Origin of the sequence: Citrobacter sp. HN-141 (assembly GCF_033341895.1) — a bacterium.
Taxonomy (GTDB): Bacteria; Pseudomonadota; Gammaproteobacteria; order Enterobacterales; family Enterobacteriaceae; genus Citrobacter.
In genome coordinates, this window is the sequence record NZ_JAWPBF010000001.1 from 418645 (window position 1) to 533987 (window position 115343).

A 115343-nucleotide genomic window follows, 5' to 3' on the forward strand; every position below is an offset into this window, starting at 1 on the left:
TTTGGTGGAGCTAAGCGGGATCGAACCGCTGACCTCTTGCATGCCATGCAAGCGCTCTCCCAGCTGAGCTATAGCCCCACGATGCCTTTACGTACCAAATTCATTGGGATTAAATTTGGTGGAGCTAAGCGGGATCGAACCGCTGACCTCTTGCATGCCATGCAAGCGCTCTCCCAGCTGAGCTATAGCCCCGTCACGTAAAGCTTGTCGAGTTGACGGGCGGCATCATATGAATTCCCTTCGCGTGTGTCAACGGCAAAATTAACTCATAGAATTCAATCGCTGAAAAAGCAGGCAAATGAAGAACATTGCGCAACAACTCGTATTCAGTAGTTAAACGCGTCACGGTTTCTACTAAAATGGTGCTATAAAATGAGCCACTAATTAACCCCACGACTATTCAGGGAATCGTTATGTTCAAGGAACGGATGACGCCAGAAGAACTTGCTAATCTGACCGGATACAGCCGACAGACCATCAATAAATGGGTGCGCAAGGAAGGTTGGGCTACTTCACCCAAACCCGGCGTTCAGGGCGGTAAAGCCCGTCTGGTTCACGTTACCGAACAAGTTCGTGAATACATTCGCAGCGCTGAGCGTTCAGCGGAAGGCTTATCAGATAATTTATCTTTATCCGGTGACACCTCCATCGAAGCTCTACTGATTAGGCTCGCCAAAGAAATGACACCATCAGAACAGAAAATGTTTACGTCACTGATCCTGCGTGAAGGCATTACGGGTTTATTACAACGCTTAGGGATCCGCGACAACAAATAATATGAAAAAATTACGCAGCAAAATGACGACCGAAGAGCTGGCTGAATGTCTCGGGGTTGCCAAACAAACCGTCAATCGTTGGATCAGAGAACAAAACTGGACCACCGAAAAGTTTCCCGGCGTTAAAGGGGGTCGTGCAAGGCTGATTCATATTGATGCCGGCGTCCGAGAGTTTCTTCTCAACATTCCAGCTTTTCGCAAGGTGCCGGAATTTTATCAGGCAGAAGAACCGCTTGCCGAGTATACACACGTGGTTCGCAGTCACGCCTGCCGTCAGATAATCAGCGCACTGGATAACATGTCGCCAACGGAACAGGAAAAGCTGGCGATGTATATTTCGCGCGAAGGTATTCGCACTTTCCTGACCCGTCTGGGCATTGATGAGTCTGAATAAATGCCAAAAAAACGGCAGGGTGTGCGCCTGCCGTTTTTTCATCTCTTAAACCCGTCTTACTGCTGACTTTCACGCTCAGCAATAAACGCCAGTGCTTTGTTAATACGTTCAATGCTGCGAGACTTACCAATCGCATGCACCGTAACGTCTAACGCCGGAGACTGACCCGCACCGGTTACGGCTACGCGCAGCGGCATCCCGACTTTACCCATACCCACTTCCAGCTCGTCAGCGGTTGCCTGAATCGCGTGGTGCACGTTTTCCGCGGTCCATTCGCTGATAGCAGCCAGTTTGTCGCGAACCACTTCCAGTGGCTGACGCGCAACCGGACGCAGGTGTTTCTTCGCCGCATCGGCATCGAACTCAGCAAAGTCTTCGTAGAAGTAGCGGCAGCTCTGCGCCATCTCTTTCAGCGTCTTGCAGCGTTCACCCAGCAGTTTTACCAGCTCAGACAACTGCGGGCCGACGCGCGTATCGATATTTTCCTGCTCAATGTGCCACTGCAGATGCGTTGCCACATATTCCGGTGCCAGTGCATTAATGTAGTGATGGTTCAGCCACTGCAGTTTTTCAGTGTTGAACGCGCTCGCAGACTTGCTCACCGCACCGAGAGAGAACAGCTTGATCATTTCTTCACGGGTGAAGATCTCCTGATCGCCGCTGGACCAGCCCAGACGCACCAGATAGTTCAGCAGCGCTTCCGGCAGGTAACCGTCGTCGCGATACTGCATCACGCTGACCGCACCGTGACGTTTAGAAAGTTTTTTACCGTCGTCGCCGTTGATCATCGACACGTGTGCATAAACCGGCACCGGCGCATTCAGCGCTTTCAGGATGTTGATCTGACGCGGGGTGTTGTTGATATGGTCTTCACCACGAATAACGTGAGTGATTTCCATATCCCAGTCGTCGACAACCACGCAGAAGTTGTAGGTCGGGGAACCGTCGGTACGGCGGATGATCAGATCGTCCAGCTCCTGGTTGCTGAATTCGATCGGCCCACGGATCTGGTCATCAAAAATAACGGACCCGTCCTGCGGGTTGGCAAAGCGTACTACGCAAGGTTCATCGGCGGCATGATGCTCATGACCGTGGCGGCAGCGACCGTCGTAACGCGGTTTCTCGCCATTCGCCATCTGCTCTTCGCGCAGCGCGTCCAGACGCTCTTTGGAGCAGTAGCATTTATACGCGGTGCCTGCTTCCAGCATCTCATCGATGACAGCATTATAACGATCAAAACGTTTAGTCTGGAAATACGGGCCTTCATCCCACTCCAGATTCAGCCAGTTCATGCCATCCATAATGGCTTCAATAGCTTCCGGCGTGGAGCGTTCGAGATCGGTGTCTTCAATACGCAGCACAAACTCACCGCCATGGTTACGTGCAAAAAGCCAGGAATAAAGAGCAGTACGCGCACCGCCGACGTGCAGGTAACCTGTCGGGCTTGGCGCGAAGCGAGTTTTGATTTTCATGAAATGGCCTTACGTTTATAAAGATGCCGACAACCGGCAAATCCAGGGAAGATTATCAGGCTGGTATTCTATCACTGTGGTCTGATTCCTCAATGTTCATCGGGTCGGAACATCACGCTTTGCCATTTTCGTATACAAATCATGCTGCATGGATTGTTTTGCGATCGTTTTGTTTAAATTTACGACGAACGAACAATTTCTTTAGAAAATGCGTTGACTCATTTTCAACTCTCCCTATAATGCGACTCCACACAGCGGGGGTGATTAGCTCAGCTGGGAGAGCACCTCCCTTACAAGGAGGGGGTCGGCGGTTCGAACCCGTCATCACCCACCAACTACTTTAAGTAGTCTCCGCCGTGTAAAGTAAGAAATTGAGAAGTGGGTGATTAGCTCAGCTGGGAGAGCACCTCCCTTACAAGGAGGGGGTCGGCGGTTCGATCCCGTCATCACCCACCACTTTCTCGCCAGCTGGATTTCTTACAATAAAATGAAGTACCGAAGTGGGTGATTAGCTCAGCTGGGAGAGCACCTCCCTTACAAGGAGGGGGTCGGCGGTTCGATCCCGTCATCACCCACCACTTCGGGTCGTTAGCTCAGTTGGTAGAGCAGTTGACTTTTAATCAATTGGTCGCAGGTTCGAATCCTGCACGACCCACCAATGTAAAAAGGCGCCCTAAAGGCGCCTTTTTGCTATCCGCGATTTATAAGATTCGAACCTGCAGCAGGTTCGGGTCGAACGTAGTGAGACAACGGAGCCGTTCACGGCGACGGCCCAAAGGGCGAGCAAAGCGAGTCATCCTGCACGCCCCACCAATGTAAAAAGGCGCCCTAAAGGCGCCTTTTTGCTATCTGCGATTTATAAGATTCCAACCTGCTCGCCTGATGCGCTGCGCTTATCAGGCCTACAGACAATACCGCACGCGTAGGCCGGATAAGACGTTAGTCGCCATCCGGCACAGACATCATACCGTTAGCGCCGCTACCAGTTTTTCCAGAGCTGGCGTTGCTTGTTGTTGGTCGTACACAATATACAAATCCGCCGGAATACGTTCCTCTAACGGTCGAAATACCACGCCAGGCCAACTCATCTGCGCATAACTGTCAGCAATTAACGTAATACCAATCCCCATGCTGATCATCGCCAGTACCGTTTGCGGCTCCCTCACCTCACGAATAATCATCGGGGAAAATCCAGCACTCAGGCAAACGCGCTGCAAAAATGCCCAGTCCGTATGAATGGAAGGCATCGTGACAAAATATTCATTTCTCAGCGCCTCCAGCGGTACGGATTCACTGGCAGTAAGAGGATGCTCTTCCGGCATGGCAACCAGAAAAGAGGACTCATGCAAGCGTAGACTGGTAAACCCGGGAGAAAGCTCCGTAGCCATCCGCCAAATTCCCGCATCCAGTTCACGCCGTTCCAGCATCGTCATCTGCATAGCGGGCATGTTCTCGCGAAACAGCACCTCAACATTGGGATTATCCTTCAGAAAACGCCGCATCACCGGGCGCATTTTGCCCCACATCGCAGTACCGATAACGCCAAGCTCAATTCGCCCTGCCTCACCACGACCAATCTGCTCCACTCTCGCCAGCGCCTGATTGGCACTGGATAACAGTCGGCGCGACTCTTCCATCAATATTTTTCCGGCGTGAGTTAACGCCACGCTGCGGGAATGACGGATAAATAGCAAAGTGCCGAGCTGTTGCTCCAGCTCTTTAATATGGGTACTGAGCGGCGGTTGCGACATATTCAGGCGAGCAGCGGCACGTCCAAAATGCAGTTCTTCTGCGACAGCAAGAAAATAACGCAGTAACTTCAGATCGATGCGGTGCGTGCGTTCCATGGATAATGCGCTCCTGAAATAAGGATAATGCGCAAAGTTACCACATTGCCTCGCAGAAGATGAAACGGCGGGTATCAGAACCCGCCGCCAATGGAGCGTTAATGTGCCGGTGATTTCTGCGCCAGTCGTTCAGGCTCATGCTTGTACTTAAAGAACAATGCAAAGATAACCGCCAGAGCCAGCGCATATGCGGCAAACACCAGCCAGATGGTCTGCCAATCCTTGACGCCATCGACAGAAAAATAGTCCACCGCCATACCGCTCAGGATTGAACCCACCCACGCGCCAACGCCATTTACCATCGTCATAAACAGCCCCTGCGCACTGGCGCGAATATTAGAGCTAACCTCCTGCTCGACAAATACCGACCCTGAGATATTGAAGAAATCAAACGCACAGCCGTAGACAATCATCGACATCAGCAGCAGCACAAAACCAAACGGCGACGGATCGCCAAAGGCAAAGAAGCCAAAACGCAGCGTCCATGCCAGCATGCTCATCAGCATCACCGTTTTAATGCCAAAGCGTTTAAGGAAGTACGGAATAGTGAGAATAAAACCCACCTCCGCCATCTGTGAAACAGAAAGCAATATGGAGGGGTACTTCACCACAAAGCTGTCGGCAAATTCCGGGTTACGGGCAAAATCATGCAGGAACGGATTGCCAAAGACATTAGTGATTTGCAGCACCGCCCCCAGCATCATCGCAAACAAAAAGAAGATTGCCATCTGCGGTTTTTTAAACAGGACAAAGGCGTCCAGACCAAGCTTGCTGGCAAGGGTGGTGCTTGCTTTCTTCTCAGCAACCGGGATTTTCGGCAACGTAAGCGCATACAGAGCCAGCAGCAGCGATGCACCTGATGCGATATACAACTGCGCGCTGCTCAGTTCCAGCCCCATCAGGCTGACTGTCCACATCGCCACAATAAACCCTATGGTGCCAAACACGCGGATTGGCGGGAACGCGGTGACCGGATCCTGACCCGATTGCGCCAGGCACGAGTATGAGACGCTGTTCGATAACGCAATCGTCGGCATATACGCCATTGCGTTAACCAGCATCACCCAAAACATGGTCTGTGGATCGGTAACGGTTGTGGCATATAACAACACGCCCGCACACACCAGATGACAAAGCATATAGGCGCGCTCGGCGCGTAGCCATTTATCGGCAATAATACCCATAATGCCCGGCATGATAATCGCCGCCAGCCCTTTCGAACTGTAAATCATACCGACGTTCGCGCCGGTAAAATCCAGGGTGTTAATCATGTAAGAACCCAGGGTTACCAGCCAGCTTCCCCAGATAAAATATTGCAAAAACGACATGAGCTTTAAGCGAGATGCGATACCCATTTTTCCGTTCCTTGCCATAAAGTAAGACCCCGCAAGCGGGGTCATTTTTTAGTTATTCAGGCCAGTTTGCGCAAGAATCCGCAGATCAAATTGATGAAATTCTGCCGGGAGAGTTCCGCCGCTGCCAGCGTCTGCGCGTGGGATAATTTCACATCACCCAAACCTTCCGCCAGGTTGGTGATGGCTGCCACCGCAACCACTTTCAGACCGCAGTGTCGCGCAGAGATAACTTCAGGCACCACCGACATCCCCACCACGTCGCCACCGATGATTTGCATCATGCGGATTTCTGCCGCGGTTTCAAAGTTCGGTCCCGGATAAGAAACAAATACACCTTCACTCAGCGGGAACCCTTCCTCAGCGGCAACGGTTTGCAGGACCGCACGGTAGTCAGCATCATAGGCATTCGCCAGCGAAAAGAATCGCTCGCCAAAACGCTCATCGTTAAGTCCCACCATCGGTGTGCCCGGCATTGTATTAATGTGATCGCTAAGCGCAACAAGGCTACCCGGTCCGACTTCAGGACGTAAAGAACCTGCGGCATTGGTGCAAAACAGTAGCTCACAACCCAACAGCTTCAGCGTACGAATGGCATCCGTCATCACCGTCATGCCGCGACCTTCATAGAAATGTCCACGTCCTTTCATACAGGCCACCGGAATTCCCGCCAGATTCCCCAGCACCAGCTCACCAGCATGACCGTGTACGGTGCTCACCGGGAACCCCGGCAGTTTCTCGTAAGAGATGGCCACCGCATCCTCAATTTGATCCGCCAACGCCCCCAGGCCGGAGCCGAGGATAAAGGCTACGCGCGGCGTAAAATCCGGCTTGTAACCACGAATGATATCGGCGCTATACCAGGGATTTTGCGAGAAAAGAGAGTGGCTCATGAGATGTCCTTAATACTGAGTAATCGAAAATAACGTAGCGTACCGCACTGTTATAGCGAGACTGCGCAATCGATTACCAATACCGTTTATCCCAACAACCGATAGTAAATCTGTATCGATGAGTTGCACTAAATCAGCCTGAAATCACATTATTTTTGAGCCAGAAATGGCACAGGAATACAGATACATGAAGGTTTGGGATTTTTATGATTAAACTCCACTCGCCGTATTGTCACTGAAGTTCTGTTCGCTGATGCCGATACTCATGTTTTATGGCGCGAGGAATCCGTATGACAACTATCAACGTTTCCACCCCAACTCTTCAAAGCAGTAGCGGCGGCGGAAAAGCATCAGCCGGGAATGACATCTCCGCACAGATTGCACAAATCACCCAAAAGATAACTAAGCTAACCCAGCAGCTCAAAGATATCCCCAATAGCAGTGGCAGCGTTGAGCAGAAGCGCGAGCAGCAGGAGCTTATTCAGACTCAAATCAAGATGTTACAAGCACAGCTGGCTCAATTGTTGCGCCAGCAGGCCGAGGAGTCACAGCAAAAGCAAAGCGCCGATCAAAGAAAAGCTGAGGGCGTCAACAATGCTACCGATCCACATCGGGTCGATATTTATATCTGATACAACGGATCGCGTGCCCGACCGGCGGTTAATTCACTGGCCTGCATGCGCACCACGTCCCACAGCGCCTGGGCCGCAGTCGATAAAGAACGATTTTTACGTCGTGCCAGCATCAGTTGTCGTTCCACAACCGGCGTCAGGCGTTTAACCTGCAAATGGCTGCCCTCCGGTAAAGGGAGCGCCAGCGCGGGCAGCACGCTGATACCAATCCCCGCCTCAACCATCGGGAAAAGCGTGGCCGGGTGACCAATCTCCTGAACAATATTGGCCTCAATGGAAAAGTGGGCCAGCGCCGCATCGATCAATGGTCGACTGCCGGAAGCGTAATCCTGTAATACCAGGCGCTCATGGTATAAATCCTGCCAATTTACCCATTCGCGTTGGGCTAGCGGATGATCCTCTCGACACAGCAACAGGAACGGTTCGGATAACACCGCTTCACACTGTAGATCGGTCACTGCGCCAGGATCTATCACAATGCCAAAATCCACCTCGCCCTGACGAATACTCTCCAGCACCCACTGTTGTGGACGATCGTGCAGCACAAAATCGATCGCTGGATAAAGCTGATTGCTCTGGGCAATACACTGGGGAATAAGGTGGGCAGAGATCGTCTGGCTGGCGGCAACGCGCACCGTTCCGGTTAACTGCGTTCCCACCTGGCCTGCTTCGCGCAGCGTGCTGTGCAGTTCATCCAGAATACGTTCCAACCGCGCCGCCAACTGGTGCCCTGCTTCCGTCAGCACCACTTCCCGCGTTGTTCTATCTAACAACCGCACACCCGTCTGCGCTTCCAGCTCTTTAACGCTGTGGCTGACCGCAGACTGGCTTAAGCCAATGATATCCCCCGCCCGGCTAAAGCTTTTGGCCTGAGCGACGGTAACAAAGATACGGAGCTGACGCAGAGAGTAATTCATCTATTCGATTCATATATGGATGCAATAAATCAATTTTATTTCTCAAATGGAAAAACGCAAAATGTTCCTACCGAATTTCAGGAGCTTTTATGAAACTTTTTCGTATCCTTGATCCGTTCACGATAACGTTGATTACGGTCGTATTACTGGCGTCCTTTTTCCCGGCCGAGGGTGGCTTTGTGCCTTTCTTTGAAGGCTTAACCACCGCAGCCATTGCCCTGTTGTTTTTTATGCACGGGGCGAAGCTTTCGCGTGAAGCCATTATTGCCGGCGGTAGTCACTGGCGTTTGCATCTGTGGGTGATGTGCAGCACGTTTGTTGTTTTCCCGGTGCTGGGCGTTCTGTTCGCCTGGTGGGCGCCGGTTAATGTTGACCCGATGCTGTACACCGGTTTCCTGTACCTGTGTATTTTGCCGGCCACGGTGCAGTCGGCAATCGCCTTTACGTCGCTGGCGGGGGGTAACGTTGCCGCCGCCGTGTGTTCCGCTTCGGCCTCCAGTCTGCTGGGTATTTTTCTCTCGCCGTTGCTGGTTGGTCTGGTAATGAATATGCACGGCGCAGAAGGCAGTCTGGAGCAGGTGGGGAAAATCATGCTGCAACTGCTGCTGCCGTTCGTACTGGGACATCTTTCACGTCCGTGGATTGGTAACTGGGTGTCCCGACATAAAAAATGGATCGCCAAAACGGACCAATCCTCCATCTTACTGGTAGTGTACTCCGCCTTCAGTGAAGCCGTGGTTAACGGAATCTGGCACAAAGTGGGGATTGGCTCGCTGCTGTTTATCGTGGTGGTCAGCATCGTATTGCTGGCAATCGTGATTGGCATCAACGTCTTTGTTGCGCGTAAATGCGGCTTCAACAAAGCCGATGAGATCACCATTGTCTTTTGCGGATCGAAAAAGAGCCTGGCGAATGGGATCCCAATGGCAAATATTCTGTTCCCGACCTCAGTGATAGGAATGATGGTGCTGCCGTTGATGATCTTCCATCAAATTCAGCTGATGGTGTGTGCTGTGCTGGCACGTCGCTACAAGCAACAAACGGACGCATTGCAGGCGCAGCAGAAAAGCCGCACCGCAAAAGCTTAGAGTGGGCGTTTCAAGGGCTGTACCAGTTGGGTCAGCCCCTCTGTTTTAATCAGCAGCGTGATTTGCATCAACTCGCCGAGCTTGCCCGGCGGGAATTCATCCTTACGGGCAAACCACAGCAGATACTCTTCCGGTACATCAATCAGCCGACGCCCTTTATATTTGCCAAAGGGCATCACGGTATTGGCGATTTCAACCAGCTGCTCTTTTTCCATCTCAGGCACCCAGTAAGCGGATCATTTCAGCTTCATCGATCACGGCAATACCCAGTTCCTGCGCTTTTGCCAGTTTCGACCCCGCCGCTTCACCGGCAATCACCAGGTCGGTTTTCTTCGATACGCTACCGGCCACTTTTGCACCCAACTCGGTCAGTCGCGCTTTGGCGTCATCACGCGACATCTGGCTCAGGCTCCCGGTCAGCACCACCGTTTTACCCGCGAAGGGGCTGTCGATTTCTTCAGCGTTGATAACCACCGGCGCTGGCCAGTGAATCCCCTGCTCCAAAAGCTGGACGATCACCTCGCGGTTACTCTCTTCGGCAAAGAAATTAAACACGTGGGTCGCTACCACGATGCCGACATCCGGCACTTTTTGCAGCTCTTCAATGGAAGCCGCTTCCAGCGCCTCAAGGGTGCCAAAATGCGCCGCAAGACCAGCCGCCGTAGCTTCGCCGACTTCGCGAATACCCAGCGCGTAGAGAAAACGGGCAAACGTCGTCTCTTTTGCTTTTTCCAGCGCATTCACCACGTTTTGCGCCGATTTCGGTCCCATGCGATCAAGACCGGTCAGCTTACCTGCGGTCAGCGTGAAGAGATCCGCTGGCGTGTGGACATACTCTTTCTCGACCAGTTGATCGATAATTTTGTCGCCCATGCCGTCAACGTCCAGCGCGCGGCGGGAAACGAAGTGTTTCAGTGATTCCTTACGCTGCGCTCCGCAGATTAAACCACCGGTACAGCGAGTGACTGCTTCGCCTTCCACACGCTCAACGTCAGAGTTGCATACCGGACAGTGGGTGGGAAACTCAATTTCACGCGTATCGTCCGGGCGTTCGGAAAGCACGACGTTCACTACCTGCGGGATGACATCGCCCGCACGGCGAATGACGACTTTATCGCCAATACGCAAACCAAGACGCTCAATTTCATCCGCATTGTGCAAGGTGGCGTTACTGACCAACACCCCGGCAACCTGAACTGGCTCAAGGCGAGCCACGGGTGTAATCGCCCCGGTGCGTCCAACCTGAAACTCAACATCGCGTACGAAGGTCATTTGCTCCTGCGCCGGGAACTTGAAGGCCACCGCCCAGCGCGGCGCGCGAGCGACAAAACCCAGTTGCTCCTGCAACGCCATGGAGTTGACTTTGATCACCACACCATCGATATCGAATCCCAGCGTCGGTCGGTCTTCTTCAACCTTATGATAGTAAGCAAGTACTTCCTCCGGAGAGTCGCAAAGCGTAACTCTGTCGCTCACCGGCAATCCCCACTCTTTAAATTGCAGCAGACGGCCCAGGTGGGTATCAGGCAACACACCACCTTCCAGCACACCAACGCCATAGCAGAAGAAAGTAAGCGGTCGCTTCGCTGTGATACGCGGATCGAGCTGGCGCAATGACCCGGCCGCCGCGTTACGCGGGTTAGCAAACACTTTGTTGCCAGTACGGCGGGCCTCTTCGTTAATTTTTTCAAATCCGGCCTGCGGCAGGAACACTTCACCGCGCACTTCCAGACGCGTCGGAATGTTATCGCCACGCAGTTTTAACGGGATCGCACGAATGGTGCGCACGTTCGAGGTAATATCCTCACCCGTAGTACCATCACCACGCGTTGCGGCACTGACCAGCACACCGTTTTCATACAGGATACTGACCGCCAGCCCGTCCAGCTTCAGTTCGCAGCACCAGGTTAGTTTGTCCGTACTCTTCAGTCTGTCCTGCACACGCTTGTTGAAGGCGAGAAAGCTCTCTTCATCAAACACGTTATCCAGCGACAGCATCGGCACTTCATGACGGATCTGGCTGAACGCCGCCAGAGGTGCGGCACCTACGCGCTGGGTGGGTGAATCGGGCGTGACAAGTTCAGGATGCTGCGCTTCCAGTTCACGCAGTTCGCGCATCAGGCGATCATATTCCGCATCAGGAATTTCCGGCGCGTCCATCACATGGTAAAGATACTCATGATGGCGAAGCGTGGTTCGCAGTTCTGTCAGTTGTTGTTCGATTGATTCCATATCGCACCATCAATGATAAAAAACCCCCGACAGGCGGGGGTTCAGAAAGGAGAGGTCACGCCAGAGGAAAATCAGGCGTGAGATTCTTTAACTTCGCGGATGCGGTCCTGATACTCGCGCAGTTTCTGCGGCGTCATCATACGACGTTGATCGTCGAGCACCACACCACCCACTTCATCGGCAATGTGCTGTGCGGACTGCAGCATCAGCTTGAAGTTTTGCAGCTCGTCGCCATAGGACGGAACCTGCATAAAGATAGTGACGCCCGGCGTGCTGAAATTGCCGGTCATCTCAGGGTCAAACGTCCCTGGGTTAACCATATTGGCAAGGCTGAACAGAGACGGACCGCTGCCATCCGGGCTCAAATGACGATGGAAAATATCCATATCGCCAAACTTAAAACCGGCTTGCTGAATGCTGTTGAGCAACACTTCACCGTTGAGCTCGCTACCGTGATGCGCCGCAACGTTCATAATAATGACCGCTTCTTTACGCTGCGGTTTTTCAGCAACAGGCGCTTCTTCAACTACCGGCTCAGGCTGCGGTTGATGCTCAACGGCAGGCTCTGCGGGCTGGAAAGTCTGCGGCGCAGGTTGCGGTGCTTGCTGCACGGGCTGCTGAACCTGCGGAGCAACGGGCTGATGCTGCATCGGCTGCTGCACAGGTTGTTGCTGAACAGGCTGATGTTGCACCGGCTGCTGCGGTTGTACAGGCTGCGGCTGCTGCTGAGCATGCGGCGGCGGTACCGGCGCTTGTGCAGGCTGCGGCGCGGGTTGACGCGGCTGAGCAGACGCATAAGGCGGCTGGTACTGGTGTTGCGGCGACTGAGGAGGAACACCATGTTCCTGCGCGCTGCCGGGGGCATGATTCACACGATGCACGCGGACTTCGCCCACGCCTTCGTCTTCCTCGACGTTGTCGTCGTAGGAATCCTCGTCATCACGTTTAGACTTCATGCGTTTCAGTGGGCGATCGCGGAATATAGAAGACCGTTCTTTACGGCTAGTCCAGAAACCATGTACCAGTAAAGCGATTATGGCGATCGCGCCAACAATGATTAATATCAGACGCAAATCCTGCATCATTATATTCTCTGTTGTTCTAACACCTTGCCACCACGGCAAACATTTACTCACTAAGAGTATTTGCCGATTACGCCAAGTGCAAGTGCACTCTTGGCTTTCACGGCATAAAGATGAATAAAAACGTGCTTTTTGCTGTTTTTTCGAACATTTCTGAACAGCCTAACGCTCAACAACCCGGTAAGATACGCAAAGTTTACCAGAGCTCATATAACAAGGAGTATGTCCTGACCATGGTTTCATCATCTGCAGTTGTACCTCGCAGCGGTTTTTATTACTTTTCTCAGGGATGGAAACTCATCACGCAACCGGGAATTCGTCGCTTTGTTATCCTGCCTTTACTGGTGAATATTTTGCTGATGGGCGGCGCATTCTGGTGGCTGTTTACGCAACTGGACAGTTGGATCCCCGCGCTGATGAGCCACGTCCCGAGCTGGCTACAGTGGCTCAGCTATTTGCTATGGCCGATTGTGACTGTCTCCGTGCTACTGGTGTTTGGCTACCTGTTCTCCACCATCGCCAACTGGATCGCCGCACCGTTTAACGGCTTGTTGGCAGAACAACTCGAAGCTCGCCTGACGGGCGCGACGCCGCCTGACACTGGCGTTCTTGGCATCATGAAAGATGTGCCGCGTATTATGAAGCGTGAATGGCAAAAGCTGGCGTGGTATCTCCCGCGCGCCTTTGTGTTATTGCTCCTCTATTTTATCCCCGGCGTGGGGCAGACCGTCGCACCTGTACTGTGGTTCCTGTTCAGCGCGTGGATGCTGGCTATTCAATATTGTGATTATCCGTTCGACAACCACAAAGTGCCCTTTAAAGAGATGCGGATCGCCCTGCGCACACGCAAAGTCACCAACATGCAGTTTGGTGCGCTAACCAGTCTGTTTACGATGATCCCGGTGCTCAATCTGTTCATCATGCCAGTTGCGGTTTGTGGTGCCACGGCGATGTGGGTAGACTGCTACCGTGCTAAACACGCGTTATGGAAGTAATGCAAAAATGTGTAAAACAGGGATGGCTTATGCCGTCCCTTATTCCATACTGACGTCGAATATTTCCTTTCTGAATATAGATATGCTAAATCCTTACTTCCCCATACTTTCTCAACAGGTATGCTGAAGCGGTATCCCAATTTCATACAGTTAAGGACAGGCCATGAGTAAGATTTTTGAAGACAACTCGCTGACTATCGGTCATACGCCGCTGGTTCGACTGAACCGTATCGGTAACGGACGCATTCTGGCGAAGGTGGAGTCACGTAACCCGAGCTTCAGCGTCAAATGCCGTATCGGTGCCAATATGATTTGGGATGCCGAAAAACGTGGTGTACTGAAGCCGGGCGTTGAGTTGGTCGAACCGACCAGCGGTAACACCGGGATCGCGCTGGCCTACGTTGCTGCCGCCCGTGGTTACAAACTCACCCTGACGATGCCAGAAACCATGAGCATTGAGCGTCGCAAGTTGCTGAAGGCATTGGGTGCAAACCTGGTGCTGACCGAAGGCGCGAAAGGCATGAAGGGCGCGATTCAAAAGGCAGAAGAGATTGTTGCCAGCGACCCAGAAAAATTCCTGCTGCTTCAGCAATTCAGCAACCCGGCGAACCCGGAAATCCACGAGAAAACCACCGGCCCGGAAATCTGGGAAGATACCGACGGTCAGGTTGATGTGTTTATCTCTGGCGTCGGTACCGGCGGTACGCTGACCGGGGTGACTCGCTACATTAAAGGGACCAAGGGCAAAACGGACCTCATCACCGTTGCCGTTGAGCCGACAGACTCGCCGGTTATCGCCCAGGCGCTGGCGGGTGAAGAGCTGAAACCAGGCCCGCATAAAATTCAGGGCATTGGCGCAGGCTTCATTCCTGGTAACCTTGACCTGAAGCTTATCGATAAAGTGGTTGCCATCACTAATGATGAAGCGATTTCCACGGCGCGCCGCCTGATGGAAGAAGAAGGTATTCTGGCAGGTATCTCTTCAGGTGCTGCGGTTGCTGCCGCGCTTAAGCTCCAGGAAGATGAAACCTTTACCAATAAGAATATAGTGGTTATTCTACCGTCATCGGGTGAGCGTTATCTGAGCACTGCACTGTTTGCCGATCTCTTCACTGAGAAAGAACTGCAACAGTAATGCCAGCATGTTAAATACGCGTAAAAAAGCACCCTTTTGGGTGCTTTTTTGTGGCCTGCTTCAAAGTTTCAACCCACCTGGCATTGATTCAGCCCGCCGGAACTGGTATTTAACCAAACTAATTATTTTGATGCGCGAAATTAATCGTTACAGGAAAAGCGCTAGCTGAATCGATTTTATGATTTGGTTCAACTCTTCCTTTCGCGGCATAATGTTTAATGACGAACGAAACGTCAGCGGCAAGAAGTTGCCAGCAACGGATTGCACCGAACTCCTTTTGTGTCGCGTCCTGTTTACGTCGACGCTAACAATACAGGCTAAAGTTGAACCGCCAGGCTAGACTTTAGTTCCACAACACTAAACCTATAAGTTGGGGAAATATAATGTTCCAGCAAGAAGTTACCATTACCGCTCCGAACGGTCTGCATACTCGCCCTGCTGCTCAGTTTGTTAAAGAAGCAAAAGGCTTTACGTCTGAAATCACTGTGACTTCCAACGGCAAAAGCGCTAGCGCAAAAAGCCTGTTTAAGCTGCAGACTCTGGGCCTGACTCAGGGCACCGTTGTTACCCTTTCCGCAGAAGGCGAAGACGAGCAGAAAGCAGTTGAGCATCTGGTTAAACTGATGGCTGAACTCGAGTAAGTTCAACGAGTTCTTTTAAATATCAGTCACAAGTAAGGTAGGGTTATGATTTCAGGCATTTTAGCATCCCCGGGTATCGCTTTCGGCAAGGCACTGCTGCTGAAAGAAGACGAAATCGTCATTGACCGGAAAAAAATTTCTGCCGACAAGGTTGATCAGGAAGTTGAACGTTTTCTGAGCGGTCGTGCCAAGGCATCTGCGCAACTGGAAGCGATCAAAACCAAAGCTGGTGAAACATTCGGTGAAGAAAAAGAAGCCATCTTTGAAGGGCATATTATGCTGCTCGAAGATGAGGAGCTGGAGCAGGAAATCATAGCCCTGATTAAAGATAAGCACATGACGGCTGACGCAGCTGCGCATGAGATTATCGAAGGTCAGGCCACAGCCCTGGAAGAGCTGGATGATGAATACCTGAAAGAACGTGCGGCTGACGTACGTGACATCGGTAAACGCCTGCTGCGTAACATCCTGGGTCTGGCAATTATCGACCTGAGCGCTATCCAGGAAGAAGTAATCCTGGTTGCCGCTGACTTGACTCCGTCAGAAACCGCACAGCTGAACCTCGAGAAGGTGCTGGGTTTCATCACTGACGCAGGTGGACGTACCTCTCATACCTCAATCATGGCGCGTTCTTTGGAACTGCCTGCCATCGTAGGTACCGGTAGCGTCACCTCTCAGGTGAAAAACGACGACTATCTGATTCTGGATGCCGTAAACAATCAGGTTTACGTCAACCCAACTAACGACGTTATCGAACAACTGCGTGCCGTTCAGGAGCAGGTTGCTACCGAGAAAGCGGAACTCGCTAAGCTAAAAGATCTGCCCGCTATCACGCTGGACGGTCACCAGGTTGAAGTGTGTGCCAACATCGGTACCGTTCGTGACGTTGAAGGCGCTGAGCGTAACGGCGCTGAAGGCGTGGGTCTGTACCGTACCGAATTCCTGTTCATGGACCGTGAATCGCTGCCGACTGAAGAAGAACAGTTTGCTGCATATAAAGCGGTTGCTGAAGCGTGTGGCTCTCAGGCGGTCATCGTCCGTACCATGGACATCGGCGGCGATAAAGAGCTGCCGTACATGAACTTCCCGAAAGAAGAGAACCCGTTCCTGGGCTGGCGTGCCGTGCGTATCGCCATGGATCGTAAAGAGATCCTGCGTGACCAGGTTCGCGCTATTCTGCGCGCCTCTGCTTTCGGCAAACTGCGCATCATGTTCCCAATGATCATCTCTGTTGAAGAAGTGCGTGCACTGCGCAAAGAGATCGAAATCTACAAACAGGAACTGCGCGACGAAGGTAAAGCATTTGACGAGAGCATTGAGATTGGCGTGATGGTGGAAACACCGGCTGCGGCAACAATTGCGCGTCATTTAGCCAAAGAAGTTGATTTCTTTAGTATCGGCACCAATGATTTAACGCAGTACACCCTGGCAGTTGACCGTGGTAATGATATGATTTCACACCTTTACCAACCGATGTCGCCATCTGTTCTGACGCTGATCAAGCAAGTTATTGATGCTTCTCATGCTGAAGGCAAATGGACCGGCATGTGTGGTGAGCTTGCAGGCGACGAACGTGCTACACTTCTGTTGCTGGGGATGGGTCTGGACGAATTCTCTATGAGCGCCATTTCTATCCCGCGCATTAAGAAGATTATCCGTAACACGAACTTCGAAGATGCGAAGGTGTTAGCAGAGCAGGCTCTTGCTCAACCGACAACGGACGAGTTAATGACGCTGGTTAACAAGTTCATTGAAGAAAAAACAATCTGCTAATCCACGAGATGCGGCCCAATTTACTGCTTAGGAGAAGATCATGGGTTTGTTCGATAAACTGAAATCTCTGGTTTCTGATGATAAGAAAGACACCGGAACTATTGAGATTATAGCTCCGCTCTCTGGCGAGATCGTCAACATCGAAGACGTGCCGGATGTAGTTTTTGCTGAAAAAATCGTTGGTGATGGCATCGCTATCAAACCAACCGGTAACAAAATGGTTGCCCCTGTTGATGGCACCATCGGCAAAATCTTTGAAACCAACCACGCTTTCTCTATCGAATCCGACAGCGGCATTGAGCTGTTTGTTCACTTCGGTATTGATACCGTTGAACTGAAAGGCGAAGGCTTCAAACGCATCGCTGAAGAAGGTCAGCGCGTGAAAGTGGGCGACCCGGTTATTGAATTCGATCTGCCGCTGCTGGAAGAAAAAGCCAAGTCTACCCTGACGCCGGTTGTTATCTCCAACATGGACGAAATCAAAGAGCTGATCAAACTGTCCGGTAGCGTGACAGTGGGTGAGACTCCGGTTATCCGCATCAAGAAGTAATTCTTGCGTAGGCCGGATAAGGCGTTTACGCCGCCATCCGGCAATCAGGCTGTACCTTGCCGGATGGCGCTACGCTTATCCGGCCTACGAAGAACGCTGTAACGTGGGCCAGATAAGGCGTATGCACCGCCATCCAGCATTAAATTTGTGAGGTGACCGGTCGGTAACACGCCTCGCGCATCAGGATTTTCATGCCTTCCGGCCCGCTTTCCAGCATCCGCCGTTCCGAATCCGCCACTAACAGTTCACAATCATAGCCACCCGTAATACCAAACATCGCTCGTGCCACGCAGATATCTTCCAGCGCTGCAGCCCCGCTGGTGTCAAAATGTCCAACGATGCGCCCATGCTGACGCACCACCAGTCGATAACTCTTCATCGCGCCTCCCCTGCCGGTGGCAGAATTAACTCATCACAACCGCACAAGTGCGTCCATGTCATCACTTCCAGCACGCGCTGTGCAGCATCGTGCGTGGCAGCAGTGAGTGGTTTCCCCTGCACGATACCGCTCACCAGTTCAGCGCAGAACAGATCGCCGGTCCCTTTCAGGTCCGTTTTCACCCGCGGATGGGCCAGCACCTCAACCGTTTCAGCCGTCACGACGGCAACCTGAATGACCTCCTCGGTTTCTCCCGGTGCGCTGGTAATTACCACCCATTTCAGCGTATCGGTGAGCAGCGATTTGGCTGCCGATATCGCTTCATCCAGCGTGCGACACGGTTTACCGCTCAACATCTGCAGCTCAAACACGTTTGGCGTCAGTCCCTGTGCCAGCGGTAGCAGATGTTTGCGATACGCCTCCGGTATTTCGGCCTTTACGTACATGCCGCTGTCCGTATCGCCAATCACTGGATCGACCAGAATACACAGATCCGGGTGGGTAGCCCGCACGGTCTCCAGCCACTGTGCCAGCAGAGCGATTTGTTCCGCACTGCCCATATACCCCGTGGTCACCGCTTTTAGCTCACGTAACGCATCGCGTTCATTTAAGGCGCGAAGATAGCCGCTAAACCAGTCTGCCGGGATAACACCGCCATAAAAGGTCTCATAATGTGGTGTATTGCTGAACAGCACCGTTGGGATTGCGGTGACGCGTAATCCCTGCGCTTTGATGGCTGGGACGGCGATACTGTTGCCTACGCTGCCATACATCACCTGTGACTGGACGGCGACGATATCGGTTTGTAACGCCCGATGCTTGTCGTCGAAGAGCACTGACTGTATTTCACTCTCCTGCTGCATAAACTTCTCCTCTCACTGGACAGCGGGCTATCGCCTCACTATTATCGTCATATGCTAAAATTCATTTTGTCATAGGTCAATAATGATCGACGGAAAAACCGCTAACGAAATTTTTGACAGTATTCGTCAACATGTCGCTACAGGCACCCTCGCCTCTGGCGAAACGCTTCCGCCAGTGCGCGAGCTGGCGACGACATTGAACGTCAACCGCAATACTGTCGCGGCGGCTTATAAACGACTGGTCACCTCCGGGCTGGCACTCAGTCTTGGGAGAAACGGGACGGTAATAAAAGGAATTTCCTCCCCTATCGCGCTGGAGGGAGGGAACCCGGATACCCCGCTTACCGACCTTTCCGGCGGAAATCCTGCGCCGACTTGTCTCCCCGATCTCAGTCGTTATTTCGCGAAAATAAATAAGAACCCTCGTCTGTATGGCGATGCCGTCGTATCGCCTGAGCTTAAAACCTGGGCCACACGCTGGATGCAGGATGCCCTCCCTGGCGTGGGAGAAATTGATATCACCAGCGGTGCTATTGATGCCATTGAACGACTACTGTGCGCCCATTTATTGCCGGGCGATAGCGTCGCGGTAGAAGATCCCTGCTTTTTAAGTAGTATCAATATGTTGCGTTATGCGGGCTTCTCAGCAAGCCCGGTCACCGTAGACAACGAAGGCATGCAACCCGACATGCTGGAGGCGGCGTTACAAAGAGGGGCGCGGGCAGTGATCCTGACGCCGCGGGCCCACAACCCGACGGGATGTAGCCTGAGCGCCTCACGCGCCGCCCAGTTACAAAAAATCCTGGCCCGCTATCCGCAGGTGCTGGTGATTGTCGACGACCACTTTGCACTGCTGTCTGCATGCCGTTGGCACCCGGTGATTGCCACGCAAACCACACACTGGGCGGTCGTCCGTTCAATGTCGAAAACATTAGGCCCGGACTTACGCCTTGCCATCGTTGCCAGCGATCCGGTCACTTCTGCAAAACTGCGGTTACGACTCAACGCCGGCAGTCAGTGGGTCAGCCATCTGCTGCAGGATTTAGCCTGCGCCTGCCTGAGCGATGAAGAGTATCAACGTAAGCTGGTGCAGACTCAGCGGTTTTACGCAACACAGCAGCAAAAACTGACCACCGCTCTCAGAGGATATGGCATTGATCTGCCCGTCGGTGATGGTCTGAATCTGTGGCTGCCTCTGGCGCACCACAGTCAATCACTTGCTTTTGCCCTGGCAAAATCCGGTTGGCTGGTACGCGAAGGTGAGGTGTTTGGTGTGAATACACCATCGCACGGTCTGCGCATTACGCTGTCGACCTTAAACGACAGCGATATTCATAAGCTGGCGGCTGATATTCATCAGGCGCAAAAGCGCTAACAGGAGAGAAAAAGTGCGAGTTCATTTTGTTATTCATGAGTCTTTTGAATCTGCTGGCGCGTATCTGCCGTGGGCAGAACAGCGTGGCTATACCATCACCTGGTCACGGGTTTACGCCGGAGAATCGGTTCCCGCCAATGCTGATGGGTTCGATATGCTGGTGGTCTTTGGTGGCCCGCAGTCTCCCCGCACCACGCTGGCAGAGTGCCCGTATTTTGACTCTCAGGCCGAACAGCATCTGATCAATCAGGCGATTTCAGCACGCAAAATTATGGTGGGGATCTGCTTAGGTTCACAGCTAATTGGCGAAGCGCTGGGCGCGAAGGTGTGTCAAAGCCCGGAAAAAGAGATTGGTCATTATCCCATTACACTGACTGAAGCAGGTAAAGCACACCCGCTGATCGCCCACTTTGGATCGCCGCTGATGGTCGGTCACTGGCACAACGACATGCCTGGATTAACCGATCAGGCGACAATTCTGGCGACAAGTGAAGGCTGTCCGCGACAAATCGTGCAATACGGTAATTTTATCTATGGCTTCCAGTGTCATATGGAATTCACCGCCGAGGCAATCGAGGGGCTGATTCAGCATTCGGAACAAGAGTTAGCAGAGGCCAAAGGAAAACGCTTTATCCGCTCTGTCGCCGAAATGCGCGAATGGGATTACCAGCAGATGAATGAAAAACTGTGGCAGTTCCTGGATAAACTGGTAGAGAACCGTAACGATTAATCATTGAAGGCCGGATAAAACACGCAACGTCTTATCCGGCGATCGTGTCGTCTGTTTGCCTGATGGCGCGACGCTTATCAGGCAAACAAATTAGATCCCTGCGCCCTGGTTGAAGTGCTCTTCACCAAAAACGCCGGTCGAAAGGTAGCGATCGCCGCGATCGCAGATGATCGCCACCACCACAGCGCCGGGTGTCGCTCGCGCTACGCGTAACGCCCCCGCCACCGCGCCGCCAGAACTGACACCGCAAAAAATACCTTCACGCACGGCCAGTTCACGCATGGTGTTTTCCGCATCATTCTGATGAATATCCAGCACCTCATCCACCAGCGAGGCGTTAAAAATGCCCGGCATATACTCCGCAGGCCAGCGGCGGATTCCCGGAATACTGCTGCCCTCTTCCGGCTGCAGCCCGACAATCGTCACCGGTTTAGCCTGTTCACGCAGAAAACGAGATACACCAGTAATGGTGCCGGTCGTGCCCATGCTGGAGACAAAATGGGTAATGCGTCCGGACGTTTGCTGCCAGATTTCCGGGCCGGTTGTGGTGTAATGCGCATACGGGTTATCAGGATTGTTAAACTGATCGAGTAACTTACCTTCGCCACGTTGGGCCATTTCCAGCGCTAGGTCACGCGCACCTTCCATACCCTGCTCTTTGGTCATCAGTATCAGTTCAGCCCCGTAAGCCCGCATCGCCGCACGCCGCTCCTGACTCATGTTGTCTGGCATCAGCAGCTTCATGCGATAGCCTTTCAGCGCGGCGATCATCGCCAGCGCAATGCCGGTATTCCCGCTGGTTGCTTCAATCAGTACATCGCCCGGCTGAATTTCTCCGCGTTTCTCCGCTTCGACAATCATCGACAGCGCAGCCCTGTCTTTCACCGAGCCCGCTGGATTATTCCCTTCCAGTTTGACCCAAATTTCACTGCCGTTTTCCGGCGCAAGGCGCTGCAGTTTCACCAGAGGCGTATTGCCAATCGTTTGTTCTAATGTGTTCACGTTTTCAGCTCAATAAAATGCCGGGTGGCGCTGCGCTTACCCGGCCTACAGGTCATACTTTAGCCCGTAAGCCCGGGAAACGCAGCGCCACCGGGAGATAACGATGCGAATTAACCTATCAGGCCGATTGCGCCAGGGCAAGTTCCGCTTCACGCGTTTCAATGCGCTGATCACCATTGTACAGACGTGCATTTTGCAGCCCGACAAACAGACGTTCGCCACGAGCTGGGGAATCATCTCCCTGCATGACCACTGTCAGCGGTTCGTTATACCACCCCAGTGGCTGCACAACTAATTGGGTGTAGTGACCTTTCGGGCTGGCTTCCAGCACCTGTACCGGCAACGGGGAATCCAGGCTGGTACGACGGCTCACATCCACTTCCCACGGGCGCAGGAACAGATCCACCGGTCCCTGATAGCCAGGCGTATAACCCAGCGGCCAGCGGTGCGCACCCACGTGGAATTGGCCGCCACGAATCGTCCCCTGCAGACGGTTAACCTCACCCATAAATTCCAGCACAAAGCGGGTAGCCGGTTCACGCCAGACCTGGTCCGGCGCATCGGCTTGTTCAATATGTCCCTGGCTCATTACCACCACGCGATCGGCCACTTCCGTCGCCTCTTCCTGATCGTGGGTAACAAACACGCTGGTGAATTTTAGTTCTTCGTGTAACTGACGCAGCCAGCGACGCAGCTCTTTACGCACCTGCGCATCAAGTGCACCAAATGGCTCATCGAGTAGCAGGATCTGCGGTTCGACCGCCAGCGCTCGTGCCAGCGCCACACGCTGTTTTTGCCCACCGGAAAGCTGCGCCGGAAAACGATCCGCCAGATGGGCAAGCTGAACCATCTCCAGAAGTTTGGTCACTTTTGCTTTAATGGCCGCCGCATTCGGGCGTTCACGCCGTGGCAGGACCGTCAGACCAAACGCGATATTGTCGAAAACGGTCATATGGCGAAATAGCGCATAGTGCTGGAACACGAACCCCACTTTACGGTCGCGAGCATGCAAACGGCTGACGTCGGTACCGTGAAAACGGATATGCCCGCTGGACTGATGCTCCAGCCCGGCAATAATGCGCAGCAGCGTGGTTTTGCCCGAGCCGGACGGCCCCAGCAGCGCAACCATCTGACCTGAAGGAATATCCAGCGAGATATCGTTCAGCACCTGGGTGCGACCAAAAGACTTCTTAATATTGGCAATCTCAATGCTCATGATTTTCCTCCTGCTGCGCGCGTTTTTCCTGGTTCTCCAGACGCCATTGCAACATGCTCTTCAAAAACAGGGTAATAATCGCCATCAGCGTTAACAACGCCGCGGCGGTAAAGGAGCCGACCGTGTTGTAGTCCTGCTCCAGTAATTCAATCTGTAATGGCAACGATAAGGTTTCGCCGCGAATCGAGCCGGAAACCACCGACACCGCACCAAACTCACCAATCGCACGGGCATTGGTCAACACCACACCGTACAGCAATGCCCAACGGATATTCGGCAGCGTCACGCGTCGGAACATCTGCCAGCCGGACGCGCCAAGCAGCACAGCCGCTTCATCTTCATTGCTGCCCTGGCTTAACATCACCGGCACCAGCTCACGCACCACAAACGGACAGGTTACAAAGACCGTAACCAGCACCATGCCCGGCCAGGCAAACATGATTTGCAGGTTATGTTCATCCAGCCAACCGCCGAGTGGGCCGTTAGAACCGTAAAACAGCAGATACACCAGACCAGCAACAACCGGCGACACAGCAAACGGAATGTCCAGTAGCGTCAGCAACAACTGGCGACCCGGAAAGTTAAAGCGGGTCACCAGCCAGGCCAGCAAGACACCAAACACCAGATTCACCGGCACTGCGATCAGTGCGATCAACACCGTAAGCCAGATGGCATGCAGCATGTCCGGGTTAGCCAGATTCTGTAATACCGGCAGTAACCCCTTACTGAACGCCTGCACGAAGATATAGATCATCGGCACCAGCAAAATAAACGCGGACACCAGCATGCCCGTGCCAATCAGAAACCATTTCCCCCAGTTGATGCGGGGCGCCCCATAGCGTTTCAATTGGGTAATCTCTGCCATCAGTGACCTACCACGCGTCGACCAAAGCGACTCTGCAGGGTGTTAATCGAAAACAGCAGCAACAACGAAGCCCCAAGGATTACTGACGCAATCGCGCTGGCGGCCGGGTAGTCAAACTCCTGCAAGCGAACAAAAATCATCAGCGAGGTCACTTCCGTTTTCCACGCGATATTCCCGGCGATAAAGATAACCGCGCCAAATTCGCCTAAACTACGGGTGAATGAGAGCGCGACACCGGCAACCAGCGCAGGTGATAACTCCGGCAGCACCACTTTGCGGAAACTCTGCCAGCGGGTGGCACCGAGCGTTTCCGCCGCTTCTTCATACTCCGGACCTAACTCTTCCAGCACCGGCTGTACGGTACGCACCACGAACGGAATGCTGGTAAAAGCCATCGCCACCGCGATGCCCAGCCAGGTGTAAGTGACCTTAATATCCAGTTTCGCCAGCCATTCGCCGTAGAAACCGTTAACCGAAAACAGTGACGCCAGCGTCAGACCCGCTACCGCCGTAGGCAGCGCAAACGGCAGATCCATCAGCGCATCCAGCAGCGTGCGTCCCGGAAAACGATAGCGGGTTAAGATCCACGCCATTAACAGACCAAACACGCCGTTAAAAATCGACGCCACAAATGCTGACAGCAGCGTGACTTTATAGGCCGCCACGACCTGCGGGTTAGTAATCACATCCCAATATTGCGCCCAGCTCATTTGCGCCAGTTGCATTACCAGCGCACTAAGCGGTAACAGCAATATCAGGCACACAAACAGTAAGCTGGTACCCAGACTTAAGGTAAAGCCGGGCAGCACGCGTCGGGAAGAAACAGCGAACATTTACTTGCGCCCCGCCGCCAACAGTTTGTCCAGCTCACCGCCGCTGACAAAGTGTGTTTTCATCACTTCAGGCCAGGAGCCGAACTTGTCTTCTACGCGGAACAATTCAGTCTGCGGGAATTTATCTTGCAGCTTGTCCATGACCTGTGGGTTATTCACACGGTAGTAATAGTCGGTGATGATGGTTTGCGCCTGCGGGCTGTACAGCCAGTTCAGATACGCTTTAGCCGCTTTCTCTGTCCCGTTGGCCTGCACATTCTTATCTACCCAGGCAACCGGGAATTCGGCAAGAATATTGGTTTTCGGAATAACAACCTCAAAACCCTGCGCTTCATACTGCTTGCGAATGTTATTCACTTCTGACTCGAAGCTGATCAATACGTCACCGAGCCCACGCTCGGCAAAAGTGGTGGTCGCGCCACGGCCGCCGGTATCAAACACTTCGACATTTTGCAGGAACTGGGTCATAAACTGTTCGGTTTTAGCTTTATCGCCGCCGTCTGCTTTATCCGCAGCGCCCCACGCCGCTAAATAGGTGTAGCGCGCATTCCCGGACGTTTTCGGGTTAGGGAAGATAAGCTTGACGTCAGAACGAACAAGGTCATTCCAGTCGTGAATATTTTTAGGGTTTCCTTTACGCACCAGGAATCCCATTGTGGAATAGAACGGTGAACTGTTGTTCGGCAGGCGAGTTTGCCAGTCATCCGGGATCAACTTGCCTTTGTCGTGCAGGATTTGCACGTCAGTCACCTGGTTATAGGTCACCACATCGGCTTTCAGTCCCTGTAAAATCGCCAGCGCCTGTTTTGATGACCCGGCATGAGATTGTTTTATCGTCAGTTTATCGCCGCCGTTATCCTTCGCCCATTGCTGTTCAAACGGGGGATTAAGGGCGGCAAACAGCTCGCGGGAAACATCGTATGAACTGTTCAGCAGTTCCGTTGCCTGCGCCTGCCCCACCAGCAACAGCATGGCTGCCAGCGTCAGCGTTCTTTTTTTCAGTAAGTTAACGGCCATTGCGCACCCTTATAAATTAAATGACTTTCTTATGGCCATCATATTTATAACCAGTGCTAAAGGAGTAACGGTTTTATATACCGTTTGATGATTTGAAAGTTGAAAAGAGAATAAGAGCTTATCCCAGTAGGTGTAATTGTTGCAGGCAGTTTGGACACGGACAGCGCGGAAAAACCGGAGCGTACACGAAGTACGTGAGGATTTTGAGCACTGCCCAGGGCCAAACTGGCAAATAAAATAGCCTAATGGGATAGCTCTAAGGGGTACCTCCTCCCCAGGTTCACCAGGGAGGAGACAGGCATCAATCAGATGCCGACGCTGACGCTTTCAGGCAGTGTGCTGCCGCCATCAATCACGTTTTGCGTGCCAGTTAAATAACTGGACTCATCCGATGCCAGGAACGCCGCCAGTTCACCGACCTCAAGCGGGCAGGCCAGACGACGCATCGGGATCGCTTTCGCCATTTCGACTAATACGGATTCAGGATCTTCCGGGTTAGACTGACGCGCAATGCTTTCCGCCATCGGCGTACGTACGTAGCCTGGGCAAATGGCATTCACGCGAATACCGGACTGCGCATATTCTACCGCCAGGGATTTGGTCAAACCGATGATCGCGGCTTTCGACAGCGCATACGCCGTTTCGCCCGGGTCGGCAACCATATCGCCGGTCACTGATGACATCATCACGATGCGCCCGTCTTTGCGCGCAATCATCTCCGGCAGAACGGCTTTCGTCACGTTCCAGACGCCTTTAATGTTGATATCAATGTGGAAGTCGCGATCTTCATCGCTCATATCAAGGAAGTTGCCGAGGCGGCATACGCCGGCATTGTTGACCAGAATATCGATTTTGCCTTCAATCTGCTTCGCGCGTTTTACCGCTTCCGTGACCGACGCAAAATCTCTGACGTCTGCGTGAACCGCTGTGCAGCGATGCCCGCGCCCAGCCAGTTCATCCGCCAGCTTTTCAATCTCATCGGAGATATCCAGCAGGATTAAGTTCGCGCCATGGCGGGCAAACGTTCTGGCTATCCCCTCGCCAATACCCTGAGATGCGCCCGTAATCAATGCTGTTTTGCCCGTGAGTTTTCCCATTTCAATATTCTCCTTTTGAATATGAAGCCTTCGCTTCATTCACGCAGAAGATACAGCATTAACAAATTCATGCTGAGGAATAGCTCACTAAATCAGGTTAATTTCAGGTAAAAAAAATCCCCGTCGGAGCGGGGATTTTCAATTTGATGACAGATAAGAACGCGGTAGGCCCGGTAAGCGTTAGCGCCACCAGGCAATACCGGGATTACAGCGCCATCAGTCGATCCAGCGACGGTGCAAAGTAATAGCCGCCGGTTACCGGTTTGGTAAAGCGCAGCATCGCATCACGCTTACCGTCGGTGTCACCAAACATGCTCAGCAACTGTTGTTCAATGTTGTGCAGACGGGCGCAGTAGGCGCAGAAATAGAGACCATGCGTGCCGCTGGCGGTGCCGTATGGCAGGCTCTGGCGCACAATTTTCAGCCCTTTACCGTCTTCTTTGAGGTCAACACGGCTCAGGTGAGAGGTGACCGGACGGTCATCACCGTCGATCTCTTCGTTGGCTTCCTTGGTACGGCCAATCATCATTTCCTGGTCGTGAATGCTCATGCGATTAAGCTGCTTCAGGTTATGTTCCCAACGTTGCACAAACACATAGCTGCCACCGGCATCCACACCATCTTTGATAACGGCAACTTCACGGCGCGTTTCTTCGCCAGCCGGGTTTTCCGTACCGTCAACAAAGCCGCTGAGATCGCGCTCTTCGACCCAACGGAAACCGTGGATTTCTTCTTTGACTTCAATACAGTCGCCAAATGCTTCCATTGCCGCCTGCGCAACGGAGAAATTCACGTCATGACGCAAAGAGAGAATATGGATCAACACGTCATATTGGGTTGCTGGTGCCAGACCTTTACCGTAAGGGATAAAGTCTTTTAACTCTTCAGCACCAACGCCGCCGCTCAATGCACGCCAGGTGGTGTTGCCAAAAGCGACAACCGCGCCCAGATGCGCATCCGGGAACTTAGCTTCAAAGGTCGCCAGCTTATCGGCGAAGGTTTTGCTGGCCGCACGCAGGGCCTCAACGTCGCCTTTAACATTGGCTTCAATCCAAATCGCCGCACGGCAATGTTCTGGCAAAATGCCACTCTGAACCTGAGACATTGTTCCTCCTGAAAAAAAGCTGCCACGACATCGTGGCATTGATGGGCGCTATTCTACCTGTTTTTTTAACAAGCCGATTTGTTCAGACGCAAATTAACGCCGCCAGATAATTTTTCTTACTTTCCACTCTTGTAGCGTGTCGTCAGACGGCATTATGCCTTCAGGGCCGCTCCAGTCACCGGAAAAAATATAGCTAATATGTTGACTTCCCTCAGCTTTACACTCGACGCCCGCACTATCATCGCCGGTTGCTTTCTGGCAATGACCAAAAGCTTTAGTGTAAAGGTCGCTAAACGGTGTACCGATTTCGACACCCGCGGCTGATGCGATATTGCTGTCCAATACATCAATGCGACTGATGGTTCCCTGGTCGCCATTGATCACCATTGCCAGCTTGTCACCTTTCATCGCCTCAAAAAAGCGCACGACATTGCCGTTATTGGTTTTCATCCCACTACGCAGGCGATAATCGCCATCCAGCGCATCAGCAATGACCTTTTCATCCAATGTCGTCGCACCCGTGAGTTTTCCCACGCCTTGCTCTGTGACCTCGGTCGAAGAACCAAACCAGTTCCACGGATTAGCGGCGGACCAGTTCACCGATGAGAGGGTTGAACACCCGGTCAGCACCAGCGGTATCGCGCATAACGTCAAACGCAGTGATTTCATTTCACTTCCTTCCATATTTATCAACGCTGCTTTGAGTCCGGTTTCACAAAAAAGTGCCGTTATTCTTTCTCGGGGGAAAAACAGGCACGCAAACGTTGATTGGTTAACAGCCAGACCAGCGCGACAATATCCGCCACCAGCAGCGCCAGACCAACGCCGTTGACAGGATCGCCTCCCAACCACAGCATCGGCTGCCAGCACAGCAGCGCCAGTTGAGCAAGAATCAGTAATCCGCGCAGCCTGTGCCACAACACGGGGAACGCGAAACGCCGCCCGCTGAGTAAAAACGCCAGCACGGCCGGAACGCCGGGAAGTAACCCCAGCCAGAACGCGTCATGATCGGGATAAAACAAATTCAGCAACGTATTGCCTTGATCGCGGGAAGAACCCGCAATCACAAACAACACCCAGGTACGCGCCTGGAGCAGCAGAACGCACCAGAACAGAAATGGCAGGCGCAGACGCCCATGACCGTCATAGTCAGCGGGATGGAACTCAGTACTCTTCATCTTCAATCAAGCGTTTACCCAGATGGAGTACATCGGTATGTTCATAGCCCAGACGCTCATACATACCCAGTACAACGTCATTATCGTCACGCACCATGATTTGAATCTTTGGACAACCGCGGGCAATGAGCTTTTTCTCCAGTCGGTTCAGCAGCGCATTAGCAATACCACGCCCCCTGAACTCAGGATGCACGCCAAGGTAATAGGCGGAACCACGATGACCGTCATAGCCCCCCATCACTGTACCGACAACTTCGCCGTTCACTTCTGCGACCAGAAACAAGCTGACGTCATGATTGACTTTGCGTTCAATGTCCATTTCCGGGTCATTCCATGGACGCAGCAGATCACAGCGCTCCCAGAGGGTGATCACCTCTTCGAAATCTTCCTGGCGAAATACGCGTATTTCCATGGTATTAGTTTCCTTTTCAGGACGTTAAAAAGCGATTATGGCGCGAACCACTGATTTAGCCAATATCTGACGCGAAGCGACGGAAAAAATGGCATAATACGGAATTGTCACGTATTGAAATGAAAAGTAAAACAATTCTTATCCCGAACCGTCGCAACGGACTACGCGATACGATATAACGTCTGGAACCTTTTTTTACAACTCAGGCCGTATGAGCACTTTTAAACCACTAAAAACTCTCACATCGCGCCGCCAGGTGCTGAAAGCCGGGCTGGCAGCCCTGACGCTGTCCGGCATGTCGCAAGCCATCGCAAAGGAAGAAACGCTAAAGACCAGTAATGGTCACAGCAAACCGAAAGCCAAAAAAGCAGGGGCTAAGCGTGTTGTTGTTCTTGACCCAGGACACGGTGGTATCGATACCGGCGCCATTGGTCGCAACGGCTCGAAAGAAAAACACGTGGTGCTGGCGATTGCCAAAAACGTACGCGCGATTTTGCGCAATGAAGGAATTGATGCCCGCCTGACCCGCTCCGGCGATACCTTCATTCCACTGTACGATCGCGTTGAGATAGCCCACAAGCACGGTGCCGATCTGTTTATGTCGATTCACGCCGACGGTTTTACCAACCCCAGCGCGGCGGGGGCATCGGTCTTCGCCCTGTCCAATCGCGGCGCCAGTAGCGCCATGGCGAAGTATCTGTCCGATCGTGAAAACCGTGCCGATGAAGTCGCGGGTAAAAAGGCCACCGATAAAGACCATTTATTGCAGCAGGTACTGTTCGATTTGGTACAAACCGACACCATTAAAAACAGCCTGACGCTCGGTTCGCACATTCTTAAGAAAATCAAGCCGGTACACCGCCTGCACAGTCGCAGCACGGAACAAGCCGCTTTCGTGGTGCTAAAATCACCGTCAATTCCGTCGGTACTGGTTGAAACGTCATTCATCACCAACCCGGAAGAAGAACGGCTGCTGGGCACAACGGCATTTCGCCAGAAAATCGCCACCGCTATCGCCAATGGCATCATCAGCTATTTCCACTGGTTTGATAATCAGAAAGCACATTCGAAGAAACGTTAATCATGAAGCCCGATGCACAGCGCGTTAAACAGTTCCTGCTGAGTCTGCAGGACAATATTTGCCAGCAGTTATCTGCCGTCGATGGCGCAGAGTTTGTTGAAGATAACTGGCAGCGTGAAGCGGGCGGCGGCGGTCGTAGCCGGGTGCTACGTAACGGCGGTATCTTTGAACAAGCGGGAGTGAATTTCTCCCACGTACACGGTGACGCAATGCCGGCCTCAGCGACTGCACACCGGCCAGAGCTTGCCGGGCGCAGCTTTGAGGCGATGGGTGTCTCGCTGGTCGTGCATCCGCTCAATCCGTACATCCCTACCAGCCATGCCAACGTGCGTTTTTTTATCGCGGAAAAACCGGGTGCCGATCCAGTATGGTGGTTTGGCGGTGGCTTTGATTTAACGCCCTATTATGGTTTTGAAGAAGATGCCGTTCACTGGCATCGCACCGCGCTTGAACTCTGCCAACCGTTTGGTGATAACGTGTACCCGCGTTACAAAAAATGGTGCGACGACTACTTCTTTTTGAAGCACCGTAACGAGCAGCGCGGCATCGGTGGGCTGTTTTTCGATGACTTGAATACGCCAGATTTCGACCACTGCTTCGCCTTTATGCAGGCGGTCGGGCAAGGTTACACCGAGGCGTATCTGCCGATCGTCGAACGCCGCAAAGCGATGAGCTGGGGCGAGCGCGAGCGCAATTTCCAGCTTTATCGTCGCGGACGCTATGTGGAATTTAATCTGGTGTGGGACAGAGGCACGTTGTTCGGTCTGCAGACCGGCGGGCGCACCGAATCGATTTTGATGTCGATGCCGCCGCTGGTGCGCTGGGAGTATGACTGGCAGCCGGAAGCGAACAGCCCGGAAGCCGCCCTTAGCGAATTTATTCAGGTCCGCGACTGGGTGTAATTGCCTGATGGCGCTACGCTAATCAGGCCTACAACCCGTAGGCCGGATAAGACGTAAAGCGTCGCATCCGGCACAATTCTTTCATCACGCCCACTGACGCATACGCTGATGCAGCGTCAACGAAGGTTTTTCTGCAAACAGCTGCTGGTAATCGGTAGCAAACTGCCCTAAATGCCAGAATCCCCACTGCATCGCAGCGTCTTTCACCGTCGCACTTTGCGACCACGGGCTAATAAGCTCCCGGCGCACGGCATTCAGACGAATACGTTTTAACCAGGCATTCGGTCCGATACCGAGGATCGCGTGAAACGCGTTTTGCAGCGTGCGACGACTCACATGTAGCTGGTTGCACAAGTCGAGCACGGTCAGCGGCTCTGACATATTTTCCAGCACATATTCGCGCGCACGCGACAGCAGGCGGCGATAGCTCTGATGGCTGATGCTTTCAGCGGTTATCATCGGCTGAGCGTCTTCCAGCATAGTGCCCATCGCCAGCAGCAGGTTATCACCCAACACTTTGCGCACCGCCGGCTGATGAAGGTTCTCAGGATTTTCACTAAACGTCGCCAGCGCCTGTTGCACAAAGCCCCATAACGCGGCTTTATGCTGTTCTTTTACTTCTAACGCCGACTGGTTGCGCAACATATGCAACACCCTTTCCGGGTTATGCAGGAAGTTAGCCTGACGCGCAATGGTGTCTTCAGAGATAACGACCCCAAGAATGGTGTAATCATCCGGTGTGCTCAGCTCAAACTCCGTTCCGCCTGGGCGGGTCGCAATTTCAGCACTGCCAAGGCATTGCGTACCAATAAATCCCTGCTCGCCGCGGGTAGCCGGAATACCAAACCAGAACGAGTTCGGCCAGACCAGGCATGACTGGCGCAGCGCAAGACCGGTGTATTCACGGAACACCTGAATATCATCAAGCAGGATTTCCGTGAACTCGCCATGAAATTTTCCCGGATGCAGTTGATCGTAAATCTGCTGCCAGGCGGTAATCGTCAGGGCATGCTCATACACATCTGTTGTTCGCCGTTGGTGAACGTTGTCCACCTCCACCTTCGGCGTAAGTTTAACGTCTTCGGGTAATGCTTCATGATAAAGATGGTGCAGGTTTGCAGTACGGGTCTTTTTCATGATCTTTTAAGCCGGAAGCTTCAATGAAGCCCCCGGCCCTCCGACAGGTTAATTTTTTAAGCGATAGCGACTACTGCGTTTACGCAACGCTCCGTCAGAAAAGAGCTGTTCCAGCGCATTTCTGGCTTTATCAAGTGACCAGCCAAAATGCGCGGCCACTTCCCCTGCCGTCATTCCTTGACGGGTTGATGCCAACAACGCCAGGAGCTCATCAGAAGATTCAGATGTCACAGGCGCTTCCTGCGTCTTTTCCGCTTTGGCTTCTGGTTTCATTTCTGGCTTCGGTGCGGGTTTCTTCGGCGCACGTTTAAAACCGCCGATCAGCCACTGGGTGTCATCATCCGGCCGCCCTATCTCCTTACGGCTGATAACACGGCCTGTACGCGCAGCAGCAGCACTGCCAGCATCCAGCGCAGCACGGCACGCCGCCAGATCGCCTTCCACCACCAGCGTCAGCCTGCCAGGATCGAGCACTTCGTGGCTAAGCAGTCGCACGTTCGCAGCTTTCAGCATAGCGTCAGCAGCATCTACAGCCGCAACCATGCCATCCACTTCCAGTAATCCCAGTGCATTGATCATCACAACCTCTCTTACGCACGTTGTACCGGATTACGGGCAATATCCAGAACGGCATCGGCAAAGGCGTTACACGCGGCTTTACAGGCGGCCTGACTACCGGTCAAAAACGCCGCTGAGTAGTTGGTTTCTGACGGTGGCGGAACGTAGGTCACCAGCTGTACATCGGCAGATTTCAGTGCAGCATCAATACCGAATGTCGCTTCCAGCGGCGGTGCCACCAGATACGCCATCGGATCGCCAAGTCGACATCCCGCTGTCGCAGAAAGATACGAACCCGTACGCGATACGACATGCGCCAGGAAGGCGGTATTTTCTGCGTCATTTGCCCACTGGAACGCCGCACCGCTTTCAATATTGGCAACCATAGCGTCCAGGCCTGCGCGAACTTCAGCCGGGTTCGGCCCGCCGAGCATAATCAGCACTTCACCTGCGGTGGGAGAAGGTCCGTGCGCCGCACCGGCATACAATGAGCGGCCATAAACCACTTCCACCATCGCCTGTTTTGTCGCTTCGTCTGCGGCAATATACGCCACATCATCAGAATCTGCTGTGATGAGCCCGAGGCTACGTATATGTGGCGGCAATTTAAGCTCGCGAGCAAAACCGTCATTTACCGAGGCAATCACGCGCATCGCGGTGACTGAGGGTCTTATCAAATCTAATGCTGGCATGATGCCTCCTTAACGGGTCATATTGATGCCGGATGCTTTTTGCTCCAGCATGCGCTTGGCCAAATCGACGATTACCGCAGCCGCTTCTACCGGAGGCGTACCGCCCTGGTGAATGTTCGAGATACAGGTACGGTCAGCCTCAACGGTGGTTGCCACACGCGGCGAATAGACGGCGTAGCAAGAAAGACTTTCCGACTGACCGAGGCCCGGACGTTCACCTACCAGCAGAATCACCGCTTTTGCACCCAGCAGTTCGCCGATCTGATCTTCGATTTTCACGCGCCCATAGCGAACAAAGAACGGCGTACCGACCTTCAGCCCAGCTTGTTTTAAACCCGACAGCAGCGGCGGCAGGATCTCTTCGTAGTTGGCGGTGATCGCATCGGTAGACAGGCCATCAGAGATAATCACCTGCACATCCGGGTTAGCCACACACTGCGATTTCAACGCTTCAATGGCTTCCGCACTCAGACGACGCCCCATGTCCGGACGCGTCAGATACAGGTTTTTGTCACTGATTTCCGAGCGCACTTCCAGCAACCCTTGCGCTTTTACCCATTCTTCCGGCACCTCTTTTAAGACCGTATCTTTCGAACGCGAGTGGTCGGCAAGGAAGCGCAGCAACGCCTGAGTACGCGGGCGAGGACCGGCACGGCCGGTACATACGCGTGCTGCAGTACTGCGACGCAGTTCAGTCAACACGTCCGCACGGTGTGGATTTTCAACGCCAATCCACGCTTTGGCTTCAGCAGAACCTAAGTCCATCGCACAGCTTTCACCTGTCGGCGCAGCACATTGCGTGGTGCTGCATTTCGCTTCCGGTGACGGTGCCTGAGCCTGCGGTTGAGACTCACCCATTGACGCCATTACGCTGCGTACAATTTCTTCAATCTGTTTTTGATCCATCGTGTGTCATCCCCGCGTCATCAGAAGAACAGTGACGGATCGCCCGCCCGTTTGGTCAGGCGACCGTTTGCCATAATGCCCATGGTTTCCAGCCAGCGTTCAAACTCCGGCGACGGACGCAGGTTCAGCAGCTGACGCACGGTCGCGGTATCGTGGAATGCGGTGGTCTGGTAGTTGAGCATGATGTCGTCACCGAGCGGCATGCCCATGATGTAGTTGCAGCCAGCGGTGGCGAGCAGAATCATCAGGTTTTCGTTGAGGTTCTGGTCAGCATCAGCATGGTTGGTGTAGCAGCAGTCACAGCCCATTGAGATGCCGCTCAGCTTGCCCATAAAGTGATCTTCCAGACCGGCACGAATAATCTGACGGTCGTTGTAGAGATACTCCGGCCCGATAAAGCCCACTACGGTGTTCACCAGGAACGGATCGTAGTGGCGCGCCAGCCCGTAGTTACGTGCTTCCATCGTCACCTGATCGGCACCAAAGTTAGCGCCAGCAGAAAGCGCAGACCCTTGCCCGGTTTCGAAGTACAGGCAGTTTTCCCCGGCGATACGGTTGAACTCAGCGCCCACTGCGCGCGCTTCATCCAGCATGGCCAGCTCAACGCCAAACTCTTTTAAGCCTTTTTCGCTGCCACAGATACTCTGGAAAATCAGCCCGCCCGGCGCACCGCGACGAATCGCTTCGATCTGGGTAGTCACGTGTGCCAGTACGCAGCCCTGGGTCGGGATGTTGAATTTGTCGATGACGCCGTACACGGTATCCAGTACGCGGCTTAAGTTTTCCACGTCATCCGTTACCGGGTTAACGCCAATCACCGCATCACCCGCCCCGAAGGACAACCCTTCGTAGATTTGTGCGGCAATACTCTGCACGTCATCACGGGTGTCGTTCGGCTGCAAACGGCAGCTGAAGGTGCCCGGCAGACCGATGGTGGTATTGGCCTTTTTGATCACCGGCATTTTCTTACCGCCGTAGATCAGGTCCGCGTTTGAGCAGATTTTTGCTACCGCAGCGACCACTTCCGACGTTAACCCTTTACGTGTAAACGCAATGTCATCGACAGAGGTTTCATCGCTCAGCACGTACTCGCGCAGCTCGCTGATGCTCCAGTTTTTGATGCGGTTATAGGCCGTTTCATTGACGTCATCCTGAATCAGACGCGTTACGCAGTCTTCCTCATAGGAAATCACCGGGTTGTTGCGAACATCCGCCACCGTCATTTCCGACAACACCTGCTTGGCCGCCACGCGCTCCTGCGAGCTTGTTGCGGCTACACCTGCCAGCACATCCCCCGAACGCAGTTCGTTGGCTTTTGCCAGCACCTCTTTTACATCCTTAAACTGATAAACATTGCCGAACAATGTGGTCTTTAGTTTCATAAGTCGTTCCCTCAGGAAGGAAATGCGAGTGATTTCACCGTCACCGGCACAACCGATCCGCCAAAAAGAGGCGTACCAATGTCGATATAGTCCCCCGCCCGGACAACCACCTCATCGATGACTGCCAGCGGGTGTTGCTGTAACTGTGGGCGTAACAGCATGCCCAGGGCTTTACCAAAATCCTGCTCGGCTACCACCAGCAGGGGATGCGGATTCGGATAACGCGCGACGAAGGCCAGCAGCGCGTCAATAACCGTTAACAGCGCGGCGTAACGCACCGGTAACGAACCGGGCAGCGCCAGCACGTAGGCGTTTGTTTGCGGGTCCAGATCGAGCTGCATCAACGCCTGCAGCCAGGCAGCAACCAAATCGGATTCGTCCACCGGAATCGCCACCGGCAGATTGCGCAGCGGAAGCTGAACGCCTTCCAGCCAGATGGTGCTGCCCGAAAGCGACAGCGTATGCGCACCGGCGCCAATCACCGTGGCGCGCACGGTCTGCGCCGGGAACTGCACGTTCATCTCACGCAGACGCGGATGCTCATGCAGCGCCGTGGCGAGCAGTGGCCCGATGTCGGAAAAACAGAACGGATCGGCAGGTTGGTTGCGGTAGCACTCGCCCACCCCGCCGGACAACGTAATCACTTCCGGTTTCGCGCCCGCAGGCAGCAGACCGGTTTGCATCAGCGCCTGTGCCAGCGGTGATAACGTGCCGTCGATCACCTCCACAATCAGCGCCGCCATCCGTCGGGCTACCTGAACAAGCTGCGCCGCATTGAGAGTTCGGGCGTCGGTGCCCGGACCAAATACGTCATCAACAATCATCTGCCCCGGCTGATGCGCATGCACTACTCGCCCCTGGCCGTCTGTTTCCAGCAGTCGTCCGCCGACGTTGAGGCAAGCCGAACCGCTGACCTTTCCGGCATCGAACAGAACGTAGTTCGACGTACCGCCACCGATGTCGATATTCAGTACGCAGCACAACTTCTGCTCGGACAGGGTTTGTGCCCCCGCGCCGTGACCGGCAATCACCGATTCCAGATGCGGACCGGCGCTGGCAACCACGAAGTCCCCCAGAGATTGAGAGAGCGCCATCACCGCCGGACGCGCATTGCGGGTTTTGGCACTTTCTCCGGTGATGATGATCGCGCCGGAATCGACAGTCTCAGGCGCAATACCCGCCGCCTGATACTGGGCGAGGATTAGCGCCTTAAGTTCGGCCTCTTTCAACCCGCCCTGCTTATCAACGGGGGTAAAGAACACCGGGCTTTGCCAGCTAATTTCGCGTTTGATGAATTCGTAGCGCGGCACCTGCGACACTGCCGCACGGTTAACCAGCTCAAGGCGGGAGAAGATCACCTGAGTGGTGGTGGTGCCGATATCGATACCGACGCTCAGTAGCTGGCGAGTGTTCACGATTGCGCCTCCGGGTTGGTTTCTACTTCTGCTGGCACATCTTCATCTTTCGGTACCAACAGCATAGCCACACCAATCGCCGTCACGCCGCCAATCAGCTTGCCGACAATCATCGGGAAGATCATGGCGTTCATGTTCGCTGCGGCGAAACCTAAGTGGTCACCCAGCGCGAAAGCCGCGGAGACCGCAAAGGCGCAGTTGATCACTTTGCCGCGGGTATCCATATTCTTCATCATGCCGAACATTGGGATGTTGTTCGCCAGCGTCGCGACCATGCCTGCAGCCGCAATATTATTGATTTTTAACAGGTTACCGACGCTCATCAGCGGTTTTTCAAACCAGCGGGTCAGCAGCAGCACCATTGGGTACGCACCGAGCAGTACGCAGGAAATAGAACCGATAACTTCGATAGCGCGCATCACTTCACCCGGCTTGTCGCCCGGTGCCATGAAGATGGGATCAAGCCCCGGGATCAGCTCCCAGCCGAGCAGGAATTTGACCACCGCAGCTGCCAGGCCGATAGTGATCAGCGCCACGAGGAATTTCGCGAAGATCTGGAAGCCGTTGATCATTTTTTCCGGGATGAATTTCAATCCCAGCGCCACCAGCACGGCCACGATCAGCACCGGGATCATATTCATCAGGATCAGCGCGAAGGTGAACTCCACCGGCTGCCCGTTGATTTCGACGCCGGAGTACATCGCAATCAAACCGCCCGCAATACAACCAATCGGAATGGTGACGATACCGGCCAGCACGCCCAGCGCCAGATAACGACGGTCAGACGGTTCAATAATCCCCAGCGCAACCGGAATGGAGAACACCAACGTCGGCCCCATCATCGCCCCAAGGATCAGGCCAGAGTACAGCCACGCCGCAACGTCGCCGCCCGCCAGTTCTTTCGCCAGGAAGAAGCCGCCCATATCGCACGCCAGCAGCGTTCCGGCAAACATCGACGGGTTCGCGCCCAACATTTCGTACAGCGGAATAATCACCGGCCCGAGCACATGCGCCAGTACTGGCGCCAGCGCGGTCATACCAACCATCGCCAGACCCAGCGCGCCCATCGCCATAAAACCTTCTTCAAACTGACCGCCCGATCCCTCAATGCTCTTACCGAACTTGCCGAGGAAGCGTGCCGAACCGCCGAACTGCGACAGGATCCTGTCCACGGCGGCAATCAGCATAAAGAACATCATGATGTACATGATGATTTCGTTAATTCCCATAGCCCCTACTCCCTGTCATTTGTGATTTGTAGGCCGGATAAGACGTTTACGTCGCCTCCGGCATTAACGCCGTGTTATTGCCGGATGGCGGTGCGCGCACCTTCTCCGGCCTACAGGCATTACCCAGCAGCCGCGTACAGGTCGATAATCTGTGCCTGTGTGGCGGTGCGAGGGTTACTGCGAATACAAATATCCTCCAGCGCGGCGTGAGCCCATGCGCTGTAATGCTCGGGCTTTGCCCCAACGTCAGAGAGTCGTTTGGTCTGGCCCACCTCGTTAATCAGATCGCTAACCGCGCTGATGGCGTCACGATCGTCCGATTTCTTATTGGTTAATGCCCGCCCGATATGGCTGAAGCGTTCGCGACACACCATGCGGTTAAACCCCATTACCGTGGGCAGCAGCATGGCATTAGCCTGTCCGTGCGGGATGTGCAGCGTCGCCCCCGGCTGGTGCGCCATTGCGTGGCATAAGCCCAGCCCGGCACTGGAAAACGCCATTCCGGCCATACAGGAGGCCAGTAACATACTTTCGCGTGCCGCCAAATCCTGACCGTAGCCGACGGCCTTCGGCAGCGATTTGCCGATCATCGCAATCGCACCAATCGCCAGGCTGTCGGTAAACGGCGTCGCGTTCAGCGCGCTGTAGGCTTCCACTGCATGGGTCAGCGCATCAATTCCGGTCATTGCTGTCACGTGCGCGGGCACACCTTCCGTCAGCGCGGCATCCAGAATTGCCACATCCGGCATCAGGGTTGCATGCGCCAGCACTTTCTTCAGCCCGGTTGCGGCATCAATAATCACCGTGACGTTGGTGGTTTCTGAGCCTGTTCCGGCGGTAGTCGGTACAGCAATCAGTGGCAACCGTGGACGTAACACGCTGCATTCGTCCATGTCAGCCAGCGTCTGGGTCGGGTTGGTCACCAGCAGAGCGACCGCTTTGGCCGCATCCAGTACGGAACCGCCGCCAAAGGCCACGACGCCGTCGCACTTCGATTCACGCAGTTGCGCTACCGCCGCGCAGACGTCCGTAATGCACGGTTCGCCCACCGGGCACGGCCACAACGTCATCGCCACACCTTTCATCGCCAGACTGCGTTCCAGTGCGGCGGTCATCCCTGCCTGATGCAGGAAGCTGTCAACCATGACGAACATATGCGTCAGTCCGCGCGTTTGCGCTTCCTGTCCGCAGGTACTGAGCGCTCCCAGTCCACATAACGTAACCGGGGGAACGCTAAACGTTTTTACGCGTTGCAGATTCAGGGTATCGAATGCCTGAAAGAGCGCGGTCTGCAATTCAGCTTGCATAGATTCCTTCCGCTTTTTCTTTTCCGCTATTTGCAATCGCCAGCGGGGTCATGAACAGGCTGTGCTGCGGTAAGTGCACTTGCAGTTCCGGAAAACGCTTACGGAACAGCTCATCGACTCCCGGCTGCATGCAGGAACCACCGGCCAGCCATAAATCGGTAACTCCCTGTCCTGCAATATGGTGAGCTACGATTTCCGCCATCTTTTCGTAGACCGGCTTCGCCACCGGCCAAATTTCTTTACCGTTGCTGCGCTTGTACTGCTCAGCTTCTTCGAGCTGAATGCGACGATTTCCGGCCAGCGTCAGGGAAATGTGGTGTCCACCGGTCGCTTCATCGGCGGAGTAGGTCACCTTGCCCTGTTTAACAATGGCAATCCCGGTGGTTCCGCCACCGATATCCACCACGCCAGCATTATCGAGTTGCAACAGATCCGCCACCGCGGTCGGCTCGTCTAACACATGACTCACGTCAAGCCCGGCGGATTCCAGCACGTTGATGGAGATACGCGGGTCGGTTCCCGGTGGGAATGAAGTCGCCGCATGGGTAAAACGGCAACCTAACTGTTGTTCAAGCGTATCGAGATGGCGACGAACGATGGTCACCGCACCGAAGAAATCCCAAACGATGCCATCGCGCACAACATCAGCCCAGTCCAGACAGACCGCAACCGGCTGCCCATCGCTGTCGACAACCATCGACACCACATCACATGTTCCCAAATCAACGCCCAGCCACAGCGGTGATTCGCTCACGGCAGGCGTCTGGTTACATAGCGTTGCCGCTTTTTGCAGTCTGGGTGTGAGCCAACGTTGCTCGTCGTGCGCCATCTCTTTCTCCCTATAGCCTGATGGGCTAACTGTTATACGATGCGAAACGCATCCACCAACACACAGCGACGCAGACGCACAAACGTGCGCGCACTGGTCACCCCTTCCCCGGTTGGCGTGGTAATGGTCATCGTGGTCCAGCCTTCGCCGCCGAGTCCCAGGCCTGCAATACACGGCCCATTCTTGACGAAAATGCTGGTATCAATGGCGTTAGCCATACGGTTCATATTGTCGATGTTGCGTGAGTGCATTGCCGCCGTGTGGTGGCAACCGCCTTCAAGCGCGACGGCCAGATCAATGGCCTCATCAACGTTGGCAACCCGCACCACTGGCAGTACCGGCATCATCAGTTCGGTGACAGCGAATGGATGCGTGGCCGGAGTTTCGACGAATAACAACCGGGTTTGATCCGGTACGTTCAGGCCAATAGCCGCAGCGATTTTTCCAGCGTCACGCCCGACCCAGTCACGGCTGACCGTACCTTTGCCGCGCTCATCAACATTTTTCAGCAGCACCGGTTGCAGTTGCTCAGCCTGGGCCGCCGTCAGCTTGACCGCATGCTGACTTTCCATCAGACGCATCAGCTCATCGGCGACACTGTCGACAACAATCAGCACTTTTTCGTCGGCGCAAATGATGTTGTTATCAAACGAGGCGCCTTTAACGATGGACTGCGCGGCGCGAACCAGATCGGCCGTTTCATCGACCACCACTGGCGGATTACCCGCACCGGCGGCAATCAGACGTTTGTTGGTGTGCTTACGTGCCGATTCCACTACCGCTTCGCCGCCGGTTACCACCAGCAGGCCGATGCCAGGGTACTTGAACAGACGCTGAGCGGTTTCGATATCCGGGTTGGCAACGGTGACCAGCAGATTCGCCGGGCCACCCGCAGCAACCACCGCCTGGTTGAGCAAAGTGATGGTGCGCTGAGAAACACGCTTCGCCGCCGGGTGCGGGGCAAAGACCACGCTGTTGCCCGCGGCAATCAGGCTGATGGCGTTGTTAATGACGGTTGCCGCCGGGTTGGTGGACGGTGTCACCGAAGCCACCACGCCCCACGGCGCGTTTTCAATCAAGGTCAGGCCGTTATCGCCGGTCAGAACCTGTGGAGACAGGCATTCCACACCCGGTGTGCCACGAGCCTGCGCCACGTTTTTGGCAAATTTATCTTCAACGCGTCCCATGCCGGTTTCACTAACGGCAAGTTCCGCTAATTCTCTGGCGTATTTTTCGCCCGCTTCACGAATAGCGTGAATGGCCAGTTGGCGCATAGCGACGCTTTTCAGCCCCTGCTGGGCCAGTTTTGCAGCCGCCACTGCGTCATCCAGGGAGGCAAAAACGCCCATTTCTTGAACGGCACTGACGGGCTGGCTGCTGTCTTTCATTTTCAGCAGTACCGCTTTCACGACCTGTTCAATATCCTGTTGATTCATGATTTTCTGCCTTATTTATGGAAGATCACCTGACCACCTGCCACCACTTCATCGACAATGCCAATCACGCACAAATCGACAGGCGATGATTCGTTATGGTGCGCCTGACGGGCTGAGCTTCCGCTGACCAGCAGCACCCACTCTCCGTTTCCCGCCCCGATGCTGTCGATCGCAACAGCACACTGCCCGTCAGGATTTCCCTGGGCATCAATCATTTCCACCATCAGCAACTTATCGTGCGCGAGTCCCTGATGGCGTACGGTACAAACGATTTGTCCTGTGACGATTGCCAGTTTCATACCCGCCTCCGTGGCATATTTCAGGTAAAAGCTCCCCCTACCCTCCGCAGAAGGTAATGTGAAAAGGAGAGAGGGTGACGCCAGCAATGATGTGGCGTCACATGGACGACTTACATGTCGTTGCTGTCGCCTTTAAAGCTGATCGGGAACACTTCTTCCAGATCGCCGTGCGGACGCGGGATCACGTGTACAGAAACCAGTTCACCAATGCGCTGTGCTGCAGCAGCACCTGCGTCCGTTGCCGCTTTACATGCCGCTACGTCGCCACGGACCATGGCAGTAACCAGACCGCCACCGATCTGCTTCACGCCAACCAGCTTCACGCGTGCCGCTTTAACCATTGCGTCAGAAGCCTCAATCAGTGCAACCAGGCCCCGGGTTTCAATCATTCCTAATGCTTCCATTGTGTTTTCCTCTCATTAAGGGGTCCAGAACGGGACCTAAACAACCAGTGTGTGCGAGGCGTTTTCACGACTCACGTCAGTCTGGCGCGGCACTGCTGCCACCAACGCCAGTTCGATAATTTCCTGTACGCTACAGCCGCGAGAAAGGTCATGAAGCGGTGCGGCAAGCCCTTGAATCAACGGACCGACGGCACGATACCCTCCCAGGCGCTGAGCGATTTTGTAACCAATGTTGCCTGCCTCCAGTGACGGGAAGACCATCACATTGGCATTGCCGTGTAGCGGACTGGCAGGCGCTTTTTGCGCGGCGACATCCGGTACAAAAGCGGCATCAAACTGCAGTTCACCATCAACAATAAGCTGCGGGGCACGCTCACGAACGATCTCGGTCGCCTGCTGCACGTTAGCGACGTTAGGATGGCGCGCACTACCATTACTTGAAAAGGACAGCATGGCGACACGCGGTTCTTCTCCGGTAATGGCCTGCCAGGTCTGCGCACTGGCAATCGCAATATCCGCCAGTTGTGCAGCAGTTGGCTGCGGCACCACGCTGCAATCGGCGAACCCTAATGACGGCCCAAGGTACTGCGGCAGCATCAGGAAAATTGACGACAGCGTTTTACAGCCAGGCTGTAGCCCGATAATGCGTAATCCGGCACGCAGCACGTTCGCTGTTGATGAGAGATTGCCCGCAATGCAGACGTCAGCTTTACCCGCGCTGACCATTGCCGCGGCGAACATTAGCGGATCGTTGAGTTTTTCCAGCGCATCCGCAGGCGTTTTATCTCCCGCGCGGGCCAGCCAGCGCAGCGCAAACTCTTCGCGCATTGGCTGATTGCTTTGCGGATCGATAACCTGAATGCCATCCATTGCCACCCGGTGACTGAGGGCAAACTGGCGCAGCGCAAACGGACTGGCGACGAGAATGGGATGTGCCAGACCGTGCTGGTGCAGGTAATTCGCCGCCTTCAGCACCCGGACATCCAGCGCATCCGGGAATACCACCCGTGCCGGTGAGCGTTGGGCGAGTTGACGAGCACGTTCAATGATCATTGCTTCTCCCCCAGTCGCTGTTGAATTTGGTTAACCGTCAGCGGATGCTTCGCAACGCTCAGAATCATCATCACGTAGACCGTACTGGAAAGGCGGTTGAGCGCCTGCATAATGTCCGGTCGCATAACCTCAAAACTGCGAGTGATGAACACCTGGGCCGCCACCGTCTCCGTTTCACGGACTTTGGTACGCAGCAGATTAAGCAGTGCGCAATCACGTCCATGACTGGCTTCAGGCACCAGATGGTCGTGGTCCAGATAGCGCAGCGGTTGATGCGAAAGACGGTGTAAATCTTCGTCACTTAAACCCACGACAGCTTGTGCTGCCAGCGGCTCATCCATGGCGTCAGCGCGCATAATATTGCCCAGGCGCGAGCGGATATCCGCCAGCCACGGCTGCCACGGTTCTGCCATCTCAATCTGCAACCACACGGCCAGGGCGATGGTGCTGTCCAGCGCGGCGCGAAATCCCAGCCGAGGGTCACTTTTGGCGACCATCTTGTCCGCCGTCAGATGCGTCAGGGTGTCCGGTTTCTTCGCCACCGGTTGATGGCACAGTTCGCAACTGGCCTGTGGATGCGTATCGCTACTGGTTAAACCATGCACCGGCTGCGGCTGCTGTTCTTCGTCATCGATAAACAGACTGCCCTGCTCGTCGATAAACTTAATGCGCAGATGTCGGCTTTCCAGTAATTCCCGGGCAGACGGCGTCAGGCGAGCGTCAGCGGGGAGATGAATTTCAGCCCCTTCGCTGAGCGTATGATTCGCTCTTAGCCATGCTTCGGTAATGAAATCCTTCATACATCCGCCTTAGCAGGACTGCCAGTTCGCAGGCCAGGCCACATACAGGAATTTCACGGTCGATGGCGTGCCAAATTCGATGCTGGAACCTTTCGGGATAAACATCACATCCCCGGCTTTCGCAATCATGGTTTCGCCTTCATGACGAACGTGCAGTTCGCCTTCCAGAATCATGTCGATTTCGTCGTAGTTCAGCGTCCATGGGAAAAAAGCGTTATCCCACTGCATGAAACCGGCGGCCATGCTGCTGCCGTCCTGGTCAGTCACTAAGTCGGTTAAGCCAACACAGTGCGGTTGAGCGCCGTCAAAACGACCAAACTTCACGCTGCTGCCGTCAATGACTTTCACGCCGCCTTTGCCGGTAACCGAGTTAAAGCTCGGCTGCATTCCGCCCTGCTCCAGCGACTGCTTCTCCTTCATGACTTTATCCATCAGCTGCGCGACCAGGCTTTCGGTGAACTGCCCTTCCGGCAGTTGCGCGATGATGGTTTCGCGAATGCGCTGACTTTCCGATTTGCCATCATCCGCTGGAGCGGCTGCCGCGGCAGTTGCTGCAACTGGCGCTGATTCGTCGCATTCAGTGATAGTGACGCCCAGCAGCTCCGCGACCTCGCGAGCCTCCGGGGTGATGATGCTGGCGCGCAGAACAACCGACAATTCCTGTTCGCCGCGTGCGTGGGCCGCACGAATATCGTTAGCTGTGATGAGTTTTTTCACCTGCCCTTTCCTCCTTTTGGCTGAGCTCAGTCAGATAATCCACCAGGTGCTGCACGCTGCGCGGGTCATGGCTATTGAGTTCAAAAATTGGCTCCTGAAACCCTATCCCGCGAAGTAGTTGTCGCGTTGCGGCGACGTCGGCATCCGGCATGTCCGTTTTGCTGATAACGGCGATTTGTCGTTTACTGGCGCCGATATCCAACAGCCCGGCAGGTAAGCGACTTTCTTTATCATTTGCCGCGTGTATATAAATCAACGTATCAACATCTTGCAGCGTAGTAATTAAGGCGTGATACCAGCGCGGATGGCTAAAATATTCTCCGGGTGTATCGATATCACCGTTTTCATTAAACTCCACGGCCTGCGTTTTTCTGGCGAGGGAATAATTTCCCTGGAGCGCATTAAAAAGCGTTGTTTTCCCCGCCCCGACCGTACCGACAAACGCAATACGTTTCATCGCCGCCTCTGATTAACTTTTTGTCAGGTTGCACAAAGTGAAATTTAATACCCGACCCAGGCCGCTAACGGTCTGCAATAATGCTTCCTCGACCGCCCCAACAGAGCCGTAGATCACCAGCGCACCGCTGAATCTATCGAGAAAACCGATATGTACATCCGCGGCCTTCATAGCCAAATCACCGGCAATCATCGCGGTCTCGCCCGGCGTAAGCGTCATGATGCCGATAGCACCCGCTTCGGGAACGCCGATCTTTTTCGCCAGTTCTTCGCCAGGGTGCGCAATGAGATGCGCCAGCGTGACCTGTTTCCCCGGCACAAATTCCTGAATGATGCGTTCTTTTTCCATTGCTCACCGCCTCCGCTAAAACTGTCCTCATCGTGGCAATTTTTTGTCAGAGTAAATAACAAAATTCGGCAAGTGGGTTTAAAAGGTGAAGTAGATCACTAAGAAATGAAAAATAAAAAGGCGCGGGAGAACCCCGCGCCGGAAATAATTAAAGTGAAATTACAGCGGCTGAGTTTGGGCTTCTACGACCGCCAGCGCCACCATATTAACGATACGACGAACAGAGGCGATCGGTGTTAATACGTGAACAGGTTTAGCGACCCCCATCAGCACCGGGCCGACCGTTACGCCTTCAGAGCTGGACACGCGTAGTAAGTTGTAACTAATACGCGCCGCTTCCATATTCGGCATCACCAGAATATTGGCGGAGCCTTTCAGCGGACTGTCCGGCATCCGATCGTTACGAATGCTTTCTACCAGCGCGGCGTCGCCGTGCATCTCACCGTCGATCATCAGCTCAGGCGCACGCGCCTTAATCAGCTCCAGCGCGTCGCGCATTTTGCTGGCGGATGGGCAATTGGAAGAGCCAAAGTTAGAGTGCGACAGCAACGCCACTTTCGGTTCGATACCGAAGCGACGCACGGTTTCAGCCGCCATCACGGCGATTTCAGCCAATTGCTCCGGCGTAGGATCGTCGTTGACGTAGGTATCGGCAATAAAGGTGTTGCCGCTTGGCAGCAGCAGCGCGTTCATCGCCCCCGCCGTATGCACACCGTCACGGTGACCGAATACGGCTTGCACCACACTGAAATGCTCGTGATAGTCGCCAATTGTGCCGCAGATCATCGCATCCGCTTCACCGCGCTGCACCATGATCGCGCCGATCACCGTGGTGTTGGCGATCACTGCGCGCTGCGCCTGCTCCTGAGTAATACCGCGACGCTTCATGATCTGGTAATACTCGCTCCAGTACTCTTTGAAGCGTGGATCGGATTCATTGTTGACGATCTCAAAATCAACACCGGCTTTGATCTGCAGCCCCAGTTTCTGGATGCGCATTTCGATCACGCTCGGACGACCAATCAGGATCGGCTTCGCCAGGCCTAAGGTGATCAATTCCTGCGTTGCATGCAGTACACGCGCTTCTTCCCCTTCCGTCAGCACCACGCGCTTCGGCGCTTTACGTGCCAGCGAGAAAATCGGCTTCATGAACAGGTTGGTTTTGTAGACGAACTCACTCAGCTTATCGATGTAAGCATCAAAGTCGGTAATCGGACGCGTCGCCACGCCGGAATCCATCGCCGCTTTCGCTACCGCTGGCGCGATTTTGACAATCAGACGCGGGTCAAACGGTTTAGGAATAATGTAATCCGGGCCGAAGCTCAGATCCTGATCGCCGTAAGCCGAAGCCACGACTTCGCTCTGTTCAGCATGCGCCAGTTCCGCAATCGCGTGTACCGCAGCCAGTTTCATCTCTTCGTTGATGGCGGTAGCACCCACATCCAGCGCACCACGGAAGATGAACGGGAAGCACAGGACGTTGTTGACCTGGTTCGGGTAGTCGGAACGACCGGTACAGATGATGGCATCAGACCGGACTTCTTTCGCCAACGGCGGCAGGATTTCCGGTTCCGGGTTGGCGAGTGCCAGGATCATTGGCGCACGGGCCATTTTCTTGACCATTTCCTGAGTCAATACTTTCGGACCCGAGCAGCCGAGGAAAATGTCTGCGCCGTCAATCACGTCATCCAGCGTACGCTTACCGTCATCTACCACCGCATAAGCCGCTTTGGTTTCCGCCATATTCGGCTCGCGGTCTTTGTAAATCACGCCTTTGGAGTCGCAGACCACAATGTTGTGCTTCTGCATACCCAGCGCCACCAGCAGGTTCATACAGGCAATCGCCGCAGCGCCTGCACCGGACACCACCATGCGCACATCAGAAATATTCTTCTCGACCACCCGCAGACCGTTAAGAATTGCGGCCGTACTGATAATCGCAGTGCCGTGCTGGTCATCATGGAATACCGGAATATTCATGCGCTCGCGCAATTTTTGCTCAATGTAGAAGCACTCCGGCGCTTTAATATCTTCGAGGTTGATACCGCCAAACGTGGGTTCCAGGGCCGCAACCACATTGATAAATTTATCCGGATCGAGTTCATCGACTTCAATATCGAACACGTCAATTCCGGCGAATTTCTTAAACAGAACGCCTTTACCTTCCATTACGGGTTTACCGGCCAGCGCACCGATGTTACCCAGTCCCAGCACCGCAGTACCGTTAGAGATAACCGCCACAAGGTTGCCACGTGCGGTATATTTGTAGGCCGCCAGCGGGTCTTTTTCAATTTCAAGGCACGGTGCAGCTACGCCCGGCGAGTAGGCCAGTGCAAGATCGCGCTGTGTCGCCAGCGGCTTGGTCGGAGAAACCTGGATTTTACCGGGTACCGGAAATTCGTGGAAATCGAGGGCGCTTTGTTTTAACTGGTCATCCATCTTGTTGTTCCTTTCACGTATCTATCAAAAAAGTGGCGCGGGTAACCATTCTGCTGAGCCGCACATTATCACCTCAGTCAGCGGCACAAACTTTGAAGGCCTCCAAACTCTCACCATTCAAAGAAAGAATTTGTTATCAATTTATAACAGCTATGTTACCTGCTTAAGCCAGCAATACCATGCCTGTCTGCTATGCTTTTTGCTGACAACGCCCGCAATTTTCCCAAAAGTGTGAATCACAACACGCATCTAACGCTTTACTTTTCAAGGAGTATTTCCTATGACCCGTAAAGAGCTTGCCAATGCCATTCGTGCGCTGAGTATGGATGCCGTCCAAAAAGCTAACTCCGGCCACCCTGGAGCACCAATGGGGATGGCCGATATCGCCGAAGTGCTGTGGAACGATTTTCTACGCCATAACCCAACCGACCCCAGCTGGTACGATCGTGACCGGTTTATTCTGTCCAACGGCCACGCCTCAATGCTGCTTTACAGCCTGTTGCATCTTTCCGGTTACGACCTGTCGATCGAAGAATTAAAGAACTTCCGTCAGCTCCATTCAAAAACGCCAGGTCACCCGGAAATTGGCTACACACCGGGCGTGGAAACCACCACGGGTCCACTGGGTCAGGGACTCGCAAACGCGGTTGGGATGGCCATAGCTGAACGGACGCTGGCTGCACAATTTAATCAGCCGGATCACGAAATTGTCAGTCACTTCACCTACGTCTTTATGGGTGACGGCTGTCTGATGGAAGGGATTTCTCACGAAGCCTGCTCACTGGCGGGCACGCTGGGGCTGGGTAAGCTGATCGGTTTCTACGATCACAACGGTATCTCGATTGATGGCGAAACCAAAGGCTGGTTTACCGACGATACCGCGAAACGCTTTGAAGCTTATCACTGGCATGTGGTGCACGAGATTGACGGCCACGACCCTGAAGCCGTGAAGCAAGCGATTGTGGAAGCACAGCGCGTTACCGATAAGCCGTCGCTGATTATTTGTCGGACGGTGATTGGTTTTGGCTCCCCCAATAAGGCAGGAAAAGAAGAAGCGCACGGCGCCGCGCTGGGTGAACAAGAAGTGGCGTTGACCCGGCAGAAACTGGGCTGGCATCACCCGGCCTTTGAGATCCCGAAAGACATTTACCGGGCATGGGATGCACGCGAAAAAGGGGAAAAAGCGCAACAGAACTGGAATGCGAAATTCGCGGCTTACCAACACGCATACCCGGAACTGGCAGCAGAGTTTACCCGCCGGATGCGCGGCGAACTCCCTGACGAATGGGAAAAAACAACCCAGAAATACATTACCGAACTGCAGGCTAATCCGGCCAAAATCGCCAGCCGCAAAGCTTCGCAAAATACGCTGAATGCCTACGGGCCAATACTTCCTGAACTGCTGGGTGGTTCGGCAGATCTCGCGCCCAGCAACCTGACTATCTGGAAAGGCTCTGCGTCCCTGAAAGAAGATCCCGCCGGCAATTATATTCACTACGGCGTGCGTGAGTTTGGCATGACCGCCATTGCCAACGGCATCGCTCATCACGGTGGTTTTGTGCCGTACACGGCGACCTTCCTGATGTTTGTCGAGTATGCGCGTAACGCCGCACGCATGGCGGCACTGATGAAAGCCAGGCAGATTATGGTCTATACCCATGACTCGATTGGCCTGGGAGAAGATGGGCCGACGCACCAGGCCGTCGAACAACTCGCCAGCCTGCGCCTGACACCTAACTTCAGCACCTGGCGTCCGTGCGATCAGGTGGAGACAGCGGTCGGCTGGAAACTGGCGGTGGAGCGCCATGACGGACCCACGGCGTTGATCCTCTCCAGACAGAATCTGGCACAGATTGAACGTACACCCGAGCAGGTGAAGCAGATTGCCCGCGGTGGCTATGTGCTGAAAGACGGTGGAGGAAAACCCGATGTCATCCTGATTGCTACAGGTTCAGAAATGGAAATTACATTGCTGGCGGCGGAAAAACTGACGGGTGAAGGCCGCAATGTCCGCGTAGTTTCACTGCCCTCAACGGATATTTTCGACGCCCAGGATGAGGCTTACCGGGAATCGGTTCTGCCGGCAAACGTGAGCGCACGCGTGGCAGTAGAAGCGGGTATTGCCGACTACTGGTACAAATACGTCGGCCTGAAAGGGGCTATTGTCGGCATGACGGGATATGGAGAATCCGCCCCGGCGGACAAGCTGTTCCCGTTCTTCGGCTTTACGGTGGAGAACATTGTCGACAAAGCGCATAAGGTGCTGAACGCCTGATGGCGATGCTCACGCGTCTTATCAGGCCTACGAAATCTATCACCATCAGGCCGTATAAGGCGCTGTCGCATCCGGCATTAAATTAACGCGTGATCCACAGCGTGGGCCAGGCATCTGGTCCATGCCAGTTATCACAGCTTGGCTCTTGTGCGTAACGCACCAAACGAAAGCGCTGGCCGTCAAACCGCCAGCGTGTCTGGATCCCGCAGTCCGATAAACCTCGCCCTTTGGCTAGAGTGACCAACTCACGAGATTTCTCGTCAAACGTGGCATTGGTCAGCTCCATGTCGGTACTGTCTGCATCAGTTTTAAATGGCAGGCTCAGACGTACAGCGCGAGAGGTAAACGGCGTGGTTCGAGAAACGGTCCATGCCAGATCGATGGTGTTGTATGCCCCTGCTTCGCAGCCGATCATCAGCAGAGCTTTATCGTCCGTTAAGGCGAAAACCCGCATCTCACGACGCATGGGATCGAGTGAACAGCGGATGCCATTGATCCGCCAGTTGCCATAATCCAACAGCTCGCTACGCTCCTGTTGAGTGAGTGCCGTTGGCGTGGAATTAACCACCGCCACACCTTTCAGCGCGGGAGCCGGCGGAACGCTGAGCGGCGGCTCGTCTCCTTTCTCAATCCAGGCGGTTTCGCTACCAACGCGCTTTTGTTGCGCATCAATAAACAACAATGCTGCTTTCAGCCCAGACAGAGAAAGCGTTTGCGTACCTTTTTGCAGGGTAATGGCTTTCGCATCCTGCACAGTTTGTAAAAATGTCCCGATGGTAGCCGGATCATCCGTCATCAAATGCCAGGGCGTAATACGCCAGTGTTCACCGGCCAGGGGAAGTGGCGTGCCATCCAGCAGCAAGCGCGGCGCAATATCGGCCTCTTTGACATCAGGAGAATCCATACCGCCAAGTTCAATACGCAACACGGCATCGGTATGCGCCCCGGCACTGCGGCTCAGGGTCATCACCAGGCCGTGATGATCTCCCGTATTTCGCGCCACGCAGAAGTTTTGATTGTTGCAGGTCACCTGCCAATCAGAAAATGCCTGCTGTGCAGGCGCCGCCCACAGCAAGCGGGCCGGTAGTAGGCCGAGCAGGAACACGAAAATAATGCGATAGCGCATGGACGGTACAACCCCAAAATCAAAACACACAGCCCAGGCGGTATCTTCCTTGCGCGACTGATGAGGCTCAATAAGAATCGTCGGATTGGCCTGTATCTTTGTAAAGAAATATAAACCCTGACCGCTAATCCATAAGATGCGACGATTGCAGGTAGTTAAGTAACAGCACCGTTTTCCCGTCGCAAATCTCACCCGTTTTGATCATCGATAGTGCCTGTTCAAAAGGCAATTCCAGTACTTCAATATCCTCATCTTCAATACCGCCACCCGCATTGGCCCGTTGGCTGTCACTGTATTGCGCGATAAAAAAGTGAATGATCTCCGTCACGCCGCCCGGCGACATATATAACTCAAAAAGTTTCCGTGCTTCGCCCACTTCAAAGCCGGTCTCTTCAATGGCTTCTTTACGAATGCAAACTTCCGGCTCATCGTTGTCCAGCAACCCGGCGCAGGCTTCAATCAGTTGTCCACTTTCATTGCCGTTGACCCAGGTCGCAATACGAAACTGACGAGTCAGCACGACGTTTTTTTTCTCCGGGTTATACAGTAAAACTGTGGCGCCGTTACCGCGATCGTAAACCTCACGTTTGTGGCGAATGACCTCGCCATTGCTGCGGGTCAGGTCATAGGTGATATTGCGCAGGATGAAGTAGTTATCAGAAAGGACTTTATCTTTGATGAGGGTAATTTTTTGCGACATACCGGCTCCACAGCAAGAAGTGAGAAATAATACTACGCCGTGAAACCGGGTTTGTCTTGACCTTAGGCTAGTGAGATTTGACTGATTTTACACCCAGCCAGTCAATGATGCCCTGTGCGGCATGTCGCCCTTCCGCCATCGCAGTAACGACCAGATCCGCACCGCGAACTGCATCACCACCAGCAAAGATTTTCGGGTTGCTGGTTTGATAACGGTATGCGCTTTCAACATCAGCGGCAATGCGCCCCCAGTTATCAACCTTAACGCCATGCGACTCCAGCCACGGCATGCCGTGTGGGTGAAAACCAAACGCCATGATCACCGCATCAGCGGGCATGACAAACTCACTCCCGGCGATGGGAACCGGGCGACGACGGCCCTGCACATCCGGTTCGCCAAGCTGAGTACGTAAAAAACGTACACCGCTGACGCGTCCATCGGCATGCAACACCAGCTCAACCGGCTGGACGTTAAACTCGAAGTTTGCTCCTTCTTCACGCGCGTTCTTCACCTCTTTTTTCGAGCCCGGCATGTTGGCCTCATCACGGCGATAAGCGCAGGTCACCTGGCTTGCGCCATGACGCAGCGCGGTTCGCACGCAGTCCATTGCCGTATCGCCTCCGCCCAGCACAACCACGTTCAATCCTGCGGTATCGATAAACGGCTCTTCAGGCAGTTCCTCCAGCCCCATCACCTGCTTGGTGTTGGCAATCAGGAACGGCAGCGCATCATAAACGCCCGGCGCATCTTCATTTGGCAGATCGGCTTTCATCGAACGATAGGTACCAACTCCCACAAATACGGCGTCGTAATCGTCCAGCAGCGAGGAGAGCGCCACGTCTTTACCCACTTCGCAGTTAAGTTCGAAATGAATACCCATGGCGCTAAAGATTTCACGGCGGCGCGCCAGCAACGATTTGTCCAGCTTGAAAGCCGGAATACCAAACGTCAGCAAGCCGCCGATTTCTGGATGACGATCGAACACGGTAGCGCAGATGCCATTTCGCGCTAACACATCCGCGCAGGCCAGACCGGCCGGACCTGCGCCAATAATGGCGACACGTTTATCGACTTTCTGCACATGGCTAAGGTCGGGTCGCCATCCTTTGCTCAGCGCACGGTCAGAAATATAACGTTCAATATTGCCGATAGTCACCGCGCCATGTTCGTTCCGCACCGTGCAGGCCCCTTCGCACAGTCGGTCCTGTGGACAGACGCGCCCGGTCACCTCCGGCAGGCAGTTAGTCTGGTGAGAAAGTTCTACCGCCGCATCAATGTTCCCGGCTTTGACCAGTTCAATCCACTGCGGGATGTGGTTATGTAGCGGACAGGTCCATTCGCAAATACTGTGCTCGCCGCATTTCAGGCAACGAGACGCTTCCCGCTCCGCCTGCGCCGTACGAAATGGCAGGTATATTTCATCAAAGCTGGTTTTACGGGCTTCTATCGCCAATTTATCCGGTTCACCGCGCGGCGTCGTCGCCTGCATCTGCTCACGCCTGGTGAGCTGATGGGGCGTAAAATCGGTCGCGCTGGCATGCCAGGGCTGACTTTCAAGACTCGCCGTACGCAGCCGACGTGCTTTTGATAATCCGGTAAGCGAGTTTTCCGTCACCAGTTGCAACGCCTGCGCCGGACAGTTCTCCACGCAAGCCGGGCCCTCTTCACGCCCCTGACACAGGTCGCATTTGTGCGCCGTTGCTTTTACCTTTCCTTTAGCGACAGGAGTAAGTACGATCTGCATCGTACCAAAAGGACAGGCAACGACGCATGATTTGCAGCCAATACACTTTTGCGCATTCACCTGAACGCTGTCGTGCTCATGACTAATGGCCCCATTCGGGCAACTTCTGGCGCAAGGGGCATCTTCGCAGTGGTGGCAGGTGACTGCACTGCGCTGTTGCTGATGCTTGATGACGGTAATTCGGGGCTGAAAATGCCGTTGGCTCAGGACATGTTGCTCGTCATTGTGGGCCATGACACAGGCGACCTCACAGGCGTGGCATCCCAGGCACTGTTGGCTATTGACCATAATAAAACGATTCATGGCTTCCTTCTTTTTTGGTTGCGAAAACCTTATTCTTTATATGACTGTTGTTATTAACCGACCCTGAAGAGGGCGGCAATGTTCATTTGCCCAGGAAGCACAACTATTTATCCAGAACCTGTGGCAGATCAATTTATTTCATCGAATATGAAATTGTGTTTCATTTAACGTTCAGTTTTATGATTACTTTTTTAACATTTATCAAATACGCTGAATCGTTCAGGTTGAGTCGGAGCGTGGCGTGAATTGTGTGAGGGTGCGCAAGTGACGGTAAAGCGTCCGGTCTCGGCCAGCCTGGCTAAGGCTTTTTTCTATATAGTGTTGCTGTCGATTCTCTCAACGGGTATTGCACTGCTTACGCTGACCAGCAGCTTGCGGGATGCTGAAGCCATCAATATTGCCGGCTCTCTGCGTATGCAAAGCTATCGATTAGGTTACGATTTGCAAAGCCAGAGCCCGCAGTTAAACGCCCACCGTCAGCTTTTCCAGCAGGCGCTAAACTCACCGGCACTTCAGAATCTGAATGCGTGGTATGTGCCGCAAGCGGTAAAAAGTCGCTATGGCCGCCTGCATGCGAACTGGCTGGAAATGAACGCCCGCCTGACCAATGGCGATTTGCCGTGGTATCAGTCCAATATCAACAACTACGTCGATCAAATCGATCTCTTTGTGCTGGCGTTGCAGCATTATGCCGAGCGCAAGGTGATGTTGGTTTTTGGCATATCGCTGGCGGGAGGGATCGGTATCTTCACCCTCGTCTTCTTTACGCTACGGCGTATTCGCCAGCAGGTCGTGCGCCCGCTGAATAAGCTGGTGATGGCCAGCCAGCATATTGAACACGGTCGGTTTGATATCTCACCGCTGGATACACAACTCCCCAACGAACTGGGATTACTGGCGAAGACGTTTAGCCAGATGTCGAGTGAGTTGCATAAGCTGTACCGCTCGCTGGAAGCCTCCGTCGCCGAGAAAACCCACGATCTCCACGAAGCCAATCGCCGCCTGGAAGTGTTATATCAATGTTCCCAGGCACTGAATACCAGCCAGATTGACGTGTATTGCTTCCGCCATATTTTACAGATTGTCCGCGAACATGACGCCGCGTATTTCCTGGAGCTCACCGTCGGTGATAACTGGCGAATCAGCGAAGGAACGGCAAGCCCTGAACTGCCGATGCAGATCCTGCCCGTCACAATGCAAGATACGGTTTACGGTGAACTGCACTGGCAAAGCCCGAATGTGAATGCTTCCACGCCACTGCTCAACAGCGTATCAACGATGCTCGGGCGCGGGCTGTACTTCAACCAGGCGCAAAAGCACTTTCAGCAGTTGCTGCTAATGGAAGAGCGAGCAACCATCGCCCGCGAGCTGCACGACTCGCTGGCGCAGGTACTTTCTTATTTACGTATTCAGCTTACGCTACTAAAACGAGCTATTCCGCAGGATAACGTTCCGGCGCAAAGCATCATGGCGGACTTCTCCCAGGCGCTGAATGATGCTTACCGCCAACTGCGTGAGCTGCTTACCACCTTTCGCCTGACCCTACAGCAGGCCGATTTGCCTTCCGCTCTGCATGAAATGCTGGAAACGTTGCAAAATCAAACATCGGCTAAACTGACTCTCGATTGTCGGCTGCCAACACTGGCACTGGACGCGCAAATGCAGGTGCATCTGTTACAGATCGTCCGTGAAGCGGTGCTGAATGCCATTAAGCATGCCAATGCCAGCGAAATTGCGGTCAGTTGCGTGACCGCACCGGATGGTAATCATACCGTTTATATCCGTGATAACGGTGTCGGCATCGGTGAGCCTCATGAGCCTACGGGGCACTACGGTCTGAATATCATGCGTGAGCGCGCAGAGAGGCTCAGCGGTACGTTGACCTTCTCGCAACCTTCCGGAGGAGGCACGCTGGTGAGCATCAGCTTTCGATCGGCAGAGACCGACAGTCAGCTAACGTAAAGAACAGCAAAGCGTCGGAAAGCCTGAATTCAGGCCTGACGGCGTTGGCACAAAAGGTACGCTGTAAACGGGCATGATAATTTACATTATCTTCTTTTTTTCTCCACGTTTGCCCCGTACCTTGCCGCTACAGTAAGCAAGTCATACGCATAAATATACGCAGAAACACGAGGTCCCCTTTTAATGGCGAATTTTTTCATCGATCGCCCCATTTTTGCCTGGGTGTTAGCTATCCTGTTGTGCCTAACGGGAGCCCTGGCTATTTTTTCGCTGCCCGTTGAGCAATATCCCGACCTGGCACCGCCAAACGTGCGGGTTACCGCAAACTATCCAGGCGCATCTGCACAAACTCTGGAAAACACGGTGACCCAGGTTATCGAGCAGAACATGACGGGTCTCGACAATCTGATGTATATGTCATCCCAAAGCAGCGGAACCGGTCAGGCGACGGTGACGCTTAGCTTCGTTGCCGGGACCGATCCTGATGAAGCTGTACAGCAGGTGCAAAACCAGCTGCAATCGGCGATGCGTAAACTGCCGCAGGCGGTACAGGATCAGGGTGTTACGGTGCGAAAAACCGGGGATACCAATATTCTGACCATCGCTTTTGTGTCTACCGATGGCTCAATGGATAAGCAAGATATTGCCGACTACGTGGCAAGTAATATTCAGGACCCGCTTAGCCGTATTAACGGTGTGGGGGATATTGATGCTTACGGTTCACAGTATTCCATGCGTATCTGGCTCGATCCGGCCAAACTTAACAGCTTCCAGATGACCGCCAAAGATGTGACTGACGCTATCGAGTCACAGAATGCGCAGATTGCGGTTGGTCAGCTTGGCGGTACCCCTTCGGTGGACAAACAGGCGTTGAATGCGACGATCAACGCGCAGTCGCTACTACAAACGCCGGAACAGTTCCGCGATATTACACTACGCGTTAACCAGGACGGCTCGGAAGTCAGACTAGGCGATGTGGCAACGGTCGAAATGGGGGCCGAGAAGTACGACTACCTTAGCCGCTTTAATGGCAACCCCGCGTCCGGACTTGGGGTGAAACTGGCCTCCGGCGCCAATGAAATGGCAACAGCGGAACTGGTCATCAACCGCCTCGATGAGCTGTCGCAGTATTTTCCGCACGGGCTGGAATACAAGGTGGCCTATGAAACCACCTCCTTCGTCAAAGCGTCGATTATCGATGTGGTGAAAACGCTGCTCGAAGCTATCGCGCTGGTTTTCCTTGTGATGTACCTGTTCCTGCAAAATTTCCGTGCCACGCTGATTCCCACCATCGCCGTTCCTGTCGTTTTGATGGGTACCTTCTCCGTGCTTTACGCCTTTGGCTACAGCGTTAACACCTTAACAATGTTTGCGATGGTGCTGGCGATCGGCCTGCTGGTTGATGACGCTATCGTGGTGGTGGAAAACGTCGAGCGTATTATGAGTGAGGAAGGTCTCTCACCACGTGAAGCGACGCGAAAATCGATGGGGCAAATCCAGGGCGCGCTGGTCGGTATCGCCATGGTGCTGTCGGCGGTCTTTATTCCAATGGCCTTCTTTGGCGGCACTACTGGGGCCATTTATCGCCAGTTCTCGATTACTATCGTCTCCGCGATGGTGCTGTCCGTTCTGGTGGCGATGATCCTCACCCCTGCCCTGTGCGCTACGCTACTTAAACCGCTGCATAAAGGTGAGCATCATGGTCAAACAGGCTTCTTCGGCTGGTTTAACCGGATGTTTAACCGCAACGCTGAGCGTTACGAAAAAGGCGTTGCCCGGATCCTGCATCGCAGCCTGCGCTGGATACTGATCTACGGACTGCTGCTTGGCGGGATGGTGTTCCTGTTCCTACGCCTGCCAACGTCCTTCTTGCCGTTAGAAGACCGCGGGATGTTTACCACCTCGGTACAGTTGCCGAGCGGCTCCACGCAGCAGCAAACATTAAAAGTCGTTGAGGAAGTCGAGAAGTACTACTTCACCCACGAAAAAGACAACATTATGTCGGTCTTTTCCACGGTCGGTTCCGGCCCTGGCGGGAACGGTCAAAACGTGGCGCGTATGTTTGTCCGCTTAAAAGACTGGGATCAGCGCGACACCACTACCGGGACGTCTTTCGCCATTATCGAACGCGCGACCAAAGCCTTCAATAAGATTAAAGAAGCCCGCGTCTTCGCCAGTAGTCCTCCGGCCATCAGCGGTCTTGGTAGTTCCGCCGGTTTTGATATGGAATTACAGGACCACGCTGGTGCAGGCCATGACGCGTTAATGGCCGCACGCGACAAACTCATTGAGCTGGCCGGGAAAGACGCTTCACTGACCCGTGTTCGCCATAACGGTCTGGATGACAGTCCGCAACTGCAAATTGATATTGATCAGCGTAAGGCTCAGGCGCTGGGCGTTTCCATTGACGACATCAATGACACATTGCAGACGGCGTGGGGCTCCAGTTACGTAAACGACTTTATGGACAGGGGCCGTGTGAAGAAGGTTTACGTCCAGGCTGCGGCAAAATACCGCATGCTCCCGGACGATATTAACCTGTGGTATGTGCGCAATAGCAGCGGCGGCATGGTGCCATTCTCCGCGTTTGCCACTTCTCGCTGGGAAACCGGCTCACCGCGTCTGGAGCGATATAACGGTTATTCTGCTGTTGAAATCGTCGGCGAAGCCGCACCCGGAGTCAGTACTGGTACGGCAATGGACGTGATGGAGTCGCTGGTTCGCCAGTTACCAACCGGATTTGGCCTTGAATGGACGGCGATGTCGTATCAGGAACGGTTATCGGGATCTCAGGCTCCTGCCCTGTACGCCATTTCGCTGTTGGTCGTGTTCCTGTGTCTGGCTGCACTGTACGAGAGCTGGTCGGTACCGTTCTCCGTTATGCTGGTCGTACCGTTGGGGGTCATTGGCGCGCTGCTGGCGACCTGGATGCGCGGTCTGGAAAACGATGTTTATTTCCAGGTCGGCTTATTAACGGTAATCGGGCTATCGGCGAAGAACGCGATACTGATTGTTGAATTCGCCAACGAGATGAACGAAAAAGGGCACGACCTGCTCGACGCTACGCTGCATGCGTGTCGCCAACGTTTACGTCCGATTCTCATGACATCGCTGGCGTTTATCTTCGGGGTACTGCCGATGACAATCAGCAGCGGTGCTGGCTCCGGCGGCCAGCATGCGGTTGGGACCGGTGTCATGGGTGGGATGATTTCAGCCACCATTCTGGCGATTTTCTTCGTCCCGCTGTTCTTTGTGCTGGTGCGTAGACGCTTCCCGCTGAAGCCACGCCCAGAATAATCGGGCACAAAAAAGGCGACTTACGATGAGTCGCCTTTTTCATCCTTTTCAGGATATGAATTTCTTCCAGAAAATTATTTACGAAGCATCACTTCGATAAAGTCTTTCCAGTTCCCCAGTTCACGTTCAATCATAACGACCTCTCTTATTATTATGGGCATTCTACGAAATCATCCTCATTAAAAGAAGATAATTTAACCGATGGTTGTGATTACATCCTCCAGTGCCTGGGGTCATGTCATCACTATGCGCTATACCCATAAATTTTATGTGACTCACTGCAATATTTTGAAATATTCACACATAATCTACGACTTTGACAATTTTGATGGAAAAACAGACTGATGCAAACAGGTTTATTCTGAAATACCGATCGACGTGAAATTTTGGAACTTTCAGGAATCATTATTCACCGTTGTTCAACAATGTTATATTTTTCTATAACGAATGAATGACAATATGTATTATCAGAAACGCGAGAATACAAGAATAAGTATTCAAAATACGTTAATAAGGATTCACATGATCACCCTCTACGGCATTAAGAATTGCGATACAATTAAAAAGGCCCGACGCTGGCTGGAAACGCAGGGTATTGACTACCGCTTCCATGATTATCGTGTCGACGGTCTGGACAACGCGCTGTTACAGTCCTTTATCAGCGAGTTAGGCTGGGAGGCGCTGCTCAATACGCGGGGAACCACCTGGCGCAAACTGGATGAAGCAACGCGTAATCAAATCACGGATGCCGCTGCTGCCGCCTCATTGATGATTGAAATGCCTGCAATTATCAAACGCCCATTGCTCTGCGAGCCCGGTAAGCCTATGCTGCTTGGTTTCAGTGAATCCAGTTATACTCTGTTTTTTAATGAGGTGTAGTCTATGTCGTGCCCGGTTATTGAGCTGACACAGCAGCTTATTCGCCGACCTTCCCTGAGCCCGGATGATGCCGGGTGCCAGGCGTTAATGATTGAACGTCTGCGTGCGGTAGGTTTTACCGTTGAGCGAATGGATTTTGGTGACACACAGAATTTTTGGGCATGGCGCGGAAAAGGTGAGACCCTGGCATTTGCCGGTCACACCGACGTAGTGCCCGCAGGCGATGTTGATCGGTGGATCAATCCGCCGTTTGAACCGACCATTCGCGACGGCATGCTGTTCGGGCGCGGTGCGGCCGATATGAAAGGTTCGCTGGCGGCAATGGTCGTGGCGGCAGAGCGATTTGTCGCCCAACATCCGAACCATCAAGGGCGTCTGGCATTTTTGATAACGTCAGACGAAGAAGCCAGCGCTAAAAACGGCACCGTGAAGGTCGTTGAAACGCTGATGGCGCGCAATGAGCGGCTGGATTATTGCCTGGTCGGTGAGCCGTCCAGCACCGAAATCGTCGGTGACGTGGTGAAAAATGGACGTCGTGGTTCCCTCACCTGCAACCTGACTATTCATGGCGTACAGGGGCATGTGGCCTATCCGCATCTGGCTGATAACCCGGTGCACCGGGCTGCGCCAATGCTCAATGAGCTGGTGGCGATTGAATGGGATCAGGGCAATGAGTTCTTTCCGGCAACCAGCATGCAGATTGCCAATATTCAGGCAGGCACGGGCAGCAACAACGTCATCCCCGGCGAACTGTTTATTCAGTTCAACTTCCGTTTCAGCACCGAATTAAACGACGAAATGATTAAGTCGCGGGTACTGGAACTGTTGGACAAGCACCAACTGCGTTACACAGTAGACTGGTGGCTTTCCGGCCAACCGTTCCTGACCGAACGCGGTAAACTGGTGGATGCAGTGGTGAACGCCATTGAGCACTATAATGAGATTAAACCGCAGTTACTGACGACAGGCGGGACGTCCGACGGGCGCTTTATTGCCCGCATGGGGGCACAGGTGGTGGAACTTGGGCCGGTCAATGCCACCATTCATAAAATAAATGAATGCGTCAATGCCGCCGACCTGCAGCTACTTGCCCGTATGTATCAACGTATCATGGAACAACTCGTCGCCTGATGAGTGTTCCTGCAAGAGGAAATAAGCATGGACTGGCTGGCAAAATATTGGTGGATTTTAGTGCTGGTGTTTCTGGTGGGGGTACTGCTGAATGTGATCAAAGATCTTAAGCGTGTCGACCACAAGAAGTTTCTCGCCAATAAGCCGGAGCTTCCCCCGCATCGTGATTTTAACGATAAATGGGACGATGACGACGATTGGCCGAACAAGGATCAGCCGAAGAAATAATTTGTAGGCCGGATAACACATATCACGTTGCTATCCGGCACTATCACTGACTGTCATGCCGGATGGCGGCTTCGCCTTATCCGGCCTACAGGTTAAATCATCTCAATCACATCATCATCGTGAGGCTTACCACCGCTCAGCGCTTCATCAAAGTAGTGCTTCGGCACGGTAAAACGCAGATGGTCGAGCGCAAACTGCATGCTGTGTTCATCAATGGCGTGCCCCAGATTTTCGACGATATCCAGCGTCACATCCCCACCTGCACGAATTAACGCTTCCTGCGCAGCAACGGCATGAGATAACTCAATCACCCGATCTTCACCGCCGTGAATCAAATGCACTGTGGTAGCAGTGGTAGCCGCTTCCGGCAAGGTGGCGTAACGGCCATTAAAGGCAATGACCCGCGATGCCAGCCCTGGCTCAGCTTTGATACTCTCAAGTGACATAATCGCCCCCTGAGAAAAACCAATCAACGCGGTAGCCTGAGGTGACACACCACTCTGTTTCTGCCAATAGCGAACGGTTTCGATAAACACCGGCATGATGGCATCAATACGCGCCTGACGGTTCTCTTCCGTTACACCCTGAACAGAAAACCACTGACGGCCACCGGCAGCACCATAAGGCTCTGCCCCACCAATGCTAACGATTAGCGCATCCGGAAACAGCGGCGCAAACCAGCTGCCAATTTCGCCCATGGCTACCGGATTATCGCCGACACCATGAAACAGCAACAGCAACTGTTGAGCGGGTTTATCGGGACTTTGAACAACAAAATGGTCATGTTTCATGGCGATCTCCTTAACTGATGAGAATTATTCTACGCCGCTTAACCGCAATGACCATGCCAGGAAATTGAAGAAGTTAGTGAAAAAATTGCCATTGCATAATGCGATTACGTAACCATTGCTGACGTTCGGTATCCAACTGCGCTAACGCCTGTGCCGCCTCTTCACGCTGAACCAGCAACAACGCTTTTCGCCCCGAGACCTTCAGCCGCTTGCACAATTCCGCGTCACTGCATTTTTCCTGTAAACGCCCACGCAGCGCCGGGAGAGGCTGTGCACAGTGCTGGAGCAGACGGCTCAGACAACCGAGTGATGTGAGTAACGGCCGATGCGCGAAGGCAAACCCTGCCAGCTCATCCCAGTCATCATCATTAAGCGTAGACGCGTTCAGTGGAACGACCGGGATACGCTCATCATTCCATTGGGCGAGGATCGCCGCATCGCGACGCAATCGCTGATGCTCCCGCTCAGCCAGACGCTGCCCGGCATCACTGATAGGAAGTAACGCCATTGCCGTATAGCACCCACTGCTGGCTTCACGATGATTCCCCATCCGCACCAGGATAAAACCGCAGCGCTGCCAAAAACGCCACAACTCGGCCGTATAACCGAAACTGACGGAAAGATAGTCACACTGCGAGGAATACTGATGGGCCTGCATAATCAGTTGCTGCCCGATACCTTCCCGCTGGCGAGCAGGATGAACCGCAATACGGCTAACCCGCCGGCCAACCAGCGTTGCGGCCAGCGGATCGCTGCCATGCGCCGCCAGTGACTGCGCAACCAGGTTGCCTCTTGGCCGGCGATATCCCGCCCACACAGCCTGACTTAACGCTGCGGATAGGCCACCCTCATCCACCAGCCAGACAGCGCCTGCAACAGCGTCCACGCCCGATGCCTGAAGAAAATGCTGACCCGGCGCATCCATCATCCGGCGCAGATCCAGTGGCGAGGTGCGATAATGCGCACCGGAGAGCAATTGATAGACCGCCAGCGGTAGCGTCGGGTTGGTATGCCAGACATTCGCATCAAATGCGCAGAAGCGAATCTCACCCTGTGGCGCATGCGTAAAGGTTTCATCATCAAACACCAGCGCATCGCTGACCATTTTTTCCAGTGGGCATCCCTGCGCCCAACGCACTGGCTGTTGTAATTCATAGCGCCGCAGATGTGGGAAGCGAGCGCAGAATTTCAACAAAAACCCTCTGCCGGTTCCCTCATAGCCCTGAACGGTTGTCGTTAACAGCGTGCGGGGAAAACGTGAAACCAGCTGGTGCAGAAGCGGTGCAGGAATAGCAGCCGCTTCATCAACAACGAGCCAGTCAGCCGTTTCAGCACTGGCTAACAGCGCGTCCGGCGCCATAAAGCAGTAGCGTTCCCCGGCAAATTGCGCCAGTACATCCGTTGCCGCTTTCGCCGGTGCGGTAACGATGGCCGTCCCCTTCATACGCGAAATCAACTGCCCGGCCAGCGCGGATTTTCCCCGACCACGCGCGGCGGTCACCGCAACCACACCCGGAGGCATATCCAGTAAATGATGTAAAATCTTCGCCTGTTCCGGCTGGGGATCGCCGTTTGCCGCCTGCCAGTCTGCTCGCACAGGAAAATGCGGATAGGATTTCGCCTGATGCTGTTGCCAGTGCAGCGTTTCCCCTTCACGAGCCACTGCTCGCCTGAAGTGTTCAACAAAGTGCGGTGTTGGGATAGGTTCAGCGCAGTCGCTCCAGCGCAGGGAATCCGCGTCCGGATGCGTGTGCCAGTCCTGCCAGGGCGGGGTCAGCAACACCAGCCAACTCCCGGCGCGGAGCGTGCCGCTGAGTGCGGCAAATGCCGCCGCGTCGAATCCCTGCCCGGCATCAAAAACGGCATGGCGAAATTCACGCCCTAACAGCGTCTGTAGCGCCTGGGGTGTGCAGTTCGGCTCAGCAGGGGCTGTTGCCCCCACCCACAGCCAGTCGCCGGGCAATGTTTTGCGTAGCGCTAACGCTTGAGCCTGGCACCAGTTTTCTTCGCCGCTGATGACCAACAGACGACGAATCCCTTCGCGGCTCATCTGTTCTGTGAGCGCACTCAGTGCTGCATTGTCAGACATCCCTGCCTCAATATCTTAAATGCCTTTGCCAAAGGTATTACATTGTCCCGGATCGCCACTGTCAAAGCCGCGTTTAAACCAGGTGTAACGTTGCTGCGAGGTGCCGTGAGTAAAGCTATCGGGCACAACGCGCCCTTGCCCTTGCCCTTGCTGTTGCAAACGATCATCACCAATGGCCTGAGCGGCGTTTAACGCCTCTTCCAGATCGCCGGATTCAAGTACACCCTGCTGCTGCATACTGTGTCCCCAGACACCCGCAAAGCAATCCGCCTGCAACTCCATACGAACAGAAAGGCGATTCACTTCGGCCTGAGAGGCATTCTGCTGCATCTGGCGAACTTTCGGTTCAATACCCAGCAGTTTCTGCACATGGTGGCCTACTTCGTGCGCGATGACATAGCCCTGAGCAAAATCGCCATCGGCGCCCAGCTTATTTTTCATGTCATCATAGAAGGAAAGATCGATATATACCGTACCGTCCGCCGGGCAATAAAACGGTCCCATCACGGACTGACCCGCACCGCAGCCGGTACGCGTCGCGCCACGATACATCACCAGCTTCGGCTGTTGATAGGTGCGCCCCATTTTTTCAAACTGCTGACCCCAGGTATCTTCGGTCGTTGCCAGTATCACTGAGGTAAATTTTGCGGCTTCATCGTCATTTGGGCTGATGGAGCGTGTGGTTTGCTGTTGCGAAACAGGCTGGCCGGTCATCAGTCCGGTGAGATCCACGCCATAATAGCCCGCGACAAGCACCACAATCAGCAGAATGATACCGCCTTTACCACTCGGCAAACGAAAACCAGGGCCGCCCATGGAAGGACCACCGCCGGCGCTATTTCGTCTGTCTTCTACATTGTCACTTTCACGACGCCCTTGCCAGCGCATAGTCACCTCAACTTTTTATTCATTATGTTGATGATCGTAGGCGGTTCGGAACAGGATTACCATAAGAAATAGTAATCAAATCAGGTGGGGTTAATGAGCCGGAGAGCGATCGCCGGCTCAGGGGAAGATTAGTCTAACTTCACACCCAGGCGATGCGCGACGGCTTCATAGGCTTCGATCAGGCCGCCCAGACTCTGGCGGAAGCGATCTTTGTCCATTTTATCCAGCGTTTCTTTATCCCACAGGCGGCTACCGTCCGGTGAGAATTCATCACCCAGAACCACTTCACCTTTATACAAACCAAACTCAAGTTTGAAGTCGACCAGAATCAGACCAGCATCATCAAACATCTTTTTCAGCACGTCGTTAGCTTTGTAGGTCAGCTCTTTCATACGTGCCAGATTCTCTTTGCTCACCCAACCAAAAGTTTCGCAATAGGAATCGTTAATCATTGGATCGTGCATAGCATCGTTTTTCAGGAACAGATCAAACAGCGGCGGATTCAGTTCAATACCTTCCTCAACGCCTAAACGCTTAACCAGAGAGCCTGCCGCGCGGTTACGTACCACACATTCAACCGGTACCATCTCCAGTTTTTTCACCAGACATTCGGTATCAGAAAGCAGTCGCTCCATCTGGGTAGGAATGCCCGCTTCTTGCAGTTTAGTCATAATGAAATGGTTGAATTTGTTGTTCACCATGCCTTTACGGTCAAACTGTTCAATGCGCGCGCCATCCCCTGCTGACGTATCATTGCGGAATTCGAGCACCAACAGGTCCGGGTTTTCCGTGCTGTATACGGTCTTCGCTTTACCACGATACAACTCAGCTTGCTTTTGCATCTTTATTACTCCTGGGTGTGAATTAACGATAAATATTGCGTTTTTCTGCCGACGCACACGTTTGCGTATCATATCAGAAAAAAAGGGCTGGAGTTATCCAGCCCTTTATTTTTACTTACTGAACGCTGCCTGGAAGACGGCGACCAGCGCGTCGTTCTGGCTTTGCGTCAGGGTATGCCCCTTCGGATCGATAAACTGCAAACTACTGCGGTTGTCTAAATCACCGACCTGCAGTTTGTAGTCGCCGGATACCAGACCCGGATCGCTTGCGCCCAGCTCCTGCCAGTTACTGTCTGACAGTGGTTTGTAAGTCACCGCGATGCTGCCCTGAGAACGGGTGCTGTCGGTCACTTTCATGCCCACTTTTTCCAGCGCTGCCGGCAGACGCTGCCACACCACGTTGAACGGTCCACGTACCACCAGCATCGGTAAACCGGTGTCATCTGCAGCACTCTGAACGTCCATCGTCGCGGCAGAACGGTTCTGCGCGGCATTCGCGGCGTCAGTGGCGTTCTTATCCAGACCCGCAGAGATAACGTTCATCATCTCAGCGCTATAGCGCTGCATGGATGCCGCATCGGCTACCGGTTTACCCGCCTGCTCGAGGTTAATCAGTTTCACCGTCACCGCCTGCTGATAGCCCTGCGGTTTAACCGAGATTTGATAACGTCCACGGTACTGTTCGTCTTCATCCAGACGGTTCCAGTCAACCCAATCGGTGGTCAGCGTCTGGCTGGCATCATCACGTTTCGCGATGGTGTAGTTTTTAGACTGAACAACGCTCACGACCTGCGGCCACAGCGTGTTGCCACGACCATTTTCCACCAACAATGTCGCTGTATCGCCCGCGATCTGAGTACGGGCGCCAGTAACTAATGCTAACGGCTGAGCCGGTGGGCGAATATCCAGCGCTTTGCCCACGGCACCGCTGCCGTTGGTTACCGGGATGTTATAGTCACCGGTCATAACCGGCAGAATCATCCCAGCTGGCGCGTGAAGCTCAGCAAGCGGTGCGGCCTCCAGATAGGATTCATCACCGCTCACCTGGCGCTTATAGCGCGAGTCAGAACTACAGGCCGCGAGCAGCATAACAAGCGAAACACCCGCAACCTTGGCCAGGCGCGACTTTTGTACTGAGTAAGCCATCAAATCTCCCTAAACTTTACAGCAAACCGGCATGCTTAAGCGCCGCTTTGACGATATCACGAGCATTGTCCGTGATTGGCGTCATCGGCAAACGTAGCGTATCGGTCGCCACAAGTCCCAACTCCTTACATGCCCATTTCACGGGAATAGGATTGGGTTCGACAAATAGTTTGTTGTGTAACGGCATCAGACGCTGGTTAATCACCCGCGCCTCGGCAAATTGCCCGGCTGCCGCCAGTTTGCACATTTCAGCCATATCACGTGCCGCAACGTTAGACGTTACGGAAATCACGCCATGACCACCGAGCTGCATAAAATCCAGTCCGGTCGCGTCATCACCGCTGAGCAGAATAAAGTCGTCCGAAACCAGCTCTTTGATCTGGTGAACACGACTTAAGTTCCCTGTGGCCTCTTTGATAGCGACAATATTTTTTACCTTCGCCAGGCGACCAACGGTTTCCGGCAGCATATCGCAGCCAGTACGGGACGGCACATTATACAGAATTTGCGGCAGGTCAGTATGTTCCGCGATGGCTTTGAAATGCTGGAACAAACCTTCCTGAGTTGGGCGGTTGTAATAAGGCGTCACCGTCAGGCAGCCGACAACACCGCTGTCGTTAAAACGCTGCGTCAGACTAATGCCTTCTGCGGTCGCATTGGCGCCGGTTCCGGCAATAACCGGAATACGCCCGTCAGCCAGTTCCAGCGTCATCATTACCACATCGCCATGTTCATCATGACTCAGGGTAGCGGACTCACCGGTGGTGCCAACCGAAACGATCGCCGAGGTGCCGCTGGCGACATGATAATCAATCAGTTTTTTCAGGCTCGACCGGCAGACTTTACCTTTCTCATCCATCGGCGTAATAAGCGCGACAATACTTCCCGTGAACATGGGCCATCCTCTGTGCAAACAAGTGTCTCAATGGTACGTTTGGTACGACAATAAAAGCAAGCGACCATAGCCCTTCTGATTGTTGTATGCATGTTTTTTTTATGCTTTCCTTATGATTACCTCACCGCTCAAAGGAAGAACAGGTTTGACATCGCCATCGCAACACTATCTGGTCATTACTGCGCTGGGTGCTGACCGCCCGGGAATTGTGAACACTATCACCCGTCATGTCAGCAGTTGTGGCTGTAATATCGAAGACAGCCGACTGGCCATGCTGGGTGACGAGTTCACGTTTATCATGTTGCTGTCGGGCACCTGGAATGCCATCACCCTGATTGAATCAACCTTGCCATTGAAGGGTGCAGAGCTGGATTTACTGATCGTGATGAAGCGTACGACCGCGCGTCCCCGCCCGGCGATGCCCGCCACGGTATGGGTACAGGTCGATGTCCCCGACTCGCCTCATTTGATTGAACGCTTTACCGCCCTGTTTGACAGCCACCAAATGAATATTGCGGAACTGGTTTCGCGCACACAGCCGGCAGAAAACGGCAAGGCTGCACAGTTGTTTATTCAAATTACCGCACATAGTCCTGCGTCACATGATTCGGCAAATATTGAGGATGCGTTTAAAGCACTCTGTACAGAACTCAATGCGCAAGGCAGTATTAACGTCGTCAATTACTCACAGCATGATGAACAGGATGGAGTTAAGTAATGAACCCACTGAAAGCCGGTGATATCGCACCGAAATTTAGCTTGCCGGATCAAGACGGAGAACAAGTAAATTTAACCGACTTCCAGGGACAGCGTGTTCTGGTTTATTTCTACCCGAAAGCCATGACGCCCGGCTGTACCGTTCAGGCCTGTGGCTTGCGCGATAACATGGATCAGTTAAAAAAAGCCGGTGTTGAGGTGCTGGGGATAAGCACCGATAAACCAGAAAAGCTTTCCCGATTTGCGGAGAAAGAAGTGCTTAACTTCACGCTCCTGTCTGATGAAGATCATCAGGTTTGCGAGCAGTTTGGCGTCTGGGGTGAAAAGTCATTTATGGGTAAGACCTACGATGGCATCCACCGCATCAGCTTCCTGATTGATGCCGAAGGCAAAATTGAACATGTGTTTGATGATTTCAAAACCAGCAATCACCACGACATCGTGCTGAACTGGGTTCTGGACAACGCCTGACCGTGAAATGCCGGATGGCGGCGTGAATGCCTTATCCGGCCTACAAATGCACGCACGTAGGCCGGATAAGACGCTTTAGCGTCGCCATCCGGCAGATAACCGCCCGGTTACTCAAACGTCCCTTTAACGCACGCCTTTTTCTCTTTCACCACGGCTTTCCCCTTCGCCCACAGGTCATTCACTTCCAGCGCGTCGTTCAGCACCAGAATGTCCGCATCGCATCCCACCGCCAGACGCCCTTTATGCGCAAACCCAAGAAACTCCGCGACTGTGCGTGTAAGCGGGCATAGCGCCTGTTCCAGCGGTATCGCATGAATCTGCACCAGTTGACGCAGCGTTTCCGCCAGTGATTCAAATCCTGCGACGCCAATCCCTGTCAGATTACCGGACGCATCAAATTCCGGTTGGCTACCGTTGCCATCCGAGCTCAGGGTAATACGCGATAGCGGCACTTCGTGGCGCAACGCTGTAGCAATCGCCGTTGCCGGATCAACAGGCTCATCAATACTGCTGGTGATATCGATATAACCTCCTTTGCGGGCATACTCCAGCGCTGCCTGAAACAACGGTTCCGCGCGATTAACATGCGTTGGCAACAGTTTGGTCATCGGCACATCGCAACACGCCAGAATTTCATATAGCGGTTCCAGCATGCGTGGACTGTCCCCCATATGAAATACGCTAATCCCGGGTTTTTGCCCTAATAACCCGCCAACACGCGACTGCGCCGCCATGTTCGCCAGCGCCGTTGCATTCGGGGCGGAGGATCGATGATCCGAAACTGCGCATTTCACGCCAATCACTTTGTCAATCAGCGCGACATCGCGGTCAATACTGCCGGTTATCGTAGGTGAAGGTAGAGAATATGCGCCGGTGAGCATCCAGGCGCTGATCCCCTCACATTCCAGCGCACGGGTTTTCGCCAGCAACGACTCAGGATGGCGGGTAATCCCGTCCGTTCCCAACAATCCCACGACGGAAGTGATACCGGCTTCAACCAGTCGCGACAAGCGCACTTCCGGCGTGCGGGTATGTGGCCCTGCCTCTCCGCCGCCGCCAATCAGATGGACGTGTTGGTCGATAAAGCCGGGACACACAATTGCCCCGTCAAGATTGATGCACTCACAGCCGGGAAAATCTTCTGCCGCGATAGACGGGGCGATGGCGACAATTTTACCGCCAGAAACCAGAATATCCTGTTGGCCTAAATCTTCAGGTGCGTATACGTGTCCATGCTGGAACAACGTCAAATTAAGAATGGAACAGTTCATAACCTTCCTTGTCAGGCAATAACCTGCATAACCCAAATAGAGAGCAGCGCATTAATCACACAGACTGCAATAATCAGCGGGTAGTAGCGAGGATGGACTCCCGCCGTTCCCAGACAACGTCCGACATTTTGTACCGGATTCCCCATCAGGTAGATAGCCGGTAGCAATACCGTAGCATCATGTCCTGAAAGCGTACCTGCGACAACCAGGCTTGCACAAACGCCGACGCCGCCTCCCATACTCATCACCGCCGCCAGCAGCACGGTGGCAGACTCCCCCGGCAGCCCCCACAACGCCATGACCGGTTCACATACCCTGCCTACGATGTCGAGTAACCCCGTCACCTTCAGCGCCTGAATAATCACAAACGCCATCACCACGTTAGGTAACAAACTGGTCGTGGCAATGGTAAACCCGCGTCGTGCGCCATCGATAAACATATCCATGACATTTTTACGTACGTGTGTTGTCATCTCAGTCCTCCCGCTGCATACGGCGATGTTCAAGCTGTGCGATCCACAACCGTAGCAGGTTAGCCCCTATAAACTTGAAGACAAGGATCACCGCCAGCGGCGTGATTATCGGTACGGTGACCATCGTAAACAGGGCTGCGCCTGACGAAAAATAGTTAGTGATGCACGCACTACCGCTGGTTTGCCAACAGGCAAAGATGGCGCGTTCCTGCTCGGTAATGATCCCCTCTTCGGCCATTTCCTTGGTCATCCCGGCCGCCGCATCGGTATTTTGTAAATTCGCGATCAGCGCCAACGAGCACACACCCGGGATACCGAGTAAAGGTCGCAGAACGGGCGTCATCAGCTGTTGTGCCGCACGCAGCCCTCCAAGCCCTTCGGTTACAGAAATAATCCCGAGAGAAAGAATGACGGAAGGTGCCAATTCAAGCGCGAATAAAAAGCCATCTTTTGCCCCCATACCGCCCGTACCGCGAAAAGAGACCGCCGTGTCGCCCGCCGCATTAATCTGCCCAAATGCGCCGTTGAGGACGGTAAAGTCAAATACCCGCCACCATTCGGCACTTTTCGCAAACATGCCGGAAAAAAGGACAATTGTGATGAAAAAAGCGAGATAGCCGCCCCATCCCACCTTTTGCTGCGCGTGTGTGTTGTGACCCATTTAATTCTCCTGTTGGTCTTATTCCTTGCGTGACGAAAAAAGCATCACGAGGGCCAAGTTAAAGACAAACGTGGAGAAAAACGATATCGGAGGAAATTATTCAGAAAGTGTGGATAGAGGTCAGACAAGTTCAGTTCCGACAGCATGGCGCCGTCGGAACTGATGGATTAGCGATCGTCAACCGTCTGACCATCCGGCCAGGCATGGACCACGGCTTTGATTAGCGTCGCCAGCGGAATGGCAAAGAAAACGCCCCAGAATCCCCACAGGCCGCCGAAAATAACTACCGACAGAATAATCACCAGCGGATGCAGGTTTACAGCTTCGGAAAAAAGTACGGGAACCAGCAGATTGCCGTCCAGCGCCTGGATTATCAGGTACACGGCGAAACAGCTCCAGAACTCCGTTCCGAGTCCGAACTGAAACAACGCCACACCAACAACCGGAATCGTCACCACAAACGCGCCGATGTACGGGATGAGCACAGAGAACCCCACCAGCACCGCCAGCAGCAGAGAGTAGTTAAGGCCAAACATCAGGAAGCCCAGCCAGGTTGCCACACCGACCACCACCATCTCCAGTACTTTACCGCGGATATAGTTGGTGATTTGCTGGTTCATTTCTTTCCAGACCTGTCCTGCCAGTCCACGATTTCGCGGCAGCACCCGGCGCACAGCATTCAACATCTGGCTTTTATCCTTCACCAAAAAGAATACCATCAGTGGGACAAGCACCAGATACACCGCCAGCGTCAACAACCCAACCAGAGAAGCCAGCGAATATTTCACCACTGAATCGCCCATGGTGAGCATCCGGGAACGCATATTCTCCGCCATCGCATCAATGATGCCCGCATCCATAAGCGCCGGATAACGTCGCGGTAAGGTGGCGGCAAAGTCAGACAACTTGTTGAGCATGCCAGGCATATCGCGGATCAAATAGATGCCTTGCTGCCATGCGACAGGCATTACCACAAACGCCATCAGCAGCAAAATTCCGACAAACACCACCAGCACAATTGACGTTGCCCAGCGCCGCGAGCAACCGATATTTTCCAGCCGGGCGGTAGGCCACTCCAGCAAATAAGCCAGCACAATCGCGACCAGCAGCGGCGCTAGCAGACCGCTAAAGAAGAACAGGATGCCAAAACCGGCAACCAGAATAATCAGCAAAGCAATAGCCTCTGGGTCGCTAAAGCGGCGGCGATACCATTGCGTCAACATTTCGAGCATAAAACCTTCCCTGAACCTCAATAGCGGGATTGCGATCCCGAATTGTATCGAAATGTCACAAAAAAGACTTCGCTTTTTATGGCTGATTACGCAAAGTGAAAAGACATTTTTCCTGGGTGTTCATCGTCAGGTTTCGCAGTTACACTCGCTAAGCTTGCGGAGTGTGAACGATACTTCACGGCATTGGTCAAATGGCTATCTCAAAAAAGAATACAGGACAGAGGTTATGTTCAGGCAGTTGAAAAAAAACCTGGTTGCTACCCTCATTGCTGCACTGACCGTCGGTCAGGTCGCGCCCGCATTTGCTGACACTGCGGATACCCTACCTGATATGGGAACCTCGGCAGGGAGTACGCTTTCTATTGGACAAGAAATGCAGATGGGCGATTATTACGTTCGCCAGCTGCGCGGTAGTGCGCCGTTAATTAACGATCCGCTGCTAACCCAATATATTAATGCTCTGGGGATGCGCCTGGTTTCGCATGCAGATTCCGTAAAAACACCCTTCACTTTCTTTTTAATTAACAACGATGAAATAAACGCCTTCGCTTTTTTTGGCGGCAACGTTGTATTGCACTCAGCGCTGTTCCGCTATTCCGATAACGAAAGCCAACTGGCGTCGGTAATGGCGCACGAAATTTCTCACGTCACGCAGCGCCACTTGGCGCGTGCGATGGAAGATCAGAAACGTAGCGCACCGCTGACATGGGTCGGCGCATTAGGCTCGATTTTATTAGCAATGGCCAGCCCGCAGGCAGGGATGGCGGCGCTAACCGGTACGCTGGCGGGTACTCGCCAGGGGATGATTAGCTTTACTCAGCAGAACGAACAGGAAGCAGACCGCATCGGTATTCAGGTGCTGCAACGTTCAGGATTTGATCCCCAGGCCATGCCAACATTCCTGGAGAAACTGCTCGATCAGGCCCGTTACTCTACACGTCCCCCGGAAATTCTTCTGACTCACCCCCTGCCAGAAAGCCGTCTGGCAGATGCGCGTAACCGCGCCAACCAGATGCGCCCGGTCGTCGTGCAATCTTCAGAAGATTTCTATTTGGCCAAAGCGCGCACCCTGGGCATGTACAATTCAGGCCGCAACCAGTTAACCAGCGATCTACTGGATAACTGGTCGAAAGGCAACGTGCGCGAACAGCGCGCTGCGCAGTACGGTCGGGCGCTGCAAGCGATGGAAGCCAGTAAATACGACGAAGCACGTAAAGCGCTACAGCCGCTGCTGGCGGCAGATCCGAATAATGCCTGGTATCTCGACCTGGCAACAGACATCGATCTCGGCCAGAAGAAAACCAGCGATGCTATTAATCGCCTGAAAAATGCTCGTGACCTGCGCGTGAATCCAGTATTGCAGCTCAACCTGGCAAATGCGTATTTGCAAGGTGGACAAGCGAAAGAGGCGGCCACCATCCTGAATCGCTATACGTTTAACCATAAAGATGACACTAACGGCTGGGATCTGTTGGCGCAAACGGAAGCGAATCTGAATAACCGCGATCAGGAGCTGGCCGCGCGTGCTGAAGGGTATGCGCTGGCGGGCCGTCTTGATCAGGCGATCTCGATGCTCAGCAACGCCAGTGCTCAGGTGAAACTCGGCAGTCAGCAGCAGGCCAGGTACGATGCCCGTATCGACCAACTGCGCCAACTGCAAGAGCGCTTTAAACCGTACTCGAAGATGTAACTATTGAATACTTGCCGGATGGCGGCGCTGTTGCGCCTTATCCGGCCTGCGGCAGGCACATTTGGTCGGCCGAATCGTCATGCAAGGAGAAGTCATGTCAGACGCGATTAAAATTTACCATAACCCACGCTGCTCAAAGAGCCGTGAAACGCTGGAATTACTAAAGTCTAACGGTGTAGAGCCAGAAGTCGTGCTGTATCTGGAAACCCCGGCTGATGCAGCGACACTGCGTGAATTGCTGAAGATGCTGGGCATGTCCAGCGCTCGCGAACTGATGCGTCAGAAAGAAGATCTCTACAAATCGCTCAACCTGGCGGACAGCAGTTTGAGTGAAGATGCGCTGATTCAGGCAATGGTCGAAAACCCGAAGCTGATGGAGCGCCCGATTGTGGTAGCGAAAGGTCAGGCGCGGATTGGTCGCCCACCTGAGCAGGTGCTGGAAATCGTCGGTTAATCTTAAGACTGCCGCAGTTTTTCGGCTGCGGCACTTACAGCTTCAAAATTTCTTTTACGAAGGGAATCGTCAGCTTGCGCTGAGCGGTGATCGAAGCATGGTCCAGTTGATCCAGCGTCATAAACAGCGTACGCATTTCCCGATCCAGACGCTTAAGCAGGAAACGTCCCACATCTTCCGGCAGTTCAAACCCACGTAATCTGGCGCGTAATTGCAAAGCCTGTAGCTTGTCTTCATCGGAAAGCGGCTGAAGCTTGTAGATTTGCCCCCAGTCCAGACGTGAGGCGAGATCCGGCAGCCCCAGATTCAGCTGTCTCGGCGGACGATCGCCGGTGATCAACAGGCGCGTTTTCCCCGACTCCAGAATGCGGTTGTAGAGATCAAAGATCGCCATTTCCCACAGCGAATCGCCGGCCACACATTCGATGTTATCGATGCAAACCAACGATAAATGCTCCATACCATCGAGCACCTCGGGGACGAACCAGGTTCGTTTATCGAGCGGCACATACCCTACCGCATCACCGCGTGCAGACAGTTCTGCACATGCCGCATGCAGCAAGTGACTACGGCCTGCGCCTTCACGCGACCAAAGATAAATGTACCCGCTATGTTCCTGACGCAGCACGTTTTGCAGTGCAGCCAGTAAAGAGGAGTTATCCCCCGGCCAGAAACTTGCGAAGGTTTCATCGTCAGGAAGATAAAGTGGCAGAGAGAGCTGTGCCGGTGTGTTCAGAGATACCTCAACCCAGGATTTCATAAAATCGAGATGAGTTTAACACAGAAATACGTCGTGATAGAACCGGGCAGCGTCGCCGCCCGGTCAGAGACTTACTGTTGAGGGCTATCCGCATCTTGAGCATCAAGAACCACTTCTTCCGGACGCAGCAGACTGATGACTTTGAAAATCAGGCTCAGGCAAACGCCGACGATGGTCGCCAGCGCCATACCTTTCAGTTCCGCAGCCCCAATATGAACCTTCGCGCCGCTTACGCCGATGATCAAAATAACAGACGTCAGGATCAGGTTTTGCGCCTTGTTATAATCGACTTTTGATTCGATCAACACGCGAATACCAGAAGCGCCAATCACGCCGTACAGCAGCAACGATACACCGCCCATGACCGGCAGCGGGATAATCTGGATTGCCGCCGCCAGTTTACCCACACAGGAGAGCAGAATGGCGAAAATCGCCGCACCGCCGATAACCCAGGTACTGTATACGCGAGTAATCGCCATTACGCCGATGTTTTCGCCGTACGTGGTGTTCGGCGTAGAGCCGAAGAAACCAGAAATCACCGTCGACAGGCCGTTGGCAAACATCGAGCGGTGCAGGCCAGGGTCACGAATCAGATCTTTTTTCACAATGTTGGCCGTGACGACCAGGTGGCCTACGTGCTCGGCGATAACGACTAATGCCGCAGGCAGGATGGTCAGAATCGCAACCCACTCAAAGCGCGGTGTGTAGAACGTCGGCAGCGCAAACCAGTGCGCTTGGGCAATGGGTGTGGTGTCCACAACACCCATCACAAAGGAAAGCGCGTAACCGGCCAGTACACCAATCAAAATCGGGATAATCGCCATAAAACCGCGGAACAGCACGGAGCCAAATACCGTTACGGCCAGCGTCACCATTGAGATGATGATGGTTTTCGAGTCGGGTAATTGCCCTTCAGCAGGCAACAATCCCGCCATACCCGCAGCAACGCCCGCCAGCTCCAGACCGATGACGGCAACGATTGCGCCCATCGCGGCAGGTGGGAACATCACATCCAGCCAGCCGGTGCCGGCTTTCTTCACGATGAAAGAAACCAGGCAGAACAGTACGCCGCACATAATAAAACCGCCCAGCGCCACTTCATACCCTAACGGCAGCAGCAACAGTACCGGGGAGATAAACGCAAAGCTGGAACCCAGATAGGCTGGAATTTTACCTTTGCAAATGAAGAGATACAGCAACGTACCAATGCCGTTAAACAGCAGGACGGTAGCCGGGTTGATATGAAACAGGACTGGCACCAGTACCGTTGCACCAAACATGGCGAACAGGTGCTGCAAACTAAGCGGGATTGTCTGTAAAAGCGGCGGTCTTTCACTCACCCCGATAGCACGGCGCGTCATAGTGTTTTCCTCTGAGTATTGTGTGTTAGTAGCGATTGGGTTGTTTTATTCAAAAAAAAGCCGACTCTTAAAGTCGGCTTCTTTTTATTTATTCATTTACTTGGTACCAAAAATCTTATCGCCGGCATCGCCGAGTCCCGGAATAATGTATCCCTGCTCGTTCAGCCCCTGGTCGATAGATGCGGTGTACAGCTCAACATCCGGGTGTGCTTTTTCCAGTGCCGCAATACCTTCTGGCGCCGCAACCAGGACCAGTACTTTAATGCTGGTGCAGCCTGCATTCTTCAGCAGGTCGATGGTCGCGATAACGGAACCACCGGTTGCCAGCATCGGGTCAACGATCAGCGCCATGCGCTCATCGATGTTAGAAACCAGTTTCTGGAAATACGGAACCGGCTCCAGCGTCTCTTCGTTACGGTACATCCCCACCACGCTGATACGCGCGCTCGGAACGTTCTCCAGTACGCCTTCCATCATACCCAGGCCCGCACGCAGGATGGGGACAACGGTGATTTTTTTACCTTTGATTTGGTCTACTTCAACCGGGCCGTTCCAGCCTTCAATGGTCACCTTTTCGGTTTCCAGACCTGCAGTTGCTTCATAAGTCAGCAGGCTGCCAACTTCCGAGGCGAGTTCACGAAAGCGTTTAGTGCTGATGTCGTTTTCACGCATCAGTCCCAGCTTGTGTTTGACGAGTGGGTGTTTGACTTCCACGATCTTCATACTCTTCTCCTTTCCTCAGACGAGTGGCAACCACAAAAAAAATCGCCGGATTATACCGCTTTTCGTCTCTGGCGCAACACTGGATACGCTTGATATGGATCAACCAAAGTCATTTGCGTCTGGAAGATGAGTATAAAACAAGCCCCGCAATATGGGCGGGGCTTAATATCAATACACTGAATTTTATAGAGATTCAGCGTTACTCCGAATGACATTTTGATACCATGAAAAAGATATCTTAGGAGAACGTGCTAATGTCCCACTACCGTCATTATTTTTATCGACATAAATAAATCCGTAGCGTTTTTTCATTTCACCGGTTCCCGCTGACACTAAATCAATACAGCCCCATGGCGTGTAGCCCATAAGATCCACGCCATCTTCCACCACCGCTTTTTTCATCTCACGGATGTGAGCTGCCAGGTAGTCGATGCGGTACCGATCATTCACCGTGCCGTCACTTTCCTGTACGTCAATCGCGCCAAACCCGTTTTCAACAATAAACAGCGGGAGCTGATAATGATCCCAGAACCAGTTCAGCGAATAGCGCAGACCAACGGGATCAATCTGCCAGCCCCAGTCTGATTTCTGCACATACGGATTGGGCACCAGGCTTTTCGATTCGTCGTAATCCAGCTGCGGGTTATCTGCCGTTGCCTGCGTCGCGAAGGACATATAGTAGCTAAAGCCGATATAGTCGACGCAGCCCTGAGCCAGTATTCGTCGGTCTTCTTCGGTAATATCGAGTTCGAAGCCGCGGCGCGCAAAGTAGTTCAACAGATGCTGCGGATACTTGCCCCGTACGTGAACGTCGGTAAACCAGTATCGACGGTGCATCGCGTTCATTGCCATCATCATATCGTCTGGCGCACAGGTCAGTGGATAAACAGGACACATAGCGATCATGCAACCAACCTGCAATGCCGGGTTGATTTCACGTGCAACCTTTACTGCCAGCGCGCTCGCCACCAGTTCATAGTGCGCCGCCTGGTACATGATCGGTTCGCGGTCTTCACCCGGCTGATACTTAAGGCCGGAGTTGGTAAACGGAGCGAAATCTTCGTGGAAGTTAGCCTGGTTGTTGATTTCATTAAATGTCATCCAGTACTTCACTTTATGCTGGTAGCGGGTGAAAACCACTCTGGCAAAACGGACAAAGAAATCGATCAGCTTACGATTGCGCCAGCCACCGTATTCCGTCACCAGGTGATAAGGCATCTCGAAATGCGACAGTGTAATCACCGGTTCAATGCCATACTTCAGGCATTCATCAAAGAGATCGTCGTAGAATTGCAATCCGGCTTCATTGGGCTGTGCTTCATCGCCTTGCGGGAAAATACGCGTCCACGCAATGGAGGTACGAAAGCACTTAAAGCCCATTTCGGCAAACAGCTTAATATCATCTTGATAGCGATGATAAAAATCGATGGCCTCGTGGTTAGGGTAATTTTTACCTGCCATCACGCCGTCGGTTATTTCACGCGCAACCCCATGGGCCCCAGCCGTCATCACATCGGCAACGCTAATCCCTTTACCGCCCTCCTGCCAGCCGCCTTCCAGTTGATGAGCGGCCACAGCGCCACCCCACATAAAATCTGCTTTAAACCCAGACATACGTTTCCCCTATCGTGATTGCACTGTTCAAACGCACCCGATGTGGCACGCAACAGAAAACAGAAACCGGTTTCAGTACGATACTGTGCATTCAGCAGGCAGGTTTCAAGCACAAGGCTGAACCCGGTTTCATTTTCGTGGCGCAGTTCAAACAAATAGATAAACGACTGTAAAATGCTGAAATACTCAGCAGATAAAAGTCAATGCATAGCAGGCTCGCAAACGTTTGCTTTCCCTGTTAGAATTGCGCCGAATTTAATTGCTACCGCAAGTTAACGCGTGGGGACCCAAGCAGTGACCGATAAAACCTCTCTTAGCTACAAAGATGCCGGTGTTGATATTGACGCGGGTAATGCTCTGGTTGATCGAATCAAAGGCGTAGTAAAGAAAACTCGTCGCCCGGAAGTAATGGGTGGTCTGGGTGGCTTCGGTGCGCTGTGCGCATTGCCGCAAAAATATCGTGAACCGGTACTGGTTTCCGGCACTGATGGCGTAGGGACAAAACTGCGTCTGGCAATGGATCTGAAACGCCACGATACCATCGGCATTGACCTGGTGGCGATGTGTGTGAACGACCTCGTGGTTCAGGGCGCTGAACCGCTATTTTTCCTCGACTACTATGCAACGGGTAAACTGGATGTGGACACCGCAGCCAGCGTAATCAACGGCATTGCCGAAGGTTGCCTGCAGTCTGGTTGTGCGTTGGTTGGTGGCGAAACGGCTGAAATGCCTGGGATGTATCACGGTGAAGATTACGACGTGGCGGGCTTCTGCGTCGGCGTCGTTGAAAAATCAGAAATTATCGACGGTTCAAAAGTGGCTGATGGCGATGTGCTGATTGCGCTCGGCTCAAGTGGCCCGCACTCTAACGGCTACTCCCTGGTACGTAAAATTGTTGAAGTCAGCGGTTGCGACCCAGAAACCACCGAGCTTGAAGGCAAGCCACTGGCGGACCATTTACTGGCGCCGACACGCATTTATGTGAAATCCATTCTGGAACTGATCGAGAAGGTTGATGTGCATGCTATCGCGCACCTGACCGGCGGCGGTTTCTGGGAAAATATTCCGCGCGTACTGCCAGACAACACGCAGGCCGTGATCGACGAATCCTCATGGCAGTGGCCGGCCGTCTTCAACTGGCTGCAAACTGCGGGTAACGTCAGTCAGCACGAGATGTACCGCACCTTCAACTGTGGGGTCGGCATGGTCATTGCCCTGCCTGAATCCGAAGTAGAAAGTGCACTCGCGCTGCTGAATGCAAAAGGTGAAAACGCCTGGAAAATCGGTATCATCAAAGCGTCTGATTCCGAACAGCGTGTGGTCATTGAATGAAAAACATTGTGGTGCTCATTTCCGGCAACGGAAGCAATTTGCAGGCAATAATCGATGCCTGCAAACAGAAAAAAATCAGTGGCACCCTACGTGCAGTATTCAGCAACAAGGCCGATGCGTTCGGCCTTGTTCGCGCGCGAGAGGAAAATATTCCGGCACATTCCCTGGAAGCAAGCCACTTTGCCAGCCGCGAAGCATTCGACCGCCAGCTGATTCAGGAAATTGATGCCTATGCGCCAGATGTCGTCGTGCTGGCCGGCTATATGCGCATCCTCAGCCCGGCGTTTGTCGCTCACTATTCTGAACGACTGCTGAATATCCATCCCTCTTTATTACCCAAGTACCCTGGGCTGCATACCCATCGTCAGGTGCTGGAAAACGGCGATGAAGAACACGGCACCTCCGTCCATTTTGTCACCGATGAACTGGACGGCGGACCGGTTATTCTCCAGGCCAGGGTGCCAGTATTTGCAGGCGATAGCGAAGATGATATTACTGCCCGGGTTCAGGCGCAGGAACATGCGATTTACCCGCTGGTCGTCAGTTGGTTTACCGACGGTCGCCTGAAGATGCGCGATAACGCAGCATGGCTGGACGGCAATCGCCTCTCACCACAGGGTTATGCCGCAGACGAATAATCGGCTCATCAATCTGTAAAGCCGGATGGCGGCATAAATGCCTTATCCGGCCTACGCGTTATTCTCCCCTTTCTCTTCGCTATCAGACGGTTTATTGTCATATTTTTCTGGCACAGTTGGACATCTGAGAGCAATGCTCGCCATAATAAATCGGTAGTGTCCCGTGAATGAAACGGAGTAAAAGTGGTAATGGGTCAGGAAAAGCTATATATCGAGAAAGAACTCAGCTGGTTAGCGTTCAACGAACGTGTGCTCCAGGAGGCAGCTGATAAATCAAACCCGTTGATCGAACGGATGCGTTTCTTAGGCATCTATTCCAATAATCTTGACGAGTTTTACAAGGTACGTTTTGCCGAACTGAAGCGTCGTATCATTATTAGCGAAGAACAGGGTTCAAACTCTCACTCCCGCCATCTGTTAGGCAAAATCCAGGCCCGCGTATTAAAAGCCGATCAGGAATTTGACGGCCTGTACAACGAATTACTGCTGGAGATGGCGCGCAACCAGATCTTCTTGATCAACGAACGCCAGTTGTCAGTCAATCAACAGAGCTGGTTACGCCACTACTTCAAGCAATATCTGCGTCAGCACATTACGCCAATCCTGATTAACCGCGAGACGGATTTAGTCCAGTTTTTAAAAGACGATTACACTTATCTGGCCGTGGAAATTATCCGCGGAGATACGATCCGTTACGCTTTGCTGGAAATTCCATCCGATAAGGTTCCTCGCTTTGTGAATTTGCCGCCGGAAACCCCGCGTCGTCGCAAACCGATGATCCTGCTGGACAACATTTTGCGCTATTGCCTTGATGACATTTTCAAAGGGTTCTTTGATTACGATGCGCTGAATGCCTATTCGATGAAAATGACCCGCGACGCCGAGTACGATTTGGTGCATGAGATGGAATCGAGCCTGATGGAGCTCATGTCTTCCAGCCTGAAACAACGTCTGACCGCAGAGCCTGTACGTTTTGTTTATCAGCGCGATATGCCCAATGCGCTGGTTGAAGTACTGCGTGAAAAGCTGACGATCTCTCGCTACGACTCCATTGTTCCCGGCGGGCGTTATCATAACTTCAAAGACTTTATTAACTTTCCCAACGTTGGCAAAGCTAACCTGGTGAATAAACCCCTGCCGCGTCTGCGCCATATCTGGTTCGATAACGAGAAGTTTCGCAACGGCTTTGATGCCGTACGTGAACGCGATGTGTTGCTTTATTATCCGTATCACACCTTTGAACACGTTCTTGAACTGCTGCGTCAGGCCTCATTCGACCCAAGCGTGCTGGCGATAAAAATCAACATCTACCGTGTGGCAAAAGATTCGCGCATCATCGACTCGATGATCCATGCCGCGCATAACGGCAAAAAAGTGACCGTGGTGGTGGAACTGCAGGCACGCTTCGATGAAGAGGCCAATATTCATTGGGCTAAGCGCCTTACCGAAGCGGGGGTTCACGTCATCTTCTCCGCGCCGGGGCTGAAAATTCACGCCAAGCTGTTCCTGATTTCGCGTAAAGAAGGTGATGAAGTCGTGCGCTATGCGCATATCGGCACCGGGAACTTCAACGAAAAAACAGCGCGCCTGTATACCGACTACTCGTTGCTGACTGCCGATTCACGCATTACCAACGAAGTCCGTCGGGTGTTTAACTTCATCGAAAACCCGTATCGCCCGGTAACGTTCGATTATCTGCTGGTTTCCCCGCAGAACTCACGGCGCCTGCTGTACAGCATGATCGACAAAGAGATCGCTAATGCACAGCAAGGGCTGCCTTCTGGCATTACCCTGAAGCTGAATAATCTGGTCGATAAAGGGCTGGTTGACCGCCTGTATGCGGCTTCAGGTTCAGGTGTCCCCGTTAATTTATTGATCCGCGGTATGTGCTCACTGATCCCGAATCTGGAAGGCATCAGCGACAATATTCGCGTTATCAGCATTGTTGACCGCTATCTCGAACACGACCGGGTCTATATCTTCGAGAACGGGGGCGATAAGCAGGTGTATCTCTCCTCTGCTGACTGGATGACCAGAAACATCGATTATCGTATTGAAGTTGCCACACCGCTTCTTGACCCACGCCTTAAGCAGCGCGTGCTGGATATTATCGATATCCTGTTCAGCGACACGGTGAAAGCCCGTTTTATTGATAAAGAACTGAGTAATCGTTACGTACCACGCGGAAACCGCCGTAAGGTTCAGTCACAATTAGCGATTTACGACTACATCAAATCACTCGAGCAACCTGACTAACTCTATGCCAATACACGACAAGTCTCCACGACCGCAGGAATTTGCTGCGGTCGACCTTGGTTCAAACAGTTTCCATATGGTCATTGCCCGCGTGGTTGATGGCGCAATGCAAATTATCGGGCGACTGAAACAACGCGTACATCTGGCGGACGGCCTTGGCGCGGACAACAAGCTAAGCGAAGAAGCGATGGAACGCGGCTTAAGCTGTTTGTCACTTTTCGCTGAACGTCTGCAGGGGTTTCCTCCCTCCAGCGTCTGCATCGTGGGAACCCATACTTTGCGCCAGGCGCTAAATGCGACCGATTTTCTTAAGCGGGCAGAAAAGGTCATCCCCTACCCGATCGAAATAATTTCCGGTAACGAAGAAGCCCGACTGATTTTTATGGGCGTGGAGCATACCCAGCCAGAAAAAGGCCGTAAGCTGGTTATCGACATCGGTGGGGGTTCGACTGAACTGGTGATCGGTGAAGATTTCGAGCCTAAACTGGTCGAAAGTCGCCGTATGGGTTGCGTCAGTTTTGCCCAGATGTACTTTCCGGGTGGCGCGATCAGCCGGGAAAATTTCCAGCGCGCCCGTATGGCGGCAGCGCAAAAGCTGGAAACGCTCACCTGGCAATTTCGAATTCAGGGCTGGAACGTTGCACTGGGAGCTTCAGGCACCATCAAAGCCGCCCATGAAGTGCTGCTGGAAATGGGTGAGAAAGATGGTTTTATCACCCCTGAACGTCTGGACAAGCTGGCAACTGAGGTCCTGAAGCATGCTTCCTTTGAGGCACTCAGCATGCCGGGGCTGTCAGAAGAACGAAAAGCCGTTTTTGTTCCCGGTCTGGCAATACTGTGCGGTGTTTTTGATGCCCTCGCTATTCGTGAACTTCGACTTTCCGATGGCGCGCTGCGTGAAGGCGTACTGTATGAGATGGAAGGCCGTTTTCGCCACCAGGATGTTCGTAGCCGCACTGCCAGCAGTCTGGCAAACCAGTACAATATCGACAGCGAACAGGCACGGCGCGTACTGGAAACGACCATGCAGATGTACGATCAGTGGCATGTGCAGCAACCTAAACTGGCAAACCCGCAGCTGGAAGCGTTGCTCCGGTGGGCGGCGATGCTGCATGAAGTCGGGCTGAACATCAACCACAGCGGATTGCATCGCCACTCGGCTTATATTCTGCAAAACAGCGACCTGCCAGGCTTCAACCAGGAGCAACAGCTGATGATGGCGACCCTGGTTCGCTATCATCGTAAAGCGGTTAAGCTGGATGATTTACCCCGCTTTACGCTGTTCAAGAAAAAGCAGTTCCTGCCGCTAATTCAGCTACTGCGACTTGGGGTATTGCTCAACAACCAGCGCCAGGCAACGACTACGCCGCCGACGCTCACGTTGATTACCGACGATAACCACTGGACGCTACGCTTCCCGCACGACTGGTTTAGCCAGAACGCGCTGGTGCTGCTCGATCTGGAAAAAGAGCAGCAATACTGGGAAGCCGTTACAGGCTGGTGCCTTAAAATTGAGGAAGAAAACTCACCCGATATCGCTGCGTGAGTAATCGGCAGGTGCCAGTGTGACTGGCACCTGTTCTTCCAGAGTTTTATGCAGCGGCCGCGGCTCACCAATCAGATAGCCCTGCAAATAATCAATCCCCAGAGAAGTCACCGCACTGCGTATTTCTTCGCTTTCAACATACTCCGCGACCACCAACATTTTTTTCATCCGTGCCAGATGACAAATCGAGGCCACGATTTGGTAGTCGAGACTATTAGAGACAATGTTACGGATAAAGCTTCCGTCAATCTTCAGGATGTCAGCACTCACATTTTTCAACCGTGCATAGCTGGCATAGCCGGTACCAAAATCATCGATCGCAATCTGACAGCCCAATACTTGCAGTTGCAGCAATGTTGCCTGGGCCTGCTCCGCATTGGTTAACGCATTGCTCTCTGTAACCTCAAAGATCAATTGCCATGCTTCAACCTGATACTTCACCAACAACTGGCTGATTTCGTGAGGAAATTTGGCCCGACATACGGACGTAGGCGATAAATTGATCGCAAAACGATGAGCGGGCATTTTCTCCCGATTCTGCGCCATAAATTTCAGCGTATTTTCAATAACCCACAGATCAATGCTGGATGACAACCCAAACTCATGGGCTACCGGTAAGAAATTATCAGGGGCAATCGTTTCACCTTCATCGCCCTGAAGACGCAGCAGGATTTCATGATAAACATCGCCCCGCACGCCAAAAATCGGCTGTGCCATCAGGAAGAAGCGATCATGTTCCAGCGCCTGCTGCAAACGGTTCATCATCGCCACTTTATCTTTCAGATCCCGCTGCAGGTGCATGACGCCACGTCGCTGCAAATTTTCCGGCATATTGGTCGCCAGCGAGAGCTCGGCGATGGTGCTTAACTCCCCCAGTAACAGATAGATGTGGTTAACGGGTGAGCGAACATAGCAAAAACTGATCCCAACCTGCGGTTGTAGGGGCATACCATCCCAGACAAAACGAAACTTCCTGATATGTTTGTCCAGCGCTTCAATACGCTGCTGATGTGACTCAGTATTAAAACGCAGAATTAAATCATTACCGGATAATTGAAAAACATATTCGTCTTGTTCCAGCAACGGCGCTATCCAGTGAGCGAGTTTTTGCTTGTACTGGATGCGCAGCATAATACCGTAGTTTTTCACCAACAGTTCCATGCCCGGTATACGCAGAAAACAGAGCACTGACCATGGCGCTTTTTTCAGCGTTCGGTTCAATGCCCGCAGATTTGGCAAATGCACCATCGGATCAAAATATGCCAGACGATGCGTGCGTCGGGTGACAAATCGCTGACGCGTTGCCAGCACGGCAATGTAATTTACGATGAAAGAAAAAACGAGGTAACTCGAAGAGGTAATTGCAAGTTGTGTATCATACCCCGAATACCAGGGCATATAGCGTTGATAATAATGAATGGCAGTTATCAAAACGACTGTCCATATCATTGAAATAAATCGGTAACCGTAACGCATTGCGCCCCATAACATGACAGGCAGTAACAGAGATAAGGTATAATTGGTGCTGAATATCGAACTCTGTTCATTTAACGGCATAAACAGCATACCCATCAACAAAGTCAATATTATCAATCAGGCTGCAAACTCTGTGCGCGTTACTTTGGTGTCAACTTGCTGCTTTAATTGCGAAAAATAGCCCCGTATATGCAGCGGGTTTCGAATGGTTCGGATGATAAAATAGCACAGAGGAATACCAACAAGGTTCCCTACCAGCATGGCCTGGTAGTTGATCAACGTTCCGGTATTAAAGGGCATAACGCCCACCATACCTGATTTGCTCTCGTATACGCCAACAAACGCGGCGAACTGATAGAGGATCAGGAATAGCGTTGCCGGACAGAAAACCTGCCAAAATATTCGTTGAAACATCAGATGGGCGTCGCCATGCGCCACGTTGTTTCGCCGGGGAGAAAAAACTTTATATCCGCCCCAACTAAGCACCATTGTAACTATAAAGTGCGTAATAATTGACAGCGTTTCAAATAACCCAACCTGCGGATATTTGTACCAACCGATGGCTATGATTATTCCTGGTAATGCTGCCCAACTAAAAAACAACATCAGGCTAATCATCAGCGCTAAAGGCAGGTAAAAAAGGACGACTGTACCGGTACTAATATGTGCGTAGGTATTGGCAGTGCTCAATAACGGCAACAGTAAAGATGGTAAGATGAGGGGCAGCGCCCACCATTTATCTCTAATACTTATATAATTTTTATTGAGTTTCATAGATGCTCAGTAGAATCCCTCACGTCATGTGGGGGTATTTTCTGTAGAGGGCATTCAGACAGGCATCCCACCTGGCTTTAAAACTATGATGTAATACACATCACAATGGCTCATCAATTTTAGTTACGGATAACAGACGGGGTTTGATATATGTCAAAAAAAATATCCCCCATTAATCAATTATTACCTTTTTCTTTATTTATGATCGTTTATTCATTATTAATGCAAATAATAATATTAATTTCCATAACATAAGGCGATAAAACCGTTGATGCAATTTTACATAACGAAGAATTGACCATTTCCTCTTAGTGTGCCTTAATGTAAGTATCGCCCACTGGTTGGGTACACTTTAAGGAACCTTTTGTGAGCCAGGTTACCAGCCTACGCAAACGACACCGATTTAACAGTCGCATGATCCGGATCGTACTGCTTATCAGCTTCATCTTCTTCTTCGGACGCTTCGTCTACTCTGCTATCGGTGCGTGGCACCACCACCAGGACAAGAAAGAATCCCAGCAGATCACCTTGCCGCAACAGACTTCTCCTACTCAAACTGACGAACGCTGAACGCTCGTATCTGTGATCCCCCTGTCTTAAGATTCCTTACCGGATGGCTAATCGCCTGACATTTAACCATCCAGTAAGGGATTTGAGCGAACATTTTTCGCCCATCCAGCCAACAGCACCGACTGCTGCATTGGATATGCCTGTGGCGTTCCGCACAATTACACAATCTTTTCCTTCCGCTTCCCCGCACCATTTGCGCTGTTTTTTTACGTTCGACTTTACTGAACATAAAAAGACTCACTCAGCTCAAATAACCGCTAATTAATACCCTCAAAAAATATCAGCGGTTTACACATTAATATTTTGTATAAAAATTAAATGTTTATTTGAATTTCTAACATTTATTCATACTACAGGGTTATACCATGCGTAGTTTTACATTATTTCCCAAAATACGTACCGGTCTTGAATGGCTTGCCGGGCACAGTGATGCGGTAATTCAATTTGGCTGGAACATCGTCGCTGCCGTCATTTTGCTGTTTGTCGGTAAATTTATCGCTCGCCTGCTCTCCCGCGGGCTGGAAAAATTACTCCTCAAGCGAAAAGTCGACATCACCATCATCCAGTTCTTCACCGCCCTCGTCCGCTACATTACCCTCGCCTTCTTCGTTGTCGCCGCACTGGGCCGCGTCGGTATTGAAACATCATCCATTATTGCGGTTATCGGTGCCGCGGGGCTGGCCGTCGGCCTGGCATTGCAGGGATCGCTATCCAACTTTGCCGCAGGCGTCTTGTTGGTCTCCCTACGTCCATTTCGCGCCGGGGAAGTCGTACAGATTGGCGCAGTTACCGGAACGGTAGAAAAGGTCCACATCTTCTCCACCACGCTTCTCACTGCCGACAGCAAAGAAGTGGTGATCCCAAACGGTAAGATCATTTCCGATAACATTATTAACTATTCCCGCCACCCATTTCGCCGTATCGATCTGGTCATTGGCGTCGGTTATCAGAGCCGTATTGCTGATGTCAAACGCGTTATCAATCGGATCATCGTTCAGGATCGTCGTATAGACCAGAAACGTGGTGTAACCGTGCGCCTGGGAGAGCTTGGTGCCTCATCGCTGAACTTCTATGTTCGTGTATGGGTACGCAACGCTGAGTACTGGAACACCTATTACGATCTGCTGGAAAATATCAAAGAAGCGCTGGACGACAACCATATCGACCTGCCCTATCCGCAAATGGATATTCGTGTGGAAAATGTTGCATCCAAAACGCAGCCCCAGCTGCAGTTGGTTGATTAGCCAACCCTCTGTTAGCACATTCTGCCGATGTGCTTGCTGAAATTCGGGCAATAAAAAACCCTCTGTAAAAACAGAGGGTTGAATGCAGTTTTACCTGTTCATGAAAACTCAGGAAGGGTTATCGGCTTATTCCCACTCAATCGTCGCTGGCGGCTTACCGCTGATGTCATACACCACGCGGGAGATACCGTTAACTTCGTTGATGATGCGGTTGGAAACGCGGCCCAGGAAGTCATACGGCAGGTGCGCCCAATGTGCGGTCATAAAGTCGATAGTTTCTACAGCACGCAGGGAGACAACCCAGTCATACTTACGGCCATCGCCCATTACGCCAACGGAACGAACCGGCAGGAATACGGTGAACGCCTGACTGACTTTGTTGTACAGGTCAGCTTTGTGCAGTTCTTCGATGAAGATAGCATCCGCACGACGCAGCAGGTCGCAGTACTCTTTCTTCACTTCGCCCAGCACGCGAACGCCGAGACCCGGACCCGGGAATGGGTGACGGTACAGCATGTCATACGGGAGACCCAGTTCCAGACCAATTTTGCGCACTTCGTCTTTGAACAACTCACGCAACGGTTCAACCAGGCCCATCTTCATCTCTTTCGGCAGGCCGCCCACGTTGTGGTGAGATTTGATAACGTGCGCTTTACCGGTTGCCGAAGCAGCAGATTCGATAACGTCAGGGTAGATAGTTCCCTGCGCCAGCCACTTAACGTCTTCCAGCTTCAGCGCTTCTTCATCGAATACTTCAACGAACACGCGACCAATGATTTTACGTTTGGCTTCCGGATCGTTCTCGCCTTTCAGCGCGTCGAGGAAACGCTGTTCGCCTTCAACGTGAATAATGTTCAGACCGAAGTGATCGCCGAACATATCCATCACCTGCTGCGCTTCGTTCAGACGCAACAGACCGTTATCGACGAAGACACAGGTCAGGTTTTTGCCAATTGCACGGTGCAGCAGCATGGCGGTAACGGAGGAGTCAACGCCACCGGACAGACCGAGGATCACTTTGTCATTGCCAACCTGCTCACGAATACGTGCAACAGCGTCGTCGATGATTTTTTCCGGCGTCCACAGCGCTTCACACTGGCAGATGTCACGCACAAAGCGCTCCAGCATGCGCATACCCTGACGAGTATGGGTGACTTCCGGGTGGAACTGCACGCCGTAGAAGCGTTTTTCTTCGTGCGCCATGATAGCGAACGGGCAGCTGTCGGTGCTGGCAACGGTCACGAAACCTTCCGGAATCGCAGTCACTTTATCGCCGTGGCTCATCCATACGTCCAGCAGCGGTTTGCCTTCTGCAGTCAGGGAGTCTTCGATACCGCGGACAAGCGCGCTATCGGTCTGGACTTCAACCTGTGCATAACCGAACTCACGCTCGTTAGAACCTTCAACATGTCCACCCAGTTGCATTGCCATGGTCTGCATGCCATAGCACACGCCAAAGACCGGCACGCCAGCATTGAACACGTACTCTGGTGCACGTGGGCTGTTTGCTTCGGTGGTACTTTCCGGACCACCGGAAAGAATAATACCGCTTGGGTTGAATTCGCGAATTTGTGCTTCCGTAACATCCCATGCCCACAGTTCACAGTAGACGCCCAGTTCACGAACGCGACGTGCAACCAGCTGAGTGTACTGCGATCCGAAATCGAGGATGAGAATGCGATGTTTATGAATATTGTCTGTCATTGACGCTAATTCCGAGGCAAGTGAAACAAATTCGCCCGGCATAGAGCCGGGCGCGGAAACTTATCAGGAGCCCATGCGGTAGTTAGGGGACTCTTTGGTGATGGTCACATCGTGAACGTGACTTTCCTGGATACCCGCACCGCTGATACGGACAAATTCAGCCTGAGTACGCAGCGCGTCGATAGTACCACAGCCGGTCAGGCCCATACAGGAGCGCAGGCCGCCCATCTGCTGGTGAATGATCTCTTTCAGGCGACCTTTATACGCCACGCGACCTTCGATACCTTCCGGAACCAGTTTGTCAGCCGCGTTATCGCTCTGGAAGTAACGGTCAGAAGACCCTTTGGACATCGCGCCCAGGGAACCCATTCCACGGTAAGACTTATAAGAACGCCCCTGGTACAGTTCGATTTCCCCCGGAGACTCTTCGGTACCTGCCAGCATAGAACCCACCATGACGGCAGCAGCACCGGCAGCAATCGCTTTCGCGATGTCGCCAGAGAAACGAATACCGCCGTCGGCGATAACCGGAATGCCTGTCCCTTCCAGTGCTGCAACCGCATCGGAAACGGCGGTAATCTGCGGAACGCCCACACCGGTAACGATACGAGTAGTACAGATGGAACCAGGACCGATACCGACTTTAACCGCGCTACAACCTGCTTCGGCCAGCGCGCGCGCGCCTGCACCCGTGGCAACGTTACCGCCGATGATCTGCAGATCCGGATATTTTGCGCGTGTTTCGCGGATACGCTGCAGAACGCCTTCAGAGTGACCGTGAGAGGAGTCGATCAGCAGAACGTCAACACCGGCGGCAACCAGCGCATCAACACGCTCTTCATTACCTGCGCCTGCACCAACCGCAGCACCCACACGCAGACGACCATGCTCATCTTTACAGGCGTTAGGTTTACGTTCTGCTTTCTGGAAATCTTTTACAGTGATCATGCCGAGAAGATGGAAGCTGTCATCAACGACCAGCGCTTTCTCAACACGTTTTTCGTGCATTTTGGCAAAAACAACATCACGCGCTTCGCCTTCGCGTACGGTAACCAGACGCTCTTTCGGCGTCATGTAAACGCTAACCGGCTGGCTGAGGTCGGTAACAAAGCGTACGTCACGACCGGTGATGATACCGACCAGTTCGTTGTCTTCCGTTACCACCGGGTAGCCTGCAAAACCGTTACGCTCGGTCAGTTCTTTCACTTCGCGCAGCGTGGTGGTTGGCAGTACGGTCTGTGGGTCAGTCACCACGCCAGATTCGTGTTTTTTCACGCGACGAACTTCTTCCGCCTGGCGCTCGATGGACATGTTTTTGTGGATAAAACCGATGCCGCCTTCCTGAGCCAGAGCAATTGCCAGGCGCGCTTCCGTCACGGTGTCCATCGCTGCAGAGAGCATAGGAATGTTCAGGCGAATGGTTTTCGTCAACTGCGTGCTGAGGTCAGCTGTATTCGGCAGAACGGTAGAATGAGCGGGAACGAGGAGGACGTCGTCAAACGTCAGGGCTTCTTTAGCGATACGTAGCATGGGCAATATCTCACCTGAGAGGTTATTAAATATTGCCGCGGCATTATACAGAGCGTAACCGATTGCATCCACACTTTTTTGCAAAAAAACCTTGCGCTCCTCGGTGAGCATGTTACTTTCGATTGAATAACCTGCTGATTTAGAATTTGATCCCGCTCACATGTTATCCTCTCAGACCACCTCAATTTTTACCGTAAGCCGCCTAAACCAGACGGTTCGCCTGCTGCTTGAGCAGGAAATGGGACACGTGTGGATCAGCGGTGAAATCTCGAATTTCACCCAGCCCTCTTCCGGCCACTGGTATTTCACGCTTAAAGATGACACCGCCCAGGTACGCTGCGCGATGTTCCGCAACAGTAACCGCCGGGTGACCTTCCGCCCGCAGCATGGGCAGCAAGTGCTGGTACGCGCCAACATTACGCTGTACGAGCCGCGCGGTGATTATCAGATTATCGTTGAGAGCATGCAGCCGGCGGGTGAAGGCTTATTACAGCAGAAGTATGAACAGCTAAAAGCCAAATTACAGGCTGAGGGGCTGTTCGATCAGCAATATAAACAACCGTTGCCCTCACCGGCCCATTGCGTCGGGGTGATTACCTCGAAAACCGGGGCGGCGCTGCACGATATCCTCCATGTTCTGAAACGTCGTGACCCTTCTCTGCCGGTGATTATCTACCCGACAGCGGTACAGGGCGACGATGCGCCAGGACAAATCGTGCGTGCCATTGAGCTGGCGAATGCGCGGGACGAGTGCGATGTGCTTATCGTCGGGCGCGGCGGCGGTTCTCTGGAAGATTTGTGGAGTTTTAACGACGAACGCGTAGCGCGGGCAATCTTTGCCAGCCGCATTCCGGTAGTAAGCGCCGTCGGCCACGAAACAGATGTCACGATTGCCGATTTTATTGCAGATTTACGGGCGCCTACGCCATCAGCTGCGGCGGAAATTGTCAGCCGCAATCAACTGGAACTGCTGCGTCAAATTCAACATGGTCAGCAGCGGCTGGAAATGGCGATGGACTACTACATCGCCAACCGTACTCGTCGATTTACCCAACTTCATCACCGTTTGCAACAGCAACATCCGCAACTGCGTCTGGCCCGTCAGCAGACCGTGCTGGAGCGACTGCGCCAGCGGATGAATTTCGCACTTGAGAATAAGATTAAGCAGGCCAATCAGCGCCAACAGCGCGTAAGCCAACGCCTGAGCCAGCAAAACCCACAGCCACGCATTTATCGGGCGCAAACCCGTATTCAGCAACTGGAGTACCGTCTGGCGGAGAATATCCGTGCGCGTTTAAGTGAGCAGCGAGAACGCTTTGGTAATGTGGTGACGCATCTTGAAGCCGTAAGTCCGCTTTCTACGCTGGCACGCGGCTATAGCGTCACTACTGCGACGGACGGTAAAGTGCTGAAGCAGACCAAACAGGTGAAGGCCGGTGACGTGCTCACGACCCGACTGTCAGATGGTTGGGTAGAGAGTGAAGTGAAAGGCGTGACGGCGGCAAAGAAAACGCGCAAGAAAAAGCCGGATTAAACCGGCGCAAACTCCACACGTTTCTTCGAAATCAGCCCATGGCCATTCTGACAGAAGTAATCCACCGCTCCGCAGGCTTTTAACACCTGGAGCGGCTGATGGCACTCCGGACAGCGCGCTTCTAACGGAATATCTTTTTTACAGTTTTCACAGTGTGCCACACCGTTTTGTAGTTCCAGTTCTGCGTGACAATCCGGGCAGTTCATTGACATGGTGACTCCTAAAAGGGCGTTCAGCTCGGCACTAATTTTACCACGATACGCTTAGTGTAGGCCACGCAGCTGTTGCTGCAAGGTGAGTAATCGTTCAACCTCCTCCAGTCTGCGCTGCGTTGTGCTCCTCACCTCCTGTGGGCTGCGTTCAAACAGGCTTTGCGCCCCCAGAATATGCTCCGCCAGGCAATGGGCATAAATCGTGCCGGGAAGCCTCCAGCGACGCACAGCATCACCGTCAATCAATTCAAGCACATCCCCGGCACCGCGCCGGTCATGGCTGATGATACGACCATCGCTCAGATACAGACGCAAACCTTTTTGCCCGCCAGTTGGCCCCGCGTATTTATTCAGCCAGATATCCAGCGGTATACCGCTAATCTGTCCCTGAAGATGAGCTTCACCCTCTGCCGTAGTCAGATCACCACGGGAGATATCACGCCCCAGGCGGTCTTTCGCGGTTATCACCTGCAGCACCATCTCATCACTTCCCCCGAGGTAGCGAACCGTTTCACGCAACATAGCCAGCACGTGCGTACCTATATCCAGAATCACGCCATCCGGATGGCGAAGCTCGCGCGTATCCGGCTCGCCGGTGGCAAAGTTGAGCGCGATAGGTTCCCCTACGGCGTTAAACCCGCTTGGCTCCTGCAAGAATCCTTCAATTTTAACAATGTCCGAAACGTGGGAAACCACTGCCGGTTGCGGGTTATCGCCCTGCCACTGCGCCCCGAGTTTGCCCAATGCCAACTGCATTGCGCCATTACGCGCCATCCAGTGGTCTAGCGCCAGTACGCGATCAGCGACGCCGGGTTGAACCAGCAACGTTTTCAGTTTTTCAATTTGGGAAAGCGTGGCGACAATCGGTTTTTCGACCACGATACGTGCGATGGGAGCGGCCAGCGCCTGTTCAAGCACGTCAAGATGATGCAGTGATGCGGTGGTGATAAATAGGGTATCAAGCGGTGTTGCAAGAAGTTCAGCGAGCGATGCACAGCATGTCACATCAGCAGGCTGTTTTGCGGTTTGCACGTCAAATCCCACACAGCACAGGGAATCACCGTAAAGGTTACGTAATGCAGGCATGTATGCCGTTTCAACAACTGCGCCAAGCCCAACAAACCCTAACAGCATGTTCTCACCTCGTAAATTGAATGGCCGGGACATCACGTCTGCCCCGGCACAATCGAGGTGTTATCAGGCGCTGGTTACCGGTTTAGTTTGCGTATTCTCCAGCATGCGACGAATCGGCACAATGAGGACGATCAGTACCGCGGCGCAGATCAGCAACGCAATCGAGCAGCGAGCGAAGAGATCCGGCAGCATATCCAGTTGGTCGGCCTTCACATGACCACCAATCAGACCTGCGGCCAGGTTACCCAGCGCACTGGCGCAGAACCACAGGCCCATCATCTGCCCGCGCATTCTTTCCGGGGCCAGCAGCGTCATGGTCGCCAGACCGATCGGGCTCAGGCACAGTTCACCAAGCGTCAGCATCAGGATGCTGCCCACCAGCCAGAATGGAGAAACGCCAGCACCGCCGTTACTGAGAACGTTTTGCGCAGCCAGCATCATCAGACCAAAGCCTGCAGCGGCACAGAGAATACCGATAACGAACTTGGTGATGCTGCTCGGGCGAATGTTCATGCTCGCTAGCTTCGGCCACGCCCAGCTGAATACCGGTGCCAACAGAATGATAAACAGCGCATTTATCGACTGGAACCAGACTGCCGGGATTTCAAAATCACCGATCATACGGTTAGTGTAGTCGTTAGCGAACAGGTTGAACGAGGTTGGTTTCTGCTCAAACGCGGACCAGAAGAACGCGGCGGAAACCAGCAGGATAAAGCAGACCAGCAGTCTGGCGCGCTCTTTACGGTTCAGACCGGCAAAGATGAACAGGTAGATAAAATAGAGCGCGACGGAAGCGGCAATCACGTATACCAGTACGCTGGCAACCGCGACCGGATTAATCACAATCACTCCCTGCGCAATCAGCGTAACGATAACGGCTACGCCGACAGCCAGCGCCAGCAGCCACGCGCCCACACCGTTACGTTTTACTACTGGGCTGTTCCAGGTAGAGTCCAGACCTACTTCGCTGTCATAACGTTTCATCGATGGAACGGCAAACACGCGGAAGATGATCAACGCTACCAGCATCCCGATACCACCGATGCCAAAGCCCCAGTGCCAACCGTGGGTTTTAATCAGCCAGCCGGAGATCAACGGCGCAATAAACGACCCCATATTGATGCCCATGTAGAACAGCGAGAAACCGCCGTCGCGACGCGCATCGCCCTTTTTATACAGCGTGCCAACCATCACTGAGATACAGGTCTTAAACAGACCGGACCCGAGCACGATAAACATCAGGCCGATAAAGAACAGGTTGTCACCCATGATGGCAGAGAGCGCAATCGACAGATGGCCGAGGGCAATCAGGATAGAGCCATACCAGACAGCTCTTTGCTGACCGAGCCAGTTATCCGCCAGCCAACCGCCCGGCAGCGCGGCAAGATACATCGTACCGGCAAAGATACCGACAATCGCCGACGCATTTTCACGCGCCAGCCCCATACCGCCGTCATAAACGGTAGCAGCCATAAACAGGATCAGTAACGGACGAATGCCATAAAACGAAAAACGCTCCCACATCTCAGTGAAGAACAATGAGCCGAGCGGATAAGGATGACCGAAGAACGTTCGGCTTTCTTTTTGATTAACAGAGGATTGCATAATTCTCCCGAAAAGATATGTCGTGTGCTTGTAAACACCGTGATGTACGCCGGCCAGTTACGTTGCTGGTCGATTTTTTACATACGGCGAAGAGTTATTTAACCATTTGATAACCTGACAGTAGTTTTGTCTAGTACCAACCGGGTGACTTTAAGATGAAAATTCGACAATTGTCTACTTTCTTAGATTTAAACTTGGTAAAAAGCGAATAGTCATTGACAGCAAACAGACAGGTACAGGCGAAAAAAAACCCGCGACAAGCGCGGGTTTTCATCTGCATCAGCAACGATTACTTGCTTTTTTTGATGTGTTTAATCAAACGCTTACGTTTACGCATCTGAGTCGGAGTCAGCGTATTGCGTTTGTTTGCAAACGGGTTTTCCCCTTCTTTGAACTGAATACGGATCGGCGTCCCCATTACGTTCAGAGATTTGCGGAAATAGTTCATCAGATAGCGCTTGTAGGAATCCGGCAGGTCTTTGACCTGGTTGCCGTGAATCACCACGATTGGCGGGTTATAACCACCGGCATGGGCATATTTCAGCTTCACACGACGACCACGCACCAGCGGTGGCTGATGATCTTCTACTGCCATGGTCATGATGCGCGTCAGCATTGCGGTACTCACGCGACGTGTGGAGCTATCGTATGCTTCACGGACCGATTCAAACAGATTACCTACGCCGCTACCGTGCAGCGCCGAGATAAAGTGTACGCGCGCAAAATCAATAAAGCCCAGACGGAAGTCCAGCGTCTCTTTGACCTGCTCTTTTACTTCCTGCGTCAGGCCATCCCACTTGTTCACAACGATAACAAGTGAGCGCCCACTATTGAGGATAAAGCCCAGCAGCGACAGGTCCTGATCGGAAATCCCTTCACGCGCATCAATCACCAGCATCACCACGTTGGCATCTTCAATTGCCTGCAGCGTTTTGATTACTGAGAATTTTTCTACCGCCTCGGTAATTTTACCGCGTTTACGTACACCCGCTGTGTCAATCAGCACATATTCGCGCTCATCACGTTGCATCGGAATATAAATACTGTCGCGCGTGGTCCCCGGCATATCGTAAACCACAACGCGGTCTTCACCGAGAATACGGTTAGTCAGTGTGGACTTACCTACGTTCGGACGACCAACAATCGCCAGTTTAATCGGCAAATCCTGCGGGTTGAAATCGTCTTCAGGCTCTTCTTCGCCGTTTTCTTTGGCTTCCAGCTGCGCCCAGTATTCTGCGTCTTCATCCACTTCTTCCTGAGGAGCAACGTCATCCATCCACGGCAGCAGAACATGCTCCAGCAGGCTGAGGACGCCACGACCATGGGACGCCGCGATCGGATAAATTTCACCCAGACCCAGAGAGTAGAAATCAACAACCGCCTGGTCAGGATCGAGTCCGTCAGTTTTGTTGGCGACCAGGAACGTCGGTTTCTGGCGCGCACGCAGATGCTTGGCAATGGCTTCATCTGCCGGCATCAGGCCAGCACGCGCGTCCACCATGAACAGCACAACGTCTGCTTCTTCGATAGCCAGCAGCGACTGTTCTGCCATACGGGTTTCAACACCGTCTTCGGTGCCATCAATACCGCCGGTATCAATACAGATAAACTCACGGCCTTCAATTTCCGCACGACCGTACTTACGGTCACGAGTCAGACCCGGGAAATCCGCAACCAGCGCATCTCGGGTGCGAGTTAGACGGTTAAATAACGTGGATTTGCCAACGTTAGGGCGCCCGACAAGCGCGACCACAGGTACCATGTTTAAAGCCTCATTTAAAAAATCATCAGACAACGGGCACATTTTTTGCCCCGTTGTTAAAAACAGTAAAACGGCCCCTGCACCAGGAGCCGTTTTTCAAAGCGAGCGGCCGCGACGATTAACGCGTAATAGAGTACAGCGTACCGTCTTTCGCCTGGATCAGCAGTTTACCATCAGCAGAGACCGGCTCGGTCAGGAAACCGGAGCTGTCGACTTTCTGTTGGGCAACAAAACGACCATCGTCAACGTTAATCCAGTGCAGATAGCCTTCGCTATCACCGACGACCAGATTGCCATTATACAATACCGGGGACGTCAGCAGACGGTGCAGCAGATCGCTTTGCGTCCACAGCGTCACGCCGCCATCGGTCGTCAGCGCCAGCACACGGTCATTCTGATCAACCAGATAGATACGATTACCATCAACGATAAAATCATTCACCGAGCCGAGCTCACGTTTCCACATGATCTGGCCGCTGCGCAGATCCAGCGCCGTCAGGTTACCATTATAAGCCAGCGCGTAAACTACGCCATTGACGATAACCGGCGTGGTATCGACATCACTCAGACGATCGATTTCGGTTGGGCCAGTGGCCTGAGAGATACGCTGCTGCCAAATCATCTGGCCCTGCTGCATCAGTACGGCACTTACGCGACCATTGTCGCCACCCACAATCGCTGCGCCAAAGGCGGTCGCCGGAGCGGATTCACCACGTAAGGAAAGTGATGGCATGTCGAGGTTTACGGTCCATTTGATGGCGCCGTCAGCTTCGTTCAATGCCTGCAACTGACCGTTACTGGTGTGGATCAATACCACGCCATCGCTCACCACCGGGCGCGACAACGCTTCACCGGCAACTTTCGTTTGCCATGCGGTTGTACCGTCACTGGTGTTAAGCGCATAAACCTGTGCTTTTTCGCTGCCAATATAAACATGGCCGCCCGACACGGTTACACCGCCAGAAAGCTGAGCAGATGCACGGGAGAACCAACCGTCTTTCTCACCCAGATTAACAGACCAGACTTCTTTGCCGTCGTCTGCGTTCAGCGCTTTCACCACACCTGCGCGATCGGCTGCATAGACCACGTTATCCGCCAGCGCAGGATGAAGGTTGGAGTAGAAATCGCCAATACCGTTGCCTACAGAAGTGCTCCAGGCAGTAGACGGAGTAAACTGGTTTTCAACCACCGGTAACGGGGACATCTTAACGACATCTTCTTCGCCACTAAACAGTGAACAGCCGCTCAATAGGGTAACAGAAAGCAGCCCTGGCAGAAGTAATTTACGCAATTGCATCGGGTCCCTCTCAGATGGACAAATTATTGATTTTCATCTGCATCATTTCGCTCAGAGCAGGAGAGGCATCGCTTTTCACACCCGCTTCCCATGCGCTACGCGCACCTTGTTTGTCGCCTTTGCTCAGCAACGCTTCACCACGCAGATCGGCCACAATTGCCGCCCACCCTTCACCTTTAATGGTATCGAGTGTTTTCAGCGCGGTATCAGCCTGCTTAAGCTGAACCTGAACACGAGCAAGACGCAGATTAAGCACCGCTTTGAGATTCTCATCGCTGGTGGCGGCCAGGCCTTGTTGTAACTGGGCCGCGGCTTTCTCTAGTTCGTTTTGGTCAACAAACTGCTGTGCCAGTTCCATTGACGCTAACGCGCCATAGGTGTTTTTGTTTTCCGCTGCAAATTTCTCTGCGGCAGGAATGCTATCAGGCTTACCTGCGCTAACCGCAGTCACCGTATTTTGATATGCCAGAGAAGCAGAGCGTGCGGACTCCGTCTGATGACTGGTCCAGTAACGCCAGCCGACCAGCGCGCCAACCCCTAAAATGACCCCAACAACCAGCGCTTTGCCGTTTTCAGCAAAGAAGCGTTTTACCGCATCAACCTGGTCGTGTTCGTTCTCGTAAATTTCCACGCTGTCCTTCTCCTTAGCCCAGTAGAGTGCGCAAATGCGTGGCAACGCTATCCTGCGCTACTGCCGTTTGCTCACCAGAGCGCAAATCCTTCACTACAACGGTACCGTCAGCCACTTCGGACTCACCCAGTACCAGTGCAACGCGGGCGCCCCACTTATCGGCGCGAGCAAACTGTTTCTTAAAGTTGCCGCCACCGTGGTTAGTCATCAGTTTCACACCGGGAACGTCATCACGCAGACGTTCAGCAAGCCGCATCGCAGCCGACTGTGTATCCGCACCTGAAGCCACCAGGTATATATCGACAACAGGATCTGCGTTAAATTCCGGATTAACTGCCTGAACTAACAAAACAAGTCGTTCCAGGCCCATAGCGAAGCCTACCGCTGGCGTGGCACGACCGCCAAGTTGCTCAACCAGACCATCATAACGACCACCTGCACAGACGGTACCCTGTGAGCCCAGGCTGTTGGTTACCCACTCAAATACGGTGCGGTTGTAATAGTCGAGACCACGAACCAGACGCTGATTAACGGTATAGGCAATACCTGCGGATTCCAGCAGTTTGCACAGACCCGCGAAATGTTCGCGAGAATCGTCATCAAGATAGTCACCCAGTGCCGGGGCATCGTTCAGCAGCGCCTGCACGTCCGGGTTTTTGGAGTCGAGAACGCGCAGCGGGTTGGTGTACATGCGGCGCTTGCAATCTTCGTCCAGTTTTTCTTTGTGCTGTTCCAGGTAGGCGACCAGCGCATCACGGTAGTTAGCACGCGCTTCAAGCGAACCAATAGAGTTCAGCTCAAGGCTAACATGCTGGGAAATACCCAGTGCACGCCACCAGCGGGCAGTCAGCATAATCAGCTCAGCATCAATGTCCGGGCCTTGCAGACCAAACACTTCGACACCCAACTGATGGAATTGGCGATAACGACCTTTTTGCGGACGTTCGTGGCGGAACATCGGCCCGATGTACCACAGACGCTGTTCCTGATTGTACAGGAGACCATGTTCGATGCCGGCGCGTACACAGCCCGCAGTGCCTTCAGGACGCAGGGTCAGGCTGTCGCCATTGCGGTCCTCAAAGGTATACATCTCTTTTTCAACGACGTCGGTCACTTCACCGATCGCACGTTTGAATAACGGGGTCTGCTCTACAATCGGCAAGCGGATTTCACTGTAACCGTAGCTGCCGAGCACGTTTTTGAGAGTGCCTTCAATGCGCTGCCAGATGGCGGTTTCGCCAGGCAGATAATCGTTCATGCCGCGAATGGCTTGAATGTTTTTTGCCACGTTTATTCTCTTTATGGATATAAAAATGAACCCTCAGCGCTAACCCGAATAATACGGGCGCCATGCGGGTTCAATCATACACGGGAAGCTCGCCGCTTCCCATCACGTTATTATTTTTCAAGCTGCTGCACGTCAATGCGTCGCGCTTCGTCGAGGATACTCGCTTTGGCGCGAATACGAGCTTCGAGCTGCGTGATCATGTCGTCGTTATCGATTCTGTCTTTACGCACGCCGTCTTCATACAGGCCGCTTTTCTTGTTGCCGCCCGTCACGCCCAGCGTAGAAACCAGCGCTTCACCAGGACCGTTTACCACACAGCCGATGATCGAAACGTCCATTGGCGTAATGATATCTTCCAGGCGTTGCTCCAACGCGTTAACCGTGCCGATAACGTCGAACTCCTGGCGTGAGCAGGTTGGACAAGCGATAAAGTTGATCCCGCGCGCGCGAATGCGCAGCGATTTCAGGATATCAAAGCCCACTTTGATCTCTTCCACCGGATCCGCCGCCAAAGAAACGCGCAGCGTGTCGCCGATCCCTTCAGATAACAGCAGGCCAAGGCCAATCGCGGACTTCACCGAACCGCTACGCAGGCCACCGGCTTCGGTGATCCCCAGATGCAGCGGTTGATCGATCTGTTTTGCCAGCAGACGATAAGATTCTACGGCGAGGAACACGTCAGACGCTTTAACACTGACTTTGAACTGATCGAAGTTCAGGCGATCGAGATGATCCACATGACGCATCGCGGATTCCAGCAGCGCCTGCGGCGTCGGCTCACCGTATTTTTCCTGCAGGTCTTTTTCCAGCGATCCGGCGTTTACACCAATGCGGATAGGAATGTTTTTATCACGAGCGCAATCCACCACCATGCGAATACGCTCTTCGTTACCGATATTGCCTGGGTTGATACGCAGACAATCGACACCGTATTCCGCCACTTTCAGCGCAATACGGTAATCAAAGTGAATATCGGCAACCAGCGGGACATTAACCTGCTGTTTGATAAGCTTAAACGCTTCTGCTGCATCCATTGTCGGTACAGAGACACGAACAATATCTGCGCCTACACGTTCCAGCGATTTGATCTGATTAACCGTCGCTTCCACATCCGTGGTCCGCGTATTGGTCATAGACTGTACGGCGATGGGAGCCCCATCGCCGATCGGCACGTTCCCAACGTAAATGCGTGTCGATTTTCTACGTTGAATTGGAGCCTGATTATGCATTAAAAAATCTCCCGCATTGCCGTCTGTTACTGAGCCGGTGATTGTTCGGCATTAACGGTCAGACGCGCAACCTGGTTAGTTCTGATAAAACGACTCAGGTCGACAGGTTTACCCTGGAACTGAATCTGCACTGCCGCCGGAGCACCAATTTTCAGTTTGTACGGTGCCTGACCGGTCAGATTCAAATTGCCATCTTTACGCTGCATGCCGCTAAACAGTTTTTTACCGGTTGCGTCGGTCACTTCCAGCCAGCAGTCAGCGGTGAAATTCATCACCAGCGCGTTAGGATCGGCAGCCGGCGTTGTTACACCCGCCTGGTCAGTCGGCAATGGTGCCGCTGTCGCCGGTGCAGTGGACGTGGTCGTTGCAGTATCAACATTGGCCTGAGACGGAGCCACAACGGCGTTTTGATCTGCGCCAGGCGCCGGGGTCGCTGCAGTATCCGGCGTTTGAGCGGCATCAGCCACTGCGCCATCATCCGGAGCCGGTGTACTGTCCTGGCTTGCAGCGGCGCTGGTATCCAGCGGCACGCTCTGCGCGTTATCTTTACCGGCATTCAGTTCAGCGGAAGATTGATCGGCCATCGTGGTGATCTCTTCCTGCTGCGCTTTATGGTTTTGCCACCACCAGGCACCGGTCAGTCCGACAACGACAAACAGTACCAGCCAGGTAAAGGTCATTAGCCAGCCGTCACGCTTCTTGCGGCGCTTACCGAGCGAAAAACTCTGCATCGGCGCAACTTTGGCAGGGCGAATCGGAGCCTGTTTTTCCAGCCCTGGCAACAGTTCTTCTTCAGGAATATGCACCAGACGCGCATAAGAACGGATATACCCGCGCAGGAATGTTGAAGCGAGATCGGCTGGCGCCTTATCGTCTTCAATATCGCGTACCGTGGAGACCTTCAGGCAGAGTCGTTCCGCGACTACCTGTTGGCTGAATCCGAGTTGTTCACGGGCATTGCGCAGACGAACGCCGGTGGATAGTGCTTCATTTTTGTCGTGCGTGGCTTCAGTATTCATTCGCTACAGCTGCGTAAATTTGGGTTCTGGCGCCGGCGAGCCACAATGCTCACCCACACCGCGAAACATCTGGTCAGTTAACCTTCGTCAGACAGTATAAAACGGTCAGACTATCTATGACAAAACAGTGTAAACCTAAGGGCTAAACGCTTGTTGCACCGCTACATACTGCCTTAAAGTCGACTAAAACGCACCGTTATTATTGATCCGACGACGACAACAAAGGACCTTATGTAACTTACATTGCACTACGGTACATTATTTATACCGTAGTGCATTCGGCATCAAACGGTTTTGATATCGATAGCATCGCCCTGCATACGCTTGCGCAGAGTACGCTTGGTACGGTCGATAACGTCTCCCGCCAGCTGACCACAGGCTGCATCGATGTCATCACCACGTGTTTTACGCACGATGGTCGTGAAACCATAGCTCATCAACACTTTAGAGAAACGATCGATACGACTGTTAGAGCTACGACCATATGGCGCGCCCGGGAACGGGTTCCACGGAATCAGGTTGATCTTACATGGCGTGTCTTTCAGCAGTTCTGCAAGCTGATGCGCATGCTCAGTGCCATCGTTGATATGGTCCAACATCACATACTCGATGGTCACGCGGCCCTGGTTCGCATTGGATTTCTCCAGATAGCGGCGCACTGCCCCGAGGAACGTTTCAATATTGTACTTTTTGTTGATAGGTACAATTTCGTCACGAATTTCATCATTTGGCGCATGCAGAGAAATCGCCAGTGCGACATCAATCATATCGCCCAACTTATCCAGCGCAGGGACGACGCCTGAGGTGGACAGCGTGACGCGACGCTTGGACAGCCCAAAACCGAAGTCATCAAGCATAATTTCCATCGCCGGAACGACGTTAGTCAGGTTAAGCAGTGGCTCCCCCATCCCCATCATCACCACGTTGGTGATGGGACGCACGCCTGTGGCTTTCACCGCGCCGACGATTTTCGCCGCACGCCAGACCTGACCAATGATTTCCGACACCCGCAGGTTACGGTTAAAGCCCTGCTGCGCCGTAGAGCAGAATTTACACTCTAATGCACAACCAACCTGTGAAGAAACACACAGGGTCGCACGATCGTCTTCCGGGATATAAACCGTTTCAACACGCTGATCGCCAACCGCGATGGCCCATTTGATAGTGCCATCAGAAGAACGCTGCTCTTCCACCACTTCCGGGGCGCGAATTTCAGCCACTTCTTTCAGTTTGTTGCGCAGCACCTTATTGATGTCAGTCATGTCATCAAAATTGTCGCTGCAATAGTGGTACATCCATTTCATGACCTGATCGGCACGAAACGGCTTTTCGCCCATCTCTTTGAAGAATTCGCGCATCTGCTGACGGTTCAGATCCAGCAGGTTAATTTTTCCATTTTTATTTGGAACCGCAGCAATGACGACTTCAGAGGTGTTAACTAATTCAGACATAATTTTTTCCGGCCTCGTTGTTACACGTTATGGCCCGTGGAGGGTTAAAAAGAAACGCCCCGGTAAGCGGTCTGCTCTTCCGGGGCGTTGCATTGTACAAAGTCTGGCGCAGGGATGCCACGTTTGCACGAAGCATTAGCGAAAATAATATGTAAATCGCTAATTCATCGCCAAAGGATTTCGCGTCGCAGGAAGGCGGCAAGTTCGAGCATCCCCGGGAGCATAGAAAACTATGTGACCGGGGTAAACGAACGCAGCCAACGCATCTGCGACGTGAAAGACGCGGGAGATTAGCGAGTGCGCGGGCAAACCTCGCCTTCACCAAAGAAATAGGCGATTTCACGGGCTGCGGATTCAACGGAATCGGAACCGTGGGTACCATTCTCGGTGAAGCTGTCCGCGTAGTCGGCACGCAGCGTACCGGCCAGCGCATTTGCCGGATTCGTTGCGCCCAGCAGATCGCGATGACGCTGTACGGCATTTTCGCTTTCCAGTACGGAAACAACGATTGGACCGGAGGTCATGAATTCAACCAGGCCATCAAAGAACGGTTTGCCGTCGTGCTCAGCATAGAAGCCACGCGCCTGCTCAACGGTCAGGTGCAGCATTTTAGTACCGACAATTTTGAACCCTGCTGCTTCGAAGCGCGCAAAGATGCTCCCAATAACGTTTTTTGCCACCGCGTTTGGTTTGATGATGGAAAAAGTACGTTCAATAGCCATGATTACCTCTGAAAAAAGATGTTCTGTTATGGTTTACCTGGCGCGGATTATAAAGAGCATCCTGGCCGTTGACTATTGACGAAGGTAACATTTCTTTAAAATAAGATGATTTTTAGCAACAAACCATCTTAACCTGGTCTATTGCAAAGAAAATCTCACCGTCGCCATCTGTCCCGCGTCATCCATCACCAGCAGTTGGTAATCCCCTTTTACGGTGAGTCGCAGGGTAAGATGACGCCCACGATCATCGAGCCGTTCACCGTTAAGGAACCACCAGCGCTCACCTGTCCCACCGCTGGTTTGCACCGGTAATGAAGCCTGCTGCATACCGGGTAAACGTTTCACAATCGCGCCATCGCGCACACCTGTCAACTGCAGCGGTAATATAGCATCCTGCCCCAGCGGCGGACAGATTGCAGAAACCGGCGGTAACCTCGCCCCCCGACGCTCTGATTCCGGCAGCCAGGGTTCTAGCGGCAATGGCCAGACGACTAATGTTTGCTCACGCGCCTGCGAGCAATCCGCTGCAACGCGTTTTCCCTCATCGTCCAGCCAGACAGGAAAACGAATGCCACTCACGCCTTCTTGTTCGGGTAATAACAACGTTGGCGGTTGGCTACCGTCCAGTAGCCAGGTGGCTAAACGACGACGACAGTTACCATCACCCTCCGGCAGAGATTGTCCGCCAGGCCAGCACACCACACCGCGACTTACGGATTCAGGGCGTGGATCTTCCAGCTGATTTGTCCCGCGAGAGAGCAAAAGATTGTTGACCTGATTGAGTAGCGGCACGGCGCTGGCAAATCCAAACTGCCCCACCACCGGCGTTCCGTCTGGTCTGCCAGTCCAGATACCTATCACATAACGTGAATTAACGCCGATTGCCCACGCGTCACGATAGCCATAACTGGTGCCCGTTTTCCATGCCAGCGGAACCACTCTGCTCAGCGCGTTATCCGGAAGAGGTTGCGCTTCGTCAGCCATAATCCGGCGAATAATCCACGCCGCACCTGCTGACATCAACGGACGCTCCAGCAGTGGATCTGTCGGCTGCAAACGCAGTTTTCCCGCCTTACCATGACGGGCAAACGCGCTGTATGCCGCCGCCATATCTTCAAGTCTCGCCCCCGCGCCGCCCAGGATCAACGACAGATTCGGCGTGGCTCCTGCGGGTAAATACAACGGCAAACCCACATTACGCAATTTTGCGGCAAAACGCTTCGGGCCATAGGCTTCAAGCACCTGCACGGCGGGTAAATTGAGTGAACGCACCAGCGCTTCACTCATGCTCACCGGGCCATGAAAGCCACTATCAAAATTCCCTGGACGATAATCCCCGGTACGACGCGGCACGTCCTGCAGCAATGAAGCCGGGTGAATCAATCCGTCATCCAGCGCCAGGCCATAAACAAATGGCTTCAGCACCGATCCCGGAGAACGGATCGCATTCACCATATCCACATGACCAAAGCGAGAGTCGTCATTCATATCTACCGATCCCACCCAACCACGCACGCTCATATCGGTGTGATCGACCACAATCATTGCCAGCGAACTGCGAGCAGGTAAGCGCCCTTTCCAGTTTTGCGCCAGCTCTTCCAGTTGGCGCTGCAATCCAGCGTCAAGGGTAGTTACGATTTTATCGCTCCGGCTTTTCCCCAGCATCATGCGCGAGAATAATGGCGCTAACTGCGGCATTTGCCGGGGTGCCAGCCAGACCGGCTCTTCACGCGACTCCTGTACCTGTCTGGCAGGCCAAATACCCTGAGTCGCCATACGCTCAAGCACTTTATTGCGCGCGGCTTCGGCGCGATCTGGCCAACGATCCGGACGCAGACGACTCGGCGCCTGCGGCAGCACGGCCAGCAGCGCGGCATCGGAGTAGCTCAATTGTGCAGGCGATTTGCCCAGATAGGCCCAACTTGCTGCCCCCACCCCCTGAAGCGTGCCGCCAAACGGCGCACGATTCAGATACAGCGTCAGGATATCGCGCTTGGAAAGGTGCCACTCCAGTTGCATTGCGCGCCAGAGCTGGCGGAACTTACCGCCAAAGGTGCGAGGATGAGGGTCAAGTAATCTTGCGACCTGCATGGTGAGCGTACTGCCGCCCGAAACCACGCGTCCGGAGGAGAGATCCTGCCACGCTGCACGCAGCACCGAAAACGGATTAACACCGGGATGTTTCCAGAACCAGCGATCTTCGTAATTAATTAACGCGTCGAGGTAGCGGGGCGAGACCTCATCGATTGTGACCGGATACCGCCAGATACCGTCCGCATCGGCAAAACGCCATAGCGGTGTACCATCGTACGCCACCACGACACGCGCAGGGTCGACTTCATGAAGCGGCAGCGGCCAGATTTTATCTGCCGACCAAACCGCCGCCACGAGTAATAGCATAACGGCGACCAGCCAGAGCCAGCAGCCGCGTTTCCCCAACCGGTGCATCATTTACGGTCTGACAATCAGTGGCCCCTCTGCCGTACCGGTCGCACGCCACTGCGGAACATACATTGATTCCACCTGCGGCACAGGAATCTGATAGGTCCCCGGCGTTACCGCCCGCGCCAGATACACCAGCGTGACCGGTTGTCCTTCGTTGACTGCCACCGCCGCGACAAAACGGTCGTCGCGGAACTCCACATGCTGAATATCCGCCTGCTGCATCTGATTGAGCAGATTCGCCACTTCGCTACCGCTATCCTGCAAACTGGCGCTGCCGTTGGCCAGATTCTGGTTTTCCAGTTCCAGCCCGGCGGGCAGCAGATCAACGACTAACGCATCAGGCACGTTCTGGCTGGCTTTTACCGTCAGCCAAACCAGCACCAGTTCGCCGCTGCGCAGAGAGTCCAGCGATTTGCTGCGACCATCCAGCCCCAGGATCTGACGTTCAATATGCAGGACATTGCTGGCAGGCGTCGGCGGGTTTTGCGGGTAACCACTGACATCCAAACGCAGCCATAGTGGCAAATTGCCGGTGTTGGTGACGCTCAGCGTAGACAGTGTGTCGGCATCCAAATTGCGGGTTAGCGATTTATCCCCTGCCAATGGTTGCTCCGAGAGTGACGTTTGCGCCTGCCACGTACCAGGCAAATCCTGTAACGTACGCGCGGCAAGGAACAACGCATTATTTTCCTGAGTAGAGAGCCAGCGCTGTCCAAAGGCCTGTTCTGACAACGTGTTCAGCAGCGTATTCTGCACCTCAGGTTTGAGCTTGTTCTCTTCGAGCAAAGCCAGCATCAACGCGTTATCCCGTAACGCACTGCCGTAATCCGCCATCCACTGCTGCGCGTCGCGGCGCGGCGTATTCAGCGCCAGCGTCAACGCCTGTTCACTGCGGTTGGCATCGCCCATGCTTTTCAGCGCGATCCCCAGTTGCAGCAGCGGCAAACCAGACGCCGCTTGTGCACGACGCTCCCAGATTTCGCGTAGTGCGCCGAGCGGGGCTTTCTGCTGGCGAGCCAGCACCAGTGCTGCATATGCCTGTACTGCAAAGCGGCTTGCTGAGGTATCGTCGGTATAGCGTATCGACATCATGCCCGGGTCCTGCAAATAGCGCAGCAACCGTTCATTCCCCCGGTTAATCACCTCTGTCGGTACGCTGTAGCCCTGTTCATTTGCCCGGACGAGGAAGTCCATGACATACGCGGTCAGCCAGTACTCTTCCGACCCGTTTTTATCCCACAATGCAAATCCCCCGTTATCACGCTGCATCTGCAGCAACCGGGAAATCCCGATCTCTACTGCCGCACGGCGTTTCTCATCGCTGTCACCCGCTATGCCCAACGCTTTCAGCTGCGCGGCATTGGTATATAACGACGGGAACAGTCCACTGGCGGTTTGCTCGAGGCAACCGTAAGGATAGGCTTTCAGTTCACGGATGTAGCGCGCCAGATTTAGCGGCGGCTTACCGCTGAACAACAGTTGCCCCTGCATCGTCGCAGGGGAGAAATTGGTCAGTTTTTCGCCCGGAAGCTGCCAGGTTGCGCCCGGCTGAAGTGCGACACCGTTATTAACGGTTTGCGCCGGGAACGCCGGACGCACGCCAATCTTCCACTGTTTATGCTGAACAGGCAGCGTTTCACCCGGTAAAGTCAGACCGCTAATTTCGGCCTGAATTTCGCCATCGCCAAAGCCCTCCTGCGCGCGCACCGGAATAAACAGCGTAGTCCGTACGCCTGGTGCCAGATTTACCGGTGCGGGATCTTGCCCCATCAGCTCCAGTAATCCACTGGCGGCAAACTTGATATTCAGCGTTTGCGGTTTGTCTGTCAGGTTAGTCACATCCAGCGTCAGTCGCGACGTATCCCCCCCGGCCAGGAAGCGCGGGGTATTCAATTCAGCAATCACCGGGGCGGCAACGATCGCTTTACTTTCGCCGCTGCCAAAGTCATCCGCCGTCCAGGCCTGCGCCATTACCCGCAGCTCGCCGTTGAAATCCCCAATCGGTAACGTCACCGTACCTTCGCCCTGCTCGTTGAGCGTCACCGGCAGTGCCTGTTGTGCGACGATATTGACGTGATTGACCGGTGGTTTTCCGCCGCGTTTTAACTCATCGCCATCGCCGCCAAAACGCAGTGCCGCCAGACGCCCCTGCCCTTCGATCACTTGGCCGTAAATATCATAAATATCCGCGCCATAGCGTTTTTGCCCGAAAAATGCCTGCCACGGGTCTGGCGTGACGTAATCCGTAATATTCAGCACCCCGCTGTCAACGGCAGAGACCAGCACATTCACCTGCTTTGGCACTTCACCATTCTTAACGCTGGCCTTAATCTTGACGGTCAACGGCTGATTCGGGCGTATTTTCGCCGGGTTTTCCAGCGCCAGCGCCAGCCGACGGTTTTCATCGCCTAACGGCAAATGCAGTAAACCGACCGCCCGTTTTGGCGTTGCCGAACGGGACTTGTCGCCAGGGCGAATCACCAGCGCACTGAGATACAAATCGTGGCGATTCCAGGTTTTATCGATCGGGATGGAGATATCGAGACCATCCGCCGGTACGTCTATTTCTTGCCACCACAGCGGACCTTCGCTGGATTCAACCATCGCATAACCTTTGCCAGCAGCAGGAGCGGCAACGTGCAGGTTCATGGTATCGCTGGGACGATAGCTGGGTTTATCCAGTTTCAGCGTCACGCGATCGGGACGCACGGCCCCGCTGCCGTCGCTGTTATCCTGCCAGCTATAACCCGCCCAGAAGCGTACGCTGCTCACTGCGTCATTCGGGGCTTTTACTTCCAGACGATAAGCGCCCCACTCTACCGGGAAGCTAACTTTACCGGTCTCATCGGCCTTAAGATCCAGGGTCTGCTCACCCTCAACCAGATCCTTTTGATCAAACTGTGATTGCCAGCCCTCGCCTTCAGACCAGTTCCAGTAATAATCTCGTCGCTCGCGGATCAAACGTACCTGCAAACCGGACACCGCTTTTTTCTCGCCTTGCGCATCGGCATACACAATGTCGAAAGCGGCGTTGCTGTTTTCATCAACAATAGGCTGATTCACGGTGGTATCAGTACGGTAGTCATAGACAGCTTTTGCCGCAAACTGCGGACGAATACCCGGCAGTGTGTCCGCAGGCCAGATGGCTTGTTCAGCCCGACGCGTTACCGGACGGCCACCAGATTCCAGCAGGCTGGCTTGCAGGATCACCTGTAACGGAGAATGCGTCTCCTGCCATTGGCTGTTGGTGGTCACTTCGCCGCGACCGTGTTCATCCAGCGTAAGCTGAACTTCATCGAGGCTGCGGGACAGGTTTTCTTCGGCAATATTACCAAACTGGAACCCCGGCAATGCCTGCACCGCTTCGCGCAGCGGGCGCAGGAACAGCTGCCCTTGCAGAGCATTGCCGTTAGCAGGCGCGCCGTACAGGTAGTAGCCCACTACCGAGAACTTCACTTCATCAGCCGGAGCTACCGGAATCTTATTGGCGGAGAGATTGAGCGCCATCCGCTCAGGCATAAAATCTTCGACGTGGAAATCCCACATCCGCGACTGGTTGTCGCCCGTATTAGCACGAATATGCCACATACCGGTTGGTGCGTTGGTGTCCAGCGGCCAACTAAAGCGGTACAGACCGTTCTCTGGCTGGCTAACCACCGAGCGTAACACTTGCCCGTCGGGCTTCACGACCTCCAGCTTCACCGGCTGGTCGGGCAACGTTTTTCCATCGCTGTCACGCAGTAATCCGTTGAGGATCACCGTTTCACCAGGGCGGTAGAGGTCACGGGGACCAAACATAAAGAACTGTTTGCTGTATCCCGGTGCGCCAGCAATATCAAATTCAGCCAGATCCAACGCCGGGAGCTTCAGATCCAGCAGCGTGGTTTGCCCGTCTTTGCGGACCAGCAATAAGGCCGCGTCTTTATCAGTCTCCAGTTTGACATGACCCTGCGCATCGCTGGTAGCCTGCGCCAGCGTCTGTCCTTTTTCGTTGAGTAACGTGACCTCAATACCCTGCTGCGCGGCGCCGTTTTCCAGACTCTGCGTAAAGACATCCAGTTGATTGTGGTAACGGTGAGCAGACACACCAATATCGCTGAGCGTGAACAGCGTAGCGGCATTACTGTAGTTGTATTGTCCAGCCTGATTCATCACCGCGATGTAAACACCTGCTTGCTGCAACGGCTTGATATCGCTCAGCGGCAGCAGCAGCTTCTCGCGGGTGTTACGCGCAGGATTGAGGTCAAAGCGTCCGGTATACACCAGTTCCGCCATTTTCAGCAGATTGTCAGATTCCCAGTTCGTCAATGAATTGCGGTATTCCCACTGGCTGACAAACGCACCGAGCGATTCAGGCTTCACGCGAAAGAAGTTCACATCTACGCTATTGACGTTCAGCGTCATCACCGGTAATCCTTCGATCACTTTGCCCGGCAGCAGCGAGCCACGACTGGCAAACCCTACGCTTGGCTGAACATCGCGGGTGGTAATATTTTTTTCATACTCAATACCAAACGTCGCTTTATTCAATGCCAACAAGTCACGCTCAATGGTGACCACCAGCTCGCGGTTGGGTTCAAGGTGGCGTAAACGCAGCTCTTTCAAATTCGGCGCCAGCTCCCAGGCTCCGTCCACTTTGCCGCTTTTTTTATCGACAACGTGCACGACGCGGGAAAAATCTTGTTCGGGATTGAGAGGAATAGAGAAAGTCAGGACCAGAGTTGCTGCGCCATCAAGCTGAACTTCAGAAGCATCCAGCAGTGTGAGCGACTTGCCCTGACTTTGTTGCATCAGCTTGTGTAATTGCGCCGGATCTTTTGCCGGTGCGCTCTGCGGGGCTGGCGCATCATTTTTCGCCGCTGTTAACGGCTTATCGTTATTATTATCGCACCCTGCCAGGGCCAGCATCAGCATGCAGGCCGCTACGCCAATATATTTCATTTTTCATCCCTGGCCGCAGTGGCCTGTTAGCTACGTAG

101 protein-coding genes, 6 tRNA genes, 1 other RNA gene and 1 pseudogene are annotated in these 115343 nt (G+C 53.4%); 35 read left to right on the forward strand and 74 right to left on the reverse strand.

All coding sequences use genetic code 11. The annotated features are described in order from the left end of the window. Window positions 1-2 precede the first annotated feature (2 nt). Window positions 3-78 (reverse strand) — tRNA-Ala (locus tag RYZ59_RS01960). Between the two features lie 38 nt (window positions 79-116). Then, a tRNA-Ala gene (locus RYZ59_RS01965) sits at window positions 117-192 on the reverse strand. Between the two features lie 221 nt (window positions 193-413). Between RYZ59_RS01965 and RYZ59_RS01970 the strand changes: the two genes are divergently transcribed. Together RYZ59_RS01970 and RYZ59_RS01975 are read left to right on the forward strand one after the other, a co-directional pair. Continuing rightward, window positions 414-776 (forward strand): YfeC-like transcriptional regulator, encoded by a 363-nt coding sequence (locus RYZ59_RS01970; RefSeq protein WP_003028277.1) that lies wholly within the window; start codon window positions 414-416, stop codon window positions 774-776. 1 nt (window position 777) lies between these two features. Next, window positions 778-1170 (forward strand): MerR family transcriptional regulator, encoded by a 393-nt coding sequence (locus RYZ59_RS01975; protein ID WP_005130008.1) that lies wholly within the window; start codon window positions 778-780, stop codon window positions 1168-1170. 56 nt (window positions 1171-1226) lie between these two features. On the opposite strand, the gene gltX is transcribed toward RYZ59_RS01975, so the two are convergent. Further along, complete coding sequence (gltX, locus tag RYZ59_RS01980; RefSeq protein WP_005130009.1) at window positions 1227-2642, reverse strand: glutamate--tRNA ligase; 1416 nt, start codon at window positions 2640-2642, stop codon at window positions 1227-1229. Window positions 2643-2900: 258 nt separating this feature from the next. Here gltX and RYZ59_RS01985 point away from each other — a divergent pair. The 5 genes from RYZ59_RS01985 to RYZ59_RS02005 all read left to right on the forward strand — a co-directional run bounded on the left by RYZ59_RS01985 (window position 2901) and on the right by RYZ59_RS02005 (window position 3455). Beyond that, a tRNA-Val gene (locus RYZ59_RS01985) sits at window positions 2901-2976 on the forward strand. 46 nt (window positions 2977-3022) lie between these two features. Then, window positions 3023-3098, forward strand: a tRNA-Val gene (locus RYZ59_RS01990). Window positions 3099-3144: 46 nt separating this feature from the next. Next, window positions 3145-3220: transfer RNA gene (locus tag RYZ59_RS01995), tRNA-Val, on the forward strand. 4 nt (window positions 3221-3224) lie between these two features. Then, window positions 3225-3300 (forward strand) — tRNA-Lys (locus RYZ59_RS02000). Between the two features lie 29 nt (window positions 3301-3329). Next, a non-coding RNA gene (locus RYZ59_RS02005) (RtT sRNA) lies at window positions 3330-3455 on the forward strand. A 149-nt stretch (window positions 3456-3604) separates the two neighbouring features. On the opposite strand, the gene RYZ59_RS02010 is transcribed toward RYZ59_RS02005, so the two are convergent. The 3 genes from RYZ59_RS02010 to xapA form a co-directional block, all read right to left on the reverse strand. Beyond that, window positions 3605-4489 (reverse strand): LysR family transcriptional regulator, encoded by an 885-nt coding sequence (locus RYZ59_RS02010; RefSeq protein ID WP_318044543.1) that lies wholly within the window; start codon window positions 4487-4489, stop codon window positions 3605-3607. 98 nt (window positions 4490-4587) lie between these two features. Next, window positions 4588-5844, reverse strand: a complete 1257-nt coding sequence (locus RYZ59_RS02015) for a nucleoside permease (RefSeq protein ID WP_137384714.1) — start codon at window positions 5842-5844, stop codon at window positions 4588-4590. A 56-nt stretch (window positions 5845-5900) separates the two neighbouring features. Next, on the reverse strand, window positions 5901-6734 hold the full coding sequence (gene xapA / locus RYZ59_RS02020; RefSeq protein WP_137384715.1) for a xanthosine phosphorylase: 834 nt from the start codon (window positions 6732-6734) through the stop codon (window positions 5901-5903). A gap of 290 nt (window positions 6735-7024) precedes the next feature. Here xapA and RYZ59_RS02025 point away from each other — a divergent pair, with 290 nt between their 5' ends. Continuing rightward, on the forward strand, window positions 7025-7366 hold the full coding sequence (locus RYZ59_RS02025; RefSeq protein ID WP_191234959.1) for a FlxA-like family protein: 342 nt from the start codon (window positions 7025-7027) through the stop codon (window positions 7364-7366). Here the strand turns inward: RYZ59_RS02025 and RYZ59_RS02030 are convergent. After that, window positions 7357-8283 carry a LysR family transcriptional regulator gene (locus RYZ59_RS02030; protein WP_318044555.1) on the reverse strand — a complete coding sequence of 309 codons (927 nt, stop codon included), beginning with the start codon at window positions 8281-8283 and terminating at the stop codon, window positions 7357-7359. The two genes, RYZ59_RS02025 and RYZ59_RS02030, sit on opposite strands and share 10 nt — an antisense overlap. 89 nt (window positions 8284-8372) lie before the next feature. Here RYZ59_RS02030 and RYZ59_RS02035 point away from each other — a divergent pair, with 89 nt between their 5' ends. Further along, complete coding sequence (locus RYZ59_RS02035) at window positions 8373-9371, forward strand: bile acid:sodium symporter family protein (RefSeq protein ID WP_311394110.1); 999 nt, start codon at window positions 8373-8375, stop codon at window positions 9369-9371. Here RYZ59_RS02035 and RYZ59_RS02040 read toward each other — a convergent pair. The 3 genes from RYZ59_RS02040 to zipA form a co-directional block, all read right to left on the reverse strand. Continuing rightward, complete coding sequence (locus tag RYZ59_RS02040; RefSeq protein WP_003038102.1) at window positions 9368-9586, reverse strand: DUF3820 family protein; 219 nt, start codon at window positions 9584-9586, stop codon at window positions 9368-9370. The genes RYZ59_RS02035 and RYZ59_RS02040 overlap by 4 nt on opposite strands. A gap of 1 nt (window position 9587) precedes the next feature. Beyond that, a complete protein-coding gene (gene ligA / locus RYZ59_RS02045; RefSeq protein ID WP_318044559.1) occupies window positions 9588-11603 on the reverse strand; it encodes an NAD-dependent DNA ligase LigA in 2016 nt (671 codons plus the stop codon). Between the two features lie 71 nt (window positions 11604-11674). Then, the gene (zipA, locus tag RYZ59_RS02050; protein WP_318044562.1) at window positions 11675-12688 is read right to left on the reverse strand and encodes a cell division protein ZipA; all 1014 of its coding nucleotides are present in this window, start codon (window positions 12686-12688) and stop codon (window positions 11675-11677) included. A 230-nt stretch (window positions 12689-12918) separates the two neighbouring features. On the opposite strand from zipA, the gene cysZ reads away from it, so the two are divergent. The 5 genes from cysZ (at window position 12919) to crr (ending at window position 17779) form a co-directional block, all read left to right on the forward strand. Beyond that, window positions 12919-13680 carry a sulfate transporter CysZ gene (cysZ, locus tag RYZ59_RS02055; protein ID WP_318044564.1) on the forward strand — a complete coding sequence of 254 codons (762 nt, stop codon included), beginning with the start codon at window positions 12919-12921 and terminating at the stop codon, window positions 13678-13680. A 163-nt stretch (window positions 13681-13843) separates the two neighbouring features. Beyond that, window positions 13844-14815 (forward strand): cysteine synthase A, encoded by a 972-nt coding sequence (cysK, locus tag RYZ59_RS02060; protein ID WP_003038091.1) that lies wholly within the window; start codon window positions 13844-13846, stop codon window positions 14813-14815. 383 nt (window positions 14816-15198) lie between these two features. Next, complete coding sequence (gene ptsH, locus RYZ59_RS02065) at window positions 15199-15456, forward strand: phosphocarrier protein Hpr (protein ID WP_002913505.1); 258 nt, start codon at window positions 15199-15201, stop codon at window positions 15454-15456. A gap of 45 nt (window positions 15457-15501) precedes the next feature. Beyond that, the gene (gene ptsI / locus RYZ59_RS02070) at window positions 15502-17229 is read left to right on the forward strand and encodes a phosphoenolpyruvate-protein phosphotransferase PtsI (protein WP_005121951.1); all 1728 of its coding nucleotides are present in this window, start codon (window positions 15502-15504) and stop codon (window positions 17227-17229) included. Between the two features lie 40 nt (window positions 17230-17269). Next, a complete protein-coding gene (gene crr, locus RYZ59_RS02075) occupies window positions 17270-17779 on the forward strand; it encodes a PTS glucose transporter subunit IIA (RefSeq protein WP_008803873.1) in 510 nt (169 codons plus the stop codon). A 139-nt stretch (window positions 17780-17918) separates the two neighbouring features. On the opposite strand, the gene RYZ59_RS02080 is transcribed toward crr, so the two are convergent. Continuing rightward, complete coding sequence (locus tag RYZ59_RS02080; RefSeq protein WP_202038123.1) at window positions 17919-18158, reverse strand: cytoplasmic protein; 240 nt, start codon at window positions 18156-18158, stop codon at window positions 17919-17921. Then, window positions 18155-19021 carry a pyridoxine/pyridoxal/pyridoxamine kinase gene (gene pdxK / locus RYZ59_RS02085; protein WP_318044570.1) on the reverse strand — a complete coding sequence of 289 codons (867 nt, stop codon included), beginning with the start codon at window positions 19019-19021 and terminating at the stop codon, window positions 18155-18157. Before pdxK ends, RYZ59_RS02080 begins: the two co-directional genes overlap by 4 nt. Before the next feature lie 82 nt (window positions 19022-19103). Between pdxK and ptsJ the strand changes: the two genes are divergently transcribed. Beyond that, the gene (ptsJ, locus tag RYZ59_RS02090; RefSeq protein WP_318044572.1) at window positions 19104-20396 is read left to right on the forward strand and encodes a transcriptional regulator PtsJ; all 1293 of its coding nucleotides are present in this window, start codon (window positions 19104-19106) and stop codon (window positions 20394-20396) included. 13 nt (window positions 20397-20409) lie between these two features. Further along, window positions 20410-21126 (forward strand): type 1 glutamine amidotransferase, encoded by a 717-nt coding sequence (locus RYZ59_RS02095; RefSeq protein WP_318044574.1) that lies wholly within the window; start codon window positions 20410-20412, stop codon window positions 21124-21126. A 90-nt stretch (window positions 21127-21216) separates the two neighbouring features. Here the strand turns inward: RYZ59_RS02095 and cysM are convergent, their stop codons facing one another. The 10 genes from cysM to RYZ59_RS02145 all read right to left on the reverse strand — a co-directional run bounded on the left by cysM (window position 21217) and on the right by RYZ59_RS02145 (window position 29851). Further along, window positions 21217-22128 (reverse strand): cysteine synthase CysM, encoded by a 912-nt coding sequence (cysM, locus tag RYZ59_RS02100; protein WP_318044575.1) that lies wholly within the window; start codon window positions 22126-22128, stop codon window positions 21217-21219. A 118-nt stretch (window positions 22129-22246) separates the two neighbouring features. Beyond that, a complete protein-coding gene (gene cysA / locus RYZ59_RS02105) occupies window positions 22247-23344 on the reverse strand; it encodes a sulfate/thiosulfate ABC transporter ATP-binding protein CysA (RefSeq protein WP_318044577.1) in 1098 nt (365 codons plus the stop codon). Next, complete coding sequence (gene cysW, locus RYZ59_RS02110; protein WP_202038118.1) at window positions 23334-24209, reverse strand: sulfate/thiosulfate ABC transporter permease CysW; 876 nt, start codon at window positions 24207-24209, stop codon at window positions 23334-23336. Before cysW ends, cysA begins: the two co-directional genes overlap by 11 nt. Beyond that, window positions 24209-25042 carry a sulfate/thiosulfate ABC transporter permease CysT gene (cysT, locus tag RYZ59_RS02115; RefSeq protein WP_003038061.1) on the reverse strand — a complete coding sequence of 278 codons (834 nt, stop codon included), beginning with the start codon at window positions 25040-25042 and terminating at the stop codon, window positions 24209-24211. The genes cysW and cysT overlap by 1 nt, the downstream gene beginning before the upstream one ends. Next, window positions 25043-26059, reverse strand: a complete 1017-nt coding sequence (cysP, locus tag RYZ59_RS02120) for a thiosulfate/sulfate ABC transporter substrate-binding protein CysP (protein ID WP_318044580.1) — start codon at window positions 26057-26059, stop codon at window positions 25043-25045. A gap of 305 nt (window positions 26060-26364) precedes the next feature. Continuing rightward, window positions 26365-27156 carry an SDR family oxidoreductase UcpA gene (ucpA, locus tag RYZ59_RS02125; protein WP_318044583.1) on the reverse strand — a complete coding sequence of 264 codons (792 nt, stop codon included), beginning with the start codon at window positions 27154-27156 and terminating at the stop codon, window positions 26365-26367. Window positions 27157-27361: 205 nt separating this feature from the next. After that, window positions 27362-28261, reverse strand: coding sequence for a porphyrinogen peroxidase (gene yfeX / locus RYZ59_RS02130; RefSeq protein ID WP_123267685.1), 900 nt, complete (start codon window positions 28259-28261; stop codon window positions 27362-27364). 93 nt (window positions 28262-28354) lie between these two features. After that, complete coding sequence (locus RYZ59_RS02135) at window positions 28355-28930, reverse strand: RpoE-regulated lipoprotein (RefSeq protein WP_318044587.1); 576 nt, start codon at window positions 28928-28930, stop codon at window positions 28355-28357. Between the two features lie 59 nt (window positions 28931-28989). Continuing rightward, entirely contained in the window at window positions 28990-29439 is a 450-nt protein-coding gene (locus RYZ59_RS02140; protein WP_137384733.1) for a DUF2919 domain-containing protein, read from the reverse strand. Then, entirely contained in the window at window positions 29426-29851 is a 426-nt protein-coding gene (locus tag RYZ59_RS02145) for a GNAT family acetyltransferase (RefSeq protein ID WP_048210972.1), read from the reverse strand. The genes RYZ59_RS02140 and RYZ59_RS02145 overlap by 14 nt, the downstream gene beginning before the upstream one ends. A gap of 211 nt (window positions 29852-30062) precedes the next feature. Between RYZ59_RS02145 and amiA the strand changes: the two genes are divergently transcribed. After that, a complete protein-coding gene (gene amiA, locus RYZ59_RS02150; RefSeq protein ID WP_318044591.1) occupies window positions 30063-30932 on the forward strand; it encodes an N-acetylmuramoyl-L-alanine amidase AmiA in 870 nt (289 codons plus the stop codon). Between the two features lie 2 nt (window positions 30933-30934). After that, window positions 30935-31834 carry an oxygen-dependent coproporphyrinogen oxidase gene (gene hemF / locus RYZ59_RS02155; protein ID WP_318044593.1) on the forward strand — a complete coding sequence of 300 codons (900 nt, stop codon included), beginning with the start codon at window positions 30935-30937 and terminating at the stop codon, window positions 31832-31834. An 84-nt stretch (window positions 31835-31918) separates the two neighbouring features. Here hemF and eutR read toward each other — a convergent pair whose 3' ends face one another. The 18 genes from eutR to maeB all read right to left on the reverse strand — a co-directional run bounded on the left by eutR (window position 31919) and on the right by maeB (window position 49242). Further along, window positions 31919-32971 carry an HTH-type transcriptional regulator EutR gene (gene eutR / locus RYZ59_RS02160; RefSeq protein WP_137384736.1) on the reverse strand — a complete coding sequence of 351 codons (1053 nt, stop codon included), beginning with the start codon at window positions 32969-32971 and terminating at the stop codon, window positions 31919-31921. 48 nt (window positions 32972-33019) lie between these two features. Next, the gene (gene eutK / locus RYZ59_RS02165; protein WP_137384737.1) at window positions 33020-33550 is read right to left on the reverse strand and encodes an ethanolamine utilization microcompartment protein EutK; all 531 of its coding nucleotides are present in this window, start codon (window positions 33548-33550) and stop codon (window positions 33020-33022) included. 11 nt (window positions 33551-33561) lie between these two features. Continuing rightward, window positions 33562-34221: an ethanolamine utilization microcompartment protein EutL gene (eutL, locus tag RYZ59_RS02170; protein ID WP_198903394.1), complete on the reverse strand. Its 660-nt coding sequence runs from the start codon at window positions 34219-34221 to the stop codon at window positions 33562-33564. 9 nt (window positions 34222-34230) lie between these two features. Further along, window positions 34231-35127, reverse strand: coding sequence for an ethanolamine ammonia-lyase subunit EutC (eutC, locus tag RYZ59_RS02175; RefSeq protein ID WP_202038110.1), 897 nt, complete (start codon window positions 35125-35127; stop codon window positions 34231-34233). A 20-nt stretch (window positions 35128-35147) separates the two neighbouring features. Further along, a complete protein-coding gene (gene eutB, locus RYZ59_RS02180) occupies window positions 35148-36509 on the reverse strand; it encodes an ethanolamine ammonia-lyase subunit alpha (protein ID WP_202038109.1) in 1362 nt (453 codons plus the stop codon). Between the two features lie 11 nt (window positions 36510-36520). Further along, window positions 36521-37924: an ethanolamine ammonia-lyase reactivating factor EutA gene (eutA, locus tag RYZ59_RS02185; protein WP_318044597.1), complete on the reverse strand. Its 1404-nt coding sequence runs from the start codon at window positions 37922-37924 to the stop codon at window positions 36521-36523. Then, window positions 37921-39153 (reverse strand): ethanolamine utilization protein EutH, encoded by a 1233-nt coding sequence (gene eutH / locus RYZ59_RS02190; RefSeq protein WP_003835043.1) that lies wholly within the window; start codon window positions 39151-39153, stop codon window positions 37921-37923. The genes eutA and eutH overlap by 4 nt, the downstream gene beginning before the upstream one ends. Window positions 39154-39272: 119 nt before the next feature. Beyond that, window positions 39273-40460, reverse strand: coding sequence for an ethanolamine utilization ethanol dehydrogenase EutG (eutG, locus tag RYZ59_RS02195; RefSeq protein ID WP_318044598.1), 1188 nt, complete (start codon window positions 40458-40460; stop codon window positions 39273-39275). Beyond that, window positions 40450-41289, reverse strand: a complete 840-nt coding sequence (gene eutJ / locus RYZ59_RS02200; protein WP_318044599.1) for an ethanolamine utilization protein EutJ — start codon at window positions 41287-41289, stop codon at window positions 40450-40452. Before eutJ ends, eutG begins: the two co-directional genes overlap by 11 nt. Before the next feature lie 32 nt (window positions 41290-41321). Beyond that, complete coding sequence (locus RYZ59_RS02205) at window positions 41322-42725, reverse strand: aldehyde dehydrogenase family protein (protein ID WP_318044601.1); 1404 nt, start codon at window positions 42723-42725, stop codon at window positions 41322-41324. Window positions 42726-42736: 11 nt separating this feature from the next. Beyond that, window positions 42737-43024, reverse strand: a complete 288-nt coding sequence (eutN, locus tag RYZ59_RS02210; RefSeq protein ID WP_137384744.1) for an ethanolamine utilization microcompartment protein EutN — start codon at window positions 43022-43024, stop codon at window positions 42737-42739. Between the two features lie 110 nt (window positions 43025-43134). Next, entirely contained in the window at window positions 43135-43428 is a 294-nt protein-coding gene (eutM, locus tag RYZ59_RS02215; protein WP_003835054.1) for an ethanolamine utilization microcompartment protein EutM, read from the reverse strand. Between the two features lie 36 nt (window positions 43429-43464). Next, window positions 43465-44481 (reverse strand): phosphate acetyltransferase, encoded by a 1017-nt coding sequence (gene pta, locus RYZ59_RS02220; RefSeq protein ID WP_318044602.1) that lies wholly within the window; start codon window positions 44479-44481, stop codon window positions 43465-43467. Then, on the reverse strand, window positions 44478-45281 hold the full coding sequence (eutT, locus tag RYZ59_RS02225; RefSeq protein WP_003835057.1) for an ethanolamine utilization cob(I)yrinic acid a,c-diamide adenosyltransferase EutT: 804 nt from the start codon (window positions 45279-45281) through the stop codon (window positions 44478-44480). Before eutT ends, pta begins: the two co-directional genes overlap by 4 nt. Window positions 45282-45290: 9 nt before the next feature. After that, window positions 45291-45998: an ethanolamine utilization acetate kinase EutQ gene (gene eutQ / locus RYZ59_RS02230; RefSeq protein ID WP_137384747.1), complete on the reverse strand. Its 708-nt coding sequence runs from the start codon at window positions 45996-45998 to the stop codon at window positions 45291-45293. Then, on the reverse strand, window positions 45976-46455 hold the full coding sequence (gene eutP / locus RYZ59_RS02235) for an ethanolamine utilization acetate kinase EutP (protein ID WP_016153958.1): 480 nt from the start codon (window positions 46453-46455) through the stop codon (window positions 45976-45978). Before eutP ends, eutQ begins: the two co-directional genes overlap by 23 nt. A gap of 12 nt (window positions 46456-46467) precedes the next feature. Continuing rightward, on the reverse strand, window positions 46468-46803 hold the full coding sequence (eutS, locus tag RYZ59_RS02240) for an ethanolamine utilization microcompartment protein EutS (RefSeq protein ID WP_137384748.1): 336 nt from the start codon (window positions 46801-46803) through the stop codon (window positions 46468-46470). Between the two features lie 159 nt (window positions 46804-46962). Continuing rightward, window positions 46963-49242, reverse strand: a complete 2280-nt coding sequence (gene maeB, locus RYZ59_RS02245) for an NADP-dependent oxaloacetate-decarboxylating malate dehydrogenase (protein ID WP_318044606.1) — start codon at window positions 49240-49242, stop codon at window positions 46963-46965. A 280-nt stretch (window positions 49243-49522) separates the two neighbouring features. Here maeB and tkt point away from each other — a divergent pair, with 280 nt between their 5' ends. Continuing rightward, window positions 49523-51517, forward strand: a complete 1995-nt coding sequence (tkt, locus tag RYZ59_RS02250) for a transketolase (RefSeq protein ID WP_318044607.1) — start codon at window positions 49523-49525, stop codon at window positions 51515-51517. 82 nt (window positions 51518-51599) lie between these two features. On the opposite strand, the gene RYZ59_RS02255 is transcribed toward tkt, so the two are convergent. From RYZ59_RS02255 to aegA, 3 genes are all read right to left on the reverse strand, one after another. Then, window positions 51600-52643 carry a DUF1176 domain-containing protein gene (locus RYZ59_RS02255; RefSeq protein ID WP_318044608.1) on the reverse strand — a complete coding sequence of 348 codons (1044 nt, stop codon included), beginning with the start codon at window positions 52641-52643 and terminating at the stop codon, window positions 51600-51602. Window positions 52644-52767: 124 nt separating this feature from the next. Further along, entirely contained in the window at window positions 52768-53343 is a 576-nt protein-coding gene (nudK, locus tag RYZ59_RS02260; protein WP_318044610.1) for a GDP-mannose pyrophosphatase NudK, read from the reverse strand. A 67-nt stretch (window positions 53344-53410) separates the two neighbouring features. Then, window positions 53411-55390 (reverse strand): formate-dependent uric acid utilization protein AegA, encoded by a 1980-nt coding sequence (aegA, locus tag RYZ59_RS02265; RefSeq protein WP_318044611.1) that lies wholly within the window; start codon window positions 55388-55390, stop codon window positions 53411-53413. A 264-nt stretch (window positions 55391-55654) separates the two neighbouring features. Here aegA and narQ point away from each other — a divergent pair, with 264 nt between their 5' ends. Together narQ and acrD are read left to right on the forward strand one after the other, a co-directional pair. Further along, a complete protein-coding gene (gene narQ, locus RYZ59_RS02270; RefSeq protein WP_318044612.1) occupies window positions 55655-57352 on the forward strand; it encodes a nitrate/nitrite two-component system sensor histidine kinase NarQ in 1698 nt (565 codons plus the stop codon). Window positions 57353-57535: 183 nt separating this feature from the next. Continuing rightward, window positions 57536-60649, forward strand: coding sequence for a multidrug efflux RND transporter permease AcrD (acrD, locus tag RYZ59_RS02275; RefSeq protein ID WP_318044613.1), 3114 nt, complete (start codon window positions 57536-57538; stop codon window positions 60647-60649). A 74-nt stretch (window positions 60650-60723) separates the two neighbouring features. Here the strand turns inward: acrD and ypfM are convergent, their stop codons facing one another. Then, the gene (gene ypfM, locus RYZ59_RS02280) at window positions 60724-60783 is read right to left on the reverse strand and encodes a protein YpfM (protein ID WP_001386977.1); all 60 of its coding nucleotides are present in this window, start codon (window positions 60781-60783) and stop codon (window positions 60724-60726) included. Between the two features lie 388 nt (window positions 60784-61171). Here ypfM and RYZ59_RS02285 point away from each other — a divergent pair, with 388 nt between their 5' ends. The 3 genes from RYZ59_RS02285 to RYZ59_RS02295 are packed head-to-tail and all read left to right on the forward strand — an operon-like array spanning window position 61172 to window position 62887. Next, a complete protein-coding gene (locus RYZ59_RS02285; protein ID WP_318044614.1) occupies window positions 61172-61528 on the forward strand; it encodes an ArsC family reductase in 357 nt (118 codons plus the stop codon). A 3-nt stretch (window positions 61529-61531) separates the two neighbouring features. Beyond that, a complete protein-coding gene (gene dapE, locus RYZ59_RS02290; RefSeq protein ID WP_137384763.1) occupies window positions 61532-62659 on the forward strand; it encodes a succinyl-diaminopimelate desuccinylase in 1128 nt (375 codons plus the stop codon). A gap of 27 nt (window positions 62660-62686) precedes the next feature. Then, window positions 62687-62887, forward strand: coding sequence for a YpfN family protein (locus RYZ59_RS02295; protein ID WP_003835080.1), 201 nt, complete (start codon window positions 62687-62689; stop codon window positions 62885-62887). Window positions 62888-62979: 92 nt separating this feature from the next. On the opposite strand, the gene ypfH is transcribed toward RYZ59_RS02295, so the two are convergent. From ypfH to dapA, 6 genes are all read right to left on the reverse strand, one after another. Then, window positions 62980-63678, reverse strand: a complete 699-nt coding sequence (ypfH, locus tag RYZ59_RS02300; RefSeq protein WP_271448592.1) for an esterase — start codon at window positions 63676-63678, stop codon at window positions 62980-62982. A 73-nt stretch (window positions 63679-63751) separates the two neighbouring features. After that, a complete protein-coding gene (locus tag RYZ59_RS02305) occupies window positions 63752-65767 on the reverse strand; it encodes a tRNA(Met) cytidine acetyltransferase TmcA (protein ID WP_318044616.1) in 2016 nt (671 codons plus the stop codon). A 15-nt stretch (window positions 65768-65782) separates the two neighbouring features. Continuing rightward, a complete protein-coding gene (locus RYZ59_RS02310) occupies window positions 65783-66655 on the reverse strand; it encodes a neutral zinc metallopeptidase (RefSeq protein WP_318044617.1) in 873 nt (290 codons plus the stop codon). A gap of 128 nt (window positions 66656-66783) precedes the next feature. Then, on the reverse strand, window positions 66784-67497 hold the full coding sequence (gene purC / locus RYZ59_RS02315) for a phosphoribosylaminoimidazolesuccinocarboxamide synthase (RefSeq protein ID WP_003835086.1): 714 nt from the start codon (window positions 67495-67497) through the stop codon (window positions 66784-66786). 111 nt (window positions 67498-67608) lie between these two features. Beyond that, on the reverse strand, window positions 67609-68643 hold the full coding sequence (bamC, locus tag RYZ59_RS02320) for an outer membrane protein assembly factor BamC (protein WP_048210947.1): 1035 nt from the start codon (window positions 68641-68643) through the stop codon (window positions 67609-67611). Window positions 68644-68659: 16 nt separating this feature from the next. Next, on the reverse strand, window positions 68660-69538 hold the full coding sequence (dapA, locus tag RYZ59_RS02325; RefSeq protein WP_318044618.1) for a 4-hydroxy-tetrahydrodipicolinate synthase: 879 nt from the start codon (window positions 69536-69538) through the stop codon (window positions 68660-68662). Between the two features lie 145 nt (window positions 69539-69683). Between dapA and RYZ59_RS02330 the strand changes: the two genes are divergently transcribed. Together RYZ59_RS02330 and bcp are read left to right on the forward strand one after the other, a co-directional pair. Next, window positions 69684-70256 (forward strand): glycine cleavage system transcriptional repressor, encoded by a 573-nt coding sequence (locus RYZ59_RS02330; protein ID WP_005121884.1) that lies wholly within the window; start codon window positions 69684-69686, stop codon window positions 70254-70256. Further along, on the forward strand, window positions 70256-70726 hold the full coding sequence (bcp, locus tag RYZ59_RS02335) for a thioredoxin-dependent thiol peroxidase (protein WP_202038083.1): 471 nt from the start codon (window positions 70256-70258) through the stop codon (window positions 70724-70726). Before RYZ59_RS02330 ends, bcp begins: the two co-directional genes overlap by 1 nt. A 107-nt stretch (window positions 70727-70833) precedes the next feature. On the opposite strand, the gene iadA is transcribed toward bcp, so the two are convergent. The 4 genes from iadA to RYZ59_RS02355 form a co-directional block, all read right to left on the reverse strand. Then, window positions 70834-71997, reverse strand: a complete 1164-nt coding sequence (gene iadA / locus RYZ59_RS02340) for a beta-aspartyl-peptidase (protein WP_318044620.1) — start codon at window positions 71995-71997, stop codon at window positions 70834-70836. An 11-nt stretch (window positions 71998-72008) separates the two neighbouring features. Then, on the reverse strand, window positions 72009-72470 hold the full coding sequence (locus tag RYZ59_RS02345) for a YjiG family protein (RefSeq protein ID WP_137384770.1): 462 nt from the start codon (window positions 72468-72470) through the stop codon (window positions 72009-72011). A gap of 1 nt (window position 72471) precedes the next feature. Continuing rightward, window positions 72472-73131 carry a nucleoside recognition domain-containing protein gene (locus tag RYZ59_RS02350; protein ID WP_318044621.1) on the reverse strand — a complete coding sequence of 220 codons (660 nt, stop codon included), beginning with the start codon at window positions 73129-73131 and terminating at the stop codon, window positions 72472-72474. Between the two features lie 167 nt (window positions 73132-73298). Next, entirely contained in the window at window positions 73299-74363 is a 1065-nt protein-coding gene (locus RYZ59_RS02355; RefSeq protein WP_005121878.1) for an AI-2E family transporter, read from the reverse strand. Window positions 74364-74589: 226 nt separating this feature from the next. Between RYZ59_RS02355 and bepA the strand changes: the two genes are divergently transcribed. Both bepA and arsC read left to right on the forward strand, forming a co-directional pair. Next, the gene (gene bepA, locus RYZ59_RS02360) at window positions 74590-76053 is read left to right on the forward strand and encodes a beta-barrel assembly-enhancing protease (protein WP_271454137.1); all 1464 of its coding nucleotides are present in this window, start codon (window positions 74590-74592) and stop codon (window positions 76051-76053) included. Between the two features lie 94 nt (window positions 76054-76147). Next, the gene (gene arsC / locus RYZ59_RS02365; RefSeq protein WP_137384773.1) at window positions 76148-76507 is read left to right on the forward strand and encodes an arsenate reductase (glutaredoxin); all 360 of its coding nucleotides are present in this window, start codon (window positions 76148-76150) and stop codon (window positions 76505-76507) included. Between the two features lie 34 nt (window positions 76508-76541). Here the strand turns inward: arsC and RYZ59_RS02370 are convergent, their stop codons facing one another. The 4 genes from RYZ59_RS02370 to RYZ59_RS02385 all read right to left on the reverse strand — a co-directional run bounded on the left by RYZ59_RS02370 (window position 76542) and on the right by RYZ59_RS02385 (window position 80965). Beyond that, entirely contained in the window at window positions 76542-77243 is a 702-nt protein-coding gene (locus tag RYZ59_RS02370; RefSeq protein WP_211924219.1) for a DnaA inactivator Hda, read from the reverse strand. Window positions 77244-77338: 95 nt separating this feature from the next. After that, on the reverse strand, window positions 77339-78628 hold the full coding sequence (gene uraA, locus RYZ59_RS02375) for a uracil permease (RefSeq protein WP_202038078.1): 1290 nt from the start codon (window positions 78626-78628) through the stop codon (window positions 77339-77341). A gap of 96 nt (window positions 78629-78724) precedes the next feature. Next, on the reverse strand, window positions 78725-79351 hold the full coding sequence (gene upp, locus RYZ59_RS02380) for a uracil phosphoribosyltransferase (protein ID WP_137384774.1): 627 nt from the start codon (window positions 79349-79351) through the stop codon (window positions 78725-78727). Window positions 79352-79534: 183 nt separating this feature from the next. Next, window positions 79535-80965, reverse strand: a complete 1431-nt coding sequence (locus RYZ59_RS02385; protein ID WP_318044623.1) for a 6-phospho-beta-glucosidase — start codon at window positions 80963-80965, stop codon at window positions 79535-79537. A 294-nt stretch (window positions 80966-81259) separates the two neighbouring features. Here RYZ59_RS02385 and purM point away from each other — a divergent pair, with 294 nt between their 5' ends. The 4 genes from purM (at window position 81260) to ppx (ending at window position 86737) form a co-directional block, all read left to right on the forward strand. Further along, complete coding sequence (gene purM, locus RYZ59_RS02390) at window positions 81260-82297, forward strand: phosphoribosylformylglycinamidine cyclo-ligase (protein WP_137384776.1); 1038 nt, start codon at window positions 81260-81262, stop codon at window positions 82295-82297. Beyond that, the gene (purN, locus tag RYZ59_RS02395; RefSeq protein ID WP_318044625.1) at window positions 82294-82935 is read left to right on the forward strand and encodes a phosphoribosylglycinamide formyltransferase; all 642 of its coding nucleotides are present in this window, start codon (window positions 82294-82296) and stop codon (window positions 82933-82935) included. Before purM ends, purN begins: the two co-directional genes overlap by 4 nt. 189 nt (window positions 82936-83124) lie before the next feature. Continuing rightward, window positions 83125-85191: a polyphosphate kinase 1 gene (gene ppk1 / locus RYZ59_RS02400; protein ID WP_202038075.1), complete on the forward strand. Its 2067-nt coding sequence runs from the start codon at window positions 83125-83127 to the stop codon at window positions 85189-85191. A 4-nt stretch (window positions 85192-85195) separates the two neighbouring features. Continuing rightward, window positions 85196-86737 (forward strand): exopolyphosphatase, encoded by a 1542-nt coding sequence (gene ppx / locus RYZ59_RS02405; RefSeq protein WP_318044626.1) that lies wholly within the window; start codon window positions 85196-85198, stop codon window positions 86735-86737. On the opposite strand, the pseudogene RYZ59_RS02410 reads toward ppx, so the two are convergent. Further along, window positions 86717-88987, reverse strand: a pseudogene (locus RYZ59_RS02410) (EAL domain-containing protein). The gene ppx and the pseudogene RYZ59_RS02410 overlap by 21 nt on opposite strands. Before the next feature lie 366 nt (window positions 88988-89353). On the opposite strand from RYZ59_RS02410, the gene RYZ59_RS02415 reads away from it, so the two are divergent. Both RYZ59_RS02415 and mscS read left to right on the forward strand, forming a co-directional pair. Beyond that, on the forward strand, window positions 89354-89557 hold the full coding sequence (locus RYZ59_RS02415) for a YfgG family protein (protein WP_318044628.1): 204 nt from the start codon (window positions 89354-89356) through the stop codon (window positions 89555-89557). Window positions 89558-89922: 365 nt separating this feature from the next. Beyond that, the gene (gene mscS, locus RYZ59_RS02420) at window positions 89923-90801 is read left to right on the forward strand and encodes a small-conductance mechanosensitive channel MscS (protein ID WP_318044629.1); all 879 of its coding nucleotides are present in this window, start codon (window positions 89923-89925) and stop codon (window positions 90799-90801) included. A 126-nt stretch (window positions 90802-90927) separates the two neighbouring features. On the opposite strand, the gene guaA is transcribed toward mscS, so the two are convergent. Continuing rightward, window positions 90928-92505, reverse strand: coding sequence for a glutamine-hydrolyzing GMP synthase (gene guaA / locus RYZ59_RS02425; protein WP_202038070.1), 1578 nt, complete (start codon window positions 92503-92505; stop codon window positions 90928-90930). Between the two features lie 63 nt (window positions 92506-92568). Next, window positions 92569-94035 carry an IMP dehydrogenase gene (guaB, locus tag RYZ59_RS02430; protein ID WP_318044632.1) on the reverse strand — a complete coding sequence of 489 codons (1467 nt, stop codon included), beginning with the start codon at window positions 94033-94035 and terminating at the stop codon, window positions 92569-92571. A 160-nt stretch (window positions 94036-94195) separates the two neighbouring features. Here guaB and xseA point away from each other — a divergent pair, with 160 nt between their 5' ends. Continuing rightward, window positions 94196-95569: an exodeoxyribonuclease VII large subunit gene (gene xseA, locus RYZ59_RS02435; protein ID WP_318044633.1), complete on the forward strand. Its 1374-nt coding sequence runs from the start codon at window positions 94196-94198 to the stop codon at window positions 95567-95569. On the opposite strand, the gene RYZ59_RS02440 is transcribed toward xseA, so the two are convergent. The 13 genes from RYZ59_RS02440 to RYZ59_RS02500 all read right to left on the reverse strand — a co-directional run bounded on the left by RYZ59_RS02440 (window position 95566) and on the right by RYZ59_RS02500 (window position 115305). Then, the gene (locus RYZ59_RS02440; protein ID WP_005120435.1) at window positions 95566-95781 is read right to left on the reverse strand and encodes a zinc ribbon domain-containing protein; all 216 of its coding nucleotides are present in this window, start codon (window positions 95779-95781) and stop codon (window positions 95566-95568) included. The two genes, xseA and RYZ59_RS02440, sit on opposite strands and share 4 nt — an antisense overlap. 51 nt (window positions 95782-95832) lie before the next feature. Further along, entirely contained in the window at window positions 95833-96915 is a 1083-nt protein-coding gene (locus RYZ59_RS02445) for a Gfo/Idh/MocA family oxidoreductase (RefSeq protein ID WP_318044634.1), read from the reverse strand. Between the two features lie 63 nt (window positions 96916-96978). Further along, window positions 96979-98520, reverse strand: coding sequence for a peptide MFS transporter (locus tag RYZ59_RS02450; protein WP_318044635.1), 1542 nt, complete (start codon window positions 98518-98520; stop codon window positions 96979-96981). A 289-nt stretch (window positions 98521-98809) separates the two neighbouring features. Then, complete coding sequence (der, locus tag RYZ59_RS02455) at window positions 98810-100282, reverse strand: ribosome biogenesis GTPase Der (RefSeq protein ID WP_318044637.1); 1473 nt, start codon at window positions 100280-100282, stop codon at window positions 98810-98812. A 118-nt stretch (window positions 100283-100400) separates the two neighbouring features. Continuing rightward, window positions 100401-101579: an outer membrane protein assembly factor BamB gene (gene bamB, locus RYZ59_RS02460; RefSeq protein ID WP_318044639.1), complete on the reverse strand. Its 1179-nt coding sequence runs from the start codon at window positions 101577-101579 to the stop codon at window positions 100401-100403. Window positions 101580-101589: 10 nt separating this feature from the next. Then, window positions 101590-102210, reverse strand: coding sequence for a YfgM family protein (locus tag RYZ59_RS02465; RefSeq protein WP_005120429.1), 621 nt, complete (start codon window positions 102208-102210; stop codon window positions 101590-101592). Window positions 102211-102223: 13 nt separating this feature from the next. After that, window positions 102224-103498, reverse strand: coding sequence for a histidine--tRNA ligase (hisS, locus tag RYZ59_RS02470; RefSeq protein WP_137384792.1), 1275 nt, complete (start codon window positions 103496-103498; stop codon window positions 102224-102226). Window positions 103499-103608: 110 nt separating this feature from the next. Continuing rightward, complete coding sequence (gene ispG, locus RYZ59_RS02475) at window positions 103609-104727, reverse strand: flavodoxin-dependent (E)-4-hydroxy-3-methylbut-2-enyl-diphosphate synthase (RefSeq protein ID WP_318044641.1); 1119 nt, start codon at window positions 104725-104727, stop codon at window positions 103609-103611. A 26-nt stretch (window positions 104728-104753) separates the two neighbouring features. Beyond that, a complete protein-coding gene (rodZ, locus tag RYZ59_RS02480) occupies window positions 104754-105746 on the reverse strand; it encodes a cytoskeleton protein RodZ (protein ID WP_318044643.1) in 993 nt (330 codons plus the stop codon). A 284-nt stretch (window positions 105747-106030) separates the two neighbouring features. Further along, complete coding sequence (locus RYZ59_RS02485; protein ID WP_137384795.1) at window positions 106031-107197, reverse strand: bifunctional tRNA (adenosine(37)-C2)-methyltransferase TrmG/ribosomal RNA large subunit methyltransferase RlmN; 1167 nt, start codon at window positions 107195-107197, stop codon at window positions 106031-106033. 290 nt (window positions 107198-107487) lie between these two features. Continuing rightward, window positions 107488-107919: a nucleoside-diphosphate kinase gene (gene ndk, locus RYZ59_RS02490; protein WP_003037710.1), complete on the reverse strand. Its 432-nt coding sequence runs from the start codon at window positions 107917-107919 to the stop codon at window positions 107488-107490. Between the two features lie 138 nt (window positions 107920-108057). Next, window positions 108058-110370 (reverse strand): peptidoglycan glycosyltransferase PbpC, encoded by a 2313-nt coding sequence (pbpC, locus tag RYZ59_RS02495; protein ID WP_318044644.1) that lies wholly within the window; start codon window positions 110368-110370, stop codon window positions 108058-108060. Further along, window positions 110371-115305: an alpha-2-macroglobulin gene (locus tag RYZ59_RS02500; protein WP_318044645.1), complete on the reverse strand. Its 4935-nt coding sequence runs from the start codon at window positions 115303-115305 to the stop codon at window positions 110371-110373. Window positions 115306-115343 lie beyond the last annotated feature (38 nt).

Bases quoted from the DNA above. Each gene is read 5' to 3' on its own strand.
- RYZ59_RS01970 (WP_003028277.1), top strand. From the start codon at position 414: ATGTTCAAGGAACGGATGACGCCAGAAGAACTTGCTAATCTGACCGGA.
- RYZ59_RS01975 (WP_005130008.1), top strand. From the start codon at position 778: ATGAAAAAATTACGCAGCAAAATGACGACCGAAGAGCTGGCTGAATGT.
- gltX (WP_005130009.1), bottom strand. From the start codon at position 2,642: ATGAAAATCAAAACTCGCTTCGCGCCAAGCCCGACAGGTTACCTGCAC.
- RYZ59_RS02010 (WP_318044543.1), bottom strand. From the start codon at position 4,489: ATGGAACGCACGCACCGCATCGATCTGAAGTTACTGCGTTATTTTCTT.
- RYZ59_RS02015 (WP_137384714.1), bottom strand. From the start codon at position 5,844: ATGGGTATCGCATCTCGCTTAAAGCTCATGTCGTTTTTGCAATATTTT.
- xapA (WP_137384715.1), bottom strand. From the start codon at position 6,734: ATGAGCCACTCTCTTTTCTCGCAAAATCCCTGGTATAGCGCCGATATC.
- RYZ59_RS02025 (WP_191234959.1), top strand. From the start codon at position 7,025: ATGACAACTATCAACGTTTCCACCCCAACTCTTCAAAGCAGTAGCGGC.
- RYZ59_RS02030 (WP_318044555.1), bottom strand. From the start codon at position 8,283: ATGAATTACTCTCTGCGTCAGCTCCGTATCTTTGTTACCGTCGCTCAG.
- RYZ59_RS02035 (WP_311394110.1), top strand. From the start codon at position 8,373: ATGAAACTTTTTCGTATCCTTGATCCGTTCACGATAACGTTGATTACG.
- RYZ59_RS02040 (WP_003038102.1), bottom strand. From the start codon at position 9,586: ATGGAAAAAGAGCAGCTGGTTGAAATCGCCAATACCGTGATGCCCTTT.
- ligA (WP_318044559.1), bottom strand. From the start codon at position 11,603: ATGGAATCAATCGAACAACAACTGACAGAACTGCGAACCACGCTTCGC.
- zipA (WP_318044562.1), bottom strand. From the start codon at position 12,688: ATGATGCAGGATTTGCGTCTGATATTAATCATTGTTGGCGCGATCGCC.
- cysZ (WP_318044564.1), top strand. From the start codon at position 12,919: ATGGTTTCATCATCTGCAGTTGTACCTCGCAGCGGTTTTTATTACTTT.
- cysK (WP_003038091.1), top strand. From the start codon at position 13,844: ATGAGTAAGATTTTTGAAGACAACTCGCTGACTATCGGTCATACGCCG.
- ptsH (WP_002913505.1), top strand. From the start codon at position 15,199: ATGTTCCAGCAAGAAGTTACCATTACCGCTCCGAACGGTCTGCATACT.
- ptsI (WP_005121951.1), top strand. From the start codon at position 15,502: ATGATTTCAGGCATTTTAGCATCCCCGGGTATCGCTTTCGGCAAGGCA.
- crr (WP_008803873.1), top strand. From the start codon at position 17,270: ATGGGTTTGTTCGATAAACTGAAATCTCTGGTTTCTGATGATAAGAAA.
- RYZ59_RS02080 (WP_202038123.1), bottom strand. From the start codon at position 18,158: ATGAAGAGTTATCGACTGGTGGTGCGTCAGCATGGGCGCATCGTTGGA.
- pdxK (WP_318044570.1), bottom strand. From the start codon at position 19,021: ATGCAGCAGGAGAGTGAAATACAGTCAGTGCTCTTCGACGACAAGCAT.
- ptsJ (WP_318044572.1), top strand. From the start codon at position 19,104: ATGATCGACGGAAAAACCGCTAACGAAATTTTTGACAGTATTCGTCAA.
- cysA (WP_318044577.1), bottom strand. From the start codon at position 23,344: ATGAGCATTGAGATTGCCAATATTAAGAAGTCTTTTGGTCGCACCCAG.
- cysW (WP_202038118.1), bottom strand. From the start codon at position 24,209: ATGGCAGAGATTACCCAATTGAAACGCTATGGGGCGCCCCGCATCAAC.
- cysT (WP_003038061.1), bottom strand. From the start codon at position 25,042: ATGTTCGCTGTTTCTTCCCGACGCGTGCTGCCCGGCTTTACCTTAAGT.
- cysP (WP_318044580.1), bottom strand. From the start codon at position 26,059: ATGGCCGTTAACTTACTGAAAAAAAGAACGCTGACGCTGGCAGCCATG.
- ucpA (WP_318044583.1), bottom strand. From the start codon at position 27,156: ATGGGAAAACTCACGGGCAAAACAGCATTGATTACGGGCGCATCTCAG.
- yfeX (WP_123267685.1), bottom strand. From the start codon at position 28,261: ATGTCTCAGGTTCAGAGTGGCATTTTGCCAGAACATTGCCGTGCGGCG.
- RYZ59_RS02135 (WP_318044587.1), bottom strand. From the start codon at position 28,930: ATGAAATCACTGCGTTTGACGTTATGCGCGATACCGCTGGTGCTGACC.
- RYZ59_RS02140 (WP_137384733.1), bottom strand. From the start codon at position 29,439: ATGAAGAGTACTGAGTTCCATCCCGCTGACTATGACGGTCATGGGCGT.
- RYZ59_RS02145 (WP_048210972.1), bottom strand. From the start codon at position 29,851: ATGGAAATACGCGTATTTCGCCAGGAAGATTTCGAAGAGGTGATCACC.
- amiA (WP_318044591.1), top strand. From the start codon at position 30,063: ATGAGCACTTTTAAACCACTAAAAACTCTCACATCGCGCCGCCAGGTG.
- hemF (WP_318044593.1), top strand. From the start codon at position 30,935: ATGAAGCCCGATGCACAGCGCGTTAAACAGTTCCTGCTGAGTCTGCAG.
- eutR (WP_137384736.1), bottom strand. From the start codon at position 32,971: ATGAAAAAGACCCGTACTGCAAACCTGCACCATCTTTATCATGAAGCA.
- eutK (WP_137384737.1), bottom strand. From the start codon at position 33,550: ATGATCAATGCACTGGGATTACTGGAAGTGGATGGCATGGTTGCGGCT.
- eutL (WP_198903394.1), bottom strand. From the start codon at position 34,221: ATGCCAGCATTAGATTTGATAAGACCCTCAGTCACCGCGATGCGCGTG.
- eutC (WP_202038110.1), bottom strand. From the start codon at position 35,127: ATGGATCAAAAACAGATTGAAGAAATTGTACGCAGCGTAATGGCGTCA.
- eutB (WP_202038109.1), bottom strand. From the start codon at position 36,509: ATGAAACTAAAGACCACATTGTTCGGCAATGTTTATCAGTTTAAGGAT.
- eutH (WP_003835043.1), bottom strand. From the start codon at position 39,153: ATGGGAATTAACGAAATCATCATGTACATCATGATGTTCTTTATGCTG.
- eutG (WP_318044598.1), bottom strand. From the start codon at position 40,460: ATGCAAGCTGAATTGCAGACCGCGCTCTTTCAGGCATTCGATACCCTG.
- eutJ (WP_318044599.1), bottom strand. From the start codon at position 41,289: ATGGCGCACGACGAGCAACGTTGGCTCACACCCAGACTGCAAAAAGCG.
- RYZ59_RS02205 (WP_318044601.1), bottom strand. From the start codon at position 42,725: ATGAATCAACAGGATATTGAACAGGTCGTGAAAGCGGTACTGCTGAAA.
- eutN (WP_137384744.1), bottom strand. From the start codon at position 43,024: ATGAAACTGGCAATCGTCACAGGACAAATCGTTTGTACCGTACGCCAT.
- eutM (WP_003835054.1), bottom strand. From the start codon at position 43,428: ATGGAAGCATTAGGAATGATTGAAACCCGGGGCCTGGTTGCACTGATT.
- pta (WP_318044602.1), bottom strand. From the start codon at position 44,481: ATGATCATTGAACGTGCTCGTCAACTCGCCCAACGCTCACCGGCACGG.
- eutT (WP_003835057.1), bottom strand. From the start codon at position 45,281: ATGAAGGATTTCATTACCGAAGCATGGCTAAGAGCGAATCATACGCTC.
- eutP (WP_016153958.1), bottom strand. From the start codon at position 46,455: ATGAAACGTATTGCGTTTGTCGGTACGGTCGGGGCGGGGAAAACAACG.
- eutS (WP_137384748.1), bottom strand. From the start codon at position 46,803: ATGGAAAAAGAACGCATCATTCAGGAATTTGTGCCGGGGAAACAGGTC.
- maeB (WP_318044606.1), bottom strand. From the start codon at position 49,242: ATGGATGACCAGTTAAAACAAAGCGCCCTCGATTTCCACGAATTTCCG.
- tkt (WP_318044607.1), top strand. From the start codon at position 49,523: ATGACCCGTAAAGAGCTTGCCAATGCCATTCGTGCGCTGAGTATGGAT.
- RYZ59_RS02255 (WP_318044608.1), bottom strand. From the start codon at position 52,643: ATGCGCTATCGCATTATTTTCGTGTTCCTGCTCGGCCTACTACCGGCC.
- nudK (WP_318044610.1), bottom strand. From the start codon at position 53,343: ATGTCGCAAAAAATTACCCTCATCAAAGATAAAGTCCTTTCTGATAAC.
- aegA (WP_318044611.1), bottom strand. From the start codon at position 55,390: ATGAATCGTTTTATTATGGTCAATAGCCAACAGTGCCTGGGATGCCAC.
- acrD (WP_318044613.1), top strand. From the start codon at position 57,536: ATGGCGAATTTTTTCATCGATCGCCCCATTTTTGCCTGGGTGTTAGCT.
- RYZ59_RS02285 (WP_318044614.1), top strand. From the start codon at position 61,172: ATGATCACCCTCTACGGCATTAAGAATTGCGATACAATTAAAAAGGCC.
- dapE (WP_137384763.1), top strand. From the start codon at position 61,532: ATGTCGTGCCCGGTTATTGAGCTGACACAGCAGCTTATTCGCCGACCT.
- RYZ59_RS02295 (WP_003835080.1), top strand. From the start codon at position 62,687: ATGGACTGGCTGGCAAAATATTGGTGGATTTTAGTGCTGGTGTTTCTG.
- ypfH (WP_271448592.1), bottom strand. From the start codon at position 63,678: ATGAAACATGACCATTTTGTTGTTCAAAGTCCCGATAAACCCGCTCAA.
- RYZ59_RS02305 (WP_318044616.1), bottom strand. From the start codon at position 65,767: ATGTCTGACAATGCAGCACTGAGTGCGCTCACAGAACAGATGAGCCGC.
- RYZ59_RS02310 (WP_318044617.1), bottom strand. From the start codon at position 66,655: ATGCGCTGGCAAGGGCGTCGTGAAAGTGACAATGTAGAAGACAGACGA.
- purC (WP_003835086.1), bottom strand. From the start codon at position 67,497: ATGCAAAAGCAAGCTGAGTTGTATCGTGGTAAAGCGAAGACCGTATAC.
- bamC (WP_048210947.1), bottom strand. From the start codon at position 68,643: ATGGCTTACTCAGTACAAAAGTCGCGCCTGGCCAAGGTTGCGGGTGTT.
- dapA (WP_318044618.1), bottom strand. From the start codon at position 69,538: ATGTTCACGGGAAGTATTGTCGCGCTTATTACGCCGATGGATGAGAAA.
- bcp (WP_202038083.1), top strand. From the start codon at position 70,256: ATGAACCCACTGAAAGCCGGTGATATCGCACCGAAATTTAGCTTGCCG.
- iadA (WP_318044620.1), bottom strand. From the start codon at position 71,997: ATGAACTGTTCCATTCTTAATTTGACGTTGTTCCAGCATGGACACGTA.
- RYZ59_RS02345 (WP_137384770.1), bottom strand. From the start codon at position 72,470: ATGACAACACACGTACGTAAAAATGTCATGGATATGTTTATCGATGGC.
- RYZ59_RS02350 (WP_318044621.1), bottom strand. From the start codon at position 73,131: ATGGGTCACAACACACACGCGCAGCAAAAGGTGGGATGGGGCGGCTAT.
- RYZ59_RS02355 (WP_005121878.1), bottom strand. From the start codon at position 74,363: ATGCTCGAAATGTTGACGCAATGGTATCGCCGCCGCTTTAGCGACCCA.
- bepA (WP_271454137.1), top strand. From the start codon at position 74,590: ATGTTCAGGCAGTTGAAAAAAAACCTGGTTGCTACCCTCATTGCTGCA.
- arsC (WP_137384773.1), top strand. From the start codon at position 76,148: ATGTCAGACGCGATTAAAATTTACCATAACCCACGCTGCTCAAAGAGC.
- uraA (WP_202038078.1), bottom strand. From the start codon at position 78,628: ATGACGCGCCGTGCTATCGGGGTGAGTGAAAGACCGCCGCTTTTACAG.
- upp (WP_137384774.1), bottom strand. From the start codon at position 79,351: ATGAAGATCGTGGAAGTCAAACACCCACTCGTCAAACACAAGCTGGGA.
- RYZ59_RS02385 (WP_318044623.1), bottom strand. From the start codon at position 80,965: ATGTCTGGGTTTAAAGCAGATTTTATGTGGGGTGGCGCTGTGGCCGCT.
- purN (WP_318044625.1), top strand. From the start codon at position 82,294: ATGAAAAACATTGTGGTGCTCATTTCCGGCAACGGAAGCAATTTGCAG.
- ppk1 (WP_202038075.1), top strand. From the start codon at position 83,125: ATGGGTCAGGAAAAGCTATATATCGAGAAAGAACTCAGCTGGTTAGCG.
- ppx (WP_318044626.1), top strand. From the start codon at position 85,196: ATGCCAATACACGACAAGTCTCCACGACCGCAGGAATTTGCTGCGGTC.
- mscS (WP_318044629.1), top strand. From the start codon at position 89,923: ATGCGTAGTTTTACATTATTTCCCAAAATACGTACCGGTCTTGAATGG.
- guaA (WP_202038070.1), bottom strand. From the start codon at position 92,505: ATGACAGACAATATTCATAAACATCGCATTCTCATCCTCGATTTCGGA.
- guaB (WP_318044632.1), bottom strand. From the start codon at position 94,035: ATGCTACGTATCGCTAAAGAAGCCCTGACGTTTGACGACGTCCTCCTC.
- xseA (WP_318044633.1), top strand. From the start codon at position 94,196: ATGTTATCCTCTCAGACCACCTCAATTTTTACCGTAAGCCGCCTAAAC.
- RYZ59_RS02440 (WP_005120435.1), bottom strand. From the start codon at position 95,781: ATGTCAATGAACTGCCCGGATTGTCACGCAGAACTGGAACTACAAAAC.
- RYZ59_RS02445 (WP_318044634.1), bottom strand. From the start codon at position 96,915: ATGCTGTTAGGGTTTGTTGGGCTTGGCGCAGTTGTTGAAACGGCATAC.
- RYZ59_RS02450 (WP_318044635.1), bottom strand. From the start codon at position 98,520: ATGCAATCCTCTGTTAATCAAAAAGAAAGCCGAACGTTCTTCGGTCAT.
- der (WP_318044637.1), bottom strand. From the start codon at position 100,282: ATGGTACCTGTGGTCGCGCTTGTCGGGCGCCCTAACGTTGGCAAATCC.
- bamB (WP_318044639.1), bottom strand. From the start codon at position 101,579: ATGCAATTGCGTAAATTACTTCTGCCAGGGCTGCTTTCTGTTACCCTA.
- ispG (WP_318044641.1), bottom strand. From the start codon at position 104,727: ATGCATAATCAGGCTCCAATTCAACGTAGAAAATCGACACGCATTTAC.
- rodZ (WP_318044643.1), bottom strand. From the start codon at position 105,746: ATGAATACTGAAGCCACGCACGACAAAAATGAAGCACTATCCACCGGC.
- RYZ59_RS02485 (WP_137384795.1), bottom strand. From the start codon at position 107,197: ATGTCTGAATTAGTTAACACCTCTGAAGTCGTCATTGCTGCGGTTCCA.
- ndk (WP_003037710.1), bottom strand. From the start codon at position 107,919: ATGGCTATTGAACGTACTTTTTCCATCATCAAACCAAACGCGGTGGCA.
- pbpC (WP_318044644.1), bottom strand. From the start codon at position 110,370: ATGATGCACCGGTTGGGGAAACGCGGCTGCTGGCTCTGGCTGGTCGCC.
- RYZ59_RS02500 (WP_318044645.1), bottom strand. From the start codon at position 115,305: ATGAAATATATTGGCGTAGCGGCCTGCATGCTGATGCTGGCCCTGGCA.